General features: G+C 68.6%; 59 protein-coding genes and 1 pseudogene. 17 read left to right on the forward strand and 43 right to left on the reverse strand.

The features are described from left to right. Positions 1-106: 106 nt before the first annotated feature. The 8 genes from era to rpoE all read right to left on the reverse strand — a co-directional run bounded on the left by era (position 107) and on the right by rpoE (position 8,233). Entirely contained in the window at positions 107-1,009 is a 903-nt protein-coding gene (era, locus tag H9658_RS07005) for a GTPase Era (protein ID WP_179563684.1), read from the reverse strand. After that, the gene (gene rnc, locus H9658_RS07010) at positions 1,006-1,686 is read right to left on the reverse strand and encodes a ribonuclease III (protein ID WP_179563683.1); all 681 of its coding nucleotides are present in this window, start codon (positions 1,684-1,686) and stop codon (positions 1,006-1,008) included. Before rnc ends, era begins: the two co-directional genes overlap by 4 nt. Further along, a complete protein-coding gene (locus H9658_RS07015; RefSeq protein WP_191824856.1) occupies positions 1,676-2,053 on the reverse strand; it encodes a DUF4845 domain-containing protein in 378 nt (125 codons plus the stop codon). Before H9658_RS07015 ends, rnc begins: the two co-directional genes overlap by 11 nt. A gap of 23 nt (positions 2,054-2,076) precedes the next feature. Beyond that, entirely contained in the window at positions 2,077-2,877 is an 801-nt protein-coding gene (lepB, locus tag H9658_RS07020; RefSeq protein ID WP_009583229.1) for a signal peptidase I, read from the reverse strand. A 105-nt stretch (positions 2,878-2,982) separates the two neighbouring features. Beyond that, complete coding sequence (lepA, locus tag H9658_RS07025) at positions 2,983-4,773, reverse strand: translation elongation factor 4 (RefSeq protein ID WP_179565498.1); 1,791 nt, start codon at positions 4,771-4,773, stop codon at positions 2,983-2,985. A gap of 214 nt (positions 4,774-4,987) precedes the next feature. Further along, positions 4,988-6,559: a DegQ family serine endoprotease gene (locus H9658_RS07030; protein WP_191824857.1), complete on the reverse strand. Its 1,572-nt coding sequence runs from the start codon at positions 6,557-6,559 to the stop codon at positions 4,988-4,990. A gap of 100 nt (positions 6,560-6,659) precedes the next feature. Continuing rightward, on the reverse strand, positions 6,660-7,616 hold the full coding sequence (locus tag H9658_RS07035; protein WP_191824858.1) for a sigma-E factor negative regulatory protein: 957 nt from the start codon (positions 7,614-7,616) through the stop codon (positions 6,660-6,662). Then, entirely contained in the window at positions 7,613-8,233 is a 621-nt protein-coding gene (gene rpoE, locus H9658_RS07040; protein ID WP_053835168.1) for an RNA polymerase sigma factor RpoE, read from the reverse strand. Before rpoE ends, H9658_RS07035 begins: the two co-directional genes overlap by 4 nt. A gap of 238 nt (positions 8,234-8,471) precedes the next feature. Between rpoE and H9658_RS07045 the strand changes: the two genes are divergently transcribed. Then, positions 8,472-10,535: a 3-hydroxyacyl-CoA dehydrogenase NAD-binding domain-containing protein gene (locus tag H9658_RS07045; RefSeq protein ID WP_191824859.1), complete on the forward strand. Its 2,064-nt coding sequence runs from the start codon at positions 8,472-8,474 to the stop codon at positions 10,533-10,535. 120 nt (positions 10,536-10,655) lie between these two features. On the opposite strand, the gene H9658_RS07050 is transcribed toward H9658_RS07045, so the two are convergent. Both H9658_RS07050 and H9658_RS07055 read right to left on the reverse strand, forming a co-directional pair. Then, the gene (locus tag H9658_RS07050; RefSeq protein ID WP_191824860.1) at positions 10,656-11,666 is read right to left on the reverse strand and encodes a cation diffusion facilitator family transporter; all 1,011 of its coding nucleotides are present in this window, start codon (positions 11,664-11,666) and stop codon (positions 10,656-10,658) included. A gap of 294 nt (positions 11,667-11,960) precedes the next feature. Further along, positions 11,961-12,968 carry a YeiH family protein gene (locus H9658_RS07055; RefSeq protein WP_179563677.1) on the reverse strand — a complete coding sequence of 336 codons (1,008 nt, stop codon included), beginning with the start codon at positions 12,966-12,968 and terminating at the stop codon, positions 11,961-11,963. 102 nt (positions 12,969-13,070) lie between these two features. On the opposite strand from H9658_RS07055, the gene H9658_RS07060 reads away from it, so the two are divergent. The 4 genes from H9658_RS07060 to galA all read left to right on the forward strand — a co-directional run bounded on the left by H9658_RS07060 (position 13,071) and on the right by galA (position 20,886). After that, on the forward strand, positions 13,071-13,967 hold the full coding sequence (locus H9658_RS07060) for a LysR family transcriptional regulator (protein WP_191824861.1): 897 nt from the start codon (positions 13,071-13,073) through the stop codon (positions 13,965-13,967). Positions 13,968-14,442: 475 nt separating this feature from the next. Further along, entirely contained in the window at positions 14,443-17,130 is a 2,688-nt protein-coding gene (locus H9658_RS07065; RefSeq protein WP_191824862.1) for a TonB-dependent receptor, read from the forward strand. A gap of 22 nt (positions 17,131-17,152) precedes the next feature. Further along, positions 17,153-18,334, forward strand: coding sequence for a glycoside hydrolase family 53 protein (locus tag H9658_RS07070; RefSeq protein WP_191824863.1), 1,182 nt, complete (start codon positions 17,153-17,155; stop codon positions 18,332-18,334). Beyond that, positions 18,331-20,886, forward strand: coding sequence for a beta-galactosidase GalA (gene galA / locus H9658_RS07075; RefSeq protein WP_191824864.1), 2,556 nt, complete (start codon positions 18,331-18,333; stop codon positions 20,884-20,886). The genes H9658_RS07070 and galA overlap by 4 nt, the downstream gene beginning before the upstream one ends. A gap of 272 nt (positions 20,887-21,158) precedes the next feature. On the opposite strand, the gene H9658_RS07080 is transcribed toward galA, so the two are convergent. Beyond that, the gene (locus tag H9658_RS07080; RefSeq protein ID WP_191825076.1) at positions 21,159-23,087 is read right to left on the reverse strand and encodes an alpha-L-fucosidase; all 1,929 of its coding nucleotides are present in this window, start codon (positions 23,085-23,087) and stop codon (positions 21,159-21,161) included. 439 nt (positions 23,088-23,526) lie between these two features. On the opposite strand from H9658_RS07080, the pseudogene H9658_RS23280 reads away from it, so the two are divergent. Beyond that, a pseudogene (locus H9658_RS23280) lies at positions 23,527-23,649 on the forward strand (MutS N-terminal domain-containing protein); the annotation flags it as partial. An 883-nt stretch (positions 23,650-24,532) separates the two neighbouring features. Here the strand turns inward: H9658_RS23280 and H9658_RS23180 are convergent. Beyond that, positions 24,533-25,819 (reverse strand): ricin-type beta-trefoil lectin domain protein, encoded by a 1,287-nt coding sequence (locus H9658_RS23180; protein WP_191824866.1) that lies wholly within the window; start codon positions 25,817-25,819, stop codon positions 24,533-24,535. A 1,344-nt stretch (positions 25,820-27,163) separates the two neighbouring features. On the opposite strand from H9658_RS23180, the gene mutS reads away from it, so the two are divergent. Further along, positions 27,164-29,752, forward strand: coding sequence for a DNA mismatch repair protein MutS (gene mutS / locus H9658_RS07095; protein ID WP_191825077.1), 2,589 nt, complete (start codon positions 27,164-27,166; stop codon positions 29,750-29,752). A 330-nt stretch (positions 29,753-30,082) separates the two neighbouring features. On the opposite strand, the gene H9658_RS07100 is transcribed toward mutS, so the two are convergent. Then, positions 30,083-30,739 carry a glutathione S-transferase family protein gene (locus H9658_RS07100; protein WP_191824867.1) on the reverse strand — a complete coding sequence of 219 codons (657 nt, stop codon included), beginning with the start codon at positions 30,737-30,739 and terminating at the stop codon, positions 30,083-30,085. 58 nt (positions 30,740-30,797) lie between these two features. Then, positions 30,798-31,493, reverse strand: a complete 696-nt coding sequence (locus H9658_RS07105) for a helix-turn-helix transcriptional regulator (RefSeq protein WP_191824868.1) — start codon at positions 31,491-31,493, stop codon at positions 30,798-30,800. Between the two features lie 438 nt (positions 31,494-31,931). Between H9658_RS07105 and H9658_RS07110 the strand changes: the two genes are divergently transcribed. Together H9658_RS07110 and katG are read left to right on the forward strand one after the other, a co-directional pair. Then, positions 31,932-35,234, forward strand: coding sequence for an AAA family ATPase (locus H9658_RS07110; protein ID WP_191824869.1), 3,303 nt, complete (start codon positions 31,932-31,934; stop codon positions 35,232-35,234). Positions 35,235-35,546: 312 nt separating this feature from the next. Next, entirely contained in the window at positions 35,547-37,799 is a 2,253-nt protein-coding gene (gene katG, locus H9658_RS07115; RefSeq protein WP_191824870.1) for a catalase/peroxidase HPI, read from the forward strand. 1,268 nt (positions 37,800-39,067) lie between these two features. Here katG and H9658_RS07120 read toward each other — a convergent pair. Next, positions 39,068-39,475 carry an RNA-binding S4 domain-containing protein gene (locus H9658_RS07120; RefSeq protein WP_179570856.1) on the reverse strand — a complete coding sequence of 136 codons (408 nt, stop codon included), beginning with the start codon at positions 39,473-39,475 and terminating at the stop codon, positions 39,068-39,070. After that, entirely contained in the window at positions 39,468-39,752 is a 285-nt protein-coding gene (locus H9658_RS07125; protein WP_179570855.1) for a hypothetical protein, read from the reverse strand. Before H9658_RS07125 ends, H9658_RS07120 begins: the two co-directional genes overlap by 8 nt. A gap of 254 nt (positions 39,753-40,006) precedes the next feature. Between H9658_RS07125 and H9658_RS07130 the strand changes: the two genes are divergently transcribed. After that, positions 40,007-41,467, forward strand: a complete 1,461-nt coding sequence (locus H9658_RS07130) for an MATE family efflux transporter (protein ID WP_179570854.1) — start codon at positions 40,007-40,009, stop codon at positions 41,465-41,467. Between the two features lie 452 nt (positions 41,468-41,919). Here the strand turns inward: H9658_RS07130 and rplS are convergent, their stop codons facing one another. The 8 genes from rplS to ffh form a co-directional block, all read right to left on the reverse strand. Then, positions 41,920-42,336, reverse strand: coding sequence for a 50S ribosomal protein L19 (gene rplS, locus H9658_RS07135; protein WP_003470862.1), 417 nt, complete (start codon positions 42,334-42,336; stop codon positions 41,920-41,922). A 131-nt stretch (positions 42,337-42,467) separates the two neighbouring features. Continuing rightward, on the reverse strand, positions 42,468-43,250 hold the full coding sequence (gene trmD / locus H9658_RS07140; RefSeq protein ID WP_191824871.1) for a tRNA (guanosine(37)-N1)-methyltransferase TrmD: 783 nt from the start codon (positions 43,248-43,250) through the stop codon (positions 42,468-42,470). Between the two features lie 74 nt (positions 43,251-43,324). Beyond that, positions 43,325-43,837 (reverse strand): ribosome maturation factor RimM, encoded by a 513-nt coding sequence (gene rimM, locus H9658_RS07145; RefSeq protein ID WP_179570852.1) that lies wholly within the window; start codon positions 43,835-43,837, stop codon positions 43,325-43,327. Positions 43,838-43,880: 43 nt separating this feature from the next. Continuing rightward, entirely contained in the window at positions 43,881-44,141 is a 261-nt protein-coding gene (rpsP, locus tag H9658_RS07150) for a 30S ribosomal protein S16 (protein WP_179570851.1), read from the reverse strand. A gap of 96 nt (positions 44,142-44,237) precedes the next feature. Continuing rightward, positions 44,238-45,038 carry an aminotransferase class IV family protein gene (locus tag H9658_RS07155; protein WP_191824872.1) on the reverse strand — a complete coding sequence of 267 codons (801 nt, stop codon included), beginning with the start codon at positions 45,036-45,038 and terminating at the stop codon, positions 44,238-44,240. Beyond that, on the reverse strand, positions 45,035-46,099 hold the full coding sequence (locus tag H9658_RS07160; protein WP_191824873.1) for an NAD(P)H-dependent flavin oxidoreductase: 1,065 nt from the start codon (positions 46,097-46,099) through the stop codon (positions 45,035-45,037). The genes H9658_RS07155 and H9658_RS07160 overlap by 4 nt, the downstream gene beginning before the upstream one ends. 22 nt (positions 46,100-46,121) lie before the next feature. Further along, positions 46,122-46,937: a DUF2314 domain-containing protein gene (locus H9658_RS07165; RefSeq protein ID WP_191824874.1), complete on the reverse strand. Its 816-nt coding sequence runs from the start codon at positions 46,935-46,937 to the stop codon at positions 46,122-46,124. A 145-nt stretch (positions 46,938-47,082) separates the two neighbouring features. After that, positions 47,083-48,462 (reverse strand): signal recognition particle protein, encoded by a 1,380-nt coding sequence (ffh, locus tag H9658_RS07170; RefSeq protein WP_179570848.1) that lies wholly within the window; start codon positions 48,460-48,462, stop codon positions 47,083-47,085. 217 nt (positions 48,463-48,679) lie between these two features. On the opposite strand from ffh, the gene H9658_RS07175 reads away from it, so the two are divergent. Continuing rightward, positions 48,680-49,474, forward strand: a complete 795-nt coding sequence (locus tag H9658_RS07175) for a cytochrome C assembly family protein (protein WP_191824875.1) — start codon at positions 48,680-48,682, stop codon at positions 49,472-49,474. 146 nt (positions 49,475-49,620) lie between these two features. Here the strand turns inward: H9658_RS07175 and H9658_RS07180 are convergent, their stop codons facing one another. Beyond that, positions 49,621-50,673: an aldose epimerase family protein gene (locus tag H9658_RS07180; RefSeq protein ID WP_191824876.1), complete on the reverse strand. Its 1,053-nt coding sequence runs from the start codon at positions 50,671-50,673 to the stop codon at positions 49,621-49,623. A 534-nt stretch (positions 50,674-51,207) separates the two neighbouring features. Here H9658_RS07180 and H9658_RS07185 point away from each other — a divergent pair. Both H9658_RS07185 and H9658_RS07190 read left to right on the forward strand, forming a co-directional pair. Then, a complete protein-coding gene (locus tag H9658_RS07185) occupies positions 51,208-53,901 on the forward strand; it encodes a TonB-dependent receptor (RefSeq protein WP_191824877.1) in 2,694 nt (897 codons plus the stop codon). A gap of 104 nt (positions 53,902-54,005) precedes the next feature. Then, positions 54,006-55,601, forward strand: a complete 1,596-nt coding sequence (locus H9658_RS07190; RefSeq protein WP_191824878.1) for an alpha-N-arabinofuranosidase — start codon at positions 54,006-54,008, stop codon at positions 55,599-55,601. Positions 55,602-55,700: 99 nt separating this feature from the next. Here H9658_RS07190 and H9658_RS07195 read toward each other — a convergent pair whose 3' ends face one another. The 3 genes from H9658_RS07195 to H9658_RS07205 all read right to left on the reverse strand — a co-directional run bounded on the left by H9658_RS07195 (position 55,701) and on the right by H9658_RS07205 (position 59,961). Beyond that, positions 55,701-56,159 carry a hypothetical protein gene (locus tag H9658_RS07195; protein ID WP_191824879.1) on the reverse strand — a complete coding sequence of 153 codons (459 nt, stop codon included), beginning with the start codon at positions 56,157-56,159 and terminating at the stop codon, positions 55,701-55,703. Positions 56,160-56,290: 131 nt separating this feature from the next. Then, complete coding sequence (gene fusA, locus H9658_RS07200) at positions 56,291-58,354, reverse strand: elongation factor G (RefSeq protein WP_191824880.1); 2,064 nt, start codon at positions 58,352-58,354, stop codon at positions 56,291-56,293. A gap of 443 nt (positions 58,355-58,797) precedes the next feature. Continuing rightward, positions 58,798-59,961 carry a dipeptidase gene (locus H9658_RS07205; protein ID WP_191824881.1) on the reverse strand — a complete coding sequence of 388 codons (1,164 nt, stop codon included), beginning with the start codon at positions 59,959-59,961 and terminating at the stop codon, positions 58,798-58,800. Between the two features lie 244 nt (positions 59,962-60,205). Between H9658_RS07205 and H9658_RS07210 the strand changes: the two genes are divergently transcribed. Then, entirely contained in the window at positions 60,206-61,474 is a 1,269-nt protein-coding gene (locus H9658_RS07210) for a cation:proton antiporter (protein ID WP_191824882.1), read from the forward strand. Between the two features lie 21 nt (positions 61,475-61,495). Here the strand turns inward: H9658_RS07210 and H9658_RS07215 are convergent, their stop codons facing one another. Further along, positions 61,496-62,428: a LysR family transcriptional regulator gene (locus H9658_RS07215; protein WP_191824883.1), complete on the reverse strand. Its 933-nt coding sequence runs from the start codon at positions 62,426-62,428 to the stop codon at positions 61,496-61,498. Between the two features lie 141 nt (positions 62,429-62,569). On the opposite strand from H9658_RS07215, the gene H9658_RS07220 reads away from it, so the two are divergent. Next, positions 62,570-62,836, forward strand: coding sequence for a DUF2798 domain-containing protein (locus H9658_RS07220; protein WP_191824884.1), 267 nt, complete (start codon positions 62,570-62,572; stop codon positions 62,834-62,836). A gap of 138 nt (positions 62,837-62,974) precedes the next feature. Here H9658_RS07220 and H9658_RS07225 read toward each other — a convergent pair whose 3' ends face one another. The 13 genes from H9658_RS07225 to araD1 form a co-directional block, all read right to left on the reverse strand. Beyond that, entirely contained in the window at positions 62,975-63,694 is a 720-nt protein-coding gene (locus H9658_RS07225; RefSeq protein WP_191824885.1) for a hypothetical protein, read from the reverse strand. 97 nt (positions 63,695-63,791) lie between these two features. Continuing rightward, on the reverse strand, positions 63,792-64,412 hold the full coding sequence (locus H9658_RS07230) for a glutathione S-transferase family protein (RefSeq protein ID WP_191824886.1): 621 nt from the start codon (positions 64,410-64,412) through the stop codon (positions 63,792-63,794). A gap of 206 nt (positions 64,413-64,618) precedes the next feature. After that, positions 64,619-66,610, reverse strand: coding sequence for a glycoside hydrolase family 97 protein (locus H9658_RS07235; protein WP_191824887.1), 1,992 nt, complete (start codon positions 66,608-66,610; stop codon positions 64,619-64,621). Between the two features lie 187 nt (positions 66,611-66,797). Continuing rightward, positions 66,798-67,871, reverse strand: coding sequence for an arabinan endo-1,5-alpha-L-arabinosidase (locus H9658_RS07240; RefSeq protein ID WP_206229862.1), 1,074 nt, complete (start codon positions 67,869-67,871; stop codon positions 66,798-66,800). Beyond that, entirely contained in the window at positions 67,868-68,836 is a 969-nt protein-coding gene (locus H9658_RS07245; RefSeq protein ID WP_191824888.1) for a glycoside hydrolase family 43 protein, read from the reverse strand. Before H9658_RS07245 ends, H9658_RS07240 begins: the two co-directional genes overlap by 4 nt. Before the next feature lie 19 nt (positions 68,837-68,855). Next, positions 68,856-70,232 carry an MFS transporter gene (locus tag H9658_RS07250; RefSeq protein WP_191824889.1) on the reverse strand — a complete coding sequence of 459 codons (1,377 nt, stop codon included), beginning with the start codon at positions 70,230-70,232 and terminating at the stop codon, positions 68,856-68,858. Between the two features lie 153 nt (positions 70,233-70,385). Beyond that, positions 70,386-72,341: a glycoside hydrolase family 127 protein gene (locus H9658_RS07255; protein ID WP_191824890.1), complete on the reverse strand. Its 1,956-nt coding sequence runs from the start codon at positions 72,339-72,341 to the stop codon at positions 70,386-70,388. After that, positions 72,338-73,366, reverse strand: coding sequence for a galactofuranose ABC transporter, permease protein YjfF (gene yjfF / locus H9658_RS07260; protein WP_191824891.1), 1,029 nt, complete (start codon positions 73,364-73,366; stop codon positions 72,338-72,340). The genes H9658_RS07255 and yjfF overlap by 4 nt, the downstream gene beginning before the upstream one ends. Further along, positions 73,363-74,418, reverse strand: a complete 1,056-nt coding sequence (locus tag H9658_RS07265) for an ABC transporter permease (protein ID WP_179570831.1) — start codon at positions 74,416-74,418, stop codon at positions 73,363-73,365. The genes yjfF and H9658_RS07265 overlap by 4 nt, the downstream gene beginning before the upstream one ends. Then, positions 74,415-75,929: a sugar ABC transporter ATP-binding protein gene (locus H9658_RS07270; protein WP_191824892.1), complete on the reverse strand. Its 1,515-nt coding sequence runs from the start codon at positions 75,927-75,929 to the stop codon at positions 74,415-74,417. Before H9658_RS07270 ends, H9658_RS07265 begins: the two co-directional genes overlap by 4 nt. Before the next feature lie 12 nt (positions 75,930-75,941). Next, positions 75,942-76,934 (reverse strand): ABC transporter substrate-binding protein, encoded by a 993-nt coding sequence (locus H9658_RS07275; protein ID WP_191824893.1) that lies wholly within the window; start codon positions 76,932-76,934, stop codon positions 75,942-75,944. A 97-nt stretch (positions 76,935-77,031) separates the two neighbouring features. Beyond that, positions 77,032-78,471: an aldehyde dehydrogenase family protein gene (locus H9658_RS07280; RefSeq protein ID WP_191824894.1), complete on the reverse strand. Its 1,440-nt coding sequence runs from the start codon at positions 78,469-78,471 to the stop codon at positions 77,032-77,034. A gap of 17 nt (positions 78,472-78,488) precedes the next feature. Then, positions 78,489-79,496, reverse strand: a complete 1,008-nt coding sequence (araD1, locus tag H9658_RS07285) for an AraD1 family protein (protein ID WP_191824895.1) — start codon at positions 79,494-79,496, stop codon at positions 78,489-78,491. A 151-nt stretch (positions 79,497-79,647) separates the two neighbouring features. On the opposite strand from araD1, the gene H9658_RS07290 reads away from it, so the two are divergent. Further along, positions 79,648-80,643, forward strand: coding sequence for a LysR substrate-binding domain-containing protein (locus tag H9658_RS07290; RefSeq protein WP_191824896.1), 996 nt, complete (start codon positions 79,648-79,650; stop codon positions 80,641-80,643). A 609-nt stretch (positions 80,644-81,252) separates the two neighbouring features. On the opposite strand, the gene H9658_RS07295 is transcribed toward H9658_RS07290, so the two are convergent. Further along, on the reverse strand, positions 81,253-82,050 hold the full coding sequence (locus tag H9658_RS07295) for an SDR family NAD(P)-dependent oxidoreductase (RefSeq protein WP_191824897.1): 798 nt from the start codon (positions 82,048-82,050) through the stop codon (positions 81,253-81,255). Between the two features lie 173 nt (positions 82,051-82,223). Here H9658_RS07295 and H9658_RS07300 point away from each other — a divergent pair, with 173 nt between their 5' ends. After that, entirely contained in the window at positions 82,224-83,948 is a 1,725-nt protein-coding gene (locus H9658_RS07300) for an IlvD/Edd family dehydratase (protein WP_191824898.1), read from the forward strand. Positions 83,949-84,017 lie beyond the last annotated feature (69 nt).

Below are 84,017 nucleotides of genomic sequence, written 5' to 3' on the forward strand. Positions count from 1 at the left end.
CCCGACGCGTTACCGGTAAGGCGTCGGGGCTGAAGCCCCTCCTACAGAAAAGCGGAAATGCGGTGCACTTGCGAAAATCCCGAGTCCCGAGTCCGGAGTCCCGGCCTTACTCCCCGTACCCGAACGCCTTCAACGCGGCCTCGTCGTCCGACCAGCCCTCGCGCACGCGCACCCAGGTCTCCAGGAACACCTTGGCGCCGAACAGGCGCTCCATCTGCTGCCGGGCCTTGGCGCCGATGTCCTTCAGGCGGGTGCCGCCCTTGCCGATCACGATCGCCTTCTGGCCCTCGCGCTCGACCCAGATCACCGCGCCGATGCGCAGCAGCGCGCCGTCCTCGGCGAAGCGCTCGATCTCCACCGTGGTCGCGTACGGCAGCTCTTCGCCGAGCTGGCGCATCAGCTGCTCACGCACCAGTTCGCCGGCCAGGAAGCGCTGGCTGCGGTCGGTGATCTCGTCCTCGCCGAACATCGCCGGCGCTTCCGGCACCAGCGCCAGCAGGTCGCGCACCAACGCTTCCAGGCCCTTGCGCTTGAGCGCGGAGATCGGATGCACCGCGGCGAAGCTGCGGCCGTCGCTGACCTGCTGCAGGAACGGCAGCAGCGCGGTCTTGTCCTTGAGCCGGTCGACCTTGTTCACCACCAGCACCACCGGGATGCCGGAATCGCTGAGCACGTTGAACGCCAGCGTGTCCTCGTCGTCCCAGCGCCCGGCCTCGATCACCAGCAAGCCGGCGTCCACGCCTTCCAGCGAGCCGCGCGCGGCGCGGTTCATGACCCGGTTCATCGCGCGCTTCTGCTCGCGGTGCAGGCCGGGGGTGTCGACCAGCACCAACTGCCCTTCCGGGAAGCTGGCGATGCCCAGCAAGCGGTGCCGGGTGGTCTGCGGGCGGTTGGAGACGATGCTGACCTTGGCGCCCACCAGGGCGTTGGTCAGGGTGGACTTGCCCACGTTGGGGCGGCCGATCACGGCCACGCTGCCGCTGCGGTAAGGGGACGCTTGCTCGTTCACTTGCTGGAATCCAGTTGCTCGATGGCGGCGGCGGCGGCCTGTTGTTCGGCCAGCCGTCGCGAGGTGCCCTCGCCCTCGGTGGTGAGGGCAGGCTCGGCGAGTACGCAGCGTACCCGGAATAGCTTGGCGTGTTCGTCGCCGGTTTCGCTGATCAGCTCGTACGCCGGCAGGGCCCGCTGCCGGGCCTGCAGCCATTCCTGCAGGCGGGTCTTGGCATCCTTCTCCGGCTTGCCGACCGGCAGTGCGGCCAGCGCCGTCTCGAACCAGGGCAGGATCACCGCACGGCAGGCCTCGAATCCGGCGTCCAGGTAGATCGCCGCGACCACCGCCTCGACCGCGTCGGCCAGGATCGAATCGCGGCGATGCCCGCCTGACTTCATCTCGCCCGGCCCCAGGGTCAGCCGCTCGCCCAGTTCCAGCTGGCGGCCGATGGTGGCCAGCGACGCCTCGCGCACCAGTTCGGCGCGGGCGCGGGTCAGCGCGCCTTCGTCGGCCTTGGGCCAGCGCCGGTACAGCGCCTCGGCGATCAGCTGGTTGACGATGCTGTCGCCGAGGAATTCCAGCCGCTCGTTGTGCGGCGCGCCGGCGCTGCGATGCGTCAGCGCCTGCGCCAGCAGCTGCGGGTCGGCGAAGCGGTGACCGATGCGGTCGCCGCGCAGGATCGTTTTACTCGCCACCGCGCGTCGTCAGGTCCTGGGTGTTATCAAATTTTCCAACAATATCCAAGTTGGCCACAATTGGACGGCGCACTTCATAGGCGACACGCATCCTCCAACCGTTATCGACGCGGTCAAGAGTGACATCCTCCGGCTTCACATTGTCTGAGTAACTAACGTCTAAGCGCCGAAATAAAGAATCCTTGATTTTTGAAGGATCCATGTCAGCACTGCCCGCTTCAGCTGCAAGTCCCTTCATTGCCGAGCGCACCGCGTAGTACTCCATGTACATCGGGAACAGCTTCATGCCGATGTAGGCGAAGAAACCGACCACCGCCAGCACGATCACGAACGACGTCAACGTCATGCCACTTTGCTTGTGCTTCATCGCGCTTCCCCTTACGCCAGAAATCACTGGATGCCGGTCCCGATCCGCGAGGGATCGAAACTGCCGCTGCAGAACCAGCCTTCGCAATTGAGCCAGACCAGGAACGCCTTGCCGCGCAGGTTCTCTTCGGGCAGGAAGTGGGTCTGGGTCCAGAAGCGGCTGTCCTCGCTATTATCCCGATTGTCGCCCATCACGAAATACTGGCCCGGCGGCACCACCCAATCGCCCTGGCCGGCCGGATTGTTGCGGTCCAGCCACTCCAGTTCGGTGTGGGTGCGGCCCGGCAGGTATTCGGTGAGCAGCGTGGACCCGGTCATCTCCGCACCCTTGCCCTTGCCGACGTACTCGCCGCGCACCTGGTACTTCATCGGCGTGCCGTTGATGTACAGGGTATCGCCGTGGAAGCCGATGCGGTCGCCGGGCAGGCCGATGACGCGCTTGATCCAGTTCTCGTCCGGCTTGTGCGGCGGCTTGAACACCACCACGTCGCCGCGCTTGGGCTCGCTGGTCGGGATCACCTTCTGGTTGGTGATCGGCAGGCGGAAGCCGTAGGCGAACTTGTTGACCAGGATGAAATCGCCGACCAGCAGGTTCGGCATCATCGAGCTGGACGGAATCTTGTACGGCTCGGCGATGAAGCTGCGCAGGATCAGCACCACCGCCAGCACCGGAAAGAACGCCCGCGAATAATCGACCAGCACCGGCTCGGTATCCAGCAGGCCGGCGCGCGCGGCGCGGCGCTTGGCGAAGAACAGCTTGTCCAGCAACCAGACGATGCCGGTGGCGAAGGTCAGGACCACCAGCGCGATTTCAAACCATTTCATTCGTGTTCCTTCGGAACGGGATTCGGGATTGGGGATGAGGAGATTCGGCAGAGCGGGACATCGGACAGGCTTGCGCGCTTGCCAATCCCCAATCCCGAATCCCGGCTACTTATCCATCTGCAGCACAGCCAGGAAGGCTTCCTGCGGGATCTCCACGCGGCCGACCTGCTTCATGCGCTTCTTGCCTTCCTTCTGTTTTTCCAGAAGTTTCTTCTTGCGCGACACGTCGCCACCATAACATTTGGCCAGCACGTTCTTGCGCATCGCCTTGACCGTGCTGCGCGAGATGATCTGCGAGCCGACCGCGGCCTGGATCGCCACGTCGAACATCTGCCGCGGGATCAGGTCCTTCATCTTTTCGCACAGCTCGCGGCCGCGCCGGTCGGCATGGCTGCGGTGCACGATGATCGACAGCGCATCGACCTTGTCGCCGTTGATCAGCGTGTCCACGCGCACGAACGGGCCGGCGTCGAAACGCAGGAAGTGGTAGTCCAGCGAGGCGTAGCCGCGCGACACCGACTTGAGCTTGTCGAAGAAATCCAGCACCACCTCGGCCATCGGCAGTTCGTAGCTGATCTGCACCTGGCTGCCCAGGTAGTTGATGCCGATCTGGCTGCCGCGCTTTTCCTCGCACAGGGTGATGATGTTGCCGACGTAGTCCGGCGGGGTCAGGATGTTGGCGCGGATGATCGGCTCGCGGATCTCCTCCACGTTGTTCAGCGGCGGCAGCTTGGACGGGTTGTCCATCGGGATCACGCTGCCGTCGGTCTTGAGCACCTCGTAGACCACGGTCGGCGCGGTCGAGATCAGGTTGAGGTCGTACTCGCGCTCCAGCCGTTCCTGCACGATTTCCATGTGCAGCATGCCGAGGAAGCCGCAGCGGAAGCCGAAGCCCATCGCCTCGGAGCTTTCCGGCTCGAAGCGCAGCGCCGCGTCGTTGAGGCGCAGCTTGTCCAGCGCCTCGCGCAGGTCCGGGTAGTCCTCGGCATCGACCGGGAACAGGCCGGCGAACACGCGCGGCTGCATTTCCTGGAAACCGGGCAGCGCATGCGGCGCCGGGTCGGCGGCCAGGGTCAGGGTGTCGCCGACCGGCGCGCCGTGCACGTCCTTGATCGAGGCGTTGATCCAGCCCACTTCGCCGGCGCCCAGCGCGGGCAGTTCCTTGCGCTTGGGGGTGAACACGCCGACCTTGTCGACCAGGTGGGTGCGGCCGGTGGACATCACCAGGATCTTGCTGCCCGGCTTGATCTCGCCCTGCATCACCCGCACCAGCGAGACCACGCCCAGGTAGTTGTCGAACCACGAGTCGATGATCAGCGCCTGCAGCTTGTCGGTATCGCGCGGCTTGGGCGGCGGGATGCGATGCACGATCGCTTCCAGCACCAGGTCCACGTTGAACCCGGTCTTGGCGCTGACCGCCACCGCGTCCTCGGCGTCGATGCCGATCACCGCCTCGATCTCGGCCTTGGCGCGGGCGATGTCGGCGGTGGGCAGGTCGATCTTGTTGAGCACCGGCACCACTTCCAGGCCCTGCTCCACCGCGGTGTAGCAGTTGGCCACCGACTGCGCTTCCACGCCCTGCGCAGCGTCCACCACCAGCAGCGCGCCCTCGCAGGCGGCCAGCGAGCGGCTGACTTCATAGGAGAAGTCGACGTGGCCGGGGGTGTCGATGAAGTTCAGGTGGTAGACCTGCCCGTCCTTGGCCGTATACGGCAAGGACACGGACTGGGCCTTGATGGTGATGCCGCGTTCGCGCTCGATCGGGTTGGAGTCGAGCACCTGCGCTTCCATCTCGCGCGCCTGCAGGCCGCCACAGAGCTGGATGATGCGATCGGCCAGGGTCGATTTGCCGTGGTCGACGTGGGCGATGATGGAGAAATTGCGGATGTTCCGCATCGAATCAGAGGACATGAGGTGGGCGGCGGCCAGGACCGTCGTCAGGATAACGGGCCATTATCGCATGGCCGGAGGGAGCCAGGCGCCCCGGCTGCGGCAGGCGTGGGCCAACGGCTGCGCGGGCAGCGTTTCGGGAAACAAACCCCAATGAAATCAATGGCGCCCAGCGAACCGGGGTTCGCTGGGCGCCATTGGCGGTGCCGCGATCGGCCGCTCAGTCGACGCTGATCGCGATGAACTGGCTGGCTGGGCTGCCCGGCGCGCGCACCAGCAGCATCACCACGTCGCCCTTCTTCGCGCCGGCGGTGAGCTTGCGGAACTGCGCCGCATTGGACACCGGCGTGCGCCCGACCTGCAGCACGATCATGCCCGGACGCAGCTGCGACTTGCTCGCCACCGCGCGGCTCACCTGCGCCACCTGCACGCCTTCGTCGGCGCGCAGCCCGAGCTTCTGCCGCACCGGCGCCGGGATCTCCTCCACGCTGATGCCCAGCGCGCTGCTCTCCGCGGCCTGCGGCGCCGGCGCCGCGTCACCGCGGCCCGGCTGCTGCTGGCCCATGGCCATGCCGTCGTCGCTGAGCTCGCTCAGGGTCACGCTGATGTCGCGCGGCTTGCCGTCGCGGATCACGGTGACCCGCGCCTTGCTGCCCGGCGGCAGCATGCCCACCAGCGGCGGCAGGTCTTCGCGCGTATTGATCTTCTGGCCGTTGAAGGCAACGATGAAGTCGCCCGGCTCGATCCCGGCCTTGGCCGCGCCGCTGCCCGGCTGCACGCCGTTGACCAGCGCGCCGCGCGTGTCGCTCAGGCCCAGGCCCTTGGCCTCCACATCGCTGATGTTCGGCTGCATGGTCACCCCGAGCATGCCGCGGCTGACCTTGCCGGTCTTCTTGATCTGCTCGACCGCGCTCATCGCCAGGTCGATCGGGATCGCGAAGCTGATGCCCATGTAGCCGCCGGAGGCGGAGAAGATCTGCGAGTTGATGCCGACCACTTCGCCGCGGGTATTGAGCAGCGGGCCGCCGGAATTGCCCTGGTTGATCGCCACGTCGGTCTGGATGAAAGGCACGTAGCGCTGGTCGGCGTACGGGTTGCTGCGCCCGGTGGCGCTGACGATGCCGGCGGTGACCGAGTGGTCCAGGCCGAACGGCGAACCGATCGCCACCACCCACTGGCCGGGCTTGAGCATGTTGGAATCGCCCACGCGCACCGTCGGCAGGTTCTTGCCGTCGATCTTCAGCAGCGCCACGTCGTACTGCTGGTCGCTGCCGACCACCTTGGCGGTGAACTCGCGGCGGTCGGTCAGCTTGACCTTGACCTCGCTGGCGCCATCGACCACATGGTGGTTGGTCAGCACGTAGCCGTCGGGCGAGATGATGAAGCCCGAGCCCATCGAGCGACCGCCGGGGGTCGCGTCGTCTTCGTCCGGTCCCTGCTGGCCCGGCCTGCCGGGCATGCCCGGTTGCCCCGGGATCCCGTCCGGCCCGAAGAAGCGGCGGAAGAATTCCGGGATCTGCGCATCGTCGGGCATGCCGCCGGCGCCGGCGCCGGCGCGCGTGGCCGCGGCCTTGCGGCTGATCGTGGTCTCGACGTTGACCACGCCGGGGCCGACCTGTTCGACCAGGTTGGTGAAATCGGGCAAGCCGGCGACCAGCTGCGGCGCAGGCGCCGCGCGCGCGGCCGGCGCGGCGGCGGCGGGCGCGGCCGACTCGGGCTGCTGCGCGCAGGCGGCCAGCGGCAGGGTCAGGGCCAACACGCCCAGCAGATGGTTGCGGATACGGTGAGTCATCGGACGCGAGCCTCCGGTTCGGGAAAGGGATGGAAAACAACGGCGGTGCCGCGGGCACCGCGCGCCGGAGCGAAGCACGCGCTTCGACCGACGCCTGGGTTCAAGGCTGCTGCGGCAACGGCGCGGGTGCCGCGTCGGCCGGCAGCCGCGGCTCGAACGGATAGAACGCCGCCGACGCGCCCTGGCGCGGGAAACTGGCGGTGAACTCGCCGCTGGACGCGGCCGGCGCCAGTGCCGAGCGCGGCCATGGCCGCGCCTGCAGCGGTGCGGGCTGGTGCGCGAACGGATCGCCGGCATGTTGCTGCGCGAGCGCCTGGCCGGTCGCCGTGGCCGGCAGCGGCAGCGCGGTCGCCGCTGGCCGCGACGGGGCCGCGGCGGCGATCGCGCGTACCGGCTCGGCGGCCCGCGCCGCGCTGCTGCGCGCAGCCTGCTGGGTTCGGGTCGCGCCGCGGCGGGTGGCGGCGTCCTGGCGCCGGTGCGCGGCGATGGCCACTGCCGGCGCCGCGGCGACCGCCGCGCCGAGGTCGCCCTGCGGATCTGCCGGTGCCGGTGCCGGCACCTGCGGCACGGCCGCCGGAACCGCAGGCGCGGCGGCAGGAGCGCTCGAGCTGGCGACCTGCACGGGTGCCGCTGCCGGCGCCGCATCGGGCAGGCGCTCGCGGGTCATGAACAAGGCGATCGCGGCGACCGAGGCCGCCAGCGCCGCGCTGCCGCCCCAGCGCCAGGTGCGGCGGCTGCCGGCGGCATCGCTGGCGCGCGCCACCTCGGCGCGCTGCGCCTCGGCCGCCACCGCCTGGCGCACGCGCTCGCCGAAATCGGCGGGCGCCGGCATGCACACGCGGCCGCGCAGGATGTCGCCGCACAGCTGCCAGCGTTCGTGGCAACCGGCGAGCTCCTCGTCGTGCTGCAGCCGGCGCACCACGAAGCGCGCCTCGTCGGCCGGCAGCTCGCCGTCGATCAACGCCGACAGCTGCTGCCGGTAGTGCAGTTCGAACTTGTCCGGCGGCGTGGCGCCGGGCGTCGGCTCGGGCTGGGAAATGGGCGTGCTATCGGTCATACGCGGTGTCGCTCACGAGTGGCGCTGTCGGTATCCAGCAGGGGACGGAGTTCGGCGTCGATGGCGTCCCGCGCACGGAAGATGCGCGAGCGCACCGTGCCGATCGGGCAACCCATCTTCTGCGCGATGTCCTCGTAACTCATCCCGTCCACCTCGCGCAGGGTGATGGCGGTTCGCAATTCCTCCGGCAACGCATTCACCGCCTTCATCACCGTCTGTTCCAGCTCCTGGCGCATCAGTTCGCGCTCGGGCGTGTCGGTGTCGCGCAAGCGCGTGCCGCTGTCGAACTGCTCGGCATCGAGCACGTCGACGTCGTCGGTCGGAGGCCTGCGGTTGTGCGCAACCAGGTAGTTCTTGGCGGTGTTCACGGCGATACGGTGCAACCATGTAGAGAACTGGGCGTCGCCACGGAAGTTCCCTATCGCGCGGTAGGCGCGGATGAAGGTGTCCTGTGCCACGTCCTGACATTCGCTCCAGTCGGCGATGTAGCGCCCGATCAGGCCGACGATCCGGTGTTGGTACTTGCGCACCAGCACATCGAACGCCGCGCTTTCGCCGCGCTGCACACGCCGGACCAGTTCCAGGTCCAGCTCCTGAGGTGTTTCGACATCGGCCATAACGGGCCGCACTCCTGTCAGCCCAACCTACGTCGGACCATCTGACCGCCAATTCGGAAAAAAGTTCAGCGTCCCTGCGGACCGCCGCCCCACGACGTTAACCCGCATTCCGTTAGGCTGGCGGCATGCCAGCGGTCGCGGGACCCGCGTCACTCCCCTGTGGATTGGGATTTGACGCAACGGAAACAACCTCTGGATGATAACGATCTTCTCCATACATAAGCGGATGGTCCTCCCCATGCTTTCAGGCTTCGACGGGCTCCGATTCAGTCACTGGCAAGCGGATATCCGCGACGACGGCGTCGTCGTGCTCAGCCTCGACCGCCAGGACGCGCCCGTCAACGCGCTGTCGCAGGACGTGCTGCTGGAGCTGGGCGATCTGCTCGAACGCATCGCCATCGACCCGCCCAAGGGCGTGGTGATCCGCTCGGCCAAGGCCAACGGCTTCATCGCCGGCGCGGACCTGAAGGAATTCCAGGAATTCGATCGCCGCGGCACCGTCAACGACGCGATCCGCCGCGGCCAGGCCACCTTCCAGAAACTGGCCGAACTGCCCTGCCCGACCGTGGCCGCGATCCACGGCTTCTGCATGGGCGGCGGCACCGAGATCGCGCTGGCCTGCCGCTACCGGGTCGCCTCCAGCGACGGTTCCACCCGCATCGGCCTGCCCGAGACCAAGCTCGGCATCTTTCCCGGCTGGGGCGGCAGCGCGCGCCTGCCGCGGCTGATCGGCGCGCCCGCGGCGATGGACCTGATGCTGACCGGGCGCACCGTGTCGGCGTCGGCGGCCCGCGCGATGGGCCTGGTCGACAAGGTCGCCGCACCGGCGGTGCTGGTCGATACCGCGGTCGCGCTGGCCTTGACCGGCAGCGCGCGCCCGTTCAAGCAGCGCGCCACCGCCTGGGCCACCAACACCTGGCCGGCGCGCAAGCTGCTGGCGCCGCAGATGCGCAAGCAGGTCGCGCGCAAGGCGCGCAAGGAACACTACCCGGCGCCGTACGCGCTGATCGGCGTCTGGGAGCGCAGCGGCGGCGGCGGCATCCAGGCGCGGCTGGACGCCGAGCGCAAGGCCGTGGTCAAGCTGGCGAGCACGCCGACCGCGCGCAACCTGATCCGCATCTTCTTCCTCACCGAGCGGCTCAAGGCGCTGGGCGGGAAAGACCATGGCATCCGCCACGTGCACGTGGTCGGCGCCGGGGTGATGGGCGGCGACATCGCCGCCTGGTCGGCCTACAAGGGTTTCGAGGTGACGCTGCAGGATCGCGAGCAGCGCTTCATCGATGGCGCGCTGAGCCGCGCCGGCGAGCTGTTCGCCAAGCGGGTCAAGGACGACAGCAAGCGCCCGGCGGTGGCGGCGCGGCTGAAGGGCGACCTGGCCGGCGACGGCGTGCCGGTGGCCGACCTGGTGATCGAGGCGATCGTGGAGAATCCGCAGGCCAAGCGCGAGCTGTACCAGTCGCTGGAGCCGCGGATGCAGCCCGATGCGCTGCTCAGCACCAACACCTCCTCGATCCCGCTGACCGAACTGCGCGAGCACATCCAGCGCCCGGCGCAGTTCGCCGGCCTGCACTACTTCAACCCGGTGGCGCAGATGCCGCTGGTGGAGATCGTCTGCCACGACGGCCTGGCCGCGGACAACCAGAAGCGGCTGGCCGCGTTCTGCAAGGCGATCGACAAGCTGCCGGTGCCTGTGGCTGGCACGCCCGGCTTCCTGGTCAACCGGGTGCTGTTCCCGTACCTGCTGGAAGCGGCCACCGCCTATGCCGAGGGCATCCCCGGCCCGGCGCTCGACAAGGTCGCGGTGAAGTTCGGCATGCCGATGGGGCCGATCGAACTGATCGACACCGTGGGCCTGGACGTGGCCGCCGGGGTCGGCGCGGAACTGGCGCCGTTCCTGGGCCTGCCGATCCCCGCCGCGCTGCAGACGGTGGAACCGGGCAAGCGCGGCAAGAAGGATGGCCAGGGCCTGTACGCCTGGGAAAACGGCCGCGCGAAGAAGCCGGAAGTGGACAAGGACTACCAGGCGCCGGCCGATCTGGAAGACCGCCTGATCCTGCCGCTGCTCAACGAGGCGGTGGCCTGCCTGCACGACGGCGTGGTCGCCGATGCGGACCTGCTCGACGCCGGGGTGATCTTCGGCACCGGCTTCGCCCCGTTCCGCGGCGGTCCGATCCAGCACATCCGTGCGGCCGGCGCCGACGCGCTGCTGGAGCGCCTGCGCGCCCTGCAGGCGCGCTACGGCGAGCGCTTCGCGCCGCGCCCGGGCTGGGATTCGCCGGTGCTGCGCGAGCCGGTGGCCTGAGTCCGCCGTGCGTCCTCCGCGCTCCCTGTAGGAGCGGCTTCAGCCGCGACAGGCGTTACCGAGAGATCCTGTCGCGGCTGAAGCCGCTCCTACAGGAAGCGGAAGACGCCTGATCCCGTGTCACGAATGCGAGTGCCCATGCGCGCCGTTCGCATGGCCGTGCCGATGCCCATGGTCGTCGTGCTGGCCGTGCCCGTGATCCGCATGCTCGTCGCGCACACCCTGCGCAGCGCGCGCCGGCGTGCCGCACGGCTCTGCGCCGCAGTGCCCGGCTTCCATCTGCAGGGTGATGTGGTCGATATCGAAGCGCGCATGCAGGCCATCGCACAGGGCTGCGCGCAACGCGTCGGCATCGGCGCCGTCGGCGATCACCACGTGCGCGGTCAGCGCCGGCGTGCTGGAGGCCAGCGCCCACACGTGCAGGTCGTGCACGTCCTCCACGCCGGGAACGCCACGCAGATAGCCGCGTACCGCGGCCATGTCCACGCCCTTGGGCACGCCTTCCAGCAGCACGTTGATCGCCTCGCGCAGCAGCACCCAGGTGCGCGGCAGCACCCACAGGCCGATCAGCACCGCCAGGATCGGATCGATCACCTTCCAGCCGGTGAGGCGGATCGCCAGCGCGCCGGCGATCACCGCCACCGAGCCGAGCATGTCGCTCCACACTTCCAGGTAGGCGCCCTTCATGTTCAGGCTCTCGCCGCTGCCGGCCTTGAGCAGGCGCATCGAGATCAGGTTGATCAGCAGGCCGAACGCGGCGATGCCGAGCATGCCGACCGTGGCCACGTCCTGCGGCTGGCGGAACCGCTGCACCGCTTCCCACAGGATGTAGGCGGCGACCACGAACAGCATGCCGCCATTGAACAGCGCGCCCAGCGCCTCCAGCCGCGCGTAGCCGTAGGTGCGCTTGGCATCGGGCGGGCGCCGGCTCAGCCGCACCGCGACCAGCGCGATCATCAGCGCCAGGGTGTCGGTGGCCATGTGCGCGGCGTCGGACAGCAGCGCCAGGCTGTTGGTCAGGAACGCGCCGGCGATCTCCACCAGCAGGAACGTGGCGGTCAGCCCCAGCGCCCACCACAGCGGTTTCTCGTGGCGGATCTCGGTCGGTGCGTGGCTGTGGTCGTGTCCCATGAGCTGGCCTGACGGTGCGTGCGAAGAAGATGCGCCACCTTAGATCGGCCCTGCGGCGGAGACTATTACACCGTGGCTGCATGCGGCTGGGCCATTGAGCCACTGCGCGGATGCAACGCTGGAGCCGCTACCGGCGACGCAGCGTGAAGTGATCGATCCAGCGGCAGCCGCACCGTCGCCAGGAGTCGCTGCCGCACGCGAACGCAGCGGCGCGACACGTTCCGGGGATCGGTTCGCTCCTGCTTGATGCGACAGCGCGCAGCATGCGCACAGCATCTGCGGCCATCCCGCGCGTCACGGCAGCCACCACACCAGCAGCGCGCTGATGCCGGCCAGCGCCAGCAGCGACAGCGTGCCCGCGGCCAGCACGCGGCCGCCGGAGGCCAGCACCGAGCGCAGGTTCACCGACAGGCCCAGCGCCGCCATCGCCACCAGGGTCAGCAGCGCCGACACGCGCTGCGCCGCGTCCGCCAGCGCCAGCGGCAACAGGCCCGAGGAGCGCAGCAGCAGCATGCCGACGAAGCCCAGCACGAACCACGGCAGCAGGCGGTGCAGCGGCAACCGCGCGGCGCCCGGCCGGCCGGCGGTCAGCCCGAGCAGCAGCATCACCGGCCCCAGCATCACCACCCGCATCAGCTTGACCAGCGCGCCGACCTGCGCGCTGATGGCGCCGACCGGCAGCGTCGCCGCCAGCACCTGCGGCACCGCGTACACGGTCATGCCGGCGAGGATGCCGTAGTGGCGCTGATCCAGGCCGAACAGCGGCACCGCCAGCGGCAAGGCCAGCACCACCACGATGCCCAGCGCCGCGGTGAACGCGATCGAGGCGGCCACCTCGTCCGAATCGGCGTCGATCACCGGCGCCGCGGCGACGATCGCCGAGTTGCCGCAGATCGCATTGCCGCAGGCCACCAGCGTGGCCAGCCGTGCCGGCAGCCCGAGCAGGCGGCCGATGCCGTAGCCGATGCCGATCGCCAGCAGCACGGTGGCGGCGATCAGTCCCAGCAGCAGGCCGCCAGCCGCGCCGACCGCACTGAAGCTGACCGATGCGCCGAGCAGCACGATCGCCACTTCCAGCGGCAGCTTGGCGGCGAACGCGATGCCGGCGTCGGCGCGTGCCGGCAGATGCGACGCGGTGCGCAGCAGCGTGCCGAGCGCGATCGCGAACACCAGCGCGTCGATCCACGGCCGGCCCAGCCAACGCAGTTGCGCCTGCTCCGTCAGCGACGCCAGCGCGGCGACCGCGATCGCCAACAGCAGCCCCGGCAACAGTGCCGCGCCCTTGTCCCGTGCCTTGTACATTGCCGCCACCCTGTCGAAGTGGCCGCAGGATGCGCCCGGCCATCCTGTCATTCCATCGCATAATGCCGGATAGTTCGTTCGTCCCAATCGAACGATCCCGCCGTGACCCTGGAACAACTCGCCCTGTTCGTCGCCGTCGCCGAACGCCAGCACCTGACCCTGGGTGCGCAGGCCGCGCATCGCACACCGTCGGCGGCCAGCGCCGCGATCAAGGCGCTGGAAACCCGGTACGGTGTGCCGCTGTTCGACCGGGTCGGGCGCGGCATCGCGCTGACCGCCGCCGGCGCGGCGTTCTTCGAGGAGGCCAAGGCGATCCTGGCGCGCACCCGTGCCGCGGAACTGGCCCTGAGCGAATGGCGCGGCGTGCTGCGCGGCACCCTGGACCTGCACGCCAGCCAGACCGTGGCCAGCTACTGGCTGCCGACGCGGCTGATGGCCTTCCACGCGCGCTTCCCGCAGATCCAGATCCGCCTGAGCGTGGGCAACACCGAAAGCGTGGCGCGCGCGGTGCTCGAGGGACGTGCGGAACTGGGTTTCGTCGAAGGCGGCGTGCACGATCCGCAGTTGCAACTGTCCGCGCTCGGCCACGACCGCCTGCTGGTGGTCGCCGCGCCGGCCCATCCGCTGGCCGGACGCCTGCGCCTGGGCCTGCCGCGGCTGGCCGAGGCCAGCACCTGGATCATGCGCGAAGCCGGCTCGGGCACGCGTTCGGAGTTCGAAGCGGCGCTGCGCGCGGCCGGGGTCGCACCAGAACGCCTGCGCGTGGCGCTGACCCTGCCCTCGAACGAGGCGGTGCTGTCGGCGGTGCACGCCGGCCACAGCCTGGCGGCGATCTCGCAGCTGGCGGCCGCGCCGTGGCTGGAGAGCGGCCGCCTGCAGCGCGTCGGCACGGCGCTGGGCGCGCGCACGTTCCACGCGTTGCGCCATCGCGAACGCAGCCTGGGGGCGGCGGCGGCGGCCCTGCTCGACAGCGGTGACGCCACGGATGCACCTGGCTGAGGCCGACACCCGCCGGCACAATCGCGGCGATCGGCGCGCCGCGCGCAGCCGCGTCGGCAAACACACATCGGTCTTGCGCAGGCGCTACAGCGAAGGCGTCGCGTCGCCCTGCCCCGCCGCGGCGGGCGCCGTGCGCAGCCGCCGACAGCGCCGCAGCGCTTGCGCCATGCCGCTTTGCAACATGGCGATCAATTCCAAAACAAGATAGCCGACGCAAAATGCTTCATTGGAATGGAATGGCTACGCCTCCTATGCTCGCCCCAGTTCCAGGCAATCGCAGCGGCGGCAAGGGGCCACGTCCGCCACCGACGGCGACCGGAACGCAACAAGCCTCGCGCAGCGAGGCCGCGATGCACCACACGTTCGCAATGTCCGCATGGCTACAGGCCCTGCGACCCTGCCAGCGCGGCCAGGATCGGATTGCCCGGTCCCATTTCAACTTGCTCGGTAACTTTCGTCCTGGGAGGGAACAAAGATGCCTTTTCAACACCAGTGTCGCCCGGCTTGCCGGCGCGCGCAGCACCAGGCCGCCCGCACGCTGCTCGGCTCGGCCATCGTCCTGGCCCTGGCCAGCAGCTTCGGCGCCCACGCGCAGAGCGTCGCCGCCGATCCGGCGGCGCCGGCCGGCACCGCGAGCGGCGATGCCGGGCAGGCACCGGTCACCCTGGACAACGTGATGGTGATCGGCCAGCGCGCCAGCCTCGACCAGGCGGTGCAGGCCAAGCAGCTCGACGACCACGTGGTCGAGGTGATCTCCGCCGACAACATGGGGCAGATGCCCAACGTCACCGTGGCCGAGGCGCTGGTGCGCCTGCCCGGCGTCAACGGCACCCGCGACCGCGGCAACGAAAGCCTGGCCACGGTGCGCGGCCTGGGTCCGCGCATGACCATGGGCACCGTCAACGGCCGCGAGATCGCCTCCTCCGAACCCAACCGCGCGGTGCGCTGGGAAGTGTTCCCCACTGAGATCGTCTCCACGGTCAAGGTCTACAAGACCCAGTCGGCGGACCTGGTGGCCGGCGGCATCGCCGCCACGGTGGACATCTCCACGATCAGCCCGCTCGACCATACCGGCCCCACGTTCGTCGGCACCGCCGGCCCGATCTACTACGACGAGGCCAAGGACGTGGACGGCTATTCGCCATGGGGCAGCCGCCTCGGCGCCAGCTGGATCCACCGCTTCAACGACAACCTGGCCATTGCGCTCGGCGCCACCTACCAGAAGCAGAAGAACGCTGGCGTCTCGATCGGCAGCTGGGGCTACACCGACGACAGCAACGCGCGCGACGTCGATGGCGACGGCAAGGTCGATTACACGCCGTGGGGCGCGGCCGACCAGCTCAAGCTGACCGAACAGACCCGGACCGGCGCGATGGGCACCGTGCAGTGGCGCTCGGGCAACTTCGAACTCAAGCTCGACGGCCTGTATTCGCGAATCAAGATCGACGAGGACCAGCGCCAGAACTGGTTCAACAACCTCGGCTACAGCATCTTTTCCGCCAGCAACCCTTACACCACGCCGGGTTCGTCCTACACCATCGTCGACGGCGACGTGGTCGCCGCCACGCTGGCCGATTCCAACCTGCAGGTGGACCACGTCATCAGCCACTACAGCGAGGTCAAGACGCTCGCCGCCGGCGGCCTCAACGCGAAGTGGAGCGGCGACGTGTGGACCCTGGGCGGCGACCTGTCGTTCTCGCAGGCCAAGCGCGACAACGACTGGCGCGCGGTGCGCTTCGGCAGCAATCCGGACACCGTGTCCTTCGACTTCCGCCACGGCGTCACCCCCACCATCAGCACCAGCTCCGACACGCCGGAATGGGGCATCAGCGGGCAGACCGAGCCGCAGGCGCTGCGCGACCGGATCGCGGCGCTGGCGCTCAGCGCCAGCCGCACGATCGCCGATTCGCCGATCACCGCGCTGCAGTTCGGCGCGCGCGCGGCGCGGCGCGAGAAGGAGAACCGCCACTTCACCAGCTTCCAGTCCGGCTACGACCAGCCGATCTCCGCCTACCAGGACCTGATCCATCCGGTGCAGATGCCCGACCTCAACGTGCCGACGCTGACCGGCGGCGATCTGGACGCGATCGCCGAGCTCGGCTTCGGCGGCTTCGATCCGGCCCTGAACACCGAACAGCTGCTGGACCACTGGAACGTCAAGGAAAACGTGCGCGAAGCCTTCGCCAAGGCGGTGTTCAGTTCGCAATGGTTCGGCATCGACGTCACCGGCAACGTGGGCGTGCGCGCGGTCCACACCGACACCACCAGCGACGGCTACGACACGGTCGGCGGCGTGGTCCAGCCCAGCAGCGCCAGCAACGACTATACCGACGTGCTGCCCAGCGCCACGCTCAACTTCCTGCTCGACGACGAGCGCATCCTGCGCTTCTCGGTGGCCAAGGTGATCGCGCGGCCGCCGCTGGACGAACTGCGCACCGGTCGCGCGCTCGACGACCCCAACACCACCGTCGGCCAGCTCACCGGCAGCGGCGGCAACCCGCAACTGAATCCGTTCCGCGCCACCCAGCTCGACCTGTCCTACGAGTGGTACTTCCACAAGGAAGCGCTGGCCGCGCTTGCGCTGTACCGCAAGTGGGTGGACTCGAGCATCGGCTACAAGACCCAGCACGAGACCATCGACGGCCGCGACTACCTGATCAGCGGCCCGTTCAACGGCGGCGGCGGCTACATCAACGGCGCCGAACTGACCTTCCAGACGCCGTTCTTCTTCATCCCGCACATGGAGAACTTCGGCGTCTACTCGAACTATTCCTACGTCGAGTCCAACCTACACGAGTTCTCGCCGGCCGACGATCCGCTGCCGCTCAGCGGCCTGGCGCGCAACACCGGCACCTTCGACCTGTGGTACAGCAACAGCAAGTTCGAAGCGCGCGTGGGTTACAAGTACCACAGCCCCTACACCGTGGTGTACGGCTGGAACGCCGCACGCCTGGCGCGGCTGGAAAGCGAAGGCACGGTGGACCTGAGCCTGGCTTGGCGCTTCAGCGAGCACCTGGGGCTGAAGTTCCAGGTCGGCAACCTGACCAACGAGCCGTTGCGCGCCTACAGCGACAACAAGCGCAACCGCCTGGCCAACCAGGACGACGGCGGCTATCAGCTGTTCGGCCGCCGTTTCGCGCTGGAAGCCACCTACACGTTCTGAGCCCTTCTGCCGCAGGTACCGCATGCCGCACATACGCCGTCACTGGATGCCAGCGCTCGCGCTGGCCCTCGCCGCCGCCCTAGTCTCCGCCGCCGCAGGCGCCGGTCCGCTGTACCTGGGCGCCGACCTGTCCTACGTCAACGAAATGGAGGACTGCGGCGTGCAGTACCGCGAGCACGGCGCGGTGCAGGACCCGTTCGTCCTGTTCCATGCGCACGGCGCCAATCTGGTGCGCGTGCGCCTGTGGAACGATGCGCGCTGGACCCGCTACAGCGACCTCAGCGACGTCAAGAAGACCATCCGCCGCGCGCGTGCGCAGGGCATGCAGGTGCTGCTGGACTTCCACTACTCCGACGACTGGGCCGATGGCGAGAAGCAACTGATTCCCAAGGCCTGGGCCGCGATCACCGACCAGGACGAACTGGCGCGCACGCTGTACGGCTACACCTACGACACGCTGAGCGCGCTCGATCGCGCGGGGCTGATGCCGGAGCTGGTGCAGGTCGGCAACGAGAGCAACTCGGACCTGATGGACAGCCAGCCGTGGGACAAGCGGCGGCCGATCGACTGGGCGCGCAACGCCAAGCTGCTGCGCGCCGGCATCCAGGCGGTGCGCGACGCCGGCGCACGTTCGGCGATCCAACCGAAGGTGATGCTGCACATCGCCCAGCCCGAGAACGTGGAGCCGTGGTTCGCCGCGGCCAGCAAGGCCGGCGTGCGCGACTTCGACTTCATCGGCATCAGCTACTACCGCAAGTGGTCCAGCGAATCGATGGCCGGGCTCGGCGCCACCATCAAGCGCCTGCGTAGCCGCTACCCCGCCGAAGTGATGGTGGTGGAGACCGCCTACCCGTGGACGCTAGCCAGCGGCGACGCCTCGCACAACCTGCTGGGCGAGGACTCGCTCATCGCCGGCTACCCGGCCACCCCGCAGGGGCAACTGGACTACCTGGTCGATCTCACCCAGCTGGTGATCGACAACGGCGGCAGCGGCGTCGTGTACTGGGAGCCGGCCTGGACCAGCAGCAGCTGCAAGACCCGCTGGGGCACCGGCTCGTCGTGGGAGAACGCCAGCTTCTTCGATTTCGCGCACGGCAACGAGCTGCTGCCTGGCATCGGCTTCATGCGCCACGCCTACCGGCCTGCGCCGCAGGCCAGGACAGACGCGGCGGCGACGCCGCAGGTAAAGGACCCGCAACCATGATCGAACTGAGCCGACGCGACCTGCTGCGCTCGCTGGTCGCCGGCGGCGTCCAGGTGGCCGTTCCCGGCGCGGCGGCGGCCTTGGCGCCGGCGGCGCTGGCCGCGAGTACCACCGGCGCAGGTCCGGCGCTGACCTGGGACGAGGATGCGCCGGCACCGCGCGAACGCCTGCTGTGCGACTTCGGCTGGCGCTTCCACTTCGGCCATGCCGACGATCCGGCGCGCGACTTCAACTTCGGGACGTTCCAGCGCACCTACGCCAAGGCCGGCAAGGACACCGCCGACGCGGCCCTGCCCGGTTTCGACGACAGCCGCTGGGACGCGATCGATCTGCCGCACGACTGGGCGGTGGCATTGCCGCCGCGCCAGGATCCCGCCTCCGCCAGCATCCTGGTCGACGATCCCGCAGCGGCGCACGGCTACAAGCCGCTCGGCCGCAACGACCCGCAGACCAGCATCGGTTGGTATCGGCGCGAACTGGAGATTCCGGCCGACGATCTGGGCAAGCGGATCTGCCTGGAATTCGACGGCGTGTTCCGCGACTGCATCGTGTTCTGCAACGGCCACATCGTCGGCCGCAACGCCAGCGGCTACTGCGGCTTCGAGGTCGATCTCAGCGACGTGCTCGACTACGGCAAGCGCAACGTCATTGCCGTGCGCGTGGACGCCACCCTGGGCGAAGGCTGGTTCTACGAGGGCGCGGGCATCTATCGCCACGTGTGGCTGCGCAAGACCGATGCGCTGCACGTGCCGCTGGACGGCGTGTTCGTGCGCAGCCCGTGGCAAGGCGGCGCCGCGCAGGCGCTGGTCAGCACCGAACTCGGCAACAGCGGCGCCGAAGCGCGCAATTGCAGCGTCACCTCGGTGATCCGCGCGCCGGACGGGCGCATCGTCGCGCGCGCGACCAGCGCGCAGGTCACCGTGGCGCCGGGCGTGGTGCAGCGCGTCGAACAGGCGCTCGATCTCGGCACGCCCGCGCTGTGGTCGCCGGACACGCCGCAGCGCTACACCCTGACCACCCACCTGCACAGCGACGGCCGCGCCTGCGACGCGCTGCGCACGCGCTTCGGCGTGCGCAGCCTGCAGTTCGACCCGCAGCGCGGCCTGCTGCTCAACGGCGCGCCGTTCAAGCTGCACGGCACCAACAACCACCAGGACCACGCCGGCGTCGGCACCGCCATCCCCGAACGCCTGCACGAATGGCGCCTGCGCCAGCTCAAGTCGATGGGCTGCAACGCGTACCGCAGTTCGCACAACCCGGCCGCACCGGAAGTGCTGGAGCTGTGCGACCGCCTCGGCCTGCTGGTCATCGACGAGACCCGGCGCATGTCTTCCGACAGCGAGGCGCTGGCGGAACTGGAAACGCTGGTGCGGCGCGGCCGCAATCATCCCTGCGTGATGCTGTGGTCGCTCGGCAACGAGGAACCGCAGATGGTCACCGCGCGCGGCGCACGCATCGTCGCGCGCATGCAACAACTGGTGCGGCGCCTGGATCCGACCCGCCCCACCACCTTCGCAATGGACAAGGGCTTCGACGACGGCGTCGGCCAGGTGGTGGACGTGGTCGGCTTCAACTACCGCACCCCGCAGATGGACGCCTTCCACGCGCGCCATCCCGGCATCCCGATCTACGGCAGCGAAACCGGCAGCACCGTCGGCGTGCGCGGCAATTACCGCACCGGCGACGCGCGCGGCTACGCCCGCGCCTACGACCTCGACTACCCGTGGTGGGCGAGCAGCGCCGAAGCCTGGTGGAGCTACGTCGCGCAACGGCCGTACATCGCCGGCGGCTTCGTCTGGACCGGCTTCGACTATCGCGGCGAGCCCACTCCGTACAACCGCTGGCCGAACGTGGCCTCGCAGTTCGGCATCCTCGACAGCTGCGGCTTCCCCAAGGACAACTACTGGTACTACCGCGCGCAATGGACGCGCGAGCCGGTACTGCACCTGTTCCCGCACTGGAACTGGGACGGCCTGCTGGACGAACGCGACAACGGCATGGTCGACGTCTGGTGCCACAGCAACCTGGACGCGGTCGAACTGCTGGTCAACGGCGCCAGCCAGGGCCTGCAGCAGGTGCCCGCCTACGGCCACGTCGAATGGCGGGTCAAGTACGCGCCCGGCACCATCGAGGCGCGCGGCTATCGTGACGGCAAGCAGGTGCTGGTGCAGACCCGTGCGACCGTCGGCGCAGCTGCCGCGATACGCCTGCGCAGCGACCGCCCCGAGTTGCTGGCCGACGCCGAGGACGTCGCAGTGGTCGCGATCGAGATCGTCGATGCGCAAGGCCGCGTCGTCCCCACCGCCGACACCGCTGTGCGCTTCGCCGTACGCGGTGCGGGTCGGCTGATCGGCCTGGGCAACGGCGATCCGGCCAGCCACGAGAACGACAAGGGTGACAGCCGCCGCGCGTTCAACGGACTGTGCATGGCGCTGCTGCAGACCACGCGCACGGCGGGCACGCTGGTGCTGGAAGCGACCGCGCCTGGGCTGGCGCCAGCGCGGCTGGCGCTGAAGAGCGTGCGAACCAAGGTGCAGCCGTTCGTGGCCTGACGCGGGCGCGTCTTTTTTAAGAATCCACGCCGGCGCGCGCACAGCGGGCGCCGGGCGCTCCCGACGTCCCTCCTGCGCAGACGCCCAGGCGCACCACCCAAGGCCCGCCCATGCCGTGGTCGGCGCGATGGCGACGCACGCTGGGGTGACGTCGCCGACGCTTCACTCCGAAGCCGATCCTCACCGCCTCGGGCATCTCCAAGCGCGTGAAGCTGCGTCGCCCCCAGCGATCCGCTACCCCCACCGCGCATGCGGTGAGGGAGCGCAAGCCGTCACCGCAAGCGCGAGAATGCACCGATCCCGGCGATCGCCAGCCGCTCGGCGGGCACCGCCGTTTCGGCGAAGGACAGCCGCAGGTAGCGGATCTGGCGGACCTCGGGGAAATTCAGACGCTGGGTCGAGAGCGCATAGGCGATATTGGACAACTCGCCGGCGCCGGCCGGCTGCCAGTGCTGGCCATCCTCGCTGCTTTCGGCGCGATAGCCCTTCGGTGGCGCCGCGCCGTTCAGCACCGCGCGCGAGGGCGTGAGGCTGAAGCCGGCGACCTGGCGCAGCGCGCCGAGGTCGATGGTCACCTGCGCGGGATGGCCCGGCTTGGGCGCGGGCACGATCCAGATCGTGCCGGCATCGTCATCGAGCAACTTCTCCGCCCCCGGCGCGCTGGCCTCGACGATTCGCCAACCCGCGGTGGACAGCACGTCCGGCGCGTTCGCCGTTGGCCGCGCGACCGCAACCGGCGCAACCGCGCGGAACAGCGCGAATTCGCTGATCGCCGGGCAGACCGGCGCCTCGAGCACGAGCAGACGCACGCGGCGCGCAGTGACCGGGGCATCGAGCCGCAGGATCCGTTGTGCACCGATGCACTGCGCTTCGGCCAACCGCCGCCATTGCCCATCGACCTCGGCTTCGATCGCGAAGCGGGTGACGCGCACGCCCAGCGGCAGGTATTCGCGCAGCCGGATCAAATCGAAGCTGTGGACCGCCGACAGGTCCAGCGTCAGCGTCGGCGTGGTGACGTCGTCCGGCGTGGACCAGTAGCTGTCCGGCTGGCGGTCGAGCACGCGCGCCGGCTCGAAGCCGGGACCGCGCGACGCGCTGGCGCTGGCCTTGGCGCCCTTGGCCAGATCGATGGCGAAGCTGGCGCGGATCGCGTCGCCGAAACTCTGCAGCACTGCGACGTCGTGGTCGGCGATGCGGCCGCGCCGGTCCGGCGGAAGATTGAGGTTCATGTTGGTGCCGCGCGCGACCGAGGTGTCGAAATAGCGCACCAGGTTCTCCGGGCTGCGCACCTTGCCGTCTTCGTCGGCATGGTAGAACCAGCCCGGGCGGATCGAGGTGTTGGTTTCGGCCGGCCACCAAAGCGCCGCTCCGCGCACGCCGGCATTGCCGTTTTCCTGGGTGTAAGGCGCATTGGGCATGGTCGGCCAGCACGGATCGCCGGCGACGCCGTCCTCGTTGCCGACCCAACGGATGTCGGCGCCGAGCGGGTCGAAGGTGCAGGCCATCGGCTGGTGCTGGTGCACCAGCTCGATCATCCGCGGCCAGTTGTAGTAAGCGGGCGCATCGATCTTGCGCGTTTCGCGCGCTCCACCGTAGTAGCCGTCGCCGCCATTGGCGCCGTCGAACCAGAACTCGAACAAGTCGCCGTAGCCCGTGCACAGTTCGACGATCTGCTTGCGGAAATAGTCGAGATAGCCGGGGCGGCCATACTCGGCGTGGTTGCGGTCCCAGGGCGACAGGTAGATGCCGAAGGCCAGGCCGGCGCGCCGACACGCCGCGGCCATTTCGCCGACGATGTCGCCCTTGCCGCCCTTGTAGGGCGAATTGCGAATGCAATGCTCGGTCAGGCGTGTCGGCCAGAGGCAGAACCCGTCGTGGTGCTTGGCGGTAAAGATGATCCCTTTCAGATTGCCGGCCTTGGCCGCGGCGACGATTTGATCGGCGGAGAAATCGCTGGGATCGAATTTGCGCGGATCTTCGTCGCCGTAGCCCCATTCCTTGTCGGTAAAGGTGTTCATCGCAAAATGCACGAAGGCGTATTGCTCCCACCGATGCCACCGCAGCTGCCGCGCGCTGGGTACGGCGCCCCACGGCGCCGGCCCCTTCGGGCGCGGCGCAGCCGTGAGCTGCGCGGCGGATGCGCTGAAACCTGCGGCGACGGCCACAACACCCGTGGCAAGAAAGGTACGACGATCGATCATTGGCGCCTCCGACTCTGCACAAGTTTCGATCTTAGCTTTTCCAACGCCGCAAGAGTCCGCCCCACGAAGCAGCGGAAGGACGTGCAATGAGATCCGTGTGGCGATCCTTTGCTGCATGATTGGAGATTGACTGCGCGCTGTCGCCGATCCCCGTTTCCACGGACACTTGCAGCCGACGCCCAGACGACTCGACCGCACTTGGCATGGACTCGGCATTGCACGTACTGCACACCGACCGGACATTCCTTGCCTCCCGATTGGCCTTCCTGCAAGTCTCCATGGAAACGGAGCGGCACCCGGCGTTCCACAGTGGATCGGCAGGTGGCGCGTGGAGCCATGGAGCCAGGCTGAAGCCGCGCCGCCCTGTCCTTTGCTGGCTGCACACGTCCATACTTGCCCACAGCCCGCCGACCTGAAATTCCTTAAACCATTGAATCAGATGCGAAATCGAGAAAAACCCCAAACTCCTGGAAGCGCAGCGGAGCACACCCCGCTGATGAAGCAGTTCTTCGCCGCCAAGTCCGAATATCCGGACCTGCTGCTGTTCTTCCGCATGGGCGACGTTTTATCTGGCGCGAGCGCGCACTACCGCGCGGAGAGCTGCTGTAGAGGCGTTGCGGGGTACGCGGGCGTTTGAAAGAACTTCGTGCACTCGTAGCCGGGCGAACATCTAGGAAAGCAGTCGTCTTCAGCACTGCCATAAAGCCTGCGACTGAATGCTATAGAGCTGCCTATGGTTTATGCCAAATGATTGACGGCGAATTTCGCCAGCCCCCAAGATATTTATATAAAGCACGTCTCGATCTGCAAAACCCGGCGACCTGGCCGAGACCGGCATTGAAGCCTGAGTGGGAAGGATCGACGACTCCTGCGACAACGCGCTGACCGAGACGGCCAAAGGTTTGCATACGGTTGAGGTGATCCACCCGCAGTTACTTGAATGCCGGGGCGGTGGGGTGATGCCTCTGATCTGGATGGACTGGTTCAACCACGAGCGACTACTCGATCCGATGGGCATGTCAAAAAGCAGAAGCGAGATTGCCTACGATCAGCAATCGGCACAACGTTGGTTAGCCAATACAGCATGGCTCAAACCACCCCGCCACGGAGTATCCGGGTGTATCAGTTAAACCAAGGAGCCTTGAAGCTACAGCGGCTGGAAAGACCTCCAACGCCACGCTCAACAAATGCATCACTCATTATTTGAGGCAGCAAAAAAGGCGACCGGGCAGGAAATGCGGAAAACCTCATGCGCCATTAAGCACATCACGGCAATGAGTCCTATTGAGCATTGCAACGACCATACCCCAAATTCCACCATTGACGCTTCAATTTTTAAAGAAAAATTTTGCTAAACGCTCAATTGCCTATGCATCCATTACGTGCTGATGCCAGATCTAGATCTGACATCAGCACGAAAATATAAGCAAATCGGAACAGACTATCTAGAATCCCGAATATGACCAGACTTGGTTGGCATCACCAGTACAATCCCAAATGTATGTTTTAGCGCCATTAATGGCACCACGTCCAGGATCAGCAAGACACTTATTACTGGCAGCGCTCCGCACTTCTCCGATCAATTGCCACTGCTGATGAGACCCACCATTGCATGTCCACATTCTAATACGCGTACCATTATCCGACCTTCCTTCAGACGCCTCCAAACACTTACCGCCAGATTGAATTGAACCATTCCGCCCGAGCGTCCATTTTTGCTGTGGAAAGCCGTTGCAGTCCCAAAGTTGAACTGCGGCACCGTCTGCAGTGGATCCGCCCTCCACATCCAAGCATTTACCATCAATCCCTCGTAGTTCGCCACTGACTGGGTCGTAGTCCCAATGCTGCTGGCGATTTCCGAGCCATTCCCAAAGCTGCAACTTATTTCCATTTGCGCTGGATCCATTAATAACATCCAGCACTTTCCCACCAATTCCGACAACTGATGCGGAAGTAAAACTCCATTGCTGATTTTTTCCTGCTAATTGATCAAAGAGCTGAAGTGTAGACCCATTAGCTGTGGCATAGTTTGCCACATCAAGCACTCGTTGACTTGGCACACTTCTTAGATAGCCAGTACCCGCCTCAAGTGACCACACCTGCTGTTGATTACCGTTGCACGAATATTGCTGTATTGAAGAGCCATTCGCTGTAGCCCCACCCTGGACGTCAAGACACTTCCCACCCATACCGATGAGCGCACCAAATATTGAAGGAGTGGGAGTGGGAGTGGGAGTGGGAGTGGGAGTGGGTGCGTCTGGAATTTTTACGAGCACGATTCCCGAAGGAAAGTCTTTTCCACATAAATTCGTATTAGCTGATCCTGCTTTATACCAACCGCTAGGAATTGGCGACCAAGGACACACGACCACTCCATCCGTAGGAATCTGTACAGAATATCGACCCAAATCACAAACCTGACCGTAAGCATGCACCTGTGTAATCACGTAGCCTTCTGGAACAGGCGAGTCAGCACAGATGAGCATGTTGTTTTTTGGCAGCTCATAACGCCGAAATGAAAATAACGACCCGCAACCTGAAGAACTACTGTTTGCCGTGAAAACGTAACCGGACGGGGTGGGGCTATTTCCACAAGCCAATATCCCATCATAAGCTTTCTCAATAGTAAACCTACCTGCCAAACAACCCTGCGGGTTTGAATCATTTCTTGTTATTACATAATTTTTTGCGATAGGCGAATCCGAACATATCACAATGCCATTGTACGCCACATTGATCCGAACGCGCGCCTCTCGGCACGCTCCCGTATTATTATCCCCGCCAGTGATTACGTACGGATCAGGTATCAATGAACTGCGGCATACCATTTTCCCGTCACTTGGAAGTTCCAGCACCCATGCCAAACGGGATCCGCAACTTGACGAGTCCTTTAGGGCAGTCTTAACGTATCCTTGTGGCATAGCATTATTAGAACATACTTGGACTTGCGCTAACGCGCCACCAGAGTACATCAAAGAGAGAAATACCAGGGCCAACATTATAAATTTAACTCTATTCACCACATCCCCTTTTGATGGCCTGCCTGGCCAATAGATATTCTTACAGCACACAGCGTCAAGAATTTTCTTGAAAACTCACTTCTCGATAAATTCACTGCTTAGTCTATTCTTGACGCACCCAACAACTAAAAACCAATGCAAGTCCACTGGAATAACCGCGCCACCCCACTACCCGCAATACCGAGAAATTCACGCTTAGTCCAGCCATCCAACTACCCCGTCCAATAGTGTGAACGACCGCACCCAAACGCACAAGCACTTACATTCGGCCAACAACGATTCAGAGAAGCCCACCTCCCCGAAATCAACGACATACCTCGAAATGCAAAGAGATTGAACTCTTCTCTACCATGCTACGCAGCACTCTCAAACCATGAGCAATCGCCAATGTATTCGGGCACATCAGTCTGCGTCATCGAGTATTGGCAAACGACCCAATAGCCGTGCTCGTGCCGATATTCGCAATCTCGGAACTAGCTGTCGCGATCAGAGGGAGGGATCGGCAACCGGCTACTTGCGATGGCCAGACTGCCAGCTGCAGAGCTCGAATCGTCATCTGCCGTTCTTATCACTGATACATTGAACAGGTAACGATCCGCTGGTCAAAAAAGTCCAGCACAATGCACGAGTACAACTTAGCTACGCCAGCCTTGATCCCATTGATGTCCACGACCCATTAGACCTGCAACGTCAGCGTAAAAGCTGTCTCGCCTCAGTCATTTGCTCAAGCCTTGGGACGAAAGTGTGGACTGTTCAACAGGCCGAAGCGTTGGTCACGGCACCCCTTGAGTTCACTTCAACAGTGCCCCTCGTCTCTTAGATCCGCCTTGTACGCGTTCATGAAAGCGGGGGAAGCGAATCCCAGCTCGATCAGCTTAAACTTGTGGCGTATCGACTTGAGGCGGCGACTGGTTAAGTCGCAATATTGATCTGATCCCCTTTCGCCGGAGGGGCGTCAACAGCAGTCTCCGCCCTCGCCACCTCGTGGCACCGATCTATCGCTACATTCCAAAGGACGTTTTCTTGCAGATCACCGAAAAAAAAGAAAAGAACAAGATGAACATTGGACCGGCAGAGCACACCCCGCTGATGAAGCAGTTCTTCGCCGCCAAGTCCGAGTACCCGGACCTGCTGCTGTTCTTCCGCATGGGCGATTTCTACGAACTGTTCTACGACGATGCGCGCAAGGCCGCGCGCCTGCTGGACATCACCCTGACCCAGCGCGGCAGTTCCGGTGGTGCGCCGATCCCGATGGCCGGGGTGCCGGTGCATGCCTACGAGGGCTATCTGGCGCGGCTGGTGGCGTTGGGCGAGTCGGTGGCGATCTGCGAGCAGATCGGCGATCCGGCGCTGGCCAAGGGCCTGGTCGAGCGCAAGGTGGTGCGCGTGGTCACGCCGGGCACGGTCACCGACGAGGCGCTGCTCGACGAGCGCCGCGACACCTTGCTGATGGCGATCGCGCGCAACAAGCACGGCTACGGCCTGGCCTGGGCCGACCTGGCCGGCGGCAGCTTCCTGGTCAACGAGGTCGACAGCGAGGACGCGCTGGAAGCGGAACTGGCGCGGCTGGAGCCGGCCGAACTGCTGGTGCCCGACGAGGACCAGTGGCCGGAGTTCCTGCGCGAGCGCCGCGGCGTGCGCCGCCGCGCGCCGTGGCTGTTCGACGCCGACAGCGGCCGTCGCCAGTTGCTCAACTTCTTCCAGTTGCACGACCTCACCGGCTTCGGCATCGACGACAAACCGCGCGCCACCGCCGCTGCCGGCGCCCTGCTCGGCTACGTGGAGGAGACGCAGAAGCAACGCCTGCCGCACCTGACCGCGATCGCGATGGAAACCGCCGCCGAGGCGATCGCGATGAACGCGGCCACGCGCCGCCACCTGGAGCTGGACACGCGGGTGGATGGCGACACCCGCAACACCTTGCTCGGCGTTCTGGACAGCACGGTCACGCCGATGGGCGGTCGCCTGCTGCGGCGCTGGCTGCACCGCCCGCTGCGCCTGCGCGAGGTGCTGGTGCAGCGCCACCACGCGGTCGGCACGCTGATCGACCGCGGCGCCGATGCCGACCTGCGCGACGCGTTCCGCGCGCTCGGCGACATCGAACGCATCCTCACCCGCGTGGCGCTGCGCTCGGCGCGCCCGCGCGATTTCTCCACGTTGCGCGACGGCCTGGGCCTGCTGCCGACGGTGCGCACGATCCTGGCGCCGCTGGATTCGCCGCGGCTGGCCGCGCTGGCCGCGGAACTGGGCCAGCACGACGAGATCGCGCACCTGCTGGCCTCGGCGATCGCCGAGCAGCCGCCGCTCAAGCTCAGCGACGGCGGCGTCATCGCCGCCGACTACGACGCCGAGCTGGACGAACTGCGCCGGCTCAGCACCCATGCCGACCAGTTCCTGATCGACCTGGAAGCGCGCGAGCGCGCCAGCAGCGGCATCGCCACGCTGAAGGTCGGCTACAACCGCGTGCACGGCTACTACATCGAGATCAGCAAGGGCCAGGCGGAAAAGGCGCCGGTGCACTACACGCGGCGGCAGACCCTGACCAACGCCGAGCGCTACATCACCGAGGAACTGAAGAACTTCGAGGACAAGGTGCTGTCGGCGCGCGAACGCGCGCTGTCGCGCGAGAAGCTGCTCTACGAAGCCTTGCTGGACACCTTGGGCGATCGCCTGGAGCCGCTCAAGCGCGCCGCCGCCGCACTCAGCGAACTGGACGTGCTCGCCGGCTTCGCCGAACGCGCGCAGGCGCTGGACTGGGCGCAACCGGAACTGGAGACCGCGCCGTGCCTGCGCATCGAGCGCGGCCGCCACCCGGTGGTGGAAGCGGTGCGCGAGCAGCCGTTCGAACCCAACGATCTGGACCTGCATCCGGAGCGGCGCATGCTGGTGATCACCGGCCCGAACATGGGCGGCAAGTCCACCTACATGCGCCAGAACGCGTTGATCGTGCTGCTGGCGCACATCGGCAGCTACGTGCCGGCGACGCGCGCGGTGATCGGCCCGATCGACCGCATCCTGACCCGCATCGGCGCCGGCGACGACCTGGCGCGCGGCCAGTCGACCTTCATGGTCGAGATGGCCGAGACCAGCTACATCCTGCATCACGCCAGCGCGCAGTCGCTGGTGCTGATGGACGAGATCGGCCGCGGCACCTCCACCTACGACGGCCTGGCCCTGGCCGACGCGGTGGCGCGCCACCTGGCCCACCACAACCGCTGCTACACCCTGTTCGCCACGCACTATTTCGAGCTGACCGCACTCGCCGACGAATCGGTGGAAGGCGGCGCCAGCGGCATCGCCAACGTGCACCTGGACGCAGTCGAGCACGGCGACAAACTGGTGTTCATGCATGCGGTCAAGGACGGCCCGGCGAATCGCAGTTTCGGCCTGCAGGTGGCGGCGCTGGCCGGCCTGCCCAAGGCCACCGTCGCGCAGGCGCGGCGGCGGCTGGCGGAACTGGAACAACGCGGCGGCGAAAGCCACGCCTCGCAGATGGCGCCGCAGGCGCTGGACGCGCCGCAGCAGTTCGGCCTGTTCGCGGCCGCCCCATCGGCGGCGCAGGACGCGCTGGCCGCGCTGGATCCGGACGAGCTGACGCCCAAGCAGGCGCTGGAAGCCTTGTACCGGCTCAAGTCGCTGCTGTAGCGCGTGCGGCCTCAGCCCCTCTCCCACCGGGAGAGGGGTTGGGGTGAGGGTACGGCGCGAAGCGTCTCGCGGTGTTTGGATGCACGAGGCTGGCCCGTATCCTCATCCGCCTCTTCGTGGCACCCTCCCCCGAAAAGGGGCCATGGTCCCGACGGGAGAAGGAACCGCGTGAGCCCCTCTCCCACCGGGAGAGGGGTTGGGGTGAGGGTACGGCGCGAAGCGTCTCGCGGAGTTTGGGCGCACGAGGCTGCGCCCGTCCCCTCATCCGCCCCTGCGTGGCACCTTCCCCCGAAAGGGAGCCCATGGTCCCGATGGGAGAAGGAACAGCCGCTAGGCGGTCGCCGGCGCCACGCTTGCCGGCATGTCAGGATGCGGATGCGCCGCGATCAACGCAGCATCGATCGCACTGGCACGCAGCAATGCAGGACGATCGCCATGGCGCTGCGCGAACGCGGCGAATGCCGGGCGCGGCTCGAGCTGGCCGATGCGCAGGTAGTACCCCAGGCATGCGGCGGCATACAGGTCGGCCGCGCTGAAGCGATCGCCGGCCAGGTAGTCGCGGTCCGCGACCGCCTGTTCCAGGGTCTGCAGCAGGTCGGCCTCGCGGCCATAGCCGGCGCTGCGTGCCGGTGCCAGCATCCCACCCTCCTTCGCGGTCAACAGCGCCTCGAACGGCCCGGCCAGGAAGAACAGCCAGCGGTAGTAGTCGGCGCGCGCCGGCGATCCCGGCGGCGGCGCCAGCTGCCGCTCCGGCACCAGATCGGCCAGGTAGGCGCAGATCGCCGCATTCTCGGTGACCACGGTGTCGCCATGGCGCAGCGCCGGCACCTTGCCCATCGGGTTGATCGCCAGATAGGCCGGCGCCTTCATCGTGGTGCCGTAATCGAGAATGACCGCCTGATACGGCAGGCCGGTTTCCTCCAGCATCCAGCGGGCGACGCGGCCGCGCGACATGGGGTGGGTGTAAAGCACGATCTCGGTGGACATGGGCAGACTTCCGTTGTGAACAGCCTGCAGTCTGGTCCTGCCCTGCTGACAGGTGCTGTCAGTAGTCGGCGCCGTAGCCGGTGGCCGCGCGCCAGTGCTTGATCAGCAGGTGCCGGCGCGAGGGATAGCGTTCGCCGTCGTCGGCCAGGGCCAGCACCCGGTCGGCGCGGAAGTGGCGGAAATCGCGGCGCAGTTCGCACCACGCGGCGATCATGCCGTAGCTGCCGAAGAAGGCCATCGCGAACGGCCAGATCAACCGTTGCGAGGCCGCGCCATTGGCATCGCTGTAGTCCATCCGCAGCACGTGCTCGAGGCGGATGCCACGGCGCAGCACCGGCAGCCACGGCGCCGGCGGCGGCACGTCTGCGGCGGCGGGCACCAGCAGTCCGCTGGTCTCGATCGACAGGCGCAGGTTGCCGGGCAACGTGGCCGCGATCCGCGCCACCGCGCGCTGCGCCGCCTGCGCCAGTTCCGGATCGGCCTGGCGCGCCACCCAGCGTGCGCCCAGGGTCACGGCCTCCAGTTCGTCCTCGCTGAAATTCAGCGCCGGCAGCAGGAAGCCGGGACGCAGCACGTAGCCGACGCCGGGATCGCCGAGAATGTCGGCGCCTTGCACGCGCAAGGTCGCGATATCGCGGTACAGCGTGCGCAGGCTGACGCCCAGCGCGGTGGCGAGCTGGGCACCGGCCACCGGCCGGCGCCGGCCGCGCAGGGCGTCGAGCAGATGCAGCAGACGGGTCGCACGGATGGCCATCGCGACAGGATAGTGCGCTTTGCTGGGTGCTGATCGCTGCCGGGAAGGATCCGCTCCCGCTTCCAGGCATGTCGGGCGAGCGCGCGCAGGCCATCGAACCGGTGCGGGGTGACACGCCGGCGCGCGCAAGCCGGCCGCTGCCGGGTGGCGGCTCGCGTCGCGCGCTGTAGCCCGCCCGAAACACGCGCCCCTATACTCGCAAGGCCGTCGCTGGCCGCATTGCCGGCGCATGCGCCGGCGAGGGATCAGCCGCGCGGGTGGACGCGCTCAGCACAAGGAAGCAAGGCAACGCATGTCGATACGCCCGCAAGCCACGGCACCGCAACCGGCGCGACCAGGCATGGCGCTCGACGCAGCCGCGTCCGGCACCCGGGCCGCCGTCCAGCACCGCGACGTGGCCGCTTCCAACCGCATCGGTAGGCACTGAAGGAGCCTCGCTTGGAGATCTACCTGTTCGTGATCGGCGTCGTCGTGGGCGGTTTGCTGTTGCACGTCTTCAGACACACGGGATCGGCCGCTCCGCGCACGCCGCAGTCGGCACCCGAACCCGACCCCAAGCCGGAAGCGCCCGAAGCGCTGGCCGGGGAAACCCCGGCCCAGCACCTGCAGCGGTTGCGCCAGCAGGTGGAAGCGCTGGACGACCAGATCCAGAGCCCGGCCGATCTGTTGCGGATCGCGCAGTTCAAGCAAGGCGCGACCCTGCTGGCCAGCGCGGAGTTCTCCGACCAGGCGGTGCTCGAAGCGCTCGGCAGCCCCGGCTACGCGCTGCCGTCGATGGCCGCGGTGGCGCTGCCGCAGCGCCGCCGCAACGATCCGGACGCGGTGCTGGAACTGCTGCCGCACCTGGGCTCGTATCCGCTCAACTTCGTGCTCGACTACCTGCAGACGCTGCCGGACGCCGATCACCTGCATCTGCTGCTGCGCCAGGCACGCGACTGGTGGTGGGGCTTCGTGCCGTTCCGGCAGCGCCTGCGCGGCTATCTGCACTGGGCCGCGGGCAAGGCGCCGGCGGACCGCGCGGTGGAGTTCGACGGACTGGACGACGAGGCGCTGGCCAAGCTGGCCGACACCCTCGGCCAGTTCAAGGAGCCGGTGCTGGAGCCGTTCCTGCAGCGCCTGCAGGACGCGCGCAGCCTGCGCCGCGAGCAGCGCGTGCTCGGCGGTTTCGGCCGCGTCGTCGCCACGCTGCCGCCGCGCCTGCGCTTGCGCCACCCCGCGCTGGACGCAGCGCTGCAGCGCGCCTACGAGCAGTTGGTGGCCACGCCGCCGCAGCCGGTGCTGCTGGTCGGCGAGCACGGCGTCGGCAAGAGCGTGCTGATCGATCTGCTCAGCGAACGCCTGCTGGCCGAAGGCTGGCGCGTATTCGAAGCGTCGGCGGCGGAGATCCTCGCCGGGCAGAGCTACATCGGCGAACTGGAAGGCCGCATCCGCGAGATGCTGGCGGTGCTGCACCGCGAACGCGCGTTGTGGCGCGCGCCCGACTTCTACGACCTGCTGCACAAGGGCTCGCACTCGCGCGACCCGCGCGGCATCCTCGACCTGGTGCTGCCGGCGCTGGAGCGCGGCGAGCTGCGCCTGATCGGGGAAATCACGCCGCGGCAGCTGGCGCAGCTGCAGGTGGCGCGGCCGGCAACGCGCTCGCGCTTCGAAGTGGTCACGCTGGCGCCGGCCGCCCCCGCCGCGCTGGCGCAGATCGGCGAACAGTGGGCGCAGGCGCAGCGGCAGACGCTGCAGGCGGAGGTGATCGACGCGCGCACCCTGGCCGAGGCCGAACGCATGGCCGCGCAGTACTTCCCCGAGCAGCACGAGCCGGGGCGGCTGCTGCAGTTGCTGGACGAGACCTTGCAGGCCGCGACCGGCGCCGAGACGCCGCGCCTGCCGCTCGACGACGATGCGCTGCTGCAGGCCGTGGCCAAGCGCAGCGGCCTGCCGCTGGACGTGATCGACGATCGCCAGCGGCTGGAACTGGACGCGCTGCGCCGCTTTTTCCGCCAGCGCGTGCTCGGCCAGGACGAAGCGGTGGAGACCCTGCTCGATCGCATCGCCATGCTCAAGGCCGGCCTGGTCGACAGCCATCGCCCGATCGGCGTGTTCCTGTTCGCCGGCCCCACCGGCACCGGCAAGACCGAACTGGCCAAGGCGCTGGGCGAGCTGCTGTTCGGCAACGCCGAGCGCCTGCTGCGCCTGGACATGAGCGAATTCCAGGGCGAGGACGCGCTGTCGCGGCTCACCGGCGACGACAGCGCCGGCCAGCGCACGCTGATCGCGCGGATCCGCGAGCAGCCGTTCTCGGTGGTCTTGCTGGACGAGTTCGAGAAGGCCCACCCCAAGGTCTGGGACCTGTTCCTGCAGGTGTTCGACGACGCGCGGCTGAGCGATCGCAACGGCAACACCGCCGACTTCCGCCACAGCATCATCATCCTGACCAGCAACGTCGGCGCCACCCTCGCCCGCGGCGCCGGCCCCGGCTTCGCCACCGTCGCCGGCGGCTACTCGCGCAGCGCGGTGGAGAAGGCGGTGTACGACACCTTCCGCCGCGAGTTCATCAACCGGCTCGATCGGGTGGTGCTGTTCAACCCGCTGGACCGCGCGCTGATGCGCGAGATCCTGCACAAGGAACTCGATCGCACGCTGACCCGGCGCGGCCTGCGCAACCGCGCCTGGGCGGTGGAATGGGAGCCGTCGGCGATCGAATTCCTGCTCGATCGCGGCTTCACCCCGGACCTGGGCGCACGCCCGCTGCGCCGCGCGATCGAGCAGCACCTGCTCGCGCCGCTGGCGCGCAGCATCGTCGAACAGCGCGCGCCGGAAGGCGACCAGTTCCTGTTCGTGCGCGGCGCCGGCGATCGCCTCGACGTGCGCTTCATCGCCCCCGATGCACCCGCGCCCATGCCCGCGGCGGGCACTGTCGCCGACCCGGCGGCGCCGGCAGACCTGCGCGACATCGTCTACGCGCCGGTCACCGGCGGCGCGGCGCTGACGCGCCTGGACACGGCCCTGCACGTCCTGCACGAGGCCCACGCCGCAAGCGCATGGCGGCTGGCGCGGGAAGCGGATTTCGCCAGCATGGGCGAACCCGATTTCTGGTCGCAGCCCACCCGCTTCCAGGTGCTGGACCGGATCGAACGCCGCGACCGCATCGAAAGCGCGCTGGACAGTGCCGGACGCATGCGCGCGCGGCTGGACGGCGCGCAGCGCGACGGCGAATTCGTCGCCCGCCTGGCGCAATTGCTGTGGCTGCTGCAACTGGCCAGCGACGCGCTGCAGGAGCAACGCCCGCAGGACGCGCTGCTGGACCTGCGCATCGGCGCCAGCGAACTGCACCGCCATCCCGCCGACGCGCGGCGCTGGTGGCAGCAGTTGCTGCAGATGTATCTGGCGTGGGCCGCGCAACGCAACATGCGCGTGGAGGTGCTGCAGCAGGATCCGGAGCAGGGCCGCGCCTGGCTGGCGATCGCCGGCTTCGGCGCGCTGGATCTGCTGCAACCGGAGACCGGCCTGCACGTGCAGGAACAGGACGCCGACGAACCGGCACTGCGCCGGCTCAGCGCACAGGTGCGGGTCGCGCCGGATCTGCCCGGACAGGCCCGGCGCGCGTCGGATGCCGACGACGAACTGCGCGTGTGCCGCCGCTACCGCATCGCGCCGGCGCCGCTGGTGCGCGACAGCGTGCGCGGTTGGCGCAGCGGCCGGCTGGAGCGCGTGCTGGGTGGCGATTTCGACGTGATGCCCAGCGCCTGAACCACGCTGGCGGCTGCGCACGCCGCTCCCAGACACCGCGCGCGGCATGCGCCACGATCGCCGCGCCGCGCCCCGCCTTGCGATTGTCGTTCCCTATCAAATCATTTCGATCAATCAATTTTATAAAGAATTCAGCCACCGATAGTCTGCACCTACCGAATCAGCCCGAGCCCGCCATGCGCCAGCCCAGTGATCGCCTCTTCCGCATTGCGCCGACGCATCGCTAACGCGACCCCGCTTTCCGACACCCGCCCCATCCCCAGCGACCGCCAGGCCCACAGGCGCGTCCCTTGCGCACGAAGGTAGAGACCGATGAACACCGAAGCCAAATGCCCGTTCAACCACAGCGCCGCCGCCGAAGGCACCACCAACAAGGACTGGTGGCCCAAGCAATTGCGCGTGGACCTGCTCAGCCAGCATTCGTCCAGATCCAACCCGCTGGGCGAGACGTTCGATTACGCCAAGGCCTTCAACGCGCTCGACCTGCAGGCGCTGAAGCGGGACCTGCACGCGTTGATGACCGATTCGCAGGACTGGTGGCCGGCCGATTTCGGCCATTACGGCCCGTTGTTCATCCGCATGGCCTGGCATAGCGCCGGCACCTATCGCACCGGCGACGGCCGTGGCGGCGGCGGCCGCGGCCAGCAACGCTTCGCCCCGCTCAACAGCTGGCCGGACAACGTCAGCCTGGACAAGGCGCGGCGCCTGCTGTGGCCGATCAAGCAGAAGTACGGGCAGGCGATTTCCTGGGCCGACCTGATGATCCTCACCGGCAACGTCGCGCTGGAATCGATGGGCTTCAAGACCTTCGGTTTCGCCGGCGGCCGCGAAGACACCTGGGAGCCGGACCAGGACGTGTACTGGGGCCGCGAGACCACCTGGCTGGGCGGCGACGTGCGCTATGCGCACGGCTCGGACGGCGTGGACAAGGCCGGCGGCGTGCTGGTCTCCGACGACGACGCCGATGGCGACGTGCACACGCGCAATCTGGAGAACCCGCTGGCCGCGGTGCAGATGGGCCTGATCTACGTCAATCCGGAAGGCCCGGACGGCAATCCGGATCCGCTGCTCGCCGCCAAGGACATCCGCGACACCTTCGCGCGCATGGCGATGAACGACGAAGAGACGGTCGCGCTGATCGCCGGCGGCCACACCTTCGGCAAGACCCACGGCGCCGGCCCGGCCGACCATGTCGGCGCCGAGCCGGAAGCCAGCGACCTGGGCGCGCAGGGCCTGGGCTGGCACAACAGCTTCGGCAGCGGCAAGGGCGGCGACACCATCACCAGCGGCCTGGAGGTCACCTGGACCACCACCCCGGCGCAGTGGAGCCACGATTTCTTCGAACACCTGTTCAAGTTCGAGTGGGAGCTGAGCAAGAGCCCGGCCGGCGCGCACCAGTGGGTGGCGAAGAATGCCGAGGCGCTGATCCCGGACGCGCACGATGCGTCGAAGAAGCATCTGCCGACCATGCTCACCACCGACCTGGCGCTGCGCTTCGATCCGGCCTACGCCGCGATCTCGCGCCGCTTCCTGGAACACCCCGAGCAGTTCGCCGATGCCTTCGCCCGCGCCTGGTTCAAGCTGACCCACCGCGACATGGGTCCGCGTGCGCGCTACCTGGGTCCCGAGGTGCCGGCCGAAGAACTGGTCTGGCAGGATCCGATCCCCGCGCTGGACCACGCGCTGGTCGATGCGCAGGACATCGCCGCGCTGAAGCAGACGCTGCTCGGCTCGGGCCTGAGCATCGCCCAGCTGGTGTCCACTGCATGGGCCTCGGCCTCCACCTTCCGCGGCTCGGACAAGCGCGGCGGCGCCAACGGCGCGCGCATCCGCCTGGCCCCGCAGAAGGACTGGGAGGTCAACCAGCCGGAACAGCTGGCGCAGGTCCTGTCCGTGCTCGAACGCATCCAGGCGCAGTTCAACGGCGCCCAGAGCGGCGGCAAGAAGATCTCGCTGGCCGACCTGATCGTGCTCGGCGGCGCGGCCGCGGTCGAGCAGGCCGCGAAGAACGCGGGGCAGACCCTGACCGTGCCGTTCGTGCCGGGGCGCATGGACGCCACGCAGGCGCAGACCGACGTCGAATCGTTCGCCGTGCTCGAACCGGCGGCCGACGGCTTCCGCAACTACAGCAAGCGCCGCTACGCGGTCTCGGCCGAAGCGCTGCTGATCGACAAGGCACAGCTGCTGACCCTGACCGCGCCGGAGATGACCGTGCTGGTCGGCGGCCTGCGCGTGCTCGGCGCCAATGTCGGGCAGTCGGCGCACGGCGTGTTCACCAAGCGCACCGACACGCTGAGCAACGACTTCTTCGCCAACCTGCTGGACATGGGAATCGAGTGGAAGGCGACTTCGGACACCAAGGAACTGTACGCAGGCCGCGACCGCGCCACCGGCGAGCAAACGTGGACCGGCACGCGCGTGGACCTGGTGTTCGGTTCCAACTCGATCCTGCGTGCGCTGGCCGAGGTGTACGCCAGCGCCGATGCGCAGGAGAAGTTCGTGCGGGACTTCGTCGCGGCCTGGAGCAAGGTGATGCAGCTGGACCGTTTCGATCTGGCAGCATGAGGTCGAGGGCCTGCCCGGTGCATTGGGCAGGCTGCTGATCGATCGGACCTGCCCGGATGATCCGAGCCAGGTCGGCGGTTGCAGTTGCTGCACTGCGCGGCCTATGTAAAAAACGCCCCGGCTTGCCGGGGCGTTTGCGTGAGCGTCATGACATAGGCATCGCGACGCCAAGGCTGATGCAAGTCGGTCGTTGAAAGTGACTCGGGGTCTCGGGCCCTCAATCCCACGCTACCCGACACCGACAGGTCACCGCTTCGTTCGTCGCGACTGAAGTCGCTCCCACAGGGACTCGCGGCACGCTGGCTGTTGCGCTGTTGTGAGACTTCGAGTGGCCTTGGGCCATCTGCCCCGCGCTGCCTGACCAATCGGGTTCACCACGTTGTTTGTCGCGGCTGAAGCCGCTCCTACAGGGACTTGCGGCACGCCGGCTGGATGCACTGTAGGAGGGGCTTCAGCCCCGATATTCTCCGACACCGATCGGTCCACCGCTCCGCTCGTCGCGGCTGAAGCCGCTCCTGCAGGAACTCCACGGCACGCCGGCTGGATGCACTGTAGGAGGGGCTTCAGCCCCGACACTTTCCAACACCGATCGGTCCACCGCTCCGCTCATCTCGGCTGAAGCCGCTCCTACAGGAACTCCGCGGCACGCCGGCTGGGTGCACTGTAGGAGGGACTTCAGTCCCGACATTCTCCAACACCGATCGGTCCCCCACTTCGTTCGTCGCGGCTGAAGCCGCTCCTACAGGAACTCCGCGGCGTGCCGGCTGGGTGCACTGTAGGAGGGACTTCAGTCCCGACATTCTCCGACACCGATCGGTCCACCGCCCCGCTCGTCGCGGCTGAAGCCGCTCCTACAGGAACTCCGCGGCGTGCCGGCTGGGTGCACTGTAGGAGGGGCTTCAGCCCCGACACTCTCCAACACCGATCGGTCCACCGCTCCGCTCGTCGCGGCTGAAGCCGCTCCTGCAGGAACTCCGCGGCGTGCTGGCTGGGTGCACTGTAGGAGGGGCTTCAGCCCCGACACTTTCCGACACCGATCGGTCCCCCGCTTCGTTCGTCGCGGCTGAAGCCGCTCCTACAGGGGGATTTGTGGGGCGCCTGCACTGTGGGAGGGACTTCAGTCTCGACTGCACGATGCGTGGAAAAGCACCCCAGCCGGCGAAAGCGAGCGAGGGGCCGCGGGCATCGAGCGGAGCGCGGCGCATCTGCCCAGCGCACGTTGGCCCGCGTCGTCGCGTCTTCGGAAACGGCCGTCCCCGTCAAAGCCCCTACAACGCGTCGAGATCGCCCAGCGCGCGGATCAACCGCCGCGCGCGCTTGTCCGGCTTGCCCTCGGGCGCCTGGTAGCCGTTGCGTTCGGCGCTGCGTTGCGCGCGTTGCTGCGCGCGCCGCTCGCGCGAGGCCTCGCTCTCCTGGTACAGCGTCTGCGCGACGCTGGCCGGGCCGCGGTCGTCGCTGAGCGCCAGCACCTGGATCTCGAACACCTCCTCGCCGCGCTCCACGCGCAACTGCTCGCCCACACGCACCGCGCGCGAGGATTTCGGCCGCTGCCCGGCCACGTCGACCTTGCCGGTCTCCACCGCCTGCTTGGCCACGCTGCGGGTCTTGAAGAAGCGTGCGGCCCACAGCCAGACATCCAGTCGGACCACACTCGGTTGCGCTAGCGGTTCATTCATCGCGTTTACGGAAATCCACGTTCATCGGTCGATCGTCGCGTCGCTCGCCGGACCACTGAAGCGACTCCTGCGGATGGCAGCGCTGCTGGCGCTGGCTGGCGGCCAGGCCGTCGGCGCGGCGCGGGAGCGCACTGGCGTCCTCGCCGACCAGGCATTCCGGGCGCTCGCCCGGTCGCAGGTCGGCATCGTCCCGGCGCGCGTTGTCGGCACAAGCGGCCAGTGCCAGCGCCAGCGCGCTGCATCCGATCCACTGCAGATTGCGGCGCGATCGCGGCATTGCAAGTTCCTCCGGTGAGTGCTGCGCCGACAGCCTGCGCCCAGGCCTGAAACTGCACCGCAAGGCCCGGCCGCGTGCGCCTGCACCGCCGACGGGCCGGCGCACCATCGGCGGGCGGCGATCGCCGCTTCAGCATCGACGCCTTTAGTCTAGGACGTTCGCCGCCGCGCCACATCTGCCATGCGTCGCCTCCCCGGGGTCGCGCGCAGGTGCTAGTGTGCGCGGCTTCCCGCTCCCGTCCCTGCAGGCAAGCGATGGCCAAGCCCGCCACCCTCACCGAAGGCCCGATCGGCCGGCAGTTGCTGCTGTTCGCGCTGCCGATCCTGGCCGGCAACATCGCGCAGTCGCTGAACGGGTCGGTCAACGCGATCTGGGTGGGCCGCTACCTCGGCGAGGCGGCGCTGACCGCGGCGGCCAACGCCAACAGCATCATGTTCTTCCTGATCGGCTCGGTGTTCGGCATCGGCATGGCCGCCACCATCCTGATCGGCCAGGCGATGGGCCGCGGCGACGTGGTCCAGGCGCGGCGGGTGATGGGCACCAGCGCCACGTTCTTCATCGGCATCTCGGTGCTGATCGCGGCCGGCGGCTGGTGGCTGGCGCGGCACCTGCTCGCGGCGATGGGCACCCCGGCCGCCTCGCTGCCGCTGGCCGAGGCCTATCTGCGAGTGATCTTCCTGGCGATGCCGCTGCTGTACGCGTTCGCGTTCCTGTCGGCTGCGCTGCGCGGCACCGGCGACTCGCGCACCCCGTTCCGCTTCCTGCTGCTGTCGGTGGCGCTGGATATCGGCTTCAATCCGCTGCTGCTGTTCGGGTTGGGGCCGTTCCCGAAGCTGGGCATCGCCGGCGCCGCCTGGGCCACGCTGATCGCCCAGGCCATCGCCCTGGGCGGCCTGCTGCTGTACCTGCGGCACAAGCGCCATGTGCTGTGGCTGGGCCGGCAGGACGCGCGGCTGTTCCGCATCGACCCGACGATCCTGCGCGCGCTGGTGGTCAAGGGCGTGCCGATGGGCCTGCAGATGGTGCTGATCTCGCTGGCGATGATCGTGATGATCTCGATGGTCAACGGCTACGGCACCGATACCTCGGCCGCCTACGGCGCGGCGATGCAACTGTGGACGTACGTGCAGATGCCGGCGATGGCGATCGGCGCGGCCTGTTCGTCGATGGCCGCGCAGAACGTCGGCGCGCAGCGCTGGGACCGGGTCGCGGCGACCGCGCGGCAGGGCGTGCTGTTCAACTTCCTGCTGACCGGCGCGCTGATCGCGCCGCTGATCCTGCTCGATCGCTGGACCCTGGCGCTGTTCCTGCCGCCGCACAGCGCGGCGCTGGAGATCGCGCGCCACCTCAACCACATCGCGGTGTGGTCGTTCCTGTTCTTCGGCGTGACCTTCGTGATCTCCGGCGTGGTCCGTGCCACCGGCGCGGTGATGCCGCCGCTGCTGATCCTGGCGCTGGCGCTGTGGGGCATCCGCGTGCCGTTCGCGCAGTTGCTGCAGCCGCAGTTCGGCGCCGATGCGGTGTGGTGGAGCTTCCCGACCAGTTCGATCTGCGCGATGGCCTTGTCGCTGGCCTATTACCGCTGGGGCAACTGGCGCAAGGCGCAGATGCTGAGCCAGCCGCGCCCCGAGGAAATGGCGCATCCGGCGGAAGTGCCGGCGGCGCCGCCGGCCGCGGTCGCGGACGTGTCGATCGTGCAGGAGCCGGCGCGCTGAGCGTGCGCGCCCGCGTTTCGATCGAGGCGATCGCCTGTGGGAGCGGCCTCGATGGCGACGGGATTTCCCGGGAAGTCCCGTCGCGACTGAAGTCGCTCGCACATGCCGCCTTCGACGGCTCCGGGAAGCGCGCTCACTCCGCCTCGGCCGAAGCGACATCGAGAGAACGCCGTCGGGGCTGAAGCCGCCGACGCGTTGGCCACGCGGATGGTCCGCGGCTTCGCTCGGTCGCGGTTGAAACCGCTCCTACAGGATTTGCGGCTGGCTGGCCGGGTGCGCTGCGGCAGGAGCCTTCGCCCCGACCGGAAATCCCCAGCTGCGTCATGCCGAGCGCAAGCCCGGCATATCGAACGCAGAGGCGCAGCCACGCGCCATCGCGGCCACACCGCCGCCCAAACGCAAACGGCCGCCCGAAGGCGGCCGTCGCGGCAGCGACCGAAGTCGCCGGGGGATTACTCGGCCTTGGCGGCGGCCGCAGCGGCCTGACGCGCGACCTTGGCCTGTGCAGCGGCGGCCAGATCTTCCTTGATGCGGGCGGCCTTGCCTTCCAGGCCACGCAGGTAGTACAGCTTGCCGGCGCGGACCTTGCCGCGGCGCTTCACTTCGACCGAGTCGATGATGGCGCTGTGGCTCTGGAACACGCGCTCCACGCCGAAGCCGTGGGAGATCTTGCGCACGGTGAACGAGGAGTTCAGGCCGGCGTTCTTGGTGCCGATCACCACGCCTTCGTAGGCCTGGACGCGCTCGCGGTTGCCTTCCTTCACCTTGACGTTGACGACGATGGTGTCGCCCTGGTTGAACTCCGGCAGCTTGCGCTGGATCTGGGCGGCTTCGAAGTCGGCCAGGATGGTCTTGTTGAGCTTGCTCATGGTGGGCACCGCTTGTGTCTGGTGAGGTGGTCCGGCAGTCGCCGCACGGCGATTGCGCGATATACGGATGGGCCAAGCGCAGATGGCTAGGCCGGAAAGCCGGGCATTTTAACCCAGTCGTGCCGCCATGGCTAGGGCTTGGATGGATTTTCCTGCACGGGGACCGGATCGGCCTGCAGGCCCTGGCGGAATTCCTCCAGCAGGCGGCGGTCGGCCGCGCTCAGCGCCGCCTCGTCCAGCAGGTCCGGGCGCCGCAGCCAGGTCCGGCCCAGCGCCTGCATGCGCCGCCAGCGCGCGATCGCGGCATGGTTGCCGGAGCGCAGGATGGCCGGCACCTCGCCCAGCGCGTGTTCGCGCGGATGGGTGTAGTGCGGGCAGTCGAGCAGCCCGTTCGGGCCTTCGAAGCTGTCCTGGGCGGCGGACTCGGCATCGTTCAGCGCGCCCTCCTGCAGCCGGGTCACCGCATCGACCAGCACCGCCGCGGCCAGCTCGCCGCCGGACAGCACGTAGTCGCCGATCGAGAGTTCCTCGTCCACCGCGGCGGCGACGAAGCGCTCGTCCACCCCCTCGTAGCGTCCGCACAGCAGCACCAGCCGCGGCAAGGCCGCCAGCTGGCGGGCCTTGGCCTGGGTCAGCGGCGCGCCCTGCGGGCTCAGGTAGATGACCGGCGCCGGTTGCGGGTCGGCCTCGCGCACCGCCTGCAGGCAGGCCTGCAGCGGCTCGATCATCATCACCATGCCCGGGCCGCCGCCGAACGGGCGGTCGTCCACCTTGCGGTAGCCGCCGGTGGCGTAGTCGCGCGGGTTCCAGCCATGCAGCGCCAGCAGCGCGCGCTCCTGCGCACGCCCGACCACGCCGAACGCGGCGCACTGGGCGACGAATTCGGGGAACAGGCTGATGACGTCGATGCGCATGAGGCCGGGAATGGGGAGTCGAGAATGGGGAATGGGAACAGACAAGAGCGAAAGCGGCCGCATGGCCGCCTCGCTCAGAACTCGGGGTCCCAGTCGACCACGATCAGGTTGGCCTCGAAATCCACCGACTTGACGTAGTCCGGCTGCACGAACGGCAGCAGCCGCTCGCGGTCGCCGCGCACCACCAGCACGTCGTTGGCGCCGTTGGAGAACAGGTGCGAGACCTGGCCCAGGGCCACGCCGTCGACGGTGCGCACGTCCAGACCTTCCAGGTCCACCCAGTAGTATTCGTCGGGCTTGGGCGGCGGCAGGGTGTCGCGCGCCACGTAGATCTCGGTGCCGCGCAGCGCCTCGACCGCATCGCGATCGGTGACGTCGGGCAAGGTGACCACCAGATGCTTGCTGGATTCGCGGCCGCGCACCCCGCTGAGGGTGCTTTCGCTGCCGTCGGGCTTGCGCACGATCCAGGGCTGATAGCGAAAAATGGCGAGGCGCGGCTCGGTCCACGACTCGAGCTTGGCCTCGCCACGTACGCCGAAGGCGCCCAGGATCCTGCCCAGCAGGATACGGCGCTGGCTGTCTTTCATGGGTGCAAAAACCGAAGGGCCGCGCCAGGCGCGGCCCGCAGGATCAGGCCGCGGTGGCCTGGGCCTTGGTCGCTTCCTTGTACAGGTTGCGCACCTTGTCGGTCAGCTGCGCGCCATTGGACACCCAATGGTCAACGCGCGGCAGGTCGAGCACGATACGCGGCTCGGCGCCCTGCGCGACCGGGTTGTAATAGCCCAGGCGCTCGATGTTGCGGCCGTCGCGCGCGCTGCGCACGTCGGTGACGATGATGTGGTAGAAGGGGCGCTTCTTGGCGCCGCCACGGGTAAGGCGAATCTTGACCATGGTGAGTTTTCCGGTGTTGCCCAGTCGCCAGGATGGCGCGGTAAGCCGGCGATTATAGCGGGCGGGCGGAACGCTGCCAAGTCGCCCCCAGACCGGTCAGATGGCTTGCCAGGCCTGGGTCTCGACGGCGGCGTTCAGTATCCGCAACAGCTCCGCGGCCGGCCCCAGCGCCTGCCCGTCCACCGCGGCGATGGCCTGCTGGCCGCGCGCATTGCAGGCGAAGGCGGAAGCAAATCCGGCCAGTTCGCGCAGGTGCAGCGGCCGCACCTGCTGGGCGATGCCGAGCTTGGCCAGGCCGGCCTGCAGCAACCGCTCCTGGGTGCCGCGCAGGGCCGGCGCCTGCGGCCACACCACGCCCTGCCCGTCCCACGCACCCAGGTTCCAGATCGACCCCTCGGCGACCAGTCCTTGCGCATCGACGAATAGCGCATCGTCGAAGCCGGCCTGCAGCGCCAGCCGGCGTTGGTGGAACAAGGCGAACGTGCCGGCGTGCTTGATCTGCGGCAGTTCGCGCGCGAACGCAACGCTGCGCAGCCGCAATGGCGTGGGGTCCGCCTGCGCGGGCGCCGCCAGCGAGACCAGCAGTTCCGGCGTGCAGGCCGCATCGGCGCGGCGGAAATCAAAGTCGCGGGCGAACACGCTGGCGCGCAGCGACGCATCGCCGCTGCCGAATGCCTGCAGCGCCGCGCGCAACTCAGCGCGGATCCGAGCGGCCGGCAGTTCGCTGCCGAACAGCGTGCGGGTGGCCTCATCGAGCCGCTGCAGATGCAGGTCGAAGCCGCGCACCGCGCCGTCGCGGACCTGCATCGTGCTGAAGTGGCCGTAGTTGACCAGCGCCGGCGCGGCCAATGCCTCCGCGCTCGCCGGCCGTCCATTGCAGAACAGCCTCGCGCTCACAGCAGCGCCTGCGCCTGGTCCCACCAGCGCTCGAGCAGCGTCGCCGCCGGCTGCGCCGGCGCCATCCACGCCGACTGCCCGGCCCAGGCCTGCATCGCCGCCAGGCGGCCTTCGCGCACCGCGGCCTGGCGCATCGGCGCGGTCAGCCCGCGCTGCACCGGGTAGGGCCGCGGCGGCGGCGCCGTCGGCTCGGCGGCGGCGCGCACGTAGTCGGTGGCCAGCGCGCGACCGAGGCGGCCGGAAAAGGCGCGGGTCGGCACGGTCTGTTCCGGCTCGGCGCGTGCCAGCGCCTCGGCCCAGGCTGGCGCTAGCGCCGCCTCCGGGGTGCGCAGGAAGGCGGTGCCGATCTGTACCGCGCTGGCCCCCAGGGTCAGCGCCGCAGCGATGCCGCGGCCATCGGCGATGCCGCCGGCGGCGATCACCGGCACATCCAGCCGATCGGCCAGCCGCGGCAGCAACGCGAACAGCCCGGTCAGTTGCTGCTCGGCGCGCGCCGCATCGAACGCGCCGCGGTGGCCGCCGGCCTCCGCGCCCTGCGCGACCACTGCATCGGCGCCGGCCGCCTGCGCCGCCAGCGCCTCGTCCAGCGTGGTGGCACAGGCGAACCAGGCGATGCCGGCCTGCTTCAGCTGCGCGACGAAGGCGGGCGGGAACAGGCCCATGATCGAGGACGCCACCGCGGGACGCGCATCCAGCAGCGCGGCGCATTGCGCGTCGAAATCGGCTGGCCCGGCATCGCCGGCGGCAGCCTCGACCGGCGGCCCCCACTGCGCGAGGAACGCGCGCGTGGCCGCCTCGGCGGCGGCGTCGCGCAGCGGCGGCGGATCCGGCACCCACAGGTTGACCTGCGCCGGCCCATCGCTGTGGCGCCGAAACGCGTCCATCCAGGCGCCGATGTCCGCGACCGAGGACAGCACCGCACCCATCGCACCCATGCCGCCGGCCTGCGCGACCGCCACCGACAGCGGCACCGGGCAGGCGCCGGCCATCGGCGCCAGCAGGATCGGTACGCGCAACCGGTAGCGCTGGCAAAAGTCCGATGCGCGCGTGCGTGTCACCAAGGACGCCGCCGAAGGCCTCACGTCAGCCCGCCTGTTGCAGCAGTTGCATGATCCGCGGCCACTGCATCTGCTGCGCCAGCTCCAGCGCCGTGCGTCCCAGCGGGTTGCGCAGCGACGGATCCGCGCCGTGCTGCAACAGCATCGCCACCGGCTGGTAGTTGCCGGCCAGCGCGTCGCGCTGCAGCAGCGTCCAGCCCTGCTCGTCGAGCACGTGCACCGCATCGGGGCGGCCGCGCAGGTCTTCGTCGATGCGCGGACCCATGTTCTCGCTCATCGGGTGCTCGCGCAGCGACAGCGCCTCGGCATCGTCCTCGGCGCCGTCGTTGCGACCGAGCATACCGGCGAACAGCCCGCGCTTCGGCGCCGGCACCAGCCGCACCTGCCCGGGCGCACCGAATTCCAGGCCCCAGGCGGCGTCGTGCTCGGCGCGCTCGGCGGCCGACATGCCGCGACGCAGCGCATCGATGGTGTAGCCGCCATAGACCTTGCCGTCGATGACGTACATCCAGTCCTCCAGCTCCGCGACCGGAGCGGCGACCGCGGCGCCGGCCTGCAACGCAGCGATGTGGTCCGGATCGTTGAGCAGGGTGCCGGAGACGGTGTGCCCGTCGAACTGCACGTCGCCGACCCACATGTGTTCGACCGATGGCACGCCTTGGTCGGTGGCATCGGTCGCGAACGCCAGCTTCACCGCCGCCATGTCCAGTCCCGGCACGATGCGCCGGTATTCCCAGGACATCTCGCGCCAGAAGAACTTGAAGGTGCCGCGCGCGGCGACGTACGCCGCCTGCATCGCGGCGTCTTCGCCGCCCACGGAATAGGCTGAATCCTCACTCATCGCACTGATTTCCTCGTCGAGAACAGATCGCAGTCGACGCGCTCGCGGCGCCGCGACGGTCCGCCGCGAGCGCAGGAGCGCACGGCGCGACCGGGGATGCCGCGGCTCAGGAGCGCTGCGCGCACGCAGCGCATGCGCACCGGCCTCAGCGGAACGGCAGGCCGCCGCGTCCGCCCATGCCGCCCATCATGCCCTTCATGCCGCGCATCAGGCCCTTCATGCCGCCGCCGGCCATCTTCGACATCATCTTTTCCATTTGCTGGAACTGCTTCATCAGCTTGTTGACGTCGGCCGGCTGGGTGCCGGAACCGCGCGCGATGCGGGCGCGGCGCGAGCCGTTGAGCAGGGTCGGATTGCGCCGCTCCTTCTTGGTCATCGAGCCGATGATCGCGATCATCCGCGGCACGTCCTTGTTGCCGGCGACCTGCTGCTTGAGGTGCTCGGGGATCTGGCCCATGCCCGGCAGCTTGTCCATCAGCCCGGAAATGCCGCCCATGTTCTGCATCTGCTCGAGCTGGTCGCGCATGTCGTTGAGGTCGAACTTCTTGCCCTTGGCGACCTTCTCGGCGAGCTTCTGCGCCTTGTCCTTGTCGACCTGGTGCTCGACCTGCTCGACCAGCGACAGCACGTCGCCCATGTCCAGGATGCGGCTGGCCAGGCGGTCGGGATGGAATACGTCCAGGCCGTCGGGCTTCTCGCCCACGCCGATGAACTTGATCGGCTTGCCGGTGATGTAGCGCACGCTCAGCGCGGCGCCGCCGCGGGCGTCGCCGTCGGTCTTGGTCAGCACCACGCCGGTCAGCGGCAGCGCTTCGCTGAACGCCTTGGCGGTGTTGGCCGCGTCCTGGCCGGTCATCGCATCGACCACGAACAGGGTTTCGGCCGGGTTGATCGCGGCGTGCAGCGCCTTGATCTCGGTCATCATCGCCGCGTCGATGGCGAGGCGGCCGGCGGTGTCGACCAGCAGCACGTCGACGAAGGACTTGCGCGCGTCGGCGATCGCGGCGCGGACGATGTCCACCGGCTGCTGCGAGGCCTCGGACGGGAAGAACAGCACCCCGACCTGCTCGGCCAGGGTCTTGAGCTGCTCGATCGCGGCCGGACGGTAGACGTCGGCGGAGACCACCATCACCTTCTTCTTGCGCTTTTCCTTCAGGTGCTTGGCCAGTTTGCCGACCGTGGTGGTCTTGCCCGCGCCCTGCAGGCCGGCCATCAGCACGATCGCCGGCGCCGGCACGTTGAGGTTGAGGTCGCTGGCGGCCGAGCCCATCACCGTGGTCAGCTCGTCGCGCACGACCTTGATCAGCGCCTGGCCCGGGGTCAGGCTCTTGAGCACTTCCTGGCCGACCGCGCGCACCTTGATGCGCTCGATCAGCGCCTGCACCACCGGCAGCGCGACGTCGGCCTCGAGCAGCGCGATGCGCACTTCGCGGGTGGCTTCGCGGATGTTCTCCTCGGTCAGGCGGCCGCGGCCGCGCAGGCGCTGCATGGTGCCGGAGAGGCGTTGGGTGAGGGATTCGAACATGCGGGCGGGTCGCAGACGGGAAACGGTCGTCGATTATAGCCGCGCCGGCCGGCGATCCCGGAGGCCGCCCCGCCCTGGCGCCGCCGCCTGCCGGCTTCCTCGCGGTGCCGCCGATGCCGTCGCGCATGGCGCGCTGCCGTGGGCGCGGCGCGAGCGGGTGCGTCCGATCGACCGGGCCGCCGCCACGAGCGCGGGCCCGATATGCGAAACTGGCGCGATGCTCCTGATCCTCGTCGCGACCCTGCTGTACCTGACCGCTACCGGCCTGCTGGTCGGCTCGGTGGTGCGCGACCGGGTCGAACGCAGCCGCGCCTGGCTGTGGGCGGCGCTGCCGGCGGTGGCGCTGCATGCGGGCTATCACGTGGAAGTCGCGCTGCACACCGCCGGCGGGCCGGACATGCACTTCTTCGCCGCGCTGTCGCTGGTCAGCCTGGGCATGGCGCTGATGACCGCGCTGGTCGGCGCCAGCGGCCGCATGGCGGCGCTGGGCGTGGTGGTGTTCCCGCTGTCGGCGGCGCTGCTGCTGGCCTACCACTCGCACGGCCACGAACCGGCACCGCTGCTGGACTGGCGGCTGCAGCTGCATGCGTGGATGGCGCTGCTGGCCTACGCCACGCTGGGCATCGCCGCGCTGCTGGCGGTGATGCTGTGGCTGCAGGAGCGCGCGCTGCGCCGCCGCGATTTCCACCCGTGGCTGCGCGCGCTGCCGCCGCTGACCGCGCTGGAGACGCTGCTGTTCCGCACCATCGTGGTCGGCTTCATCCTGCTGACCCTGACCCTGCTGACCGGGGTGCTGTTCGTGCAGGATTTCCTGGCGCAGCGGCTGGTGCAGAAGACCGTGCTCAGCGTGCTGTCGTGGATCGTGTTCGGCGCGCTGCTGTTCGGCCGCTGGCGCTATGGCTGGCGCGGGATCAAGGCGGTGCACTGGACGCTGGCGGCGATGCTGTTGCTGCTGCTGGCGTTCTTCGGCAGCAAGTTCGTGATCGAACTGGTGCTCGGGCATCCGCAGTAGCGGCTGGGATGCGCGATGCATCCTGTGTAGGAGCGGCTTCAGCCGCGACAGAATGTTTCCGCAGCTGACATTCCTCGGCGCCCGGTCGCGGCTGAAGCCGCTCTACAGGAATCGCGCTATCTGCCCGCGGCGATCTGCATCGCAGCTCAGTCTGCCAGCGCCGCCTCCACAGCCTCCCAATCGGCATCCGCGCCGACCTCGGCGAAGCGGTATTCGATGCGGTGCCGGTAGACCTGGCCGGGACGCAGGATGGTATCGGGAAAGCCCGGCTGGTTCGGCGCATCCGGATAGCCCTGCGGCTCCAGGCACACGCCGCGGCCCAGGCCCGGATGCTGGCGGTCCAGCCAATGCCCTTCGTACAGTTGCAGCGCCGGCATCGCGCTGGCGATGCGCATGGCCACGCCGCTGTGCGGCGAATACAGGATGGCGCTGCAGTCGCGCGCCTGCGCCAGCACCAGGCAATGGTCGTAGCCGCCGCTCAGGCGCAGCTGCGGATCGGCGGCACTGTCCTTGTCGGCGATCGCGCGCGGCGTGCGGAAGTCGAATGGGGTGCCGGCCACACCGGCGATCTCGCCGCTCGGCAGCAGCGCCGCGTCGGCCACCGGCAGGTAACGGTCGGCCGGCACCCGCAGCCACTGCGCGGCAGCCGCCACGCTGGCATCGCCGGCCAGGTTGAAGTACGGATGATGGGTGAGATTGAGCGGGGTCGGCGCATCGGTCTGCGCGGCGAACTGCAGTTCCAGGGTGCGGCCATGCAGCTTGAACTCGGCGCTGACCTGCAGGTTGCCCGGATAGCCTTCCTCGCCGGCCGGCGAGTCGTAGTGCAATTGCAGGCTGCGCTCGGTCTGCGCCTGCAGCGACCACACCCGGCGCCCGAATCCGCATGCGCCGCCATGCAGATGATTGGCGCCCTCGTTGGCGCTGAGCGCGTAGCGCTGCCCGTCCACGCTGAAGGCCGACCCGGCGATGCGGTTGCCGAAGCGGCCGACCAGCACGCCGAGATAGGCCGGGTCGTGCAGGTACGCATCCAGCGTCGGCAGGCCGAGGACCAATTCGGTGCGGCCACGCGCGGTGTCCAGGCTGAGGCTGCGCAGCAGGCCGCCATAGGTCAGCAGTTCCGCGCGCAGGCCCGCGCCGCTGTCCAGAACCACGCGTTGGATGGCGGTACCGTCGGGAAGCTGGCCGAAGATCGATGACATGCAGAGGTCCTGGTTGGGTGAGCGCGCGTTCCACGCGTGCCGCGCAGCATAACCAGCGCAGCCGGTCGCAAGCCATCGCCGCGTCCTTGGCCACGGCGACGCTGGGACCCGTCGCGTGGACGCAGGCGCGTTGCGTGCAGCGACGGCACGCGCTCGCCGCGTCGAGCGTCAGCGAAAAATCTGCGGCATTGCAGCATTGCAATCCCCATATCGATAAGTCGATTTAAATCATTAGTCGGTTATTCGTCGCTCCTCTATTCTCCGCTCGCTGAACCTGGATGGGCACGCCCGTGATCCCCGCCGCGACTGCGCCGCAGCCGAGCGTGGGGACTGCGCCCCCTTGCACCTGCCTTCCTGGCGCAACGCGTCGGGCCATCGCGATGTGGCCCGACGCGCGCTCTGCGCATGCACCCAGTCGCACCACTCGGAATGGCCTTGCCACGGCATCGCCAGTCCCGCACACCGAAGGCGACCGCACTGCATCGCGGCGCCATCGCGCCATCGTCCGCACGACTCTGGGAGGAGTTACCTGCGATGAAGATCGTGACCACGAACCGCCGGCCCACGCCGCGTCCCTTGCCGCATGCGCTGGCTGCGGCGCTGAGCCTGATCCTGGCCGCGGGCAGCGCCGCCGCGCAGCAGACCGAACCGGGCTCGGACGCTTCGGCCGCCGACACCGCACAAGCCGCGAGCGGCGCTCAGGCGCCGACGCAGCTGGACACGGTCGAGGTCAAGGGCGTGCGCGGCAGCATCGCCAGTGCTATCGCGCTGAAGCAGAACAGCACCCAGATCACCGACTCGATCGTGGCCGAGGACGTGGGCAAGCTGCCGGACAACAGCGTGGCCGCGGCGCTGCAGCGGGTCACCGGGGTGCAGGTGGCGCGCAGCGCCGGCGAAGTGAGCACGGTGCTGGTGCGCGGCCTGCCGGACGTGGTGACCACGCTCAACGGCCGCAACGTGTTCACCACCACCGGCCGCAGCATGACCCTGGCCGACATTCCTGCCGACCTGCTGCAGCGCGTGGACGTGTACAAGACCAGCGGCGCGGAAAACATCGAGGGCGGTATCGGCGGCTTGATCGACGTGCGCCTGCGGCGGCCGTTCGACTTCCAGAACGACTGGACCCTGGCCGGCAGCGCACGCGCGTTGTACAGCCGCAACTCCGGCGAAGCCGACCCCAACGGCAGCCTGACCGCGAACAAGTTGTGGCACACCGATGCCGGCAAGTTGGGGGTGATGGGCAGCGTCTCCTACCAGTCCCAGCAATATCAGGAAAGCAATACCTTCAACGGCACCTACACGCTGAAGGACAACCCGGCCAATCCCGGCGAGCAGATCTACGTTCCCGATACCATCGGCTCGATCTACACCATCGGCGACCGCGACCGCCGCTCGGCCAATCTGACCTTGCAGTGGGCGCCGAACGAGAACACCGAGCTGTACTTCGAGAATTTCTACGTCGGCTACCGCAACGATTCGCAGGTCAACTTCTGGATCCCGCTGCCGACCCTGGTCAACGCCGACAACGTGGTCAGCGTGACCACCAAGCCGGGCACCAACGTCGCCCAGAGCATCACCGCGCGCGACCTGTTCACGCTGACCAGCAACCAGGCCTACGCCAACACCTCCGACACCTACCAGAGCGCGATCGGCGGCAGCTGGAAGGGCGAACGCCTGAGCCTGTCCACCGATCTGGCCTATACCTACAGCAAGGCCGACAACCGCAGCTTCATCCTCGATACCGCATTCATCGCACCATCGATCACGATGAACTTCGACAACAAGGGCGCCTCCGACGCGCGGGTCAGCAACGCCGACGGCAGCGCCTACGGCGTCGCCGACGCGTCCAACTACTGGCTGCACCAGTACTACGACGCGTGGAGCCGGCAGGAAGGCAAGGACTGGTCGTGGAAGGGCGACGGCAGCTTCAGGCTCGACGCCGGCCCGCTCGCCGCGCTGGACTTCGGCTTCCGCGCCAGCCGCCGCGAGGCGAAGAACGTCGCCGCCGATACCGGCGGGCGCACCAACATCAGCGGCGGCACCGTGTTCGTCGACGACCTGGCCGGCCTGGCCTCGACCACGCCGAGCAACTTGCTCAACGGCGAACGTTCGGTGTCGACCTCGCAGTGGATGGTGGCCGACCGCGACTACCTGCTCGCCAACGCAGGACTGATCCGCGCGGCGATGGGCTACGACGCCGCGGCGCCGACCGCGAGTCCCTCGCTGTACTTCGACGACAAGGAAGACAGCTACGCGGCCTACCTGCAGGCCCGCTACTCCACCAGCGTGGGCGGCATGAACCTGGATGGCGCGGTCGGGGTGCGGGCGGTGAAGCTGGACGCGCAATTGCAAGGCACCCAGATCGTCGATGGCGCCAACTCGCCGGTCAGCATCGACAAGAGCGACACCGAACTGCTGCCCAGCTTCAGCGCCAACCTGTCGATCCGCGACGACCTGCTGCTGCGCGCCTCGTACGGCAAGTCGATCACCCGCGCCAGCTTCAGCGCGCTCAATCCGCAGCTGTCGCTCTACCAGGCCACCGCCACCGTGCCGGCGACCGGCAGCGGCGGCAATCCGGATCTGAATCCGGTCAAATCGGAGAACCTGGACCTGTCGCTGGAATGGTATTTCCGCCCCGGCTCGCTGCTGTCGGCGGCGGCGTTCTACCGCCGCATCGACGGCTACATCCAGACCTACGCCAGCGACGAAGTCATCAACGGGGTGACCTACTCGGTGAGCCGCCCGCGCAATACCGGCGACGGCACGCTGAAGGGCATCGAGCTTGCCTACACCCAGTTCTACGATTTCCTGCCCGGCTGGCTGTCCGGCTTCGGCACCCAGCTCAACGCCACCTTCATCGATGCGCAGACCGAGTCGCCCAGCGGGCAGATGCAGGACCTGGTCAACGTCTCCGACCGCGCCTACAACGCCGTGCTGATCTACCAGAAGGGCGCCTTCTCCAGCCGCCTGGCCTACAACTGGCGCAGCGAATACGCGCTCAGCTACACCGCCAGCGGCGACCAGCCGCAGTCGATCTACGTGGCGCCGACCGACTCGCTGGATTTCGCGATGAACTACGACATCGACGACGCCATGACCGTATCGCTGGAGGCGACCAACCTGCTCGGCCAGGTCACCCGCAACTACTTCGGCGATTCGTACCGCTTCCCGCGCGACATCGGGGTCGCGGAGCGCACCTTCAGCCTGGGATTGCGCTTCCGCTTCTGAGACCCGCGCAGCGCTGTGGCGCCCACCCGCCACGGTCGCATGCGACCATCACCGACGCGGCGCCCGTGCACGGATGCGCCGCCCCTGCCCACTAGGAGACACCGATGCTCTCGACCCGTTCATTGAAGAATGCCGCGATACGCTGGCGGCGGCGCCTGCCGCTGGCCGCGGCGATGGCGGCGCTGACGCTCTGCGCCGGCCTGGCGCAGGCAGCCGACGTCGAGGTGCGTGGCACGCTGCGCGCCGACCAGCCCGGCGCGCAGGTGTCGCGCAACATCTTCGGCCAGTTCGCAGAACACCTCGGCACCGGCATCTATGGCGGCCTGTGGGTCGGCCCGGATTCCAAGATCCCCAATACCCGCGGCTACCGCAACGACGTGGTCGCCGCGCTGAAGGATCTGCAGATTCCGAACGTGCGCTGGCCGGGCGGATGCTTCGCCGACGAATACCACTGGCGCGACGGCATCGGCCCGCGCGCCAAGCGCCCGACCAGCATCAACACCCACTGGGGCGGCGTCGAGGAACCCAACAGCTTCGGCACCCACGAATTCATGGACTTCGTCGAGCTGATCGGCAGCGAAGCCTACGTGGCCGGCAACGTCGGCAATGCCGCGCCGGACGAGATGGCGCAGTGGGTCGAGTACATGACCGGCCCGGCCGGATCGACGCTGGCGAAGGAGCGCATCGGCAACGGCCGCCAGCAACCGTGGAAGGTGCCGTACTTCGGCGTCGGCAACGAACTGTGGGGCTGCGGCGGCAACATGCGCGTGGAATATGCCGCCGACGTGTACCGCCGCTACCAGACCTTCGTCAAGGCGCCGGCCGGCGCCACCATCCTGAAGATCGCCCCAGGACCCAACAACGACGACTATCACTGGACCGAGGTGATGATGCGCGAGGCCACCAAGTTCATGGACGGCCTGAGCCTGCACTACTACACCCTGCCCGGCGGCGGCTGGCCGCCGCGCGCCTCGTCCACCGACTTCGACGAGACCCTGTGGATCGAGACGCTGTCGCGCACGCTGCGCATGGACGAACTGATCACCAAGCACAGCGCGGTGATGGACAAGTACGACCCGGAAAAGAAAGTGGCGTTGGTGGTGGACGAATGGGGCACCTGGTACGCCGGCCTGCCCGGCTCCAACCCCGGCTTCCTGCACCAGCAGAACACGCTGCGCGACGCGCTGGTGGCCTCGATCAATCTGGACATCTTCACCGCGCACGCCGAGCGCGTGCGCATGGCCAACATCGCGCAGATGATCAACGTGCTGCAGGCGATGATCCTCACCGACGGCGACAAGATGCTGCTGACGCCGACCTACCACGTGTTCATGATGTACAAGCCGTACCAGGACGCCACCTATCTGCCGCTGCAGATCAAGACGCCCGACTACAAGCACGATCAGTACACCGTGCCGGCCGTGCACGGCTCGGCGGTGAAGGCCAAGGACGGGCATGTCTACGTGGCGCTGACCAACCTGGACCCGAACCGCGAAGCAGAGGTTTCGGTGCAGGTCAGCGGCGCGCAGGCCACGCGCGTCAGCGGCCAGATCCTGACCGCGCCGAAGATGACCGCGCTCAACAGCTTCGAACAGCCGCAGGCGGTGAAGCCGACCGCCTTCGGCGGCGCCAGCCTGCAAGGCGGCACGCTGAAGGTGGCGTTGCCGGCCAAGGCGATCGTGATGCTGAAACTGCAGTAGTCGCCGGACGCCACCGCGCCATCCCCTCCCGCTGTAGGCGCGGGCAGGTCGTCCGAACCGCGCCGACGCAGGTCGGCGTGGTTTTTTTATGCGCGGCGCCTATTCCGACGCATCGGACAGCCGCGCGAACAGCGATTCGCCGGCCGGCGAGATCAGGTCGCTGACCGCCCAGCAGCCGTTGCCGCGGCGCTGCAGTTCGATCTTCACCGTGCCGGTGCCACCGAGCGCGCGTCGATAGTCCATCCGCACCTCCAGCACGGTGGCCAGGGAGCCGCCGGACACCAGGGTGAAGCGTGGCGCGCCCTCGATGGCGCCCTGCGCATCGGTCCACGGATCGTAGCCCAGGCGGCAGGCGCCCTTGCGCTTGGTGCAGCCGAGCCCCGCCTCGACCGCATGGGCGAAGGACGGCGTCAACAACCCGTCCAGGTTCTGCGGCCGCCGATAGAAATCGCGCGCCTGGTACAGCTTCTCGGCCACCTGCAGCGGCGTCGCGCACGGTGGCGCCTGCGCCGCGGCAAGCGCAGGCAGAAAGGCGAGGATGGCGAACAGTCGACGCATGCACGGCTCCGGTGTGGGGGGCGCCTATGAAGCCCGGATCGCGGCGCGCGTGCAAGCGCCGGGCAAAAAAAGAGGAGCCGGCGAACCGGCTCCTCGACCTCATGCAGCTTCTCTTCGGCAGGCGAGCCGACTCATGCCGCCCTGACCGCCGCGTAGCCGTCGAAGGTCATGCTGGCCGACGCGCGGCCCTGGGTCAGCGAACGCAACGCGGTGGTGTAGGCCTGCAGTTGCGCCAGCGGCGCCTGCGCGATCACGTCGGCACGCGCGCCGCGCTCCTCGATCGCCACCACGCGTCCATCGCGCCGTTGCAGATCGCCGAGCACGTCGCCGACGCTGGCGGCGGGGGTGTCGATCGCCAACGCCATCACCGGCTCCAGCAGCAGCGTGCCGGCCTGCGCCAGCGCTGCCTTCACCGCGTCCGCCGCCGCGCGCTGGAACGCGATGTCCGACGAATCCACCGCATGCGCCTGGCCATCGACCAGCACCACCTCCACGCCGAGCACCGGGTAGCCGCGCGGACCTTGCGCCAGCGCCGCACGCACGCCCTTCTCGGTCGCGGCGACGAAGGCCTTCGGCACCACGCCGCCGCGGCTGCGGTCGGCGAAGACCACCTCGCCGTCCGTGCGCGGCACCAGGTCCAGCACCACCTGCGCGAACTGGCCATGGCCGCCGTTCTGCTTGGACAGCCGCCCGACCACGCCCAGCGCCGCGGCGCGCAGCGTTTCCTGGTAGGCCACGCGCGGCGCGCCAGTGCGCACGTCCACCTGCCACTCGCTGCGCAGGCGCTCCACCATCACTTCCAGGTGCAGCTCGCCCATGCCCCAGACCAGGGTTTCGCCGGTCTCGGCATCGCTGTCGACGCGGAACGAGGGATCTTCCTGCGCCAGCCGCGCCAGTCCCTGCCCCATCCGCACCAACTCCGCGGCATTGGCCGCGCCCAGCCGCCATGCCAGCACCGGCGGCTGCGTGCGGATGCTTTCCAGCACCCAGTGCGTGTCAGCGCCGCTGAGCGTCTCGCCGCTGGCCGCGTCCTTCCAGCCGAGGATGGCCACGATCTCGCCGGCAACGGCCTGCGCCACGTCGTGGGTGCGCTGCGCCTGCACCACCGCCAGCCGCCCGACCCGGCGCAGACGCCGCGCCTGCGACGTCCACACCGTATCGCCGACGCGCAGGGTGCCCGCATACACGCGCACGAACGCCAGCGGCCCCTGCGCGGTATGCGCGACCTTGAACACCAGCGCCGCCAGCGGGCCGGATGGATCCGGCGCCAGTTGCGCGGCGTGCCCGATGTCGGTGCCGCCGACGTCGTCCGCGTCGCGCGTCGCCGCCACCGGCGGGCGGTCCAGCGGCGACGGCAACCAGTCGACGATCGCATCCAGCAACGGCTCGATGCCCTTGCTCTTGAACGCCGAGCCGGCCAGCACCGGCACGCCGGCACCGGCCAGGGTGGCGCGGCGCAGCGCGGCGCGCAGTGCGTCCTCGTCGATCGCACGCTCTTCCAGATAGGCCTGTGCCAGCGCGTCGTCGTGCTCGGCCACCGCGGCGATCAGCTGCTCGCGCGCAGCGGCGAACGCGGCCGCGTCCTGCGAGTTCCAGGCGCGCGCGCTCATGCGTCCGTCGCCGTCCCAGGCGAGCACGCGGCGGCCGACCAGATCGACCCAGCCGTCGAAGCCGGAGTCGCCCGGCAGCGGCACGCCGACCGCCCACACCGTGGCGTCGAGCTTGCTGCGCAGCTGCGCCAGCACGCCCTCGAAGGAGGCGCCGGTGCGGTCCATCTTGTTGACGAAGGCGAGCAGCGGCACGCCGTGCCGGCGCGCCTGGCGCCACACGGTTTCCGATTGCGGCTGCACGCCGTCGACCGCGGAGAACACCGCGACCGCGCCGTCGAGCACGCGCAGCGAGCGTTCCACCTCGATCGCGAAATCGATGTGCCCGGGAGTGTCGATCAGGGTGAGCCGATGCGCCGGCTGCCCGCGCGGCGCCCACTGCGCCTGCACCGCGGCCGCGCCGATGGTGATGCCGCGGGCGCGTTCGATGTCGGAGAAGTCGGTGGTGGCGGCGCCGTCGTGGACTTCGCCGACGCGATGGATCGCGCCGGTGACCCACAACAGGCGTTCGGTGAGGGTGGTCTTGCCGGCGTCGATGTGGGCGATGATGCCGAGGTTGCGCCAGCGGGAAAGGGTTTGGGTGTTCATAGAATGGATTCCAGTGCCAACACGGGGAGGCCGCATGCCCCGGTTGGCGCGTGGGCATGCGGCTAGGTTTCGGGTTCGGCGGCGTGGTGCATGGCACGTTCTCCTTCGCGTCGGTTCGGTGAAGTGGAAAGCTGAAAAAAGGCAATAAAAAAGCACCCATCGGGTGCTTGTCTGCGGCGGATCGGCGGCGGCGGAGCGCTACGGCTCGGCTCGTTCCATCCCGTCAGGCAGGCGCACCCGGCCCGCGCTGGCGCGCAGGGCCTTGGTCGGCAGTATCAGTAGCGGTGCGTGCGGCATGGGATGGCGGACGATACGGTGAATGAGGGCGCAAGTCTGGACCTGCGCCGTAGCCGGGTCAATGCGCTGGGCGCATCGCCGCTGGAACAGTCCGGCGCGGCGCATGCAACGGCGCGGCACACCGGCGCACGCGATCTGGGCGTGCCTCAGGCCGCCCAGATCTCGCCGAACACCCGATCGAAGTTCAACCCCAGCACTTTCTCGGTCACCCGCGCGCCGTAACCATGGCGCAGCAGGCCGTCGGCGACGCGTTCGAGCTTGCGCACGCTGTTGACGTCGGGCAGGTACGGGGTGCGGTTCTCGCCGGGCGCACCGACGCCGTCGCGGCGGCGTTGCTGCATCTGCTCGTCCAGCTCGCGCATGTCCTGTTCGGTGACCGGAAAGAACAGCGAATCGGTGCCGATGCCGACGTGGTCCTCGCCGCACACGTCCAGCGCATGCCGCATGTGCCGCAGATAATCGGCCAGCTGCGGCTGGCGGCTGTCCTCGGTCAGGAACGGCAGCATGTAGATGCCCATCACCCCGCCCTTGTCGGCGAGCGCGCGCATGTCGCGGTCGAGCTTGTTGCGCGGATGCGCGAACACCGCGCTGCAGCCGGCATGGGTGAACACCGGCGGACGCTGCGACAGCGCGATACCGTCGCGGGTGGTCTGCGCGTTGGCATGGCTCAGGTCCAGCGCCACGCCGAGCCGGTTCATGCGCGCGATCGCCTCGCGCCCGAGCGCGGTGACGCCGCCGGCATCGCCGTCCAGGCAGCCGGTGCCGAACGGCGAGGCGCGGTTGTAGGACAGCTGCATCACGCGCACGCCGAGCTGGCGGAACAGATCGATGCGCTCGGGCTTGTCCTCCAGCATGGCCGCCGATTCGAAGGAGAAGATCAGCGCGATCCGGCCCTCGCGCTTGGCCCGCTGCAGGTCGTCGTGCTGCAGCACTTTCAGGAAGTGCTGCGGATAGGTTTCGACCAGCGCCTGCGCCGCGGCGATGTCCTTCACCGCCGCTTCGAAGTCGCCGTCGGCATCGCCCAGCGTGGTCTTCAGCGCGGTCACGCCGGAATCGCGCAACTGGCGTATGCGATCGGCGCTGTCGCCGTCGCCGGCCAACCGGCCGATCGAGGCCAGGGTGTTGGCGTCGAGCACCAGGGCGCGCCGATACAGCGCCTCGGCGTCGGTCGCGTGCGCACCCTGGTCGGCCGCGCCCTTCGCCGTCCCTGCCGCTGCGCCGCTTGCCGTCGCCGTACCCGGCAGCAGCCCCGCAAGCAGCGCGCTGCCGGAAAGGCCCAGCCATTGCCGCCGCGTCCATGCTTCGCTCATCGTCCTCTCCCCCACCGTATCAAGTGATGCCCCGCCCGTGGCCGTTGACGGCCGGGCGTGCCGCCCCGCATAGCACTGTATCCGGCGCGCGGCGGTCAGTGCCGAAAGTACCGTCGGCGGTTCGCTGCGACACCCGCGACGCCGCCCGGCCGCGCCGGCCGGCAGGCGGCGCAGGCGCCGGGCATGCGTGGCTTTCTCCGCGCCGCGCTCCTATCATCCGCCGACATATCAAGGATGCGTGCCAATGACCACACCGCAGATGTCCGTCTATTTCTTTCTGCAGGCGGCGGCAATCCTCCTGATCTGCCGGCTGGTCGGCCTGTTGGCCAAGCGCGTGGGCCAGCCGCAGGTGGTGGGCGAAATGATCGCCGGCGTGGCGCTGGGGCCGTCATTGTTCGGCTGGCTGCTGCCGGACGTGCAGCAGGCGCTGTTCCCCAAGCAGACCCTGGACATGCTGTACGTGTTCGCCCAGTTCGGCGTGGGCCTGTACATGTTCCTGGTCGGCACCGACTTCCGCGGCGACCATTTCCGCGCGCGCTACCGCAGCGCGATGAGCGTGTCGCTGGCCGGCATCGCGGTGCCGTTCGTGCTCGCGTTCCTGCTGGTGCCGTGGCTGCTGCACACCCCGGGCCTGTTCTCGGCCAAGGCCAAGACCCTGGAAGCCTCGCTGTTCCTGGGTGCGGCCATCGCCATCACCGCCTTCCCGATGCTGGCGCGGATCATCCACGAGCGCGGCCTCACCGGTAGTTCGCTGGGCACCCTGGCGCTCACCGCCGGCGCGGTGGACGATGCCGCGGCCTGGTGCATCCTGGCCATCGTGCTGGCCAGTTTCGGCGGCAGCTGGAACAGCGCCTACCTGGCGATCGGCGGCGGCGTGGGCTACGCGCTGTTCATGCTGCTGGTCGGCCGCCATTGGCTGCGGCGCCTGGCCGATCACGTGCGTCCCGACCAGCCGCTCAGCGCCAGCGTGCTGGCGGTGGTGCTGATGCTGTTCTGCCTCAGCGCCTGGGCGATGGACGCGATCGGCATCCATGCGGTGTTCGGCGGCTTCCTGCTCGGCGCCTGCCTGCCCAAGGGTGCGCTGACCGAGAAGCTGCGCGAACAGCTGCAGCCGTTCGTGGTGGTGTTCCTGCTGCCGATGTTCTTCACCTTCTCCGGGCTCAAGACCCAGCTCAGCGTGCTCCTGGACCCGCAGATCCTGCTCGCCGCCGGCGCGATCCTGCTGGCTTCGTTCCTGGGCAAGGGCATCGCCTGCTGGGCCGCGGCGCGCGTCAGCGGCGAGAACAACCGCGACGCCATGGCGATCGGCGCGCTGATGAACGCACGCGGGCTGATGGAGCTGATCATCATCAACATCGGCTTGCAGGCCGGGGTCATCGAACAGGGCCTGTTCTCGATCCTGGTGCTGATGGCGATCGTGTCCACGCTGATGGCCACACCGCTGTTCAACTGGGTGATGCGCCGCGCCGCCGCGCGCGAGGCGGCGCCGGCGGTGGCCGGCGGCAGGCTGTAGCGCGCCGCCTGTCGTGCCGGTCTAGGCCGTGGGTACGCGCCACGACTGCGGCAGGCACGCCACGATGTGCTCCTGAAAAGCGCGCACCTTCGCGGTGAAATCGCGGCGGTCGGCCACGCACAGGTAGAGCCGCATCGGTTCGGGCGCGGCGTTGACCGCGCCGGTGGCGTCGTACTCGAACAAGGCGCGCAACGCGCCACTTTGCAGGTAAGGCTGTGCCACGAACGCAGCCAACCGGGTGATGCCGCCGCCGGCCACGGCCATGCCGGCGAGCGCGTCGATGTCGTCGCCGACCAATGCCGGCGTCACTTCCGCGTCGAAGCGCAGCCCGTCGCGAACGAAGCCCCAGCGCAGGTAGCGGCCGTCCACCGGCCAGCGCAGCAGCAGGCAGGCGTGGTCCTTCAGGTGCTCCGGCGTCGTTGGCGTGCCGGCACGCGCCAGGTAGTCGGGCGCCGCACAGAACACGAACGGCACCGCGGCGATGCAGCGCGCGACCAGACCGTCCTGCAGCTGCGGCTCGATGCGGATGCTGACGTCCACGCCCTCCTGCGCATGGTCGACCCGGTGATCGGCGCTCAGCAGTTCGATCGACAGGCGCGGATGCCGCGCCGCCAGTGCCGGCAGCAGCGGCGCCAGCACGTGCCGGCCGAATGCGGCGGTGCTGGCCACGCGCAGCCGCCCTTCCGGTTCTGCCTGCGGATCGGCGACCGATTGCCGCGCACGCTCCAGATCCAGCTCGACCTGCCGCACCTGCTGCAGATACAGCGCGCCGCGCTCGGTCAGCGCCAGGCTGCGCGTGCTGCGATTGAGCAGGCGCACCCCCAGGTGCGCCTCCAGCCGCGCGATGTTCTGGCTCACCGCTGCGGCGCTCACGCCCAGCGCCTTGGCGCCAGCGGCGATGCTGCCGGCCTCGGCGGTGTGGATGAAACTGCGGATGGACAGAAGAAGGTTCACTGACGACAGCTATACGCGATGCATTCGTAAGTTGCAGTTTACAAAGTCGCAAGCCGCCCTCGCCTACTGGCGCCACGGAGCGCTTGCTAACGTGCCGCCTCCCGAGCTGCCAGGCTCGCAACGACCATCGAGGCATCGCCCATGCAGGATTTCGACATCGCCGCGCCACGCCGCCTGAAGCTGGGCGTGCGCGCCACGCCGTTCGTGTTCGCCTTCTACATGGCCACGATCATGGCCATGCTGATGTGCCTAGTGATTACCGCGGCCAATGCCGGGCTCGGCGAGGACTATCTGCCGCGGGTGCTCGGGGCGTACCGGCTGGCGATGCCGACCGCGTTCTGCTGCATTCTGGTGGTGCGGCCGCTGGTGATGCGGCTGGTGGCGGCGACGGTGCATGCGCCGCGTTGAGCGGTTTTCGCGTGCCGTCTCCGCAGCAAGCGTGTCATGCAGCGCAACGGTGGCGATCGGTCTTACGGTGACATCCTGTCGCGGCTGAAGCCGCTCCTACAGCGGCGTGGCGTGCACGGATGCAAGAAAAGCGCCGGCTTACAGCGGCGTCAGCCGCCATAAGCCGTAGGGATTGGCGAACAGGTCGCCGGGCTGGAACTGGGTGCTGGGTTCGGCATCGATCCGATAGCGCGGCGCATCCTCCGCGACGGCGAAGGTGTGGCCCTCGCGTATCGGCGGCGCTTCGGTGAACAGATACCAGCTGAAGGTGTGCAGCAGCGCCACCGGATCGGGCGCGGCCTGCGCATCGACGATCGCGTCCTTCATGCCGAAGTGATGCATGCCGCAGGAATGGACCTGCTCGCCGGTAATGTTCAACACGTAGGCACGATGGGCGCTGCAATGCGTCAGGTCCGCGCACAGCTGGCGCCATGCCCCCGGGCCGTGCGCGACGCCGCTGCTCTCGACCTTCACTCCCAGGCCGCCTGCATCCAGCAGCGCCGCGGCGGCCAGCATCATCGCCTCGGCGCGCACCCTGGAACCGCCAGCGCCGATCAGGTACACGACCGAGGCATGCGCGTGGATGCGCGCCATCTCGTCGGAATCGAGCCAATGCGGCCCGGCGGCAGCGAACGCGGCCGCCATGCGCGGGTCGCGCGGCTCGTATTCCAGTTCGAACGCGTCGCCGCTTTCCATGTGCAGCAGGACCCGTCCGGCAAACAGATAACCGCCGCTGTCGCGGACGATACGCGCCAGCAGCTCCGAGCGATCCTGCCACGGACCGGGAATGCACAACACGATTTTCGGGGTTTCGATCAAGATGGCGGCTCCTTGCCGTCAGGTGCCGGGCGCGCCCGACTGGAATGGCCGCCGCCGCAAAACCGGTGCGGCAGCGCTGGCAGGAGAAAAGCCGTGTTCAGGTGAGCGGCGTCATCACGCCCTTGCGGTAGGCCGGACGCTGTTGCAGGCGCGCATACCAGTCCTGCAGATGCGGCAGCGCAGGCCGTTCGATCGGCATCTCGAACCAGGCGTAGGCGAAGCTGCCCAGCGGGATGTCGCCCATCGCGAACTGCGCACCCGACAGCCAGGGCCGCTGCGCCAGCGCCGCATCGGCAATGCCCAGCAATTCGCCGGAACGCGCCAGCGCGGCAGCGATCCTGGCCTCGTCGCGCGCTTCTGGCGCGGTGCGCAGCGTGCCCCAGAACAGATCGCGGAATACCCCGGCGAAGCTCGAGGTGGTCCAGTCCATCCATTTGTCGCCGAGCGCGCGCTCGGCCGGGTCTTCGGGGTACAGCACGCCCGGCGCGTAGCGCGCGGCCAGGTAGCGCACGATGGCGTTGGATTCCCACAGCGCCAGGCCGTGGTCCTCGATCGCCGGCACCAGGCCGTTGGGATTCATCGCCCGGTAGTGCGGATCGTCGGTCCTGCCGAACGCGCCGCCGGCCTCGATCGATTCGTACGCCACACCGATTTCCTCGGCGCACCACAGCACCTTGCGCACGTTGCTCGAATTGTGTCGTCCCCAGATCTTCAGCATGGCAGCGCTCCTGTTGCGAGTGCCAATTCTATGCTCACACGCGTAGCGCAGGCCGATGCATGCGCTTGCGCCCGCTGCGACGCCAGCGCAACGGTGCAGATCCGGCCGCACCGACCGGCGCGGCGCGCAACAGCAGCGCCGCTTGCCACCGGCATCCCCAGGCGCGACTGCGACCACGCCTGCCGCTGCGCACGCCGCAGGCGCGCTCAGTCAAACTGCAACACGAAGCCGCCGCGCGCCGGCAATGCCACCTCGAGGTTTTGCGTCGGCCCCACGTCGATGCGGCGGCTGGCCAACCCCAGCGGGCCGTCGCCATCGACGATCAGGCGTGCGCCGCGACCGGCCACACCCAGCTCCGACAAGTTCAGGCGCAACGTGCGCGGCTGCGCATCGGCATTGATGCCTGCCACGTACCAACGCGTGCCGCCGCGCCGCGCGAACACCGCGAAGCGCCCGGGATAGCCGTCCACATAGCGGCTGTCGTCCCACACCGAGGGCAGCTCGCGCAACAGCGCGCGCACCTCCGGCGCTGCCTTCTCAAGATTCTCGGGCGTCTCGGCGTAATGCTGGATGCCGGAGACGAACAGCACCGTCTCGGCCAGTTCGAAGCCCGGCGTGGTGCGGCGCTGCACCTTGTCGTTGAGCTTGACCAGGGCCAGCGGGGTGAAGTCCATCGGGTCGAACACGTTGCGCGCGAACGGCAGCATCGCCGCATGCGCCGGCACCTGGTCGGCGTTGACCTGCTCGAAGGTGGCGAATTCCAGCCCGCGCACCGCCTCCATCGTCATCAGGTCCGGCCAGGTGCGCTGCCAGCCGCGCGGCAAGGTGGCGCCATGGAAGTTGAGCATCAGCCCGTACGGCGCGGCGTCCTGCATGATGTCCAGGTAGTAGCCGATCATCGACTGCCCGTCGCCGCCGAAGAAGTCGATCTTCACCCCGGCCACGCCCATCGTCTTGAGCCGTTCGAACTCGCGGATGCGGCTGGCGTGGGTCAGCATGCGGTCGCGCGGGGTCTGCGGCGCATCGTTCCAGCTGCCGGCCGAGTTGTACCAGAGCAGGATGGCCACGTGCTTGCCGCGGGCGTAGTCGATCAGCTCGCGCATCCTGTCTTCGCCGATCTGCGTGTCCCACAAGGCGTCGATCAGGGTGTAGCGCCAGCCCATGCGCGCGGCGAAATCGATGTAGCGCTTCTGCACCTCGAAAGTGGTGGCGCCGTCGCCGAGCAGCGGCCAGCTCCACGATGCCTTGCCCGGCTGCGGCGGCGCGACCGGCGCGACCGCGGGCGGGTCGGCCAGGTCGGTGCCGAGGGTGGACTCGGCGATGGTCTTCAGGCTGCCGATGGCGACGATGCGCCAGGGCGAGCGCCACGGCAGCGCGAAGCTCGGGTTGGCGGCGCCACCGGGGAGCACTTCGCGCGGATCGGGCATGCCGATCGCATACTCGCCGGGCACGTCGGCGACATCGCGCAGGCGGCTGCCGGCATGGCCGCGACCGAGCGCGCCCTCGCTGAGCAAGACCCAGTCCGCGCCATGGCGGAACAGCGCCGGATACACCCAGCCGGCCGCGAGCGGCGACGGCGTGCCCACCGCGATGTCCTGCAGGTAGTACTCCTCGTACGCGGGGTTGGTCCTGCCGAACCCGGTCTTGGCCGCCGACATCGGCTGCAGCCACGCACGGGTCTGGGCCGCGAAGCGGAACGTGCTGGCGTCCTCGCGCAGCTGGCGGATCGTCGCATCGCGCTGCGGGAAGTCGTAGCGGAACGCGACGCCGTCGTCGGACACCTGGAATTCGATCTGCAGGCGTTCGCCGTTGGCGCCGCGCCAGGAGAACACGCGCCGGTTGGCGCGGTAGTCGTTGATCCGTCGCTTGCCGGTGAGCAGTTCGTAGCGATCGCGCACGGCGGCGACCGGCGACACCTCGATCAGCTGCAGGCCCTTGGAAAAATCGGCATCGTCGCGCACCAGACCGAGCCGCGAGGGCAGCAGCACCTCCCGTCCCTGGCGCAGCACGCGGTAGTGTGCGGTGCCGGCCGAGTCCAGGGTCAGCTGCGCGCGCAGCGTGGCGTCCGGGCTGAGTACCTCGCCGACCATGCGCTCGGCGGCCAGCGCCGGCAGCGCGCACAACAGCAGCGCGCACGCTGCCGCGATCGTGGCCCAGCCCCTGCGCCAGCGGCTCAGAATTGCGGATTCTTTTCCCATACAGCCCTCACTCGGCAATAGACCGCATAACGCTGGTGGACTCGGCGTTGCTCACCTTCCCCAACATGTCGCTAGCGCGTATCGACCGTGCGCTGCACCTGTCCAAGCAGCACGGACGCGACGCGATTACCGTGTTCAGCGGCGGGGCCGAACCCGCCGGCGCCCGCGGGACGGCGCACGCGCCGGCTCACTTCTGCAACGCTGATGCATCCACCTGCGGCCATTGCTGCGCGTCCCAGCGCAACGGCAGCACGTGCAGCTTGGGCCGGCCGTTGTCCTTGCTGTCGTAGGCATGGAACACCAGGTAGTCCTTGCCATCGAAGGTGTACGCGCTGTTATGGCCGGGACCGGCCCAGCGTGCGCTGCCTTGCAGCACCAGGCTGCCGCCGCCCTGATCCAGACGCTTGCCGTCCTTGTCCAGGTACGGGCCGGTCACCTCGCGGGCGCGGCCGACCATGATCTTGTAGTCGCTCTTGACGCCGCGGCAGCAGTGGTCCCAGGACAGGAACAGGTAGTACCAGCCGTTCTTCTTGAACACGAACGGCGCCTCCAGTGCGGCCGGCTCCGGCTCGGCGTCGTCCACCAGCAGCGAGCGTTCGCGCTTGGCCAGGGTCTGCCATTGTTGCGGCTCGGCCAGGTGCAGGCGGTCGGGCGCGAGCCGGACCAGCTTCAGTCCGCCCCAGAACGAGCCGAAGCTGAGCCAAGGCGTGCCCTGCGCGTCTTCGACCAGGTTCGGATCGATGGCGTTCCACAGGTCGCGCTGCGGCAGCGAACGGATCAGGATGCCGTGGTCCTTCCAGGCGAAGGCGGGATCCTTGGGATCGAGCGTGGTGTTGGTGGCCACGCCGATCGCCGAGGTGTTCTTGCCGCCGCTGGAAACGGAGTAATACAGCGTGTAGACGCCGTCGTGGAAGGAGATGTCCGGCGCCCAGATATGCCCGTTGAAGTCCTTGACCACGCTGGCGGTCCAGGCCGGACTGTGCGCGAACACCGGCGGCTCGGCCTTCCAGGTCTTCATGTTGCGCGAGCTGTAGACGCTGATGCCCGGGCCGGTAATGAACAGGTACCAGGTCTTGCCCTGGCGGATCATCACCGGATCGTGCGCGAGCACATCGGCGTGGTAGCCCTTGCGCGGCGCGGCCACCGGCGGTTGGTCGAGCATCGAGGCACCGGCGGCCGACGGCGGCGTCTGCGCGGCCGCAGTGGCGCACAACGCGACGCCCAGCAGCAGGCCGGCGAGCCGTGGCAGGCGCCGGCTCATGCGCCATCCTCGCCGACGATCGCCTCGCGTTGCGGGCGGCCGAACACCGGCATGCCATCCGCGTCCCACTGCAACGGCTGCACGCAGGCGTGGCGGTCGGGATTCCATAGCGGGTCGCCTTCGATGTCGCGGTAGTTGCGCGCGTGGTAGACCAGCAGGTCCTGGCGGCCGTCTGCGGAGACGGTGAAGCTGTTGTGGCCGGGGCCATACACCTGTCGCTCCACATCGGTCGCGAACACCGGCTGCGGCGACTTGTGCCAGGACGCCGGGTCGAGCAGGTCGTCGTTCTCGTCGGCCCACAGCAGGCCCATGCAGTAGCGCGCGTCGGTGGCGCTGGCCGAGTAGCTGACGAACACCTTGCCATGCCGCAGCAGCACCGCCGGGCCTTCGTTGACCAGGAAGCCCTGCACTTCCCATTCCAGTTCCGGCCGGCTCAGCAGCACCGGCACGCCGGCCAGTTGCGTGGGCGTGGCCATCGGCGCGATGTACAGGTTGGAGTTGCCGGCGATCTGCGGCGCCTTCTGCGCCCACACGTAGTAGCGCTGGCCGCGGTGGGCGAAGGTGGTGGCGTCCAGGCAGAACGCATCGATGCCGCTGTGCACCTGGCCGAGGAATTCCCAGTCGCCGCCGAGCGGATCGTCGGCGCCGCAGCGCAGCGCGTACATGCGGTGCTGGAACAGGCCGTCGCGGATCTCGCGCGACGGCGCCGCGGCGAAGTACACGTACCAGACGCCGTCGATATGGTGCAACTCCGGCGCCCAGATCAGCGCGCTGGCCGGGCCGCTCGGCGGCGCGTGCCACACCGCGACCGGCGCGGCGTCGGCCAGGCCGTCCAACGTGCGCGCGCGGCGCAGTTCGATGCGGTCGTATTCGGGCACCGAGGCAGTGAAGTAGTAGTGGCCGTCGTGGTGGCGCAGCACGAACGGATCGGCGCGTTGCGGTACCAGGGGGTTGCTGATGTGCATGGTGTGCGTCCGTGGGTCGTCAGGTAGGCGTGGCCGGCGGGGCGGCCGCCACGCCTTGCAGCGACAGCGGCAACGTGCCCTGGGTGAGCCGGCGGTAGTAGTCGTCGGTGATGCGGTAGCCGAACATCAGCGCCCCCATCAGCGCATGGAACAGGCCCGGAATCACCGACAGCATCAGCGCGATGCCGGTCAGGGTGAAGGTGCTCTGCGGGCGGTCGGGCACATACTGGTAGTAGGTCAGCAGCCAGCCGACCAGCGCGCCGGCCACGCCCATGCCGGCCTTCTGGCAAAACGAGATGCCGCCGAACGCCAACCCGGCCACGCGCTTTCCGGTCTTGGCCTCGCCGTAGTCCACCGCTTCGGCGATGGCCGACCAGAACACCGGCGCGTGCAGGTCCACCACGAACGAGATCAGGAAATACAGCACGAACGCGAGCAGCGTATCGCCGGGCTTGACCAGCACGAACATCAGCACGCTCAGCAGCGCCACCAGCAGCTGGCTGTAGCGGAACAGCTTGATCTTGCAGAACGCCTTGGTGATCCAGGTGGAGGCGACCATCGCCAGGATCGCGGCCGCCACGCCGGTGGACAGGAACGCCGACAGCAACCGCGCGTCGCCGCCCAGGTAGTACTTGGCGTAGTAGGCGGCGACCGAGCCGCGCACCACGTAGCCGACGGTGCCGGTCACGCACACCGCGCACAGGATCAGCCATTGGTCGTTGCGCAGCAGCAGGCGCAGTTGCTCCAGGAACGGCTTGCGCTCCACTTCGTGCTGCACGCGTTCGGTGGTGGTGAAGAAGCAGAACAGGAACAGCAGCGTGGCCATCGCCCCCATCAGTCCCATCGCCCATTGGTAGCCGCGCGCCAGGTTGCCGTCGCCCCAGGCCACCGCCAACTGCGGCACCACGATGGTGACCAGGAACGCGGCGACCTTGGCGAAGAACAGCCGGTAGCCATTGGCCGACAGGCGCTCCTTGGGATCGGCGGTGAGCACGCCGATGATGGAGATGTAGGGAATGGTGACGCCGGTGAAGATCAGCATCACCAGCAGATAGGTGGCGTAGGCGTAGGCCAGCTTCAGGTTGTAGGCCAGGTCCGGGGTGCTGAAGGTCAGGAACACCGCCAGCCCGAACGGCACCGACAGGAACAGGAAGTACGGCCGGTAGCGGCCCCAGCGCGTATTGATGCGGTCGGTGACGATGCCCATCAGCGGGTCGGTGACCGCATCGACCATGCGCACGGCGATGAACAACAGCGCCAGGTCCTGCGGTTTGAGGCCGTAGATATCGGTATAGAAGAAGGTGATGATCAGCATCATCGACGACATCACCACGTTCACGGCCATGTCGCCGGCGCCGAAGCCGACCTTCTCGATCACGCTCAATTTGTGTTGCATGCGCCCCTCCTGCGAAGCTCGCGCGATGATTCGTAGAGCCCGGCCGTGCCCTCCACGCGCCGGGATGCAAGCACGCTCAGCCGGACTGCGCCACGTCGCCTCCCGGTGGCGGCGACGCGCCGCAGCAGGACACGCCACGCGCGCGTGGCGGGGTCAGAATTGCGGGTTCTTTTCCCACACCGGCCTCGCTCGGCAATAGACCGCATAGCGTTCGTGGGCGATACGGTAGAACGGCACCAGGGTGATCGGGCCTTCGATGCCGTCGGCCTCGAACACCTGCTCCTGGCCGTCGCGCCGGCGCGCCCACAGTGTGTCCGGCGCGAAGTAGACCGCCGGCAACTGGCGGCCGACGATCTTGTTCAACGACGGCCGCTGGTCGGACACGTGCAGCTGCGCCGGATCGATGCCGTCGCTGCCCAGTTGCGCGGCCAGCACCAGCGGGCCGTACATCATCGCCTGCAGGCTGGGTTCGTCGGGCAGCGGCGCGGCGTGCAGCGCCATCGGCAGGTCCAGTTCGATGCGGTCGCCGTCGGCGAAGCGGCGCTGCAACTCCAGATAGCTGCCCGGGGTCGCCTTGACCGCCTGCGCCTTGCCGTTGATGCGCAGGCGCACGCCCTGCGTGGCCCAGTACGGGATGCGCAGGCGCAGCGTCATCTGCTGCGCGCGCTTGCACTGGAACTCGAGCGCGGTGCCTTCCTGCTGCGGGAAGCGCGTGCGCTGGACCACGCGCATGCCGCGCTCTGGCCAGTCCAGCTGCGAGGCGATGAACAGGTTGACGGTAAGGCCGGCATCGTCGCGGAAGTAGATGCTGTCGTTGCTCTTGGCGAACTCCTCCACGCCGGTGCCGGTGCAGCACCAGAACGAAGCGAACGGGGTGTTGTAGAGCTTCCAGTACCCGGCATCCATCGGCACGAAATACATCATCATGCCGGCCTCGTCCTGGGTGCCCAGGCGCGCGTTGAACAGCACGCGCTCGTAGTAATCCATCAGCGCCGCGTCCGGCTGCCAGGTGTACAGGTGCCGGGTCAGCTTGAGCATGTTGTAGCTGCAGCAGCACTCGTGGCTGTGCCCGCTCAGGCGCCCGGCGAAGTGGTCCGGCTTGCCGAACATCTCGAAGTCGCTGGTGCCGCCGGTGCAATAGGCATGGTGGCCGCTGACGGTGCGCCAGAAGAATTCGGCGATCTGGCGCTGGCGCGGCTCGCCGCCGATCTCGTAGGCGCGCGCGGCGGCGACGATCTTCGGGATCTGGGTGTTGGCATGCAACCCGGCCAGCGCGTCGCGGCCCTGCGCCAGCGGCTCTAGCAGCGATGCCTGCTCGTAGCGCGCGGCCCAGCGCCGGTACTTGTCGTCGCCGCTGAGCAGGTACAGCTCCAGCAGCGACTCGTGCACGCCGCCGAACTCCACGCCGAGGATGCGCTGCCACTGCGCGTCGTCGAAGCCGTCCATCCACGCGCCCAGCCAGTCGGCGAAGCGCTGCGCGGTGCGCAGCGCCTGTGCGTTGCCGGCATGGCGGGCCATGTCCAGGTGCCCGGCGAGGATCTTGTGCGCGGTGTAGATCGGCACCCACACCTCCTCGCGGCGGCCGAGCCGGTCGTAGAACGAGGACGGGTATGCGCCGAGGTAGCCGTCCGCGCGCTGGCAGCGCGCCAGCTCGGCGACCAGCGCATCCGCCTTGTCCTTCAGCGCCGCGTCGCCGGTCGCCGCGTACAGCAGCGCGCAGGCCGACAGATAGTGGCCACCGGAGAAATGCCCGCGGATTTCGCAGTGCGGCGATTCCCAGCCGCCCAGCGGCTCGGCGTGCGAGTCCAGTCCCGCGGCAAGCCGGAAATTGTGCAGCAGGCGATCGTTGGGAATCGACATCAGGTAACGGCGGTCGCGCTCGCGCGCCTGCAGGAACGGGCCGTCGAGCAGTTGCACCTGGCCCATCGCGAACGGCTGCTCGCGCAATTGCACCGCTGGCTGCCGTTTCGCGGCGGCCGGCGCAGCCGATGGCGTCACGGCCAGCGCCTCGCCCTGCGCCAGCACACCCAGCGCGGCCAGCGAGGCGCCGCCGTAGTGCAGGAAATCGCGCCGTGTGCAGGCCAGGCCCGCCTCTTCATGCTCCGTCATGCGTCCGCTCCCGAATCCGGCGTGCGCCGGGTCAACAAGCGCTGCAGCAGGCAGAACACCAGCAGCAGCGCGCCGATCACGATGCGTGTCCACCACGAGCTGAGCGTGCCGTCGAACACGATCAGGGTCTGGATCACGCCCAGGATCAGCACGCCGAACAGCGTGCCGATCACGTAGCCGCTGCCGCCGGCCAGCAAGGTGCCGCCGATCACCACCGCGGCGATCGCATCCAGTTCCAGGCCCAACGCATGCAGGCTGTAACCGGACAGCATGTAGAAGGTGCACACCACGCCGGCCAGCGCCGAACAGAACCCGCTGAAGGCGTAGACCTTGACCTGGGTGGCGGCCACCGGCAGGCCCATCAACCGCGCCGAGGCCTCGCTGCCGCCCAGTGCGTACACGCCGCGGCCGAAACGCGTGCTGTGCGCCAGCCACATGCCCAGCGCCACCGTGGCCAGCGCGATCAGCGCGCCGATCGACAGCGACGCGCCGGCGCCGATCGGCACGCGGAACTGGGCGATGGCCACGTACAGCGCATCGTCGATCGGGATCGAATCGACGCTGATCAGGTAGCTGGCGCCGCGCGCCAGGAACATGCCGGCCAGGGTCACCACGAACGGCTGCAGCCGATAGCGCTGGATCAGCATGCCCATGAACGCGCCGAACAGCGCACCGAGCAGCAGCACCAGCGGGATCGCCGCCAGCGGCGACCAGCCGTGGTGCTGCACCAGCGACGCCGACAGCACCGTGGTGAAGGCGATCACCGCGCCCACCGACAGGTCGATGCCGCCGCTCAGGATCACGAACGTCATGCCGACCGCGGCGATGCACAGGAAGGCGTTGTCGATCAGCAGATTGGCGAACACCTGCGGCGACAGGAAGCCGTCGTAGAGCGCGCCGCCGGCGCCGGCCATGGCCACGAACAGGGCCACGGTGATCGCCAGCGGCAGGCGCGCGCCGTGCAGCAGCGTGCCGGCACGGCGCAGGCCGCGCGCGGTCTGGACCGGTACGCCGGCCGCGCTCATCGCCCCGCTCCCGGCTCGGGACGCCGCACCCAGCCGCGCACGCTGGCGCGGAACTGCGGCGATTGCAGCAGCATCACCGCGAACACCAGCAGCGCCTTGATCAACATGTTGACCTGCGCCGGCACGCCGATCGCGTAGATCGTCGCGGTCAGGGTCTGGATGATCAGCGCGCCGATCAGGCTGCCGGCCAGGCTGAAGCGGCCGCCGTCGAGCAGCGTGCCGCCCAGCGTCACCGCCAGGATCGCGTCCAGTTCCATCAGCTGGCCGGCATTGTTGGCGTCGGCGCTCTTGACGTTGGAACTGATCAGCAGCCCGGCCAGGCCGGCGCTGAATGCGCAGAACACGTACAGCAGCACCGCGATCAGCCGCGCCTTGACCCCGGCCACCCGCGCCGCACGCGGGTTGTGCCCGATCGCGCGCACGAACAGACCCAGCGCGGTGCGCCCGAGCAGCAGCTGCAACACCACGAACACCGCGGCGACCACGAACAGCGCGAACGGCAGGCCGAGCAGGAAGCCGTTGCCGAGGTAGAAGTACGGCGGGTAGTAGATGGTCAGGATCTGGCCGTCGCCGATCAGCTGCGCCACGCCGCGTCCGGCCACCATCAGGATCAGCGTGGCGATGATCGGCTGCATGCCGACCTTGACCACCAGCAGGCCGTTCCACAGCCCGCACGCGGCGGCGACCAACAACGGCGCCACAATCACCGCCCACAGCGGAAAGCGGCTGTGCTCGCCGCCGCCGATCATCCATGCCGCCACCGTCGCGGCGATCGCCACCACCGCGCCGACCGAGATGTCCAGGCCGCGCACCGCGATCACCAGGGTCATGCCCAGCGCGACCAACGCCAGCGGCGCGGCGCGGTTGCCGATGTCCACCAGGTTGCCGTACAGGTGCCCGTCGCGCCATTGCAGCGCCAGGAAACCGGGATTCCACAGGCCGTTGCCGAGCAGCAGCAGCGCCAGCGTCGCCAGCGGCCAGAACAGCGGGTGGGCGGCGATGCGCGCCGGCAGCCGCGGCGCGCTGGGCGATCGGGTGGCCGCCGCGCTCATGCCGCCGCGCTCCCGGCGATCAGGTCGAACACCGCGCGCTCGCCGCAGCCGCCGGGCAGTTCGCCGACCAGGCGCCGTTCGCGCAGCACGGCGATGCGGTCGGCGATGCGCTCGATCTCGGCGACCTCGGCGGAAATGAACAACACCGCCATGCCCTCGCGGGCCAGCGCCAGGATGCGGGTCATGATGTCCTGCTTGGCGGCGATGTCGATGCCGCGGGTGGGTTCGTCGAGGATCAGCAGCCGCGGCCGCGTCGCCAGCCAGCGCGCCAGCACCACTTTCTGCTGGTTGCCGCCGGACAGCAGGCCGACCGGGGTCTCCACGCTGGCGGTCTTGATGCCCAGCGCGTCCACGTAGCCCTGCGCGATGCGCACCTGCTCGGCCAGCGGCAGGAACCGGCGCAGGCCCATGCGCGCCTGCAGCGCCAGCACGATGTTCTCGCGCACCGACAGCTCGGCGACGATGCCGTCGGTCTTGCGCTCTTCCGGGCACAGCGCCAGGCCGTGGCGGATGGCGTCGGGCGGGCCGCGCAGCGCCACGTCATGGCCGTCGATGGAGACGCGGCCGCAATCGGCGCGGTCCAGGCCGAACAGCAGCCGCGCCAGTTCGGTGCGGCCGGCGCCGAGCAGGCCGGCCAGGCCCAGCACCTGGCCGCGGCGCAGCTGCAGGTCGATCGGGTGCAGCTGGCCGCGCCGGCCCAGGCCCTGCGCCTGCAGCAATACCGGCGCGGCTTCGGGCGGCGCGGCGTCCACCGCCGCGGCGGCCGCGGCGGCCACGTCCAGTTCGCGCCCGACCATCGCCGCGATCAGCCGCGGCGCCGGCAGGTCCGCGGCCAGGTATTCGCCGACCAGGCGGCCGTTGCGCAGCACGCTGATGCGGTCGGACACCGCGTACACCTGGTCGAGGAAATGGGTCACGAACAGGATCGCCATGCCCTGCTCGCGCAGGCCGCGCATCACCCGGAACAGTTCGGCGACCTCACCTTCGTCGAGGCTGGAAGTGGGTTCGTCGAGGATCAGCACCCGCGCCGACACGCTCAGCGCGCGTGCGATCGCCACCATCTGCTGCACCGCCACCGGATAGGCGGACAGCGCGCGGCGCACGTCGATGTCCACGCCCAGCCGCTGCAGGCACTCGCGCGCCTCGCCCTCGACCCGGCGCCAGTCGATGCGCCGCGGCCAGCCCTTCAACGGATAGCGGCCGGCGAAGATGTTCTCGGCCACCGACAGGTTCGGGCACAGGTTCACTTCCTGGTACACGGTGCTGATGCCCAGCTGCTGCGCCTGCAGCGGCGAGTTCGGCGCAATCGCGTCGCCGCCCAGCGCCATGCGCCCGGCATCGGCGGCGACCGCGCCGGTCAGCAGTTTGATCAGGGTCGATTTGCCGGCGCCGTTCTGGCCCATCAGCGCGTGGATCTCGCCGCGGCGCAGGCACAGCGCCACGTCGTCCAGCGCGGCGACGCCGGCGTAGGCCTTGCTCAGTCCCTGCGCGTGCAGCACCACCGGCGTCATCGGCAGGCTCCGTCAGTACTTGCGCTTGGGCAGCTCGGCGGCGGCCTGCTCCTGGGTGTAGACCGATTCCTCGACCACGATGCGCTTGGGCAACGCCTTGCCGGCCTTGACGTCGCGGATCGCCTGCACCAGTTGCGGGCCGAGCAGCGGATTGCATTCCACGGTGACGTTGAGCTTGCCGGCCTGCATCGCCTCGAACGCGCCCTTCACCCCGTCGATGGAGATCACCAGGATGTCCTTGCCCGGCTTCAGCCCGGCTTCCTCGATCGCCTGGATCGCGCCGATCGCCATGTCGTCGTTGTGCGCGTACAGCACGTCGATGTTGCGCCCTTCCGACTTCAGGAACGCCTCCATCACTTCCTTGCCCTTGGCGCGGGTGAAGTCGCCGCTCTGCGAGCGCACCACCTGGAAGCGCGGGTTGGCCGCGATGATCTCCTTGAAGCCCTTCATGCGGTCGATCGCCGGCGCCGAGCCCACCGTGCCCTGCAGCTCGACGATGCGCACCGGCTTGTCGCCATCCTTCAACGGCGATTTCTCAAGCAGCCAGCGCCCGGCCTTGCGTCCTTCCTCGACGAAATCCGAACCGATCAGCGTGGTGTACAGGCTGTCGTCGGACACCTTGACCGCGCGGTCGGTCAGCACCACCGGGATGTTCGCCGCCTTGGCCTCGCGCAGCACGGTCTCCCAGCCGGATTCGACCACCGGCGAGAACGCGATCACGTCCACGCGCTGGGCGATGAACGAGCGCAGCGCCTTGATCTGGTTCTCCTGCTTCTGCTGCGCGTCGGAGAATTTCAGCTTCATCCCCGCCTGCTCGATCGCCTGCTTCACCGAGGCGGTATTGGCGGTGCGCCACTCGCTCTCGGCGCCAACCTGGCTGAAGCCCACGGTGATCTGGCCAGGCTTGCCGGCCGCGTCCTTGCCGCCGCCGGAACACGCGCTCAACGCCGCGCCCAGCAGTACCGCCATCCCCAGCACCGCCGCACGCACACCTGACTTCTGCATAACCCCTCCTCGTTCGTTGCACGCTGGCGGTCACGCGGCGTTCGGGCCGCGGCGGCCGCCCACCCTCCCAGGCAGGCGCGCGAATGGATCGATCAGTTCATCCCGCGAATGTATAGGCCGTCTTGACCGTCGTATAGAACTCCACCGCATAGCGGCCCTGCTCACGCGGGCCATAGCTGGAGGCCTTGCGCCCGCCGAACGGCACGTGCGGATCGACCCCGGCGGTCGGCAGGTTGACCATCACCATGCCGGCCTGCGCATGCCGCTTGAAATGCGTAGCGTGCTGCAGCGAGCGCGTGGCGATGCCGGCGCACAGGCCGAATTCGGTGTCGTTGGCCAGCGCCAGCGCGTGTTCGTAGTCGTCGGCCGGCATCACCGCCGCGACCGGGCCGAACACTTCCTCGCGCGCGATGCGGTGCTGCGGCTGCGCGGCGATCAGCGCCGGGCGCATGTAGTGGCCCTGGTGCTCGCATTCCAGTGCGTCGCCGCCGTATACCAGCTCGGCGCCTTCTTCCTGGGCGATGCGCACGTAGTCGCGGTCCTGCGCGAACTGGCTGGCGCTGGCGACCGGGCCGATGTCGATGCCCGGGGTCAGCGCATGGCCGATCTTCAGTGTGGCCAGGCGCTTGCTCACGCGCGCGACGAAGTCGTCGTAGACCGCGCGCTCCACGATCAGGCGGCTGGACGCGGTGCAGCGCTGACCGGTGGAGAAGTAGGCGCCGTTGACCGCGATCTCCACCGCCAGGTCCAGGTCCGCATCGGCCAGCACCACCAGCGGATTCTTGCCGCCCATTTCCAACTGGATCTTCAAGCCGCGCGCGGCCGCCTGCTTGAGCAGGTGGTTGCCGGTGGGCACCGAGCCGGTGAAGCTCAGCGCATCGATGCCACGGTCCTCGACCAGCGCCTGGCCGACGGTGAGGCCGCTGCCGATCACCAGGTTGAACGCGCCGCTGGGCAGGCCGGCGCGGCTGAGGATCTCGGCCAGCGCCCAGGCGCAGCCGGGCACGATCTCGGCCGGCTTGAACACCACGGTGTTGCCGTAGGCCAGCGCCGGGGCGATCTTCCACGCCGGGATCGCCAGCGGAAAATTCCACGGCGCGATGATGCCGACCGTGCCGACCGGCTCGCGGGTGATCTCCACGTCCACGCCGGGGCGGGTGGAGGCGAGCTTTTCGCCGGGAATGCGCAGCGCCTCGCCGGCGAAGAATTTGAAGATCTGCCCGGCGCGCGCGGCCTCGCCGATGCTCTCCGGCAGAGTCTTGCCCTCCTCGGAAGCCAGCAGCGTGCCCAGTTCCTGCTTGCGCGCCAGGATTTCGCTGCCGACGAAGTCGAGTGCGTCGGCGCGCTGCTGCGGCGTGCTCGCCGCCCACTTGGCCTGCGCCGCGTTGGCCGCGGCGATCGCGCCGCGCACCGCGTCGGCGTCGACGCTGCCGACTTCGCCGACCGGCGCGGACAGATCGGACGGATTCTCGTCCGCCGCGATGTCGCTGCCGGCCACCCACTGGCCGTCGATATAGCTCTGGAAACGTTGGCTCATGCCATTCTCCTGTTCGGTTACAGCGCGCGCACGCCGCCCAGTTCGAACCCGGCCGACACCCGCTGCAGCGGATTGACCAGGGCCGCGCCCAGCTCCGGCAGTTCGATCTCGAAGCGGTCGCCCGGCTCGGCGTGCACGCCGTCGGCGAAGCTCAGCGTGGCGGTGCCGAAGAAGTGCAGGTGCACGTCGCCGGGCACGCGATGCGCGGCGTACTTGAAATGGTGGTATTCCAGATTGGCCAGCGAGTGGCACATGTTGGCCTCGCCGGTGACGAAGGGCTTCTCCCAGATCACCGCATCGCCGCGGCGGATGCGGCTGCTGCCGCGCAGGTCGCGCGGCAGTTCGCCGCTGCGCAGCTCCGGCCCGACTGCGCAGGCGCGCAGCTTGGAATGGGCCAGGTACAGATAGTTCTGGCGCTCGGTGACGTGGTCGGAGAACTCGTTGCCCAGCGCGAAGCCGAGCCGGTAAGGCACGCCGTCGGCGCCGATCACGTACAGCCCGACCAGCTCCGGCTCCTCGCCGCCGTCCAGCGCGAAATCCGGCGACGGCAGCGGTGCGCCCGGCGCGACCAGGATGCTGCCGTCGCCCTTGTAGAACCATTCCGGCTGCGCGCCGGGCTGGCCGTCGCGCGGGATGCCGCCTTCCACGCCGAGCTGGAAGATCTTCATCGAATCGGTGAGCGTGCCCTGGTCGGCCTGCTGCTGCAGGTTCTGGTGCATCGCGTCGCGGGTGGCGGCGCTGCCCAGGTGGGTCAGGCCGGTGCCGGTGACGCGGCAGTGCGCCGGGTCCGGATGGGTCAGCGGCGACAGCACGCGGTGGTTCGCCAGCAGTTCGGCGTAGTCGAGCACGATGTCGCCGAGTTGATGCGTGGCGTAGTCGTCCAGGCCGAGGCCGGCGGCGAGCGCGGCGTTGGCCAGCGCATAGGTCGAGCCGACTTCGCGCAGCAGGCGCACCTGGGTGCCGTCCGCCGCCACCGCGCCCACGCTGGGGATGCCGGACTCGTCGAGCAGTTGGATCAATCGCATGAATCGGTCGCCTGTCGGAATACGAAAGAGCCGCGCGGCAGCACAGACCGCCGGTGCCGCGGATGCGGTTCTATTCTGGCCGGATGACCTATATGCAACAAATATCGTTTTTGGCTTAATGTATACGAACATTCATATGCATAGGGCCGCCATGCCTGCCGCCACGCCCTGGTTCGTCCGCGCCCGCCTGAAGACCCGGCAATTGATGCTGCTGCTGGCGATCGAGGAGGAAGGCAACATCCATCGCGCCGCCGAGACCTTGAACATGTCGCAGCCGGCCGCGTCCAAGCTGCTCAAGGACCTGGAGGACATGATGGAGGTGCCGCTGTTCGAGCGGCTGCCGCGCGGCATGCGCCCGACCTGGTACGGCGAGGCGATGATCCGCCACGCGCGCATCGCCCTGTCCAGCCTGGGCGAGGCCGGCGCCGAGATCGAGGCGTTGAAGGCCGGCTATTTCGGCAGCGTCAGCGTCGGCGCCATCGCCGGGCCGGCGATGACCCTGCTGCCGGCGGCGCTGGCCCAGGTCACCGAACAGCATCCGCTGCTGCGCGTGGCGCTGCGCGTGGACGGCAGCGACGTGCTGCTGGAGCAACTGGCGCAGAACAAGCTCGACATCGTGGTGGCGCGGCTGTTCGCGCGCCACGACAAGCGCAACCTACACTACCAGGCGCTGGCCGAGGAAGAGGTGTGCGCGATCGCCCGCCCCGGCCACCCGATCCTGGCGATGCCGCAGCCGGCGCTGCGCGAACTGGCCGACGCCGGCTGGATCGTGCCGCCGGACGGCAGCGTGCTGCGCCACCGCTTCGAGCTGATGTTCCAGAACGCCGGGCTGGAGCCGCCGAAGCGGGTGGTGGAGACCTCGGCGCTGGTGGTGCTGCCGCAGCTGCTGCGCCTGGGCGACTACCTGGCGGTGGTGCCGGTGGACGTGGCCCGGCATTTCGCCGACCACGGCAGCGTGGCGATCGTGCCGGTGGAGCTGTCGTGCCGGATGGACGCGTTCGGCATCATCACCCGCACCGACTGGCTGCTGTCGCCGGGCGCGCGGATCATGCTGCAGGCCCTGCAGGCCGCGGCCGGGCCGGTGTATGGCTACGTCGCGCCGGCCGAAGAAGCGCCGGCGCCGGCGGATGCGCAAACCGAAGGATGAGGTCGGGGCTGAAGCCCCTCCTACAGTGCACCCAGCCGGTCAACCGCACGCCCCTTGCAGGAGCGGCTTCAGCCGCGACCGAACGCAGCGGTAAACATTCCGTCTGCGCACACCGTCGGGGCTGAAGCCCCTCCCACAGTGCACCCAGCCGACCAACCGCAAGCCCCTGTAGGAGCGGCTTCAGCCGCGACCGAACGCAGCGGTAGACATTCCGTCCGCGGACACCGTCGGGGCTGAAGCCCCTCCCACAGTGCACCCAGCCGACCAACCGCAACCCCCTGTAGGAGCGGCTTCAGCCGCGACCGAACGTAGCGGTAGACATTCCGTCTGCGCACACCGTCGGGGCTGAAGCCCCGCCCACAGTGCACGCAGCCGACCAACCGCAACCCCCTGTAGGAGCGGCTTCAGCCGCGACCGAACGCAGCCGCAGCCCATGCGCGCCGCCAAACCATCGGAGCCGAAGCCCTCCCACCCTGCAACCCGCCAGGCAGTCGCGACCATCCTGTGGGAGCGACTTCAGTCGCGACGAGCGGAGCCTGGAAGCGCGACCGTTTCAACGATCGGTCGGAGCCCAAGCCCCTCCGACATGTCAGCGATGCACCCGCTCGCTCAGGTCCACCCACCATCCACCACGAACTCCTGCGCGGTGATCGCGCGCGACTCGTCCGAAGCCAGGAACAGCGCCATGCGCGCGATGTCCTCCGGCATCACCTTGTCCGGCAGGCACTGGTTGCGCGCCAGTTCGCGCTCGCCGGCCTCGTCCAGCCACAGCGTGACCTGGCGTTCGGTCATCACCCAGCCCGGGGTCAGCACGTTGACCCGGATCCGCGCCGCGCCCAGCTCGCGCGCCAGGCCGCGGGTCAGACCGTTCACCGACGACTTGGCGGTGGCGTAGACCGGATAGCCACCGGTCTTGGTCTGCCAGCCGGTGGAACCGAGATTGACGATCGAACCGCCACCGAGCCGCTTCATGCCCGGCACCGCCGCCTGGATCGCGAAGAACGCGGCGCGCTGGTTGATCGCCACGCAGCGCTCCCAGTACTCCGGGGTCACCGCGTCCAGCGCGTGCCGGTCGTCGCTGCCGACGTTGTTGAGCAGCACGTGGAAATCGCCCAACTCGGCGGCGGCCTCGCCCAGCGCCGCCTGCAGCGCGGCCACGTCGGTGACGTCGCAACGGCGCCACCACGGCTTGGCCAGGCCGGCCGCGGCCAGCCGCTCGGCCAGCGCCGCGCTGGCCTCGGCGGCCACGTCGACGAAGGCGACCTGCGCCCCCTGCCCGGCAAAGGCCTCGACCAACGCCGCGCCGATGCCCGACCCGCCGCCGGTGATGAAGACGCGGCGCCCGTGCAGGCTGCCGTAGGTTGCGTTGCCGGTGCCGGGAGACGCCGCGCTTGCCGTGTTGTCCATGCCGTTTCGCTCTAGGTGGATAGGATTTTGATATACGAAAAGAAATATCTGAATGCAGATATTTGTTATTTTTCATGTATCAATATGCCCGCTAGCATCGCCGACGTAAAGCACCCGGGCGACGCCGCGCAGGCACCGATCCGGGCCGATCAGGTCTCGAGGATTCCGCCAGCATGGGCTCACCCACCAAACCGGTCCGCCGCAGCCAGGCGTGGTTCGGTCGCGAAGGCAAGCAGGGTTTCTACTACCGCAGCTGGCTCAAGAGCGCGGGCCACCCGCACGACATGTTCGACGGGCGCCCGGTGATCGGCATCTGCAACACCTGGTCGGAGCTGACCCCGTGCAACGGCCACCTGCGCGAGCTGGCCGAGCACGTCAAACGCGGCGTCTACGAGGCCGGCGGCTTCCCGCTGGAATTCCCGGTGATGTCGCTGGGCGAGACGCAGATGCTGCCCACCGCGATGCTGTTCCGCAATCTGGCCAGCATGGACGTGGAGGAATCGATCCGCGCCAATCCGCTCGACGGCGTGGTGCTGCTGATGGGCTGCGACAAGACCACCCCGTCGCTGCTGATGGGCGCGGCCAGCGTGGACCTGCCGACCATCGGCCTGTCCGGCGGCCCGTCGCTGTCCGGCAATTGGCGCGGGCAGCCGCTGGGTTCGGGCACCGGGGTGATCCAGATGTCGGAGATGGTCCGCGCCGGTACCCTGAGCCAGGACGAGTTCGTCGAGGCCGAGGCCTGCATGCAGCGCTCCAAGGGCAGCTGCATGACCATGGGCACCGCCTCGACGATGGCCAGCATGGTCGAAGCGCTGGGCATCTCGCTGCCGGAAAACGCGGCGATCCCGGCGGTGGATTCGCGCCGCGCGCGGCTGGCGCGGCTCAGCGGCCGGCGCATCGTGCAGATGGTCGAGGAAGACCTGCGCATGTCGCAGGTGCTGACCCGGTCCGCGTTCGCGAACGCGATCAAGGTCAACGCGGCGATCGGCGGCTCCACCAATGCGGTGATCCACCTGCTCGCCATCGCCGGGCGCCTGGGCGTGCCGCTGAGCCTGGACGACTGGGATCAGTTGGGGTCGCGGCTGCCGTGCCTGGTCAACCTGAAACCGTCCGGCCAGTACCTGATGGAAGATTTCTACTACGCCGGCGGCTTGCCGGCGGTGATGCGCGAACTCGGCGCCGAGCTGGACCTGGACGCGCGCACCGTCAATGGCCGCACCCTCGGCGAGAACGTGGCCGACGCGCCGTGCTGGAACCGCGAGGTGATCCATGCGCTGGACACGCCGTTCCGCGAACAGGCCGGCATCGCCGTGCTGCGCGGCAACCTGGCCCCGGACGGCGCGGTGATCAAGCCCTCGGCCGCCTCGCCGCACCTGCTGCGGCACCGCGGCCGCGCGGTGGTGTTCGAAAGCATCGAGGACATGAAGGCGCGCATCGACGACGAAGCGCTGGACATCGATGCCGACTGCATCATGGTGCTGAAGAACTGCGGCCCGCGCGGCTACCCCGGCATGGCCGAGGTCGGCAACATGCCGCTGCCGCCGAAACTGCTGCGCGCCGGCGTCACCGACATGGTGCGCATCTCCGATGCGCGCATGAGCGGCACCGCCTACGGCACCGTGGTCCTGCACGCCTCGCCCGAAGCCGCCACCGGCGGCACCCTGGCGCTGGTGCGCGACGGCGACATCATCGAACTGGACGTGCCCGGGCGCTCGCTGCACCTGGAGGTCAGCGACGAGGAACTGCTGCGCCGGCGCAGCGAATGGACGCCGCTGCCGACGCCGCTGCGCGGCTGGAGCAAGCTGTACGTCGAGCACGTGCAGCAGGCGCACCTGGGCGCGGACCTGGATTTCCTGGTCGGCGGCAGCGGCGCCGACGTGGCGCGCGATTCGCACTAGCGCCGCGCTGTTGTAGGAGCGGCTTCAGCCGCGACAGGCCTTACCGATAGCGCCTGTCGCGGCTGAAGC

The organism is Xanthomonas bonasiae (assembly GCF_014836395.1).
In the GTDB taxonomy this organism is placed as follows: domain Bacteria; phylum Pseudomonadota; class Gammaproteobacteria; order Xanthomonadales; family Xanthomonadaceae; genus Xanthomonas_A; species Xanthomonas_A bonasiae.

Coding starts and splice junctions, on each gene's coding strand:
- H9658_RS07275 (WP_191824893.1), bottom strand. CDS start 76,934: ATGCAGAAGTCAGGTGTGCGTGCGGCGGTGCTGGGGATGGCGGTACTG.
- H9658_RS07125 (WP_179570855.1), bottom strand. CDS start 39,752: ATGCCGCGATCGCGCCGCAATCTGCAGTGGATCGGATGCAGCGCGCTG.
- H9658_RS07030 (WP_191824857.1), bottom strand. CDS start 6,559: ATGACTCACCGTATCCGCAACCATCTGCTGGGCGTGTTGGCCCTGACC.
- H9658_RS07195 (WP_191824879.1), bottom strand. CDS start 56,159: ATGCGTCGACTGTTCGCCATCCTCGCCTTTCTGCCTGCGCTTGCCGCG.
- H9658_RS07120 (WP_179570856.1), bottom strand. CDS start 39,475: ATGAATGAACCGCTAGCGCAACCGAGTGTGGTCCGACTGGATGTCTGG.
- H9658_RS07015 (WP_191824856.1), bottom strand. CDS start 2,053: ATGAAGCACAAGCAAAGTGGCATGACGTTGACGTCGTTCGTGATCGTG.
- H9658_RS07250 (WP_191824889.1), bottom strand. CDS start 70,232: ATGCAACACAAATTGAGCGTGATCGAGAAGGTCGGCTTCGGCGCCGGC.
- H9658_RS07265 (WP_179570831.1), bottom strand. CDS start 74,418: ATGAGCGCGGCGGCCACCCGATCGCCCAGCGCGCCGCGGCTGCCGGCG.
- rimM (WP_179570852.1), bottom strand. CDS start 43,837: ATGAAAGACAGCCAGCGCCGTATCCTGCTGGGCAGGATCCTGGGCGCC.
- H9658_RS07295 (WP_191824897.1), bottom strand. CDS start 82,050: ATGGACAACACGGCAAGCGCGGCGTCTCCCGGCACCGGCAACGCAACC.
- rplS (WP_003470862.1), bottom strand. CDS start 42,336: ATGAGCAAGCTCAACAAGACCATCCTGGCCGACTTCGAAGCCGCCCAG.
- lepB (WP_009583229.1), bottom strand. CDS start 2,877: ATGAAATGGTTTGAAATCGCGCTGGTGGTCCTGACCTTCGCCACCGGC.
- H9658_RS07105 (WP_191824868.1), bottom strand. CDS start 31,493: ATGGCCATCCGTGCGACCCGTCTGCTGCATCTGCTCGACGCCCTGCGC.
- H9658_RS07050 (WP_191824860.1), bottom strand. CDS start 11,666: ATGGGACACGACCACAGCCACGCACCGACCGAGATCCGCCACGAGAAA.
- H9658_RS07070 (WP_191824863.1), top strand. CDS start 17,153: ATGCCGCACATACGCCGTCACTGGATGCCAGCGCTCGCGCTGGCCCTC.
- H9658_RS07165 (WP_191824874.1), bottom strand. CDS start 46,937: ATGAGTGAGGATTCAGCCTATTCCGTGGGCGGCGAAGACGCCGCGATG.
- H9658_RS07175 (WP_191824875.1), top strand. CDS start 48,680: ATGCTCCTGATCCTCGTCGCGACCCTGCTGTACCTGACCGCTACCGGC.
- H9658_RS07045 (WP_191824859.1), top strand. CDS start 8,472: ATGCTTTCAGGCTTCGACGGGCTCCGATTCAGTCACTGGCAAGCGGAT.
- fusA (WP_191824880.1), bottom strand. CDS start 58,354: ATGAACACCCAAACCCTTTCCCGCTGGCGCAACCTCGGCATCATCGCC.
- H9658_RS07185 (WP_191824877.1), top strand. CDS start 51,208: ATGAAGATCGTGACCACGAACCGCCGGCCCACGCCGCGTCCCTTGCCG.
- H9658_RS07230 (WP_191824886.1), bottom strand. CDS start 64,412: ATGCTGAAGATCTGGGGACGACACAATTCGAGCAACGTGCGCAAGGTG.
- yjfF (WP_191824891.1), bottom strand. CDS start 73,366: ATGAGCGCGGCCGGCGTACCGGTCCAGACCGCGCGCGGCCTGCGCCGT.
- H9658_RS07240 (WP_206229862.1), bottom strand. CDS start 67,871: ATGAGCCGGCGCCTGCCACGGCTCGCCGGCCTGCTGCTGGGCGTCGCG.
- H9658_RS07180 (WP_191824876.1), bottom strand. CDS start 50,673: ATGTCATCGATCTTCGGCCAGCTTCCCGACGGTACCGCCATCCAACGC.
- H9658_RS07245 (WP_191824888.1), bottom strand. CDS start 68,836: ATGCACATCAGCAACCCCCTGGTACCGCAACGCGCCGATCCGTTCGTG.
- galA (WP_191824864.1), top strand. CDS start 18,331: ATGATCGAACTGAGCCGACGCGACCTGCTGCGCTCGCTGGTCGCCGGC.
- H9658_RS07130 (WP_179570854.1), top strand. CDS start 40,007: ATGGCCAAGCCCGCCACCCTCACCGAAGGCCCGATCGGCCGGCAGTTG.
- rpsP (WP_179570851.1), bottom strand. CDS start 44,141: ATGGTCAAGATTCGCCTTACCCGTGGCGGCGCCAAGAAGCGCCCCTTC.
- H9658_RS07300 (WP_191824898.1), top strand. CDS start 82,224: ATGGGCTCACCCACCAAACCGGTCCGCCGCAGCCAGGCGTGGTTCGGT.
- H9658_RS07270 (WP_191824892.1), bottom strand. CDS start 75,929: ATGACGCCGGTGGTGCTGCACGCGCAGGGACTGAGCAAGGCCTACGCC.
- rpoE (WP_053835168.1), bottom strand. CDS start 8,233: ATGGCCGATGTCGAAACACCTCAGGAGCTGGACCTGGAACTGGTCCGG.
- H9658_RS07205 (WP_191824881.1), bottom strand. CDS start 59,961: ATGAGCGAAGCATGGACGCGGCGGCAATGGCTGGGCCTTTCCGGCAGC.
- trmD (WP_191824871.1), bottom strand. CDS start 43,250: ATGCGCATCGACGTCATCAGCCTGTTCCCCGAATTCGTCGCCCAGTGC.
- mutS (WP_191825077.1), top strand. CDS start 27,164: ATGAACATTGGACCGGCAGAGCACACCCCGCTGATGAAGCAGTTCTTC.
- H9658_RS07035 (WP_191824858.1), bottom strand. CDS start 7,616: ATGACCGATAGCACGCCCATTTCCCAGCCCGAGCCGACGCCCGGCGCC.
- H9658_RS07235 (WP_191824887.1), bottom strand. CDS start 66,610: ATGGGAAAAGAATCCGCAATTCTGAGCCGCTGGCGCAGGGGCTGGGCC.
- H9658_RS07190 (WP_191824878.1), top strand. CDS start 54,006: ATGCTCTCGACCCGTTCATTGAAGAATGCCGCGATACGCTGGCGGCGG.
- H9658_RS07290 (WP_191824896.1), top strand. CDS start 79,648: ATGCCTGCCGCCACGCCCTGGTTCGTCCGCGCCCGCCTGAAGACCCGG.
- H9658_RS07100 (WP_191824867.1), bottom strand. CDS start 30,739: ATGTCCACCGAGATCGTGCTTTACACCCACCCCATGTCGCGCGGCCGC.
- H9658_RS07065 (WP_191824862.1), top strand. CDS start 14,443: ATGCCTTTTCAACACCAGTGTCGCCCGGCTTGCCGGCGCGCGCAGCAC.
- lepA (WP_179565498.1), bottom strand. CDS start 4,773: ATGCGGAACATCCGCAATTTCTCCATCATCGCCCACGTCGACCACGGC.
- H9658_RS07280 (WP_191824894.1), bottom strand. CDS start 78,471: ATGAGCCAACGTTTCCAGAGCTATATCGACGGCCAGTGGGTGGCCGGC.
- H9658_RS07220 (WP_191824884.1), top strand. CDS start 62,570: ATGCAGGATTTCGACATCGCCGCGCCACGCCGCCTGAAGCTGGGCGTG.
- araD1 (WP_191824895.1), bottom strand. CDS start 79,496: ATGCGATTGATCCAACTGCTCGACGAGTCCGGCATCCCCAGCGTGGGC.
- H9658_RS07080 (WP_191825076.1), bottom strand. CDS start 23,087: ATGATCGATCGTCGTACCTTTCTTGCCACGGGTGTTGTGGCCGTCGCC.
- H9658_RS07210 (WP_191824882.1), top strand. CDS start 60,206: ATGACCACACCGCAGATGTCCGTCTATTTCTTTCTGCAGGCGGCGGCA.
- ffh (WP_179570848.1), bottom strand. CDS start 48,462: ATGTTCGAATCCCTCACCCAACGCCTCTCCGGCACCATGCAGCGCCTG.
- katG (WP_191824870.1), top strand. CDS start 35,547: ATGAACACCGAAGCCAAATGCCCGTTCAACCACAGCGCCGCCGCCGAA.
- H9658_RS07255 (WP_191824890.1), bottom strand. CDS start 72,341: ATGACGGAGCATGAAGAGGCGGGCCTGGCCTGCACACGGCGCGATTTC.
- H9658_RS07055 (WP_179563677.1), bottom strand. CDS start 12,968: ATGTACAAGGCACGGGACAAGGGCGCGGCACTGTTGCCGGGGCTGCTG.